This window comes from Streptomyces sp. NPDC002232, from assembly GCF_042890295.1.
In the GTDB taxonomy this organism is placed as follows: Bacteria; Actinomycetota; Actinomycetes; order Streptomycetales; family Streptomycetaceae; genus Streptomyces.
This window is the reverse complement of the sequence record NZ_JBIARV010000004.1, coordinates 731,937-844,936: the sequence shown is the minus strand read 5'-3', so window position 1 is coordinate 844,936 and position 113,000 is coordinate 731,937. Positions and strand designations below refer to the sequence as shown.

Sequence of the window (113,000 nt, the reverse complement as noted above, 5' to 3'; positions counted from 1 at the left end):
AGGTGCCGGGCCCGTACACCCCGCGCGGTGAAGCGCCGGTGGGCGACCGGGTGCGCGAGGCGGAGTGGCTGACGCTCTTCCTGCGGGAGGCACGCGCCCGTGGTGAGGCGCCCTTCCTGCCGGCGGCGGCCGACGAGTTCAGCCGCCTCACCGGTGCGTCCGGGCCGCTGGCGCGGATCGTTCTCGCGGGCATGCCCGACGTGGACAGCTGGGAGAAGAACTTCCTGCCGACCGAGCTCCGCACGAGGCTCGGTCTGAAGGTGGCCGAGGCGGGGCACGCCCGCGACGAGCTGCGCGCGGTCACGGTCGAGGTGCGGCGGGCGGTCCTCGCGGCTCTCCTGCCCGAGGACCCGGCACGGCTGTGGACGGAGGGCCCCGACGTCGCGTCGGCGGCGGCCGTGTGGAACGAGCGGGTGGGACGGCGCCGCCAGGTGCCCGACTGGCTGGCGGCGGAGGCCGCGCGCGGGGCCCGCGGCGGCTGGCCCGCGCACCGCGCGCTCCCGGCGCTGCTGGATCCGGCGTCGTCGCCGGAGCTCGGTGTCGACCTGGCGTGGCGCATCGACGGCGACCGTCCGGCGACGGTGGCTCCGGCCGAGGCGCCTTTCGACTCGGCGGTGCTGTCCGGCGCGATCGGCCTGTCGACGTGGCTGGCACACCGGCTGCCCGCGGGCGATCCGGTCCGGGCCGCCCTGCCGGGTGCCCTCACCGCGGTGCGGCAGCGGCTGGCCGCTCCCGAACTACTGCTCGCGGTGGGCCACTACACGAGCCTCGCGGACTTCCGGAAGGTGGCCGGCGCTCCGACGGAGACGGCTCCGGACCACGAGCGGTACGGTGCGGTGCTCATGGCCACGCACGACGGCCAGCCGCTGCCCGCCGTCCGGCCCGCTCTGCTGGACTCCACCGGGTCCGACCCGTATCTGGTCGCGCTGCGCGGCGCCGATCAGGAGCCCACGGCGGTCGAGACGGCCCTGCGGCGCGTGCACGACCCCGCGTTCGCGCGGCTGCTGGCCGACCCGGGGGCGCCCGTCGCCGGCGGGACGGACGACGAGGGCACGTGGTGGCCGCAGGACCCGTCGCGTTCGGTCCCGGAGCTGGTGGCCGAGGTCGCCGGTGCGCACGGTCTGGGCGCCGACGCGGCGACGCTGTACCTGATGCTGCTCGCCATGCCCGACCCGACCGACCGCGTCACGGCGCGGTGGACGGGCTGGAAGCCGGCCCGTCTGAAGGCGGCCCGTGCGGAGCTGGCCGGGACCGAGCTGGTCGTGTCGGCCGTGCGGGCCCGGGCGGGGCGCTCCCTCTTCCTCCCCGGGGCCTGGTCGGAGCAGACCTCGCCGCTCCTGCCCGTCGAGCAGTGGAAGCTGCCGATGTACGGAGCGGCCACGGGCACCCGGCCGGTCCTGGGCGTCCTGGTGCCGACCGAACCGGCCGCCGAGCTGTTCGCGCGGGCGTGGCGACGGGTCCTCGACGGCGACGTCCCGCGCTTCGAGGAGCTGAAGGTCCGGCGCACCAGGCGCCGCCGGTGAGGCGCCTCCCGGAGCACCGCCCGTGAGGGCGCGCTCGCCGGGGACAGGTCTCCGGCGAGCACCGCCGGGCGGCGCCTGAGCCGTCGCCGACGGGCCGCCCCGTCGTCGGTGCGGCGCCCCGGCCCCCGGGTGCGCCGCACCGGCCCCTCCCCTCCCGTACGCAAGCACGTCGCACCATGACGAAGGAATCCCGAATGACTGTCACCGAACAGACCGCGACCGCCCGGCAGGGCATGCCCGCCGAGGAGCGGTACGCGGTCGAGCTCGCCTTCCTCGCCGCGCAGGACCCCGGCCCGCGGCCGCCCGGCTGGGCGCTCACCCCCCGCGCGGTCGTCACGTTCGTCTGCGGCAGCGACGGCCGGGAGCTGGCTCTGGCAGAGCGCCACGCCGACCTGCCGTCCAAGCTCGTGATCCCGCCCAAGTTCGTCGGCGAGCGGGCCCTGGTCGAGCGGTGCGTGGTCACCCTCGCCGGAGAGCGCGGGCTGCTGCTCACCGGTGAGCCCGGTACGGCCAAGTCGATGCTGTCGGAGCTGCTCTCGGCCGCCGTCTGCGGCACCAGTGCCCTGACCGTGCAGGGCACCGCGGGCACCACCGAGGACGCCTTCCGGTACGGCTGGAACTACGCGCTGCTGCTCGCCCAGGGACCCACCCCGCAGGCCCTGGTGGACTCCCCCGTGCTCTCCGCCATGCGGACGGGGCGCGTGGTGCGGGTCGAGGAGATCACCCGGTGTCTGCCGGAGGTCCAGGACGCCCTCGTCTCCCTCCTGTCGGACCGGCGGATCACCGTGCCCGAACTGACCGCCACCGAGGACGCGGTGGTCCGCGCCGCCCCGGGCTTCACCGTCATCGCCACCGCCAACCTGCGCGACCGCGGCGTCTCGGAGATGTCCGCCGCGCTGAAGCGCCGCTTCAACTTCGAGACCGTGGACCCGATCGCCGACGCCGACGCCGAGGCGGTGCTGATCCGCCGCCAGGCCGTCGCCGCCGTGCAGCGCGCGGGCGCGGCCTTCGCCGTCGACGACGCCGTCCTGGACGCCCTCGTCACGGTCTTCCGCGACCTGCGGTCCGGCCGCTCCACCGAGGGCTGGGACGTGGAGCGGCCGGGCACGGTCATGTCCACCGCCGAGGCCGTGCAGGTGGCGGCGTCGCTGGGCGTCTCGGCCGCCTACCTTCCGGACGGGGACGTGCTGGACCTGCTGCCGGGCCATCTGCTTGGCGTGGTCCGCAAGGACGACCCGGCCGACCACGCGCGGCTGCTCGGCTACTGGGACGGCCCGGTGCGCCGCCGGGCCGAGGGCGGCTCCGCGATGTGGCGCCGCCTCTGGGACCTGCGCGGGAGCCTGCGGTGACGTCGACCGTCGATCCCCGAGCCGCGGTGGACGCGCTGGCCGCGTCCCGCACGCCGTATCTGCTCGGCGTACGGCACCACAGCCCCGCCCTCGCCGCGGTCGTGCCCGCGCTGCTTGACGAGGCGCGGGCCGAGGTGGTCTGCGTCGAGCTTCCCGCCGACTTCCAGCCCTGGCTGGAGCACCTCGCGGATCCCGAGACCGTCGCCCCGGTGGCCCTGGCCGGGGCGGGTGAGGGCGGGCGGCTGTCGTTCTACCCGTTCGCGGACTTCTCGCCGGAGCTCGCCGCCGTCCGGTGGGCCCGGGAGCGTGGCGCGGAGGTCGTGTGCTGCGACCTTCCCCTGGGCGACCCCGGCTGGGCGGCCGATGAGCACGGGCCGGTGCCCGAGCCGGACCCGGGGGACGGCGTCCGTCCGGATTCCGAGGCGCGCGGGCGGGGTTCGTACGCCGACGGGCTCGTCGCCGCCGGGACCGGTCGTGACGGCGACGACCTGTGGGACCGCGCGGTGGAGGTACTGGCTCCGGGCTGCGCCCCCGACGCGGTGCGGCGCGCCGCGCTGGGCGTGGGCTGGGCCCTGCGCACCGACGCCGTCGTGCCCGCCGTCGACCTGGCGCGCGAGGAGCGGATGCGGCGGGTCGTCGCCGACGCCTCCGCCGGAGGGCGGCGCGTGGCGGCGGTGATCGGCGCCTTCCACGCGCCCGCGCTCCTGGCGCCCGCGCAGGAGCGGGGCGAGGGGGCTTCGGCCACCGGGACCGGCCCCGCCACCGCGCACACGACGGACCGCGCGGACGGCCCCGAGGAGGGCCGTCCCGGGCCGCCGGACGGCGCCACGGAGTCGACGGCGGTCGCGCCGGCCGACCGTCGCGCGGGGCACGACGACGCCGCCGTCACCTCGCTCGTCCCGTACTCCTTCGACCTGCTCGACTCCCGGTCCGGCTACCCCGCCGGCATCCGCGACCCGCTGTGGCAGCAGGCCGTGCTCGGCGCGGCGGGCGATCCCGACCGGATCCTGAAGGCGGCCGCCGACGCGCTGACCGGTCTGTGCCGGGAGATGCGGCGCGCGGGCCACACCGCGGGCACCGGCGAGGCCGCGGAGACGCTGCGCCTCGCCTGCGACCTGGCGGCCCTGCGCGGACTGCCCGCACCCGGACGCGGTGAACTCCTGGAGGCCGTCACCACGGTCCTCGGCCAGGGCGAGCCCCTCGGCCGGGGCCGGGCCCTGGCCCGCGCCCTCGAGACCGTGCTCGTCGGCACCGCGCGGGGCCGGATCAGCCCGCACGCGCCCCGGTCGGGCCTGGGCCCCTCGGTCGAGGCCGAGCTCGCGGAACTGCGACTGCCCCGCCCGGACGAGCCCGACCGGCGCGAGGTCCGTCTCGACCCGCTCCGTTCGGCCCTGGACGGTCGCCGCGAGGTGCTGCTCCGGCGGCTGCTGGTGATAGGCGCCTCGTACGGCGAACCCCTCGCCGTGGCGAGCACGGGCGACGGCACCGCGCTCGGCACCAAGTGGCGTCTGGCGTGGACGCTGTCGGTGCCCGCCCGGCTCGATCTCGCCGGGGTGCGCGGCGTCACCGCCGCCCAGGCCGCGGCCGGCACCCTCGCCGCGACCGCGCGCCGCGAGGACGCCGAGGGAGGCCCCACCCCCGCCCAGATCCTGACCGGTCTGGTCGAAGCGGCCCGCTGCGACCTGCCCGAACTGGTCGACGCCCGCCTGCACGAGGCCTCCGCCGTGCTGCCCGACAGCGCCGACCTGCCGGAACTCCTCCAGGCCCTGGACCTGTTGGAGGGGCTGCGGCGCGGCCACTACCCCGGCACGACCCAGGACGCCCGCACGAAGGCCGGCGCGCTCACGGAGACGCTCCTCGAAGCCGCGGTGCGTTCCCTGCCCGGTCTCGCGGGGAGCGACAGCGCCGACGACGCCGGGGCGCTCGTGGCGCTGGCGGACCGGACGGCCGCCCGCCACCTGGGCCTCCGTCTCGACCGCGCGCTCTCCGGGCTGGCCACCGACGGCTCCCCGCTCATCCAGGGCGCCGCCCTGGCCGTGCGGGTGCTGCTCGACCTGGACGACGTGCCCGGGCTCGGCGACCGGACGGCCGCCTGGATCGACGGGGCCACCACCCCCGAGGCGCGCCGCGCGCTGTCGAAGCGGCTCGTGGGGCTGCTGACGGCCGCCGGGCCCCTCCTCCAGTCGTCACCGGACGTACTCGCCCCGCTCATGGACCGGGTCGACGCGCTGGCCGACACGGAGTTCCTCGACCGTCTCCCGGCGCTGCGCGGCGGATTCGACGCGCTGGCACCGGCCGCTCGCGAGCGGCTGCTCACGGCCGTGACCGAGCGGCTCGGCGACCGGCTCGACCTGTCGCTCGACGCCCCCGCCGAGCTGCTCGCCCTGTGGGCGGCGGCCGACGCCGCCGGCTCGGCCGCGCTGAAGGCCCTGGGTCTGTCGGGCGGGGACGCGGCCGAGAGTCCCCTCCCCGCGGCCACGGCCGCGGACGGTGCGACCGCCGATACGGACGCGCCGCCGAGCACGGCCGCCGAGCACGGGGAGCGGCGGCTCGGACCCGCCGACCGGTGGCGCCTGCTGCTCGGCCGCCACAAGGAACGGCTCAGCGGGGACGCCCGCCGCTACGCCCACGCCCTGGACGAGCTGTACGGCCGGGGGCGCGGCGAGGGCGCGCAGGACCTGGACGGCGGCGCGCCCGGACAGGGCGGTGGCCAGGACCCGTCCTTCCCCACCGCCCGCGAGTGGGCGGCGGAGTTGGAGGCGCTCTTCGGCTCCGACGTGCGCGAGGAGGTCCTCGCGGGAGCCGCCGAAGCGGGTCGCGTCGACGTGCTCGCGCAGCTCGATCCGGAATCGGTGCGCCCCTCGGTGGAGCTGCTCGGTTCGGTGCTGTCCCTGGCCGGTGGCATGCCCGAGGCCCAGCTCGCCCGGCTGCGTCCGCTGGTGAAGCGGCTCGTCGACGAGCTCTCGCGGGAGCTGGCCACCCGCCTGCGCCCGGCGCTCTCGGGTCTGGCCACCCCGCGCCCCACCCGGCGCCCCGGCGGGCGCCTCGACCTGGCCCGTACGCTCCGGGCCAACCTCGCCCACACCCGGCGCGCCGAGGACGGCCGACTGGTCGTCGTGCCGGAGCACCCGGTGTTCAGCACGCGGGCGAGCAAGGAGGCGGACTGGCGGCTCGTCCTCGTCGTGGACGTCTCCGGTTCCATGGAGGCCTCGGTGATCTGGTCGGCGCTGACGGCCGCGGTCCTGGGCGGGGTGCCGACCCTGTCCACGCACTTCCTGGCCTTCTCGACCCGGGTGATCGATCTGACCGACCGGGTCGAGGATCCGCTGTCGCTGCTCCTGGAGGTCCGGGTCGGCGGCGGGACGCACATCGCGGCCGGTCTCGCGCACGCGCGCTCGCTGATCACCGTGCCGAGCCGCACGCTCGTCGTCGTGGTCAGCGACTTCGAGGAGGGTGCACCGCTCGCCGGGCTGCTGGGCGAGGTGCGCGCCCTGGCCTCGTCCGGAGCCCACCTGCTGGGCTGCGCGGCGCTCGACGACACCGGCACTCCGCGCTACTCGGTGCCCGTGGCACGCCAACTCGTCGCGGCCGGCATGCCGGTCGCCGCTCTCAGCCCGCTCGCCCTCGCCCGCTGGGTGGGCGACCGCCTCCGTGGAGAACCCCGTTGAGTACCGGACTGCTGCCTCCCGTCGCCCCCGACGTCCTCGCGGACGCCGTGGAGCAGTTGAGCGCACGACTGCGCAAGAAGCTCGACGCGGCCGTCGCGGACTGTGGCGCACGAGCCGCCACCTCGGCCGACGGGTCGGTCGAGGTCCCCTTCGGCGAGGACGCCTCGGTCACCCTGCGTCCGGGCCCGTCCGGCGCGGTCACGCACGCGGACCAGGCCGTGTGCAGCTGCCTCCTGGCGCCTCGCTGCCTGCACCGGGCCGCGGTGCTGGGCGCGGCTCCCCTCGCCGACGCCGACGCGCACGGCGACCAGGAGCCGGCCCCGGACGGGACCGCCGCCGTGGAAGAGGGCTCCCCCGAAGGCCGGCCCGACGGGTCCGGACCGGCTCTCCCCCGCACGGCACCCGGGGACGATCCGCGCCGTGCGGCAGACGCCTCCGGTGTCGAGCCGGTCGCCCTCACTCCCGCGCAGGTGCGCGCCGCCGAGGGGCTCTGGGGCGCCGCCGCCGAGGCCTTGGCCGCCGGTGTCGCCGCGGGTGGCGCGGTGGTGCAGGCCGAGCTGCTCCGCGCCGCCCACACGGCTCGGCTGGCGGGACTTCCCCGCGCCGAGGCCGCCGCGTTGCGGGTGGTACGGGGTCTCAGGGCGGCGCGCGAGCGGCGCGAGGGCCAGCGTCTGAGCGACCTCGCGGAGGCGTTCCGCACGTTGCTGGCGGGCGCGGCGGCGCTGAGCTCCGGGGCGGCCGACGCGGGTGCGGCGGCGTCCGCGCGCCGGGTCTACGCGCAGGGCGGCAGCGTGCGGGCGTACGGGCTGTGCCGGGAGCCGGTGCTGTCCGCGACCGGGTACGGCGGAGTGACGACGCATCTGATCGGTGCGGAAGGAGCCTTCTACACGGTGTCGGACGTGCGGCCCGGCGGTCTCTCCCGCGCGAAGGGCGCGGGCTCGGCCCAGGTGGCGCTCGGCGGCGCGGTCCTGGACCACGCGGGGCTGGCGCGCGGGGGTCTGCGGATCGTCGGCGCGACCGTCTCCGCCGACGGGCGGCTCGGTGCGGGGCGTGGGGTCAGCGCGACGCCGCTGCGGGGTGTGGACTGGTCCGAGGAGCCCGTCGCCGCGCTGTTCGCCCGGCCGGTGCGGGAGGCGATGACCGCCGCGCTGGCCGGGGACGGACCCGGGGCGGGCGAGGCCGACGGGCCGGCGACGGCGCTGCTGGGCTGTGACGTCGAGGTGATCGGGGCGGCCGGTGACGCTGTCGTCGTCCGTGTCGCCGGGGAGGGGCCGTTGGTGCGGCTTCGCGCCGCGCACCCCCACCCGGAGCTGCCGCACGCGGCGAACCTGCGGCGGATCGCCCAGTACCCGGGACTCGCTCTGCGAGTGCTGGGCCGCCCCGATCTGGACCGGGCGGCGACGCTTCGGCCGCTGGCGGTCGGGCCGGTGCCGGGGGCTCCGGTCACGCTGCGGCTGCCGGCGGAGTGGAAGGGCCGTGCCGATCTCGGCTACGACCGGTTGCAGGGCGAGCACTTCCCCCGCGAGGGGGTGGGCCCGGCGGTCCCGGAGGCGGTGGCCGCGGGTCCCGACCCCCTGGCGGACGCGCCGTTGTGGCGGGTGCGGCGCCTGCTGGAGGCGGGCGTGGCGGGCGGGCGGCGCACGGTGGCGGAGGCGGGCCGAGGAGCGGAAGCGGCCTCGCTGGTCGCCCGGCTGACCCGGGCGGGTCTGGCCGGGGCGGCGCACCTCGCCCGGTCCCTGACCGAGGAGGCGGGCCGCCGTCCCCGTGACGCCTTCGGCCGCCTCACCGACGCCTCGGCCGACGACTACGCGCGGGCCTGGCTCGCCTCGGCCGTGCATCTGGCGGCGGCGGAGAGGTCGTTGGTGGCCTCGTCCTGGTCCTGATCGAACCGGGGGGCGCGCCCGCCGTGGCCTGGTCCTGGCCTTGAGCCACGGCGAGCGCCCGTCGTCACGGCGGGCGCTCGCCGTGCCGTCGAGGCAGTCACCGGCCGGCCACCGCCCGGGCGAAGACGGCGGGATTGTCGAACATGACGTTGTGACCGGCGCCGGGCACGGTCACGACGTCCACACCGGCCGTCCGGAGGCCGTCCGCGCCGGGCAGATCCCCGCTCCGCTCACCCTGGAGGTAGACGCGCGGCACGCGCGCGTGGAGCAGCATCTCGCGCATCACGGGGTCCGTGCCCCGCACCAGGTGGACGGCTGACCGGTGCAGGGCCAGCGGGTCGGCCAGTCGCATCGTGGCCGCCCACGTGGGGCCGACGCGTTCCAGGACGCGGGCGAAACCCCCGCCGCGTACGAACTCCTCCTCGGTGTACGACGCGATGCCGCTGCTGCCCGCCGTGGGCGGCGGGAACGGATCGAAGTTGCCCTCCGCCACGACGAGCCGCCCGACCAGGTCGGGCCTGCGGTGGGCGAGGACGACGGCGACCGCTCCGCCCATGCTGTGTCCGGCGAGCACCGCGTCGCCGGTCCGGGCCGCGTCGAGCGCGGCGGCCAGCGCGTCCGCGTGATCCTCCAGGGCGTAGCCGAAGTCGGCGGGCCGGTCGCTGATGCCGTGTCCCGGCAGGTCGACGAAGAGGATCCGCCGGCCCGCGAGCTCGCGTCGGGCCCCGATGTGAGCGTGGTAGACCGTGGAGGCGGCCCCCAGTCCGTGGACGAACACCACCGCGGGCCCCTCCCCGTCCGCCTCGGTCCATCGGATGACACTGCCCCGCTCGTCGAATCGCGCCCCACGCACCGCCCGTTCCCCTTTCCCCTGCTCTCGGCACCCCAGTACTACGTCACCGCAGTACTACGCCATCACAGTACTACGGCATCGTCGCCATGGGAGAGAATGCGGGCATGCTGGAACTCTCGATCCTCGGCTTCCTCTACGAGACCCCGCTGCACGGCTACGAGCTGCGCAAGCGCATCACCGCCCTCACGGGCCATGTGCGCCCGGTCGGCGAGTCCACGCTGTACCCGGCCATCAAGCGCCTGGAGAGGGCCGGTCTGCTCGTCCGGGAGATCCGGCCCGGCCCCGCCGCGGCCCCCCGGCAGGTCCTCACCCTCACCGACGCCGGCCGGGACGAGCTGCGCCACCGTCTCGCGGACGCCGCAGGTGCCGAAGTGACCGACGAGAACCGCTGGTTCACCCTCCTGGCCTTCCTGCGTCACCTCGACGACCCTGCCTCCCAGGCCGCCGTCCTCCGGCGCCGTCTCGCCTTCCTGGAAGAGCCCGCCAGCTTCTTCTACGACGGCGAGCGTCCCCTGCGCGCCGAGGACCTGGACGACCCGTTCCGCCGCGGAATTCTCACCGTCGCCCGTGCCACGAGCCGGACGGAAGTCGCGTGGCTCCGGTCGACCCTCACCGACCTGGAGAGCACGTAGGGCCTCTCGGCGCGGGCCCGGCCGGGAGGGTGCGGACGGCTCTCCGGAGCAAGATTTTGGGATCGGGTGTAGGCGAGGGTCCAGTGGGGCAGTACTGGTTCGGGCGTCCGATGGGGGCGCCGGGGGTGGCCCTCTCCGGGCCACCGCTGAATTGACCAGAAGGACGAGCATGGCCAGCGGCACCGTGAAGTGGTTCAACTCCGAAAAGGGCTTCGGCTTCATCGCCCAGGACGGGGGCGGACCTGACGTCTTCGCCCACTACTCCAACATCTCCGGCAACGGATACCGCGAACTGACCGAGGGCGAGACGGTGACGTTCGACATCACCCAGGGCCAGAAGGGCCCCCAGGCGGAGAACATCATCCGCGGCTGAGCCCTGCTCCCGCACCCTGAGGCGCCCGCACGTCGTGTGGGCGCCTCAGGGCTGTTCCGATGGGTCGACCGTCGGCTCGCCCCCTCCCCCACTCCCCCACCGACACCCGCCGCCCGACCGGAGCGGGGCCCCGGCCCGTCGTTAGGGTGGGCCGCTGTGACCAGCTCCCTCCGGCTTCCGCTGCTCTTTCTCGACGTCGATGGACCGCTCATCCCGTTCGGCGGGGACCCCGGGCAGTATCCGAACCATTCGACCGGCCTCGATCCGCGCCACGCCGAGGCCCATCCGCTCCTGGCCCGGATCGATCCGGAGCACGGCGCCAAGCTGGCTTCCCTCGCGTGCGAGCCGGTCTGGGCCACGACCTGGTCGGAGGACGCGAACGAGTGCGTCGCGCCGCTGATCGGTCTTCCTCGGCTGGACGTGGTGGTCTGGCCCGAGCCGTCCGACGTCGATGAACGGGACGCGCGCGCCGGGCTGCACTGGAAGACCCGTACCCTCGTCGCCCGGGCGGCCGGCAGGCCGTTCGCGTGGGTCGACGACGAGGTCACGGGCGTCGACCGTGCCTGGGTCGGGGCTCACCACCCGGGCCCCGCGCTGGTTCACCGTGTCGACGCGCGCCTCGGGCTCACCGACCGTGACTACGACGCCCTCCGCTCGTGGCTGCTGGATCCGTACGGGACCGGGCAGGCCCGGCGGTGAGGGGTCAAGGGTCGACGTCACGAGCCTCGGTGGCCCCCTCCGCCGCGCCGGTCTCACTGCCGAGGTAGGCCTCGCGTACCGCCGGGTCCGACCGGACCTGCGCCGCCGTGCCTTCGGCGAGCACCCGGCCGAGGTCGAGCACCACCACCCGTGAGCACAGCTCCATCACGAAGGTCACGTCGTGCTCGACGAGGAGGACCGCGCAGCCCTCCTCGTCGGCCATGTGGCGGATGACGGCGGCGAGTTCGCGGCGTTCCCGGGCCGTCGTCCCGGACGCGGGCTCGTCCAGGAGCAGGACCCGGGGCGGGTCGGCGAGCGCGCGGGCCAGCTCGACCATGCGGGCCCGGCCGACGGGCAGGGCTCCCGCGTAGGTCCCGGCCAGCGGGTCGAGCCCGCACTCGTGGAGCACGGCGGCGGCCCGCTTCCGGCGGAGGCGCGTCGCGGACCGTGCTCCGCCGCGCCAGTCCTGTGCCACCACCAGGTTGTCGGTGACGGTCAGCTGCCCGAAGAGCTGCTGGCGCTGGAAAGTCCGGCGGATGCCGTGCCGGGCTCTCCAGACGGGGGATCGGCGGGTGATGTCCGTACCGTCGTACGTGACGGTTCCCGCGTCCGGCCGGCGCATCCCCGACAGCACGTCGAAGAGGGTCGTCTTGCCCGCGCCGTTCGGTCCGATGAGCCCGCAGATCTCCCCGGGGCCGACGGAGACGGACGCCTCGCGCAGCGCGAGGACGCCGCCGAAGCGCACCCCGATCCCGTCGGCGCGGAGCAGGGCCCGGCTCATCGGCGGACCCCCCGTCCCAGATAGGCCTCGGCGAGCCGGTCGCGGTCCACCTCGGACCGGGGTCCTGACCAGGTGATCCCGCCCTGTGCGAGGTACGCGACGGTGTCCGCGATGCCGAGCACCCCGGCCGCCTTCTCCTCGACGAGGACGAGCGCGGTGCCGTGGTCGCGGAGTTCGGTCAGGAGGCCGAAGACCTCGTCCACGAGGCGTGGCGCGAGGCCGAGGGAGGGTTCGTCCGCGACGAGCACCGCCGGTGGCCGCTGGAGGAGGGGGGCGAGGGCGAGCAGCTGCTGCTCGCCGCCCGACAGGGACCCCGCGGCGACCGTGCGGCGGGCGGCGAGCGCGGGGAAGCGCGCGTAGACGGCCTCGCGGTCCTCGGCCGCCGTCAGTTGCAGCGTCAGGTTCTCCTCGATGGAGAGCCCGGCGAAGATCCCCCGCCCCTCGGGGGCGAGCCGCACCCCTCGGCGCGCGCGGACGACCGTCGCGTCGCGGGTCGCGTCCTCGCCCCGCACCCGCACGAGACCGTCCACCGGCCGCAGGAGTCCCGCGGCGACCCGGCAGAGGGTGGACTTTCCGGCCCCGTTGGGCCCGAGCAGGGCCAGCACCTCGCCGCCGCGCACGGCGAGGTCCACGCCGTGGAGCACGGGCGCGCCACCGTATCCGGCGCGTACGCGGCGCAGTTCGAGCGCGGCCGGGGCGTCGCGGGGGTCGCGGCCCGCTCCCGGGGAGGCGGCGTCGACCGCAGCGGCGTACGGCGCGGACGGCCGGTCCGAGGAGGCGGCGACGCCTCCGTACGCGACGGGTTTCGCGCCGTATGGGCCTCCGAGTCGGCCGGAGGACTGCCCCCGTTCCGCCTCCGGTCCCCCGAGCCGCCCGGAGGACCCCTCCCGCCCCGCCCCCTGGCCTCCGAGGCGCCCTGCGGCCTCCTCCCGTTCCGCCCCGGGCCCGCGTCGCGCGGCGCGTCGGGCCGCGAGCCGGGACGGAAGCGCGGCGCAGTACCCGTCGGGGTCGTTCGCGAGTGCCAGGCCCGCCAGTCCGAAGAGGATCACCGGCAGGTGCGCGGACTCCGTCACGTACGTCGTCAGGAGGTGCGGGGCCACCGCGAACACCAGCCCCGCCACGGCCGCGTACTGCGGTCGGCGGACCCCCGCCGCGACGACGACCGCCAGCCAGACCAGGCCCGTCATCGCCGTGAAGTCGGTGGCGGTGATCCTGGTGTTGTACGAGGCGTAGAGCACCCCGCCGAAGCCCGCGAGGCCCGCGGACACCGTGAAGAGCAGGAGTTTCGTCCGTACGACCGACACCCCCGACGCCGCGGCGGCCTCCGGGGCCGAGCGGACGGCCAGCACGGCCCGGCCCCAGCGGGAGCCACGCAGCCGGGTGAGGAGCGCAACCGCCGCCGCGCCGAGCAGCACGAGCGCGAGGCCAAGGGCCCGGTCGTCGCCCAGGTCCACCGGTCCGGCCACCGGGCGCGGGACCGCCCAGCCGGTGTCGCCGTTCCGGAGCCCGCCGATCTGGAAGAGCACCTGGTCCGCGAGGAAGGCCAGGGCCAGGGTGGCGAGGGCCAGCGATCTTCCGCCGAGCCGCAGCGCGGGGAGCGCGACGACCGCGCCGAGGAGGGCCGCCGCCGCGGTACCGGCCGCCGCGGCGGCGGCGAAGGGCCAGCCGTGGCTCATCAGCATCCCGGCGACGAGGGCCGCCCCGGTCACGAACGTCGCCTGGGCCAGGGAGACCATCGCGCCGAGCCCGGTGACCACCGTGAACGACATGAGGACGAGCCCGATCGCGAGCCCCTGGGCCAGGATCCCGCTCCAGAAGGGCGTGGTGACGGTGTAGAACGACGCGGCCAGGAGGGCGCCGGCCACCGCCCAGGCGCCCCAGCGCCGGCCCCACCCCTTTCCCTCGAGGTGGTCGGCCGGCGACGGGTCCGCGGCCGCCGTGCCCGCCGCGCGCCGCCGTCGCCGCCCGAGGAGGACGAGGCCGGCGAAGAGGATGAGGAAGGGTACGGCCGTGCGGAATCCGGTGATGTCCTCGGCGAAGGACGCGTACCCCGCGACGAGGTTCTGGAGCACTCCGAGCCCCAGGCCGCCCGCGAAGGCGAGCGGGACCGAGAGGAAGCGTCCGAGGACCGCCGCGGTGGCCGACACGAAGAGGAACAGCGTGTAGTCGTGTGCCGAGAGTCCGAGGAGCGGCGTGGCGAGGACCCCGGCGAGGCCCGCGAGACCGGACGACAGCATCCAGGCGATCGAGGAGAGCCGGTCGGCGCTGATGCCCCGCAGTTCGGTCAGACCCCGGTTGTCGACGGCGGCCCGCAGCCGGAGGCCGAGGCGGGTGCGGCGCATCAGGACCCACAGGGCGGCTGCCGCGAGGGCGGTGGCGATCCAGGTGATCAGCTGGTCGGAGTCGACGCCCACGCCGTCGAGCGGCTGCCAGGACACGGCCGGGCTGGGGCCGACGCCCGGCAGCCCGTACTGGTTCTCCGCGGGGACGACCGGGGCGCCCGCCCGGTCCAGGAGTTCGACCGTCCACAGTCCGGCGGCGGGCAGGGCGACGAGCAGCCCGATCGTGGCCACGATCTGTGCCGTCTCCCCGGCCCCGGCGAGCTTTCGGAACATCAGCCGGTCCAGGCCCCAGCCGAGGCCGGGCGCCACCCCGCACACCAGGATCAGGGCGGTGGGCACGGCCGGCCAGCCGAATCCGGAGTGCAGCTCGTGGAAGGCGAGCGCGCACAGGTAGGCGGTGGCGCCGTGCGCGAAGTTGAAGAGTCCGGAGGCGGAGTAGGAGAGGACGAGGCCGGTCGCGAGCAGCGCGTACAGCGCGCCGGAGACCAGCCCGCTCAGGACGAAGCCCAGCAGGTCACCCATGTGAGGCGCCCCTCAGCCGAAGGGGATCGGCGGATGGCACGTGAACGGCACGGCGATCTCGTACCGCCCGTTCTTCAGGCGGACGAGCGCGCCGCAGCCGAAGCTCTCCTTCTGCCCCTTGGGCTCGGCGCGGTCACCGACGAGCGTTCCGGTGTCGGAGAAGCCGTTCGCGGCCTTCTGGAAGGAGTCGACGGTGAGGTCCTTGCCGGCCTTGGCGGCGATGGAGAGGAAGAGGTCGGCGCTCATGTACCCCGTCATCATGTGCATGTTGAGCGGTACTTCCTTACCGCCCGCGGCCTTCTTGATGTCGGTCTTCAACTGCCGCATCGCGGGGGTGTCCGACTCGAAGGGCTGGAACTGGAGCAGCACGTACACCCCGTCGAGCGCCTGCTTCGTCGCGTCCTTGGCGAGGAGCCCGGGGTCGTAGTCCGTCGGGTCGGAGATGACCCCCCGGTAGCCGGAGCGCTTGAGCGCGGTGAACAGGCCGATGTTGTACGGGGTCTGCATCACGGAGACGACGGCGTCGGGTGCGGTGCCGCCGGGCCCGGAGCGCAGGATCTCCTCGGTGTACGCCGACCAGTCGCTCGGCATCGAGGTCGCCGGGACCACGGCCTTCGCGTACGCGACCCGGAAGCCCGCCGCCTTGAAGCCCTGCGTGAAGGTACGGATGCCGAACTTCCCGGCGTCGTTGTCACCGGCGATCAGCGCGACCGACCTGCCGCGCGCGCCGCCGAGGACGGACGCCAGACCCTCGGGCCAGGTCTGGTTGAGCGTGCCGCCGGGCGTGGGGACGAGACAGCCGTTGAAGCCGTAGAGGTGCTCCGGCCCGCAGAACGAGGGCAGCGTGCCCCAGCCCACCGTGGGCACCTTCTGGGCGTCGAGGAAGTCGGCCCCGGCGAAGGTCACCGAGCTCATGGGAGAGACGGCGAAGACCTTCTCCTGCTGCACGAGTCTGCGGGCCGCCGCGAGGTTCTTCGAGGGGTCCTGGCCGTCGTCCTCGGCGCCCAGGTACTCGATCTTCCGGCCGTTGATCCCGCCCTCGGCGTTGGCCCGGTCGTAGCGGGCCCGGGCGCCGAGGTCGGTGTCCTTCTTGGAGTAGCCGCTGGCGGACGTCATGGAGACGATGCCGCCGACCCTGATCGTGCCCGCGGTGACTCCCCGTACCGAGGAGGGACTGCTTCCGCCGGTGGAGGCGGAGTTGCAGGCGGTGACGAGGAGCAGGGTCAGGGCGGCGGCTGTGACGCGCAACGGTCGAGGCACGGGCGATCCCTCCGTCGGGTGACCGCATTCTGTGACCGTGCCGGTGAACCGTCAATAACTGACGCACCATCAATTGATGATACGTCAGGGAAGCTTGGGCGTCAGTCCGTCGACTCCTTCCGCCCCGCGCGCTCCGGGCGGCGCGCGTAGGTGAACAGGTGCTCCTCGGGGGCGGCGCGGTCGTCGTCCGGCGTGAAGTCCGACAGCGCGTGGTGCAGCACCTCGAGGCCGCAGTCCTCGCGCTGGAGGCGCAGGTACTCGTCCACCGGGAAGCTGGAGACCCTGACCGTGTGCTCCATCCAGACGATCTCCATGTCCTCCACGTCGGCGGGCACGGTCGCGGTCACCAGGAACCCTCCCGGCGCGAGCCAGCCGGCCATGCGCCGGAGCGCGGCGGACGCCTCCTCGCGGCTCATCATCATCAGCGGGAAGAACGCGCACACCGCGTCGAAGCCGCCCTCCGGCGCCTCGAAGGCGCGGACGTCGCACTGCTCGAAGCGGGCCCCCGGCACCTGCGCCCTCGCGAGGGCGACCATCTCCGCGGACACGTCGATGCCGGTCACCTCACACCCGGCGCGCGCCAGGAGGTCGGCGACCGGACGTCCCGTACCGCTGCCGACGTCGAGGACCCTGGCACCCGCGCCGAGCCGTGCGGTGAGCCAGTCGACCGCCGCCCGCTGGGCCGGCAGCCGGACGAAGGCGTGCTCGTACGCGATCCCCAGGCCGTCGAAGAGTTCCGCCGCCGTCACCGGCCGGCGCTCCGTACCGTCGTGGTCCATTCCGGGTCCCTTCCGTCGCGGGTGGTGCGTACGGGGGGTTCGTACCACGCGCGGGCGGCCCCGGCCGGTGCTTTCGGACGGGACGACTCCGGTGCGTCCTCACGCCGACCCGTCGTCTCCGGACGGAAGCCGTGCCGGACGCCGGGCGGTGGCCCTCGGGCCCCAGGAGGCGCGGGCGACGGTGGCCGGGGAGGTGAGCCCCAGAGCCGCGTTGTCCTTGCCGTCGCGCAGGTGGTCCAGCCAGCGTTCGTACCAGCTCAGGAAATCCCGGGCCGAGGAGACGTTCGGCTGCCGGAATCCGTCCGCGTCGCCGGTGAGCACCCGGCCGGTGAGCGGTCCGGTCACACCGACGAGGCACAGGTCGGAGCAGCCCATCTCGACGACGTGGAGGAACAGGTCTCCCGCGAGCGCGTCCGGGTGGTCGACGTGGTGGAATCCCCATGGCGTGCCGTCCGCGGGCCGGCGGTCCATGGTGAACAGCCGGCAGGCCTCCAGCGGAAGCAGTCCGTAGAAGGGGCCCGCGCCACCGCCTCCGAGTTCGGCGAGGAACTGTCGATAGGCGGGCGGCAGTGCGATGCGGTGCTCCCGCTCGAAGTCGTCCAGCCGGGCGGGAGAGACACGGGGGGCGAGGCGGAACAGGTGGCGCTCGGCACCCATCGAATGACTGCCGCCCGCGAGGTACGGCGCCTGCGCGAGCTTGGACCGTATGCGTGCGGTGCGGGTCGTACGGGACGTGGGCGCCGTACGGGCCTTGGGGCCGGTACGGGCTGTGGGAGTAGAGCGGGTGGTACGGCGCTCGGGCGTCGTACGGGCTGTGCGGGAGTCCATCGGAGGATCTCTTCTCGTGTCTCGGGCCACTCTACCGACGCACGGACTCCTGTCCCCGCGTGCGAAGAGCACCGAGAAATCGGAGTGCCCGGGACACCGGCGCCCTGTGATACTGCCGCGATGATCAACCCTCCCGCCTCCGCCCTGGACTCCTTGACCGGTCTCGCCTTCGGTGACGCCTTCGGCGACCGCTGGTTCGGCATCCTGCGCCGCGAGGGCGACGCCGCCCTGCAGTCGCGGACGCCGCCTCCCGAGCCGGTGTGGCGGTGGAGCGACGACACCGCGCAGGCACGGGTCCTCGTCGGGGAACTCGCCGAGGGCGGCGGGGACGTCGACCCGGACCGCCTCGCGCTGCGCCTCGCCGAGGCGTACGCCGACGACACCCACCGGGGCTACGGGGCCTCCATGCACGACGTGCTCCGCCGGATCGGCGCGGGCGAGCCCTGGCGGGACGTGGTCGCCGGACAGTTCGCCGGGCAGGGGTCCTGGGGCAACGGCGCGGCGATGCGCGTGGCCCCGCTCGGGGCGTGGCACGCCGCCGACCTCGACGCCGTCGCCGAACTGGCCGCACGCCAGAGCACGGTGTCCCACCACCACCCGGAGGCGGTCGCCGCAGCGGTGGCCGTCGCCCTGGCCGCCGCGCTGGCGGCGGGCAGCCGGGGCGGGCCCGCACCGGCGCGTCCCGATCTCCTCAACGCGGTCGCCGCACGGCTCCCCGACAGCGACGTCCGGTCGGGGCTGCGGATCGCGGCCCGGATGCCGGCGCACACCTCGGTCCGGCACGCCGCGGAGGTCCTGGGCTCCGGCTACCGGATGTCCGGGCCCGACACCGCGCCCTACGCCCTGTGGTGCGCGGCGGGCCATCTGGACGACCTGCACGAGGCGTTGTGGACCACCGTCGAGGGGCGCGGCGACATCGACACCACCTGCGCCATCGTGGGTGGCGTGGTCGCCGCCCGCACGGGCACCGGCGCGCTCCCGCCCGCCTGGCACGCGGCCCTCGAACCGCTGCCGCCGCTCGGGCGGGGCGTGCGGGGTGACGGCGCGGGGCGCGACCTCACCTGATCCCGGGCGCCTCGCCCGCCGTGCCGGGGCGCTCCGCCCGGGGGGTGTGGCATCGAGGCGCCCCGGATCACCGGGACCGCCGAGGCCCGTGGAGACCCGTCCGGATCACCGTGCTCCGGCGGCCACGGCGACGATCGCGCGGACCTGGGCGATGATGTCGAGCCGGTTCCGTACGAACGTGGCGTCGGTGACCGTTCCCGTGGCCGGGTCGGTGTTCCCGGGGCCGAAGTCCAGGACCGGCGTGTGCACATGACCGCCGGGCAGCCGGTTCAGGCCGAGGCGGTCGCGCAGCAGCGTGGCGCGGTAGGCGATCTCGTTGGACAGGTAGTTCCCGCCGCCGCCCGCGCGGGCGGCGGAGCCGGGCGTCGGTCCTCCGGGGCGGACGACGGGGGTGTCGGAACCGGCCGGGAGTTCGGTGACGGAGGTGTTGTCGTAGACCGGGAAGCGGCCGGTGGAGGCCGCCGTGATCGCCGTGTACGGGAGGGTCGTGGTCGTCCACTGGGGCTGTGTGCCCGGATCGTCGACGGGCACGGTCTCCGTGCGGGACAGGTTCTCGTTGTCGGGGAAGCCGCCGCGCCAGGCGCCGTTGGTCCGCTCGATGTCGAAGCGGCCGGGGCGCCCCTGGCTCACCGTCGTGAAGAGGTCCACCTCCGGCAGGTGCGGTCGCAGGGTGCGCTCGACCGTGCCGTCGGCGAAGTCCTGCCACCGGACGGGGAAGACGGCCGTCTCCACCCGGGCGAGGGAGCCGTCGGAGGTCCGCAGCCAGGTCCCGTCCAGCGCGAGCGCGGTGGCCCCGGAGGGATTGCTGATCCGGGTGTCGCGGTCGAGCGTGAAGGGATCGAATCCGGTCAGGAGGATGCGCTTCACGCCCTTGCCCGCCGGGTAGCGGATCGAGTCCTGGCCGCGCGAAGCACGTTCGAGGCGGTCGAGCAGCCGGGCCCGGCCCTCTTCGTGGATCCCGAACCGGGGCTGCCACGCGCGGAGTTCACGGGTGAGCGCGAGGCGCGACCAGTACAGCGGCCGGTCGTCGTCGCGGGACAGACCGCCGCCCTCTCCTCCCCTGCCCTGGGCCCGGTCCACGGCGCGCCGCCAGAGTCCCGATGCGTACCGGACGACCGTCTTCTCGGCGGCGGCGAAGGATCCGGCGTCGGAGAGGGCGTCGGCGAACCGCGGGGCCAGGGAGTCGAATCCGCTGCGCCGCAGGATCTCCCGGGGCGCGGGCCGGTCGAGCCGGGCCTCCTCCGCGGTGACGGCGGGCGCGCCCTCGGTACGCGCGCCCACAGCACTCGTCCGCGCGGTACTCGCGCCCGAGGCACTCGGCCGCGCGGTGCTCGTGCCCGCGCCGCCCGTGCCCGAGGCATTCGCGCCCGCCGCCGAGCCGGGTGGTGTCGCCAGCGCGAGCGAGACGGCGGCGAGGGAGAGGGCGAGGGCGCTGCGTATCGAGGTCACCTGAGTCCTTTCGTACGAGCGGGACGGGCCGCCGGAATCGGCATTCCGCAAAGGAATCAGGCTACGGCGTCATGGACATGCCGGGTGGATGATCGGGGGGCGGATTCAGGACGATGCGCCGTCGCGGTCGGCGGGCCCGGCGTCGGGGGTGGCGCCGCCGCGCCCGGTGGGCCCGCCTTCAGGGGCGGCTTCGTCAGGGTCGACCGGCCCACCGAGCGGGGTGGCACCGTCGGCGGTGGCGACGTCGTCGCCCGCGAGCCGCACGAGGTCCGCCTTCAGGTTGGCCAGCCAGGACACGGTCGCGTAGTACGCGCGCGGTGCGCCGGGCGGGTCGGCGGCGACGGCGGCCGTGATGGACGAGAGCGTCGACGCCCGGACCGGTAGCGGGGTCGCCGCCGTCTCCGGCGTGTCCCCGGTGGGGTCCATCCGGGCGGAGGTGAGCAGCATGCCCGCCGCGACCCGGTCGCCCGCGCGGACGACGGACTCCGCCGCTTCGCTCCCGAGCGCCGGAACCACCATCGGCTCCGGCGGCACGAGGAGCCGGTCGGCGCCCCACAGCGTGTGGTGCCCGGCGATCAGCGCGGCCTGCCAGTCCTGTCCGCCCGACGGCTGTCCGCGTCCCTTCGGCTCGCTCTGGTACTGCGCGTACGCCGACTCCGCCAGGATCAGGGCGTGCTGGAGCGACCGGTGGCCGGGGGCGGTGTCCACCGGTACGCGCCGGCCGCCCGCCGCCATCTGCGCCGTCGTGGCCACGACGATCTCCGCGGCGATCCGGAGGAGGACCGCTGCCGACCGCCGGAGTTCGTCGTGGGCGCCGCGGGGCCAGGCCAGCAGCCCGAAGACCGCGCCGATCGCGCTGCCGGTCAGTACGTCGAGCAGGCGGAACTCGGCGAGCTGCCAGGTGGCGGGGGCGAGCTGCGCGAAGACCAGGGCGACGACCACCGTGAAGAGCGCCTGCGCCCATCCGACGCCCTTCACCGGCCCCAGGGTGAAGGTGACCAGCATCAGCGGAGGCAGGGCGACCGCGTAGACCTCGATGTCGGTGCCGACCAGCGCCAGCAGGGCCGCCGCGACCAGGGCGCCGACGAGCGTGCCGGTCAGCGCGATCCGCTCCGTCCTGCGGGTCTCCCGCACCGTCGTCCGGGTCAGGGTGAGGGTGGCAAGCAGCACCCAGAAGCCGTGCGGGAGCGTGTCGATGCCCGCGATCAGCCGGGCCGCCGCGAGGGCGAGGCTGATCCGTACCGCGTTCTGGAAGAACACCGACCGCCCGCCGATGTGTCCCGAGAGGCGCCGCCACCAGAGGCTGGGCGCCCGCATCCGTGCGTACCAGAACCGGCCGGGGGCGGGCGGGTCGGCCGCGCGTCCCCGTACGGCGATGTCGGCCGCGGTGGACATGGCGAGGGCCGCGTCCGCGATCTCCAGGAGCGCGGCGTTGCGGCGCAGCTCGGCGGGCGAGGTGCCCTCGGCCGCCGCCAGGGCCACCCGGACCTGCCGCAGCAGGGCGTGCGCCCGGCCGTCGGGGGCCTCGCCCCGCAGCCGGGCCGCGGTCTCCCTGGCCACGTCCGCGACCGCCCGCAGCGGGTCGATGCCGTCCGGTCCCGGCTGCCCGGCCGCGCCGGAGCGCGTCGGGCGCCGCGCCGGCGGGGGCACGACGGCGAGCCGTTCCAGCAGGGTGCGCGTCGCGAGTCCCGTGTGGGCCAGCGCCCTGGCCCGCATTCCCGCACCGGCGGGCCGCTCGGCGTCCGGGACCTGGGAGGAGCGCAGCCCCGTGCTCAGGGTCCGGGCGCCGCGCAGCACGGCCTCGGGCAGGGCGTAGGGGGCCTGTCGCAGCCGGTCCGCGCAGTCCGCCGCGCCCTCCGCGGCCCGGGCGGCCCGCTCGCGGTAGGGCAGGGCCGCCGGCTCGGGCAGCAGGGTCACCTCCGCGACGATCAGCAGGACGAGCCCGAAGGTCGCCCCTCCGAGGCGCTCGCCCAGCGAACCGGGATCGTACGGCGGGAACGACGGCAGGATGTACATCAGCTGGAGGCCCGTCGCCGCGCCCGCGAACCGTGGTCCTCCGACGGCCATGAACGCGAGGGCGAAGCCGACGACCAGCATGCCGGCCACGGCACTCCACGTCCGCACCGACAGGTACGTGCCCAGCGTGATCAGCACCCAGCACACCGGCACCACGCCCAGCAGCACCGCCGCGCGCTGGCGCCCGGAGCCGGGGAGGCGGGAGAGCCCGGCCATGGCGATCGCCCCGAACAGCGCGTACGTGGCGGCGACGGCCGAGTCGAAGCCGTAGAGGAGCACGTAGAAGCCGGCCGCGGCGGTGAGCGTGACGCGCAGGGCCCCTCGCGCCGCCGCCCGGTAGGCGGTGGGCAGTCGGTGCGGAAGCGCGCCACCCATGTCCCCAGGATCGCCCGCCCCACGGCACCCGGCACGACGGGGCGCGCGGCCCGGGAGGACGCGGGCACCCCGCCCTTGGCCAAGGGTGCACACTTGTTTACCCTGGGGGTGAACAAGTGTGCACCCCTCCCCTTTCCACCCCTCGCACCACCTCTGGAGCACGATGACCGCCGCCGCATCCGCATCGGAACCCCTATCGACGCCCCCGCCCGGCACGCCGTCCGCACCCGCCCGCTCGCGCTTCGTCGTCCCCGTCCTGGCGTTCTGCGGGATGGTCGTCGCCGTCATGCAGACCCTCGTCGTCCCGCTGCTGCCGCACGTCCCGGAGCTGACCGGCGCGAGCGCGGGCGCGGCCGGCTGGCTCGTGACCGTCACCCTGCTCACCGGCGCGGTGTTCACCCCGGTGCTCGGGCGGGTCGGTGACATGTACGGCAAGCGGCGGGTGCTCCTCGCGTCGCTCGGGGTGCTCACCGTCGGTTCCGTGCTCTGCGCGCTCAGCTCCGACATCGGCGTGCTGATCACCGGCCGGGCCCTCCAGGGCGCGGCCCTCGCGGTGATCCCGCTGGGCATCAGCATCATCCGCGACGAGCTCCCCGCCGAACGCGTCCTGCCGTCGATCGCCCTGATGAGCTCCACGCTCGGCATCGGCGCGGCGATCGGTCTGCCCATCGCGGCCGTGGTGATGGAGAACTTCGACTGGCACACGATGTTCTGGGCGTCCGCGGCACTCGGGCTGCTCGACCTCCTGCTCGTGCTGGCGATCGTCCCGGAATCCGGTGTGCGCGCCCCGGGACGCTTCGACGTACCGGGCACGCTGGGCCTCGCCGTCGTGCTCGTCGGCGCGCTCCTCGCGATCACCCAGGGCTCCGAGTGGGGCTGGACGTCCGCGCCGACGCTCGGTCTGCTGGGCGCCTCGGTGGTCATCGGGCTGCTCTGGGGCCGGTACGAGCTGCGCACGCCGTCCCCGATCATGGACCTGAGGGTCTCCGGCCGTCCCGCCGTGCTGCTGACCAATGTCGCGGCCCTGCTGATCGGCTTCTCGTTCTACGCCAACTCCCTGGTCACGGCCCAGCTCGTGCAGGAGCCCACGAGCACCGGGTACGGCCTCGGCGCCTCCCTCGTCGTCAGCGGCCTCTGTCTGCTGCCCGGCGGGCTGGCGATGGTGGCCCTGTCACCGCTCTCGGCGCGGATCTCCGCCACGTACGGCCCCCGCACGGCGCTCGCCCTCGCGGCCGTCGTGATGACCGTGGGCTACGTGGTGCGCTTCTTCACCAGCCACAGCCTCTGGCTGATCGTCGCCGGTGCCACCGTGGTCGCCTGCGGCACCGCCATCGCCTACTCCGCGCTGCCCGCGCTCGTCATGCGGGCCGTGCCCGTGAGCGAGACGGCGTCGGCCAACGGCCTCAACACCCTGATGCGGTCCGTCGGACAGGCCGGGTGCAGCGCCGTGGTCACCGCCGTGCTGGCCCGGGTGACCTTCGTGGCCCACGGCCGTACCGCGCCGACGCTCCACGCGTACCTGCTGATCTTCCTGGTCGCGGCCGGAGCCGCCCTCGCCGCGCTCGTCGCCACCCTCATGCTGCCGTCGGACCGGCCGGGACGGGACGCCGCGCGCGGCGGCGAACGGCCGGGCGGTACGGTCACGGTGTCACCACCCGCCAGCGCCGCCCGAGGGAACGCATGAGCACCGCCGACGAAACCGTCTCTCCGGCGACCGCCGCCACCGACGCCTCCGCCACCGACGCCTCCGAGCAGGCCGACCCGGTGGAGGCCCGCCGCTCTCCCCCGCACGGAGGGGAGTCAGGCCCGGGGGCCGGAGGGTCCGGCAGGGAGGAGGGCCAGGAGACCGGGCGGTCCGGCGGCGAGGAAGGCCAGGAGACCGGACGCGACGCCATCATCCGCGCCGCCCGGCGGGCGTTCACGCTCAGGCCCTACGCCGAGGTCACCATGCGCGGCATCGCCGCCAAGGCCGGGGTGAGCCCCTCCCTGATCGTCAAGCGCTTCGGCACCAAGGAAGCGCTGTTCAACACGGTCGTCGACTTCCGCCCGGCCGCCGCCGAGCTCTTCGGGGCTCCCCTGCCCGGTCTCGGCCGCCACCTGGTCCTGACCATGGTCGACCTCCGCGACCGGTTCCGCGGCGACCCCCTCCTGCGCGTGGTCTTCTCCCTGGGCATCGAGGACGAGCGCACGCTGCTGCGCTCCCGGTTCCGCGAGCAGGTCACCGACCGCCTCACCGGCCTCCTCACCGGCCCCGACGCCCGGCTGCGCGCCGAGCTGGTCGCCGGGCAGCTCCTGGGCCTGGGGGCCACGCTGAGCCTCCACCGCCCCGACGGTGCCACCGCCCACGCCGGCACGGAGCGCCTCGCGGACCTCTACGCCCCCGGCATCCAGCGGCTCGTCGACGGGGACTGAGGGGCCGCGTTCCCCCGCTCAGGGCGAGGTGGGACCCCCGCTCAGGGCGAGGTGGGACCCCCGCCGGGGGCGACCAGCCCGGTCTCGTACGCCAGCACCACGATCTGCGCCCGGCTGCTCAGGTCGAGCTTCGCCATGGTGCGGTTGAGGTGGGTCTTGACGGTCGCCTCGGAGATGAACAGCTCCTCCGCGATCTCCGCGTTGGACCTGCCGGTGCCCGCCAGCCGCAGCACCTCCGTCTCGCGGGCCGTGAGCTGCTCGATCTCCGGCCGCCGCGCGACGGGTCCACCGGGTGCCGGGGGGCGGGTGAAGGCCTCGACCAGGCGCCGCGTCACGCTCGGAGCGAAGAGGGCGTCGCCTCCCGCGACCGCGGCCACCGCGGCGAGCAGCCGCTTCGGGCCGGTGTCCTTGAGGATGAAGCCGCTGGCGCCCGCGCGCAGGGCCCGGTAGACGTACTCGTCGAGGTCGAAAGTGGTGAGCATCAGGATCCGGGGCGGCGGTCCCGCTCCCTCGGCGGCGTCGGCCAGGATCCTGCGCGCCGCGTCGATGCCGTTCGTCCGGGGCATGCGGATGTCCATGAGGATCACGTCGGGCCGCAGCCGGGCCGCCTGGACGACGGCCTCTTCTCCGTCCCCCGCCTCTCCGACGACGGTCATGCCGTCGGTGGCCTCCAGCAGTCCCACGATGCCGGCGCGTATGAGGTACTGGTCGTCGACCACGAGCACGCGGGTCGTCATCGCCGGACGCTCCCCCTTCAGGTGTCGGCCGGCGCCTCTCCCGCCGTGGTGGTGGAGGTCGGCAGGGTCAGCCGTACGCGGAAGCCCCCTTCGGGGCCGGGGCCTGTCGTCACGGCACCGCCGTAGAGCTTGGCGCGTTCGTGCATCCCGATCAAGCCATGGCCTCCTCCCGTGTCGACTCTGGCCGGATCCGGACCCGGTCCGTCGTCCGTGACGCTCACCAGGAGATGGTGGGTCCCGTACCGGACGGTGACGACGGCACCGCCGGGCCGCGCGTGCTTCAGCACGTTGGTGAGGGCCTCCTGCACCACCCGGTAGGCGCAGAGCTCCACTCCGGGCGGCAGGGTCCGGGGCTCTCCCTCCACGACCAGCTCGACGGGCACTCCGCCGGCCTCCATCCGCGCGGCCATGTCGGCGAGCCCGCCGAGCGTGGGCATGGGGGCGTACGACTCGGGGGCGTTGTCCCCCGCGCGCAGCAGGGTCAGCATCCGCCGCATCTCCTCCAGGGCCTCGCTGGAGGTGTCGGCGATGGTGCCGAGGGCTCGGCGGGCGGTGCCGGGATCGGTGTCGAAGACGTAGTCGGCGAGCCCCGACTGCACGGCGATCACCGATATGTGATGGGCGATCACGTCGTGCAGCTCGCGGGCGATCCGTGCCTGCTCCTCGGCCACGGCCCGGAGCGCCTTGGCGTCGCGTTCCTCCTGGAGCTGTGCGGCCAGCTCGGCCAGGCGCTCCCCGCGGCGTTCGGACTCGCGCGCGGACTGGCCGAATCTCACCAGTACGGCGGGGACGACGATCCCCAGGGCCGCGGCTGCCGCCACCGAGCCCTCGGGGGCCACGAACCCCCCGTACAGCCAGATCGCGCCGAGCCCCGCGCCCGCGGTGACGGCCGTGCGCGGCGGCCGGGTGGACGCGAGGGTGTAGAGGGCCAGTTGGGCGGCGAGGCTGTTCACCACCGGCCAGTAGCCGAGTGAGATGTACACGGTCCACAGGGCGAAGATGCCGCCCGTCACGGCGCCCGGACTTCGGTGCCGCCAGCACAGCAGGAGGTGGACGGCGAGCGTCAGCAGGCAGCCGGCCGCGTCGAGCGGCGGGTACCCCTCGCCGGTGTCCTGACGGCCGAGCAGCAGCGCGCACCCCAGGACCGCCGTGGCGACGCCGGTGTCCAGGAACAGGGAGGATCGGGGCATCGCCACCCGCGCACGCTGCATCGGCGCAGCCTACTCGCGGACCGCCGGGCCGGCGTCAACCGTCCGCGGTACCGCGGAGGGTGGAGACGACGCCGGTGCTACTGCCGCGCGGTGCTACCGCCAGGGTTTACCAGGGGTCCACCGGGAGGTTGACGCCCGGCCGAGCGGCCCCCGCGTAGCGTCACGGCCACCGCCTCGGCAGCTCACCGGCACGGCACCGCTCGCGCCGTCGCCGCCGAGGCGGGTCGATCCACCGGCCGCGATGCCGGCTCCGGCACCCCAACCGAAGGAGACCCATGTCCAGCCCGCGTCAGTCGAACCGGACCCGGTCCGGCAGCAAGACGGTCCGCAACGCCCTCGTCGTGGCGGCGGCCGCCGCCTCGGCCCTCGTCCTCGCCGCCCCCTCCGCCGGAGCCGCGGGCGTACCCGGCGGCGCGGGGAGCGCGACCTGGTACGCCAACGGCGACAAGCTCACGATCTGCGACAACGCCTCGGACGGGAAGTCCGTGGTCGTCCAGGCCAGCTTCACGAGCACCCTGAAGTGGCACACCGCCGGAGCCGGCAAGTGCACCGACCGCTCCTACGGCGACCTCGCCGAGGGCTTCTCCTTCTCCTTCCGGGTCTGCCTCGGCGACTACAGCGAAGGCATCTACTACCCGGCCACGTGCAGCGGCTGGGTCGGCGCCGTCGCCTGACGGTGACGCACGGGGGCGGCCCCGGCGGTCTCAGGACGGCCGGGGCCGGTGCCGAGGGCGGGCGGACGCGTCCCCCGCGTCCTCCGCTTCCGCGTCACCACCGCCACACCGCCACACCGCCTCACCGCCACACCGCCACACCGCCACACCGCCTCACCGGATCGATCCGGCCCCTCGCACCACGAGAACCTCACGGGGAGCAGCATGCACACCGCCCTCAACGCCTGGAGGACACTCGTCCTGGGAAGCGTCGCCGTCGCGGCGCTCGCGGCCTGCCGGGCGGGCGAAGCGCCCGAGGCGACGGGCCCGCCCGCGCCGTCCGCCACCGTCGTGCCGGACACTCCGAGCGCCGCCGGCACCTCGCCCTCCGCCGTCGGCGGGACGACGGCTCCCGCGACCGCGAGCACCCGGCCCCCGGCGCCCGTGTCTCCCTCTTCCAGCCGGAGTTCGGGGAGCGAGGGTCCCGGCGGCAGCGGCAAGGCCGCCACGGCCTGCACCGACGAGAACGTCTCCGTCACCGCGCAGGCCGAACCGCACGACTCGCTCAGGCACCTCACGCTGACGGCCACCAACATCGGCGGCACGACCTGCACCCTGTACAAGTACGCGCTCGTGCGGTTCGACGACGGCGCCTCCGACGAGGTCGGCCCCCTCGAGTCCCACTGGCACGCCGTCGCCACCCTCGCGCCGGGCGCGAAGGCATACGCCGGTATGCGGCTCTTCGTCGCCGGCCAGGAGACCCGCACGGTGCGGACGCTGACCCTGGGCTTCCAGGGCCGGGACTCGGCCGACGAGATCGGCGCGCCGATCGACGTCCCGCTGCCCGACGGGAGTCCCTTCCTGAACATCGGCCCCACACCCGGTGTCACGTTCTGGGACACCGACCTCGCGTCCGTCCGGAGGTTCACCTTCGCGCGATGACGGGGGCGCCGACTCCGGTGCCGGTCACGCATGACACGGGGCATGGTGTGACCGGCACCGGCCCGCCGACCACCCCTGGGGCGAGATGTCCGCAGAGTGTCGTGGGGACCGCACGACAGCGCGGGCCCGGGAGGTCCGCCGGGTGCCGTGCGGAGCGGCGGACGGTCCGAGTTGGTAGCTTGCGGGCGTGGACGACTTCACCCGCTCGTGGACCGCACTGCGCGAGGCCGTCGCCGGTCTCGCCGACGAGGACTTCGCACGGCCGTCGGGCTGCGCCGGCTGGCTCGTGCGCGACCTCGTGTGTCATCTCGTCATCGACGCCCAGGACGTGCTGATCACGCTCGCGACGCCCGCCGGAGCGCCACCGACGCGCGACGCCGCGAGCTACTGGGAGGTCGCCGACGCGCCGCCGACCGGCGACGACCCGCTCGACGCGCTGACCGTACGGCTCGCCGCCGCGTACGGGGACCCCGGTCTGCTGACGTTCCACCTCGACGACGTCGGCTCCGCGGCCGGAAGGGCCGCCGCCCTCGTCGCCCCCGGTCTCGCGGTCGGCACGCGCGGCGAGGTCCTCTCCGCCGGGGACTACCTCGACGCGTACGTCCTGGAGTGGACCCTGCACCATCTGGACCTCGTGGCAGGGCTGCACGCGGCACCACCGCCGCCCGCGGAGAGCCTGGCCGCCGCACGCGCACTCCTGGAGCGGATCGCCGGAGCGCCCTTCCCGTCCGGGCTGTCGGACACGGACGCCCTGCTCGTGGGAACGGGCCGCCGGGCACCCAGTGCGCGGGAGCTGGCCCTGCTGTCCTCGTCCGGCACGCGGTTCCCGCTCTGGCTCGGCTGAGGGGCCACGTCCGGCGGGACGGGCGGACGCGTCGGCGACGACCGTGCACACCTTCCGCCGGGTGCGCGGGACGGACGAGCACGCGAGCACGCACGAACGACCCGCTCTCGGTGCGAGAGCGGGTCGTTGCCAGGGGTGGGCCCTGGATCAGTGGGCGTTGAGCCAGTTGAACTCCGCGCCCTCTTCCCAGCCCTTCTCCGAACACGAAGCCGTGAAGATCGTTCCGTACACCGCCGGGACGCCGGTCAGCGCGCAGTGCGAGCTGAAGCCGGCGCCACCCTCGGAGAAGCTGCCGATTCCGACGCCGTCGTGCGCGAGCGCGGCACCGGCGCCACCGAACAGAATGCCCACGGCGAGAACAGACGCGGCCAGAGAACGCATAACCACTCCTCAAGAGCTCTGAATGACGTGCCAGAAATGACCCGTCGCGCGGTCAAACGCGGCGCCGGACGACGAGTCACGCATGCTCACTCGAATGCCGGAAAGGCCCATCCGGAGACCATGAGGGCGCAGAAACGATGCACTTCAACTGCCCGTTGGGAAACACGTCTCGCTGATTTCGGAATTCTCCACCCGCTCCCGAAATTCGCCACACAAGTGCTTTTATCGGTGAATGCAAGAAAGCAGAATCCTTTCGCCTCCCGGACGAACGCGGGTACGGAAAGACCCCGTTCAAACGGTCCCGTGCGGCATTCCGGGTTCTTCCGCCGCCCCGGACGGTACCGACGGCGGCTTCGGGAGGCCGGAGCGCAGGCGGTCGAGGAGGACCCGCGCCGCGGGGCTCGACGGCCCCTCGGCCCGCCACGCGAGCGCGACGCGGGCACGGATCTCGGGCTCGACGATCCGGAGGGTACGGAGCCGCGCGCCCAGGGGAGCTCCGTCCTCCCCTGCGGGCAGCACGGCGACGCCGAGGCCCCGCGCGGCGAGCTGCGCGAGCACCTGCGGGGCCGCCGCCTCGAAGGTGACCCGGGGCCGGAACCCCGCCCGCGCACCGCCGCGTTCGAGCGCCGCGCGCACCCCCGTACCGCGCGGCAGGGAGATCAGCGGCCGCTCGCGCAGCTCCGCCAGCGGGACGCTCGCACCACGGGCGCGGGCGAGGAGCGGATCGCCGGGCGCGACGGCGGCGACCAGCGGAACGTCGATCACCAGCTGGAACGCGGCTCCCGGCGGCGGGGTCTCCTCCGCCGTCCCGAGCAGCGCGATGTCGAGCTCGCCGGCCAGGAGCGCGGCCTGCATGCGTTCCGTGGAGTCCTCGGTGAGGGCCACCTCCACCGACGGGTGGTCCGCGTGGAAGTCCGCGAGGAAGGCCGCGATGTCGAAGGCGTGCCCGGTGGCTCCGGAGACCAGCCCGAGCGTGACCCGGCCGCGCAGCAGCCCCGTGTACGCGTCCACCGTCTCGCGCACGGCATCGGCCGCGGCGAGTGCGGCGCGGGCGAACGGCAGGACCGCCCGGCCCACCTCGGTCGGCGTGACCGACCGGCCGGACCGGTCGAGCAGCGGCTGCCCGAGCTCCCTCTCCAGTTGCCGGATCTGGGCACTGAGCCCCGGCTGGGCCAGATGCAGCCGGGTCGCGGCGCGCGTGAATCCGCCCTCGTCGACGACGGACACGAAGTAGCGCAGCTGACGAAGCTCCATAAGTGCTGATTCTAGAGCGGAGCACATCTATCTATTGGAACTATCGAACGGTCGGCCGCAGGCTTGATCGCATGGAGAACGCGACGCCCCGCGAGGGGAAGCCCACCGAGGTCGGGGACGCCATCGCGGCGGAGCGCCGGGAACTGGCCGACCTGCTCGACACCTTGCGCGACGAACAGTGGAACGCGCCCAGCCTGTGCGCGGGATGGCGGGTCCGCGAGGTGGCGGCCCACATGTCGACGGGGTTCCGGCTCTCGCTGCCCGCGACGCTCGGCGCGTTGGTCAGGGCGCGCGGGAACCTCCACCGCATGACCGACCGCGTCGCCCGGAGGGACGCGACCGCCCACGCCCCGACGGCCCTCGCGGCCTTCCTCCGGGACAACGCCCACCACCCGTGGACTCCTCCGGTGGGCGGTCCGGTGGCGGCACTCGGCCACGACGTGGTGCACGGCCTGGACATCACCGTCGCGCTCGGCCTCGACCGCCGCGTGCCCGAGGACCGGCTCCGCCTCCTGCTCGACCGGATCAAGCCCAGCGGCCTCCGGTTCTTCGGCGTCGACCTCGACGGGGTCCGGCTGTGCGCCGAGGACCTCGACTGGTCGTACGGCTCCGGCTCCCCGGTGTACGGCGCTGCCCAGGATCTCCTGCTGCTGGCATTCGGCCGCCGGCTCCCGCCCGGCCGGCTCCGGGGCGGGCCGAGCAGCCGCTTCACCCGTCGGGCGGACGAAGCGTGAGGCACCTCCGCGCTCGGCTCCCGGGGTCACCGTCCAGGGAGCGATCGCGGTGCCGGCCCTCAGCGCCCTCGCCCTGACCCGCCGTAGCCCTGTCGCCCTGCCTCCCTGGCGTCCTGACGCCCCGCCGAGAGCGAACATCCTTGGATCCGCCGCGTGTTGTGTGAAAGCTGGGAGCCCATCACGGATCACGGAGGCCCTCCATGAGCGCCGAGCACACGAACACCCTGTACGAGGCCGTGGGAGGCGCCGACGCGCTGCGCCGGCTCTCGGGGACGTTCTACGAGGGAGTCCTCGCCGACCCCCTCCTCGCCCCCGTCTTCGCCGACTTCACCGCCACCCACGTGGAGCACGTCGCCGTCTGGCTGGCCGAGGTCTTCTCGGGACCCGCCGAGTTCACGGCGCGGCACGGCGGGCACCAGGCCCTGCTCCGCGCCCATCTCGGGCTCGGCATCACGGAGGAGCAGCGCCTGCGCTGGATGGAGCTCATGGCGGCGGCCGTGGAGAAGGAGCTGCCGGACGACGCCCTGCTGCGCCGTCGGGTGATGGAGTACTTCGACTGGGGCACGCGCATCGCCGAGGACGTCTCGGCCTCGGCCCCCGGCACCGACCTCGGCGAGCCCGGTCCCACGCCGCGCTGGGGCTGGGACGGCCTCGCCTGAGGCCCCGTCGGCCCCCTCGGACCCGTTCGGTCCTGGCGGCACCGGAGGGCGGGTCGCCGCCGCGTCGTGGGAACCCGTGTGGCCGAATCGCGGCATGTCGCCTTGAGTCGGCCCGTCCCGGGTCCGAGCGTTTCCTCGCCGCGACCGCGCACCTGATCGGAGAACTCCTGTGGACGCCCCGCCGCTGATGCCGCTCGGTCCGGACCGCTCGGCGGAGCGGGTGGTGCGGCCACGACGTGCGCTCCGTGCGGGCGTCTCCCAGGTGTTCGCGGCGGTCGTGGGGCTGGTGCTCGGGTTCCTCCTGCCCGCCGTCGACAGCGGCTACCAGGTGGCCGCCGAGCGGGCCGTCGACGTGCTGAAGGTCGTCGGTGTGGGGGTCCTGAGCGTCACGACGCTGATCTTCTCGCTGCTCTTCCTGGTCGTGCAGTGGGCGGCCGGCAACTTCAGCCACCGGCTGCTCCTCTTCCGGTCCGACCCGGTGGTCTGGCGGGTCTTCGCCCTCGTGGTCGGCCTCCTGGTGTACTCGGTCACCGCGACGCTGGCCATCGGTGCGCACCGCACGGCGTCCGTCGCCGTCCCCACGACGGCCCTGGTGCTCACCGGGGCCGCCCTCGTCCTGGTCCGCCGGCTCCAGCTGACGGCCCTGCGGTCCATCCAACTGGCCCACGTCCTCGCGGACGTACGGCAGCGCGGACGGAAGGTCCTGAGCGCGCTCTACACGGAGGACACCGCCGGGAGTGCGGCCGGGGCCCGCCGCCTGCCGGACGTCACGTCGACCGTGCGGTGGGCGGGGGACTCGGTCCTCCTCGCCCAGGTGGACCTGCTGCGCCTGGTGCGGACGGCGACGCGGGCGGACGCGGTGGTGGTCCTGAAGGTGGCGGTCGGCACGGCGCTCCAGCCGGGGGACGTGGTGGCCGAGGTGCGCGGTGGCCGGGTGCCGGAGGCGGAGGTGCTGACGGCGGTGGTCGGCGAGGTCGAGCGGGTGTTCCACCAGGATCCGACCCTCGCGTTCCGGCTCCTGTCCGACATCGCGCTGAGGGCCCTCTCCCCCGCGATCAACGATCCCGCGACGGCCGTGCAGGCCCTGGACGCGACGGAGGGCCTGCTGCGGCTGATCGCCCCGGCCGAGCTGGGCGACCGGTCGATCGCCGACGAGGCGGGGGCCGTCAGGGTGGTGGTGCGCCTTCCCTCCTGGGAGGACTTCCTGAGGATCGGGCTCGACGACGTGTGCGGCGCGGCCTCGGACCAGCCGATGGTGCTGTCCCACGCGCGCGGGCTCCTCGGCCGGCTGCGCGACCGGGCGCGGGAGGACCGCCGTCGCTCCCTGGACGTGCGCCTCGCCTGGGTGGAGGAGCGGCTGACGGCACGGCACCCCGCCTTCCCGCACGGCGCCGCCGACGACTGATCGACGGTCGGCGGCGGCGGCGCCGGCCGTGGACCGGGGACGGAGGGGAGGCGGCGGCGGTCGAAGTCCGGGGCGGAGGGCGAGGCGGCGCCGGTCGAGGTCCGGGGTGAGCGGCGCCGGTCACAGCCCCCCGTGTGGCGCCGCCTCCCCCGGCCCTCAGCCTCCCGCCGTCGCGGCGCCCGCCGAGGCCGGCCGGTCGGTGTCGCCGTGCCAGGTGGGCCAGCCGAGCAGTCGGGGGCGCTCGGTGACCCAGGCGCGGGTGTCCTCGCCGATCTCCGCGTCGATCAGCTCCTCCAGAAGGCCGGAGCAGCGCCGGACGAGGTCCCGGTGGGCCGGGTCGGCGGCGAGGTTGTCGACCTCGCCCGGGTCCGTCCGGCGGTCGTACAGGACGACGTCGTTGTCGGCGTACAGGGAGTCGAGGTCCCTCGGCCGGTTCGGGTTCAGCGGGGAGAAGTAGCGTCCGAACGTGTAGCGCTCGTCCGTGTATCCGCGCAGGAACCCCCGCTTGGTCCAGTCGGGTCGCAGGTCGCCGGACTGGATGCGGGCCGGGGCGTCGGGGTCGGCGAACTCGAACCAGAACGACGCGTCGAGGGTCACGATCGACTCGACCGCGGAGAGGACTCCCGCGCGCACGGGGGTCCCGTGGAGGACCGGGACGAGGGAGTGGCCCTTGAGCCCGGGGTGGCGGGTCGCGGTCTCCTCGGGTGTCACGCCCGCGCATTCGAGCAGGGTGGGCACGAGGTCCACCGCCGAGCCGAGAGCCTCGGTGCGGGCGCCGCCGGTGACGTCGGGGTGGCTCAGGACGAAGGGGACGTGGAAGTTCTCGTCGTAGACCAGGTTGCCCTTCTGGCGCAGGCCGTGGGCGCCGGCCAGCTCCCCGTGGTCGGAGGTGAGGACGACGACCGTGCGGTCCGCCTGGCCCGACGCCTCCAGGGCGTCGAGGACCAGCTCGACGCTGCGGTCGACGTCGCGCAGCGCGTTGAGATAGAAGTTCAGGCCGTCGTACCAGTGCGCGTCGTCGGCGACGGGCCCGAAGACGGTGTCGAGCATGCGGGCGTACTCGGCGACCGCGGGGGCCGCGCCCGACAGGTCGTCGTGCAGGCTGCCGGGCAGCTCGAAGTCCCACCGCCGCCGGTAGACGGGGATGTCGGCCGCGGCCTTGGCGACCACCGCGTGGGCCAGCCCGAACGGCAGCTCCACCTGGGGGGAGCCGCCGTAGTCGAAGCTCATGATGTCGTGCGGGTTGACGAAGTTCACGGCCATGAACCACGGCTGGTCGGCGGCCACGACCGGGGCCCGGTCCCGCAGCCACCGGACCGCCTGACCGGCGATCACCGGGTCGATCTTCAGCCCCGCCCAGGCGCCTCCGTCGATGTCGCCCCAGCCGTTGAACTCGCTGAATCCGTAGGGCTCCAGGGCGTCCCTCGTGGATCCCGGCCGGTCCGGGGTGACATACTCGTTCGAGAGGTGCCACTTCCCCTGGTAGGTGGAGTGGTAGCCGGCCGCCCGGAGCATCGTGCCCAGGGTGCCCAGACCGGGATCGAGCGGGCGGATGTACGGCATGTTGTCGTTGTCGTAGATCTCGGTGACGGGCAGGTGCCGGCCGGTGTAGAGCACGGACCGGGCGGAGCTGCACATCGCGGAGGCGGAGTAGAACCGTTCGAAGGTCGTCCCCCTCTCGGCCAGCCGTTCCCGGGCGGGCAGGGAGAACCCGTCGGGGCGGGGGATCACCGCCCGCTCCTCGTCGGTGACGATCAACAGGATGTTCGGCCGGTGTGTCATGGCCACGAGCCCTTCGTTGCTTCTCGCGCGGCGGCGGTCCCCGTGAATCTAGGAGCGGGCGTGGCCCGGGGGCGGCACTGACACGGGGGGTGCGGCCTTCCGGGTGACGGCCTCGACGCCGCTCCACCGGCGCTCAGGACGGCCCGTCAGGGTGTGCGGGACGGTGCTCCCCCGTCGGAAGCAGCGCGGTGGCGGCGAGGACGGCCGCGACCGATTCCCGGTCGAAGTGGTGGTCGAGCAGGCGGGTGAACTCCTCGTCGCCGAGCTCGGCGCGCCGCAGGCGCAGGGCGACGACGTTTTGGACGGCGTTGCGCGGCGCGAACCGCTGGTTGAGGAAGAGGGCGCGCACGAGCAGCGGCACCGCCTCGGCGGGACGTCCCTGATCCGCCCGCAGGTTGCCCAGCTGGCCGTAGTCGAGCGCCACCTCGCCCCACGCCTCCTGTGCCTCGTCGATCGCCAGGCACGTGTGGAAGCACCGCTCCGCCAGCTCGTGGTCGCCGCGCGCCTGGGCGACCTGGCCCAGGTGGAAGGTGCTGTTGGAGACCCCGGCGTCGTTGCCCAGCCGCTTCTTCACGGCCACCGAGGCGCGCAGGTACGCCTCGGCCTCCTCGTACGCGCCCCGTTCCTGGCAGACGTGGCCGAGCTGGTGGAGCGCGATGGCGCGGTTGGTCTCGTCGCCCAGCCGCTCGTGGAGGGCGAGGGCGGTCAGATAGCTGCGCTCGGCCGCCTCCAGGTGGCGGGTCTTCAGGTTCACGAGTCCGAGGTCCTCGTGGCACTTGGCGACGGCCACGGTGTGACCCGCCGCCTCGCACACCGGGAGCGCCCGCGTGAGCAACATCCGCGCCTGCCCGTACGCGCCGCGCGCGCTCGCGGCGATCGCCAGCTGTACGTAGGCGCTGCCCAGCGGCGACAGGCTCGCCGACGAGGCGACGAGCCGGGCGCACCGTGCGGTGAGGTCCGTGACCTCGTCCGCCGTCGGGGCGTCGACGTGCCGCCGTACGATCCGGTCGAAGGTCTCGGCGCCGAGCTCCAGGCGCTGGACGACGAGCCAGTCGAGGTCCTCCTGGCCGCCCCGGTCCCCCGGGCCTTCGCACCAGGCGTCGACCGTGCGCGGCACCGCGTCCTCGACGCGTCCCAGGACGGTGCGTACGGCTCCGACGCTCCGGTTGCACGCGGCGAGGTTCTCCCGCTCCCCCAGCGCCGCGTGCACGGCCGCCGCCCGGGCGAAGCAGGACTCGGCCCACGGCAGGTCCCCGAGGTCGCGGGACATCTCGCCGAGCAGCCGGCAGGTCTCGGCGACGTGGGTGGCGCTCCCGATGTCCTCGAAGATCTCCAGCGCGGTCCGCGCGTGCCGCAGTGCCGTGGTGTGGTCGAAGCGGGCGAGGGAGATCCGCGCCATCCTGACCCAGCCGTTCCCCTGGTTCATCCGGTCGCCGAGGGTGAGGTGGTGGGAGAGCGCGACGCGCGTGCACCGCTCCGACTTCGTGTAGTCCCCCGCGCGGAAGGCGAGGATGCCGAGCTGGTGCTGCGCGGCCGCGATCCCCGCCAGGTCGCCCAGCTCCTCGCAGATGCCCAGCGCCTCGATGTACTGGTGTTCCGCGCGGCGGTCGTCACCCCCTCGGCTGCTGTGGCCGGCGAGCTGGTGCAGCGTGACGGCGACCCGCCCGCGTTCGCCGATGCGCTCCGCGATCTCCATCGAACGCCGGTAGAGGTGTGCGGAGTCGGCGTGCTCCCCTCGCTGTTCGGCGAGCAGGCCCAGGTTGTGCAGCACGCCCGCCACCAGGTCCTCGGCCCCCAGCTCCGCGAAGCGGGCCAGGGCCTCGCGGTAGCGGCTCTCGGCGCGTCCGTACCGACCCCTGCGCGCGTCGAGACCACCCAGCTCCGAGAGGCACTCCGCCGCGAGCAGCGACCCCGGGGCGGCCAGCGCCAGGGCCTCCTGGCGCAGCCGCTCCTCCCGGGCCCACTGGCCGCTCCGCGCCAGCTCGCGGCAGGCCTCCTGGGTGCGCTCGACGGCCTTGAGCACGCGGGCGCCGGCCAGTTCGTGGAACCGCGCCTCCAGCGCGTAGGTGATGTACGCGTCCCGTTCCGTCGTGGTGCCGCACCTCCACGCCCAGTACGCGCCGGCCCGGCGATGGGCCTCGGTCAGCCCGCCCGGTCCGGCGACGCCGGCGAGCGCGGCGGCGGTCCAGCGGTGCACGAGGTGGCCGTCGCCGGCGGGCGCGAGGAGCCCGAGGTGCACGAGCCGCGCGACGGCCCCGTCCAGGGCGTCCGGCGGCGGGGGCGGGGTCACGGCGTCGGAGGGGCTGGTCCGGGTGGGTTCGGCCGAGGGGTTCTCCGGTGCCTCGGCCATCTGCCACGCGAGGCCGGTCCGGTCCACGGGGAGCCGGTACACCGACGCCCCCAGCAGCAACCGCCGTGCCTCGGGCCGCTCGTCGAGCCGGGCGAGGAGCTGGGGCAGGAGCACGTCCTGCGCGATCAGAGCACCGGTCTCGTGCAGCATCCGGCCAAGGCCTCCGTCCGGTGCGGCCTCCCGGTCCGCGAGCGCGGCTCCGAGCCGTGCGCTCACCTCGTCGAAACGCGCCACGCCGTCCCGCAGCAGCGCGTCGAGGTACTCCAGGGACCGTGGATGCCCCCCGAGCCGCGCCCACACCCGCGCCTGCTCGGACGGGGACAGGGCGTCGACTCCGGGCAGGCGCCAGAACAGCTTCCGGGTCTCCTGCCAGGTCAGCGGCCCGAGAGGAAGGTTCTCCACGCCCTCGACGCGGAAGGGGTGCCGGCTGGTCACCAGGGTGCCGTGCCGCCGGGCCCAGGCATCGAGGAACTCGGCGAGTCCCGCGTCGCGGAGCCGGTGGTCCGCGTCCAGGTTGTCCTCGGCATCGTCGAGCACGAGCAGGAGCCGCACCGACGACCCCTCTGGAGCCGCGAGCAGTTCCCGCCAGTCCCTCCCGGGCTCGCTCAGGGCGATCACCCACTGGTGGAGCGGATCGGTCTCCGTGAGTCCCTTCCGGGCGCAGTGCGCCGCCAGGCCGCGGCGCAGCCCGTCCATGACCGTGGCGGCGTCGGTCTCTCCGGCCACGGCCACCACGACGCCGTCCGCCTCCGACTCCGCGAATCCCCGGACGAGTTCGGCGGCCAGGCTCGTCTTCCCGACTCCCCCGATGCCGTGCAGCAGGACCCGGTGCTCGGTGCCGGCCAGCTGCCGCAGGGTCCTTCGGCGGCCGACGAAGTCGTGGCGCGCGCGGACCGTGCCGTCGACCACGACGGCCCGGGCATCGGGGTCCGGAGCGGGGGAGTCGGGACGCCCCTCGGGCGCGCCCCCGGGCCGTGTCGACGGATCGGCGAGGAACAGCGCGGGGGTCGCCCACTCGGGAAGCGGACGTGGTTCGCGCGCGAGCTCCCGGCGCACCTCCGCGAAGACGGTGAGCAGATCCTTGCCGGGTCCCGGGACGGCGGGCGTGTCCGGTTCCGGGGCCGGGTGGCCCGCCAGCCCTCCGTAGAGCCGTGCGCACAGTTCGATCGCGTAGTCGTCGCTGACGGCGCCGTTCATCGCGAGGACCGCCGGGGCCCCGTGGTCCAGCAGGCTCCTGGCGAGGCCCGGCAGCTCGGCGGCCTCGCCCTCGAGCGCGGTGGAGCATCCGGCCAGGACGATGAGCGGCACCGTGGCGGCGGACGGCACGGCCTCCCGCAGGAAGCGGGCCGCGTCCACCGCGTCCTCCTCGCCCGTCGGGGTCTCCAGGAGCAGCGCCCCGGGGCGGGCGTGGCAGGAGATGTGCAGGACGTCGCAGGGTTCCGCTTCGAGCGCGGAACGGATGGCCGCCGCGCTCCCCCACTCCAGGACACGCACCCGGTGGCCGGTGCGGCGGCCGGGCTCGACGGCGTCCAGGATCCGGGCCCATTCCCTCTCGTATTCGAGGAGTCCGCCCGAGCTGTCGTCGGGTGCGGCGACGACGGCGACGACGCGCAGCGGGCCTCCGGAGGGGTGGCCGGGCACCGTCTCGCGGGTGCGGGGCGTCGACCGGAACAGGTCGACGCGCGGATCCAGCGCCAGCGGGACTTCCCGGCCGGGCGGCACGAGCGTCTCCCACGGCAGGTCCGCGTCGGCGGGATCGCTCGTCTCGACGCCGATCCGGTGCTTCCCCGGCCGTTTCAGCGCCTCCGACAGGGCGCGGCCTGCGGGGCCGTCCAGGAAGGTGTCGGCGAGCGCGGCACCGGTCTCCCGCAGGAGGTCGTCCGAGGGCTCTCTGCGGAGCCGCCAGAGGAGATCGGCCGTGCGCCGGCTCAGCGTCCGGGGCGTGTGCGAGGTGCTGACGCCCTCGATGTCGCAGGTCACCTTCCCGGTGCTGATCGACAGTCTGATCACCTGAGCCCCCGTCGTGTGCGCGCCCGTGCCCGGTGCCGGTCCCCCGTATCGCGTCCCGCGCGCGGTCGGGATGCCGGCCGGATGGCACCCGTCCCGTCCCGCGCGGTCGGGCCGCCGGCCGGATGGCACCGGGACCATCCTGCCAACTGATCACCCTGGCATACTGAGTTCATGGCGGACACCCCGGAAGAGCCCTCGCGGCCGAACCTGGTGCGGGTGAACGAGGACGGTCTCCTCGAGTACTTCGACGGGGAGGTCTGGGCGGTGTACGCCGACCTGCCGGACGACGATCCCGGCCCGCTGGGTGTCGTGTTCCGCAGGGAGTCGCCGTGAGCGCCCCGGCGACGGCCGGGGACTCCGGCGGGGCGGTCCTCGACGCGCTGCCCTCACCGCTCGACTCCGTCGCCGACAGCCGGGAGGCGGCGCGGTGGACCCTCGCGTCCGCCGGTGCGGTGGGTGCGCTGCTGCTCGGCGGCGGCCCGCTGCTCGCCGTCGGACGGATCGGCGACTGGACGCACGCGCTCTGGGCGGGAGGCGGCCTGCTCGTGGCCCTGACCGGGATCGCCTGGGCGATGTGGCAGACGAGCGAGGTCCTCGTCCCGCCGCTGACCACGCCCGCCGTGCTCGCGTCCCCGGCCCTGCGCGGGCTGCGCGAGCAGCTCGACGCCGCACCCGGCTACTACTTCGGTTCCCTGGCCACGGACGTCGAGGGCCTGCTGCGGCACCGCCGGATCGCCCTGGAGATCTCCCGGCGGCTGCCGACCGCCGACGCGGCCGAACGGGCCGTGCTGGAGCGGGGACTGGCGACGGCCCACCGCAACATCGCGCGGACGGATCCCTACCTGCGGTGGCTGCTGGCGACGGCGCACGCGTGGCTCGTGCGGGAGAAACTGCGGAAGGCCCGGCGCCACACCTTCCTCTCGGCGGTGCTGGTCATCACGGGCGCGGTGGTCTTCCTGGTCGCGACCGGCCGCTGATCCCGGGGCGGCGCCAGGGCGTGTCGTCGCTCTCCCGCCGTCGCCCGGAGGGCGGCCCCGCGGCGTCTGGTGCGTGCTCTCGGTGCGCCGGGTGGAAGCGGGCACGACGGGAGTGTGACGACGTGCCCTAGAGTCCTGCCGTGGACGACGGCGACTGGTTCGAGATCGAGGACCCCGAGGAGTACGGCGAGGAGCCCTGGGACTTCGACGAGGCCGAACTCGCCTTCGTGGCGGCCCTGCGGACCCGGGCCGCCCGGTGGCAGGTGCCGTGGGCCCACAGCCAGGTCGGGCGGCCCGAGGACGGGTCGTCGCTGCTCGTCCACATCACCCTGGTCGACGAGGCGCGGCGGGTGGTGCTCAGCGAGTGGGCCGTGCACTTCCACGGCGGCCACGTGCGGGCCGGGAGGGTCGCGGACCAGCTCCACCACCTCCACGAGTCGCCCGAGCAGGGCTTCTTCCGGGCTTCCGGCACGGTCGAGGAGCTGGCGGACCGGTGCGCCGGCTGGTTCGAGAGCGTGCTGCGCCGCCCTGCCGGCCCCGGATCGGAATGATCGCGTGCTCCCCTCTCGCCTGCTGTGGTGCGATCCCCGGCCCATCCCCCGCTTCGACTCCCAGGACCGGGTGACGCTGATCGTCCGGGACCCGGACTTCCACGAGCCGGCGGACGCGGACGACTGCACGGTGTTCTCGTACGTCTGCCGGACGCACGAGCGTTTCCACCGGCCGGAGGCATGCGGAGACGGGCCGCATCGCGTGGCGCTGCACTGCGAGGAGCACGGCCCCGAGAACATGTGGCCCCAGCCCCACATGCTCCTGTTCCCCGAGGGTTTCGAGCCGCGGCTCGACGAGGCGACGCTCGACCGGCTGCGTGCGGAGTGGGACGCCGACTGAGGTCGGCGCCGGGTGCGGACCAGCCGCGTCCGGGCGCGGCTGATCCGGCGCGTCGCCGCGCTCGTAGCGCCCCGGACCCACAGGACGCGGGCGGACGGTCCGTCGTCCCCTCCGGCGGTCAGGCCTCCGCCGGGGGCGGCGCCAGCACCGGGGCGAGGGCGGTCAGCAGCCGGGTGGCGAGGTCGTGCCGTGCGGCCGGGGTGTCCGGGTGGGCGTCGTCGAAGCCGTTCCAGTCGACCTGCTGGACGGCCTCCTCGAACATCCCCAGGTTCAGGGGCTCGTCCGGGAGCCCGGGCCACTCGTCCGCCTCGCGGAGCACCGTCTCCAGGAGCTCGCGCGGCAGGGCTCCGCCCTCGGCGAGGAGCACCGCGTCGTACAGGTCCTTGGCCTGCGGGTACATGTCGCAGCTGATCCAGAGGAGCTTCCAGGCCAGGGACAGTTCGCGGTCCGCGGCCAGGAGGCGGACGCCGGCGACCTCGGTCGCACGCGGCGGGGTCGGGAGGCGCTCGTGGAAGACGAAGTCGAGCTGGACCTGGCCTCCGGGCAGCCCGGGGGCCTGCCAGGGCAGGACGAGCCGGTGGCCGGGCACCCGCTCGTACGTCCAGATGTACTCGGAGACGGCTCCGGCCGCCGGGATCGACAGGTCCGTGCCGCTCTCCTCGGCTGCGCGCTGCGCCGCCTCGGCGATGCCGTCCAGCATGGCGCGGGTGCGGGGCTCCTCGATGCGCCACGTCTCGGGGACCACGACGAAGTCGATGTCCTTGGGGGCGCGGGCGGCCTCGCCGTACCAGGCCGACATCAGCATGCTGCCCCGGAGCACGAGCGAGTCGGCCCACGGCGATCCGGCGACGGCCGCGAGGACGAGGTCCAGGGCCGTCCGCCGTGCCGTGCGCCAGCGGGCCAGCACCTCCGGGTCCTCGACGACGCCGTCGCCGGGCCGGTAGGCCTCGTCGAAGTGCTTGAGGGCCGGGTCGAAGACCCGGTGCCGGACGGCCGCGTCGCCGATGCCTGCGGTGAGGGTGCGCGGGAGTTCGTCCTTGCGGCGCACGTATTCGCCGGCGGGCTCCGAGCCGCTGTCCGGCCCGTTCGGGATCGACGGTGTCCACGGCTTCTCGTTCATGCGGTCTCCTCCGGCCCGCCGTCGGCCGGCCGGCCCTCGTCCGGGCGGGCCGGGTCCAGCCAGCCCTCGTCCCACGAGACGTCGCTGTCGGAGAGGACGAGCTCCCTCTCCTCCGCGACCGGCTCGTGCCCCGCGGCGCGCAGCGCGGTGACGAGCGCGTCGCAGGCGCGGCCCGCCGCCTCGGCGGGCCCGTGGTGCCGTTGGGTGACGAACCGCTCGTGCCGTCCGCCGGCTCCCGCCAGGACGCGGCGGGCGTTCCAGGAGACGTGGGCTCCGTGGGGGACGACGAGGGCCTCCAGCGCGGCCCGGTCGTAGGCGGCGGGCAGCGCGAGCTTGAGGTGGTGCTCGTAGTAGCCGCCGCCGGGGCCGACGGGCTCCGTGCTCCACGGCACCGTCTCCACCTTGACCCGTACCGGCTCGAAGCCGTCCTTCCGCAGCCCGGCCACGACCGACGGGTGGCCGGTCCGGTCGGGCAGGGTCAGCATCGGCTGGACCGGCGTCCGGCCGCGCGCGAGGACGATGGTGGTGACCTTGAGCCCTCGGCTCGCCGCCCAGGCGGCGAGCCTGGTCTGCTCGGCCTCGGTCCGGCACCGGACCGTCACATGCGTCTCGTAGAGGCCGTCGGCCTCGGCGTCTTCGAACGGTTCGTACACCGCAGCGAGTGTGCCAGACGGGCACGGGAAGATCATCCGGGTTTCGGGCCGGGGCGGCGATGAGGGTGGAGCGTTCTGGGAGCCGCCCAGAACCCGGTCCGGCCGGAACACCACCGAGCTGACCGGACCGGCCCCGCGGGGCCGGTCCGGTCAGGAGGCCGATCCTGTGGTCAGTTCGCGTTCACGAGGTCGTGCGCGGGGACGGTGACGGTCCGTCGGCCGGGGGTTCCGCCGAGGACGACCTTGCGCAGGGCGCTGTTGTTGTCGAGGTTGGTCTCCTTCAGCCGTTTGGCCGGGTTGGCCAGGACCTGGATGTAGTAGGTGCCGTTGGGCACGTCGGTGATGTCGAAGGACTGGCCCGGCAGGTCCTGGGTGTAGGTGTCGCCGGAGCCGACGTCCAGGACCTCGCGGACGGAGAGGGAGTTCTCCTGGCCGCAGGCGGTGGAGAGGTCGGTGTTGTACGGGTGCCAGTTGGCGTTCTTCACGGTGTAGTCGACGGCGTCGGTGTTGGCCAGGCAGAAGGCCTCCTTGCCGCTGCGCACCGCCTCCTTCTTGTCGGCCTTCAGGAGCCGGTAGCTGGCGAAGTCGGTGAAGTGCCAGTGCACGTGGCCGGGGCGCGGGTCCCACTCCATGGTGCCGGTCGGGGTGTAGCCGACCTGCTTGCCCCGGGCGTCGTAGAAGTACTGGTACGCGTCCATCGTGGCCTTGCCGGGTGAGCGGAAGCCGTCCACGACGAGCTGGGCCGGGCCCGCGTTCCACACGTTGGCGCTGAAGGCCAGGTAGTCCTTGCCGGGGATGTCCCGGCCGCCGTCGCTGATGGTGATGCCGTAGGCCGGGAGCGACCGCAGGTCCGGCTTGGGGACGTTCGGCACGGAGGGGTTCCCGGTGGGCCGCGCGGCCCTCGGCGCGAGGGCGGGGGCCTGGCGCGAGCCGTCGGTCCGGCCGGTGGCGTCACCGGCCCGGACGTCGGCGCGGGCGGCCTGCTCCTTCTTGGCCGCCCAGGGCAGGGCGGGGGGCGCGGCCTTCAGCGGGCCGTGGCCGACGTTGTACGAGGGGCCGGCGCCGCTGGTCTCGGGGGCTCCGGCCTGGGCGGGCTTCGGTGCGTGGCCCGGTCCGTGTCCGGTGTGGGCGGCCGGGGCCGGGTGGCCGGCGCCGTGTCCGGCGTGCTCCCCGCCGTGCCCGGCGTGCTCCCCCGCGGCGGCCGACCGGGCGGGAGCGGCGCCCTCCTCCCAGCTGCGCTCCTGGACGGTGACCCGCACGGTCGCGGGCCTGTCGGCGATCCCGAAGAGGTCCCGGTACTTCTTGGCGACCCTGATCCTGGCCGTGTAGGCGCCCGCGGCGAGCTTCACCGGCTGGGTGTAGGACCCGGCGTAGGTGTTGGCGGCCCACCCCTTCTCGACGCCCCACACGGAGCCGAGGGTGAAGGGGTTGGTGGGGCAGCTCTCCGGATACTTCGAGGTCGAGGGGGCGTCGGGGCGGACGCGGCCGCTGGCGTTGTTCGGGCAGAAGTTCTCGGCCCGGCTGACGACCACCTTGCCGGTGCGGTCGGTGAGGGTGATCTCGGCGAAGCCGGGCAGTCCGGAGAAGTCCTTCACGGTGCCCTTGGGCAGCGTCCTGGTCTTGGCCTTCCCGCCCTCGAACACGGTCTGGGTGAGGGTCACCGGGTCCTTGTAGGACTTCCGGGTGGCCTTGAGCTCCAGCGGTGTTCCCTCCGCGGTGAGGTAGGTGCCCAGGTCCAGGTAGACGCCCGGGTCCTCCTTCCAGGAGGTGAGCGTGATCGAGCCGGTGGCCGCGACGAGGCTCAGCCGGGGTCCGGTGGCGGCCGTCGCCCGTTCCGGCGTGGCGGCCATGAAGCCGACGGTCACGGCCATGGCGGCGACGGCCGTGGTCCCGGCGAGCAGGGGACGCCGTAGCCGGATGGTGCGCGTGGTGGTCATCGTTCCCTCGTCCTCCGAATGCTGTGGGAAGAAAGCGGGTCGCGGCCCGACGGGGCGGGACCGCCGTGCGGCCCGTGCGCCGTGAAGGGGGCGCTGCGCCCGTGGGGTGAGAGGAGGGAGTGCGGATGTCCGGTTGTCCCGGGCGGGGAATTCCTCATGATGTTGGCCGAATGGCGCCCGTGTGGCGAAAAGGGTGCCTGTGGACGGGACGGGGGAAATATGACGAGATTCTTCGCGCCGGGTGCGTCCCGCTGACAGCGGTGGGGTGCGGCCGTAAGGTCGGTCGCGTTCTTCGAGGAGGCCTTCTGATGCGCAGCGTGACCTATTCGATGGGTGTGTCGCTCGACGGTTACATCGTCGGGCCGGACGGCGGGTTCGACTGGACCGTTCCCGAGGACGCGGTCTTCCGTCACTGGATCGAGGAGATCCGGGGCGTCGACGTCCACCTGCTGGGGCGGCGGCTGTACGAGACGATGCTGTACTGGGAGACCGCCGCCGAGGATCCCGCACTCGGCGCGGACGAGCGCGAGTGGACCGCGCTCTGGAACCCGCTCCCCAAGGTGGTCTTCTCGACCACGCTGTCGACGGTGCAGGGCAACGCCCGCCTCGCCTCCGGGGGGCTGGCGGAGGAGATCGCGCGGTTGCGGGCCGAGCCGGGCGAGGGCGAGATCGCGATCGGCGGCGCGACGCTCGCGGCCGAGGCCGCGGCCCTGGGGCTGATCGACGAGTACCGGCTCATGGTGCATCCGGTGCTCGTGGGCGGCGGGATTCCCTACTTCCCGAGGGCCGAGCGGCGCGTGGATCTGGAGCTCGTGGAGACCCGTTCCATCGGGCGCGTCGTGTTCCTGCGCCACCGGGTGGTCCGCCCGGAGGCGTGAACGCCCGCCTTTCCGGACGGGCCGTCAATGTGCCTCTCCGGAGTCGATCTGGACGCCGTGGAGAGTTCTACGCGCGGTGAGACGGACGCCGGTATAGGGGAAGACACGAGGCGGAATCCCCCGCCTTGGAGTTATCCCCACAACCGTTCGACAAGGGGCGCCATACGCCTCGGACCGGGAGATGATTTCGGGCGCACTGTCCAAAAAAGCAAGAGGAAACATCCATGCGACCAAGACTCTTTCGCATGACCACCTCCGTGGCCGCATGCGGGCTGCTGGGCTCCCTCGTCTCCGCCTGCGGCTCCTCCGGAGCCGACCCGACGACGCTGCGCCTGGTGGTCCCCGAGTACGGCACCAACGCGGCGACCGGCTCCAAGGCGTACTGGGACAAGCTCACCACCGCCTTCACCGCCGCCCACCCCGGCAAGAAGATCGAGGTGAAGATCTACCCCTGGGCCGACATCGACCGCGAGGTCACCCGCATGGTCGACGAGGGCGACGCCCCCGACGTGGCGCTGATGGGCGCGTACTCCGACTTCGCGGCGCAGGGCCGCCTCTACACGGCCGGCGACGTGATGTCGGTCCCGGCCGAGGCCAACTTCCTGCGGCCGCTCGCGGCGGCGGGATCGGTCGACGGCAACCTGTACGGGCTGCCCTTCGTGGCCAGCAGCCGACTGCTCTTCTACAACGAGAAGCTCTTCGACAAGGCCGGGGCGAAGCCGCCGAAGACCTGGTCGGAGCTGAAGACCGCGGCGAAGGCGCTGAAGAAGGACGGCGTGCTCTACCCGTACGCCCTCCCGCTCGGCCCCGAGGAGGCGCACGCCGAGGCCCTGATATGGGAACTGAGCAACGGCGGCGGTTACACCGACGACAGCGGCGGGTACAACATCGCCTCCGAGGAGAACACGGAGACCTTCGACTGGATCAAGGACAACCTGGTCGTACCGGCCCTGACCGGTCCGGTCCCGCCGGCCGAGCTCAACCGTCAGGACGCCTTCACGGCCTTCCTCCGGGGCGACGTCGGCATGGTCAACGGCTACCCCTCGCTCCTCCACGAGGCGCGGGCGAAGGGCATGAAGGTCGGCACGCTGCGCATGCCGGTGTCGGACACCCTGGGCAACACGCAGACCCCGCCGGCCGCGGGCGTCGCCGACTGGATGATGGCCTTCAAGCACGACGGCAACCGCGAGCTGGTCAGCTCCTTCCTGAACTTCGTCTACGAGGACAAGAACCTCAACGAGTTCGCCGGGCGCTACCACCTGCTGCCGTCGACGGTGTCGGCCACCGAGGCGTCCCAGTACGCGGCGACGGACCCCAGCGCCGAGCAGTTCCTCTCGGCCCTGCGCAGCGCGCAGCTCTACCCGGTCGACGAGCCCTCCTGGCTCCAGGTCAGCGACACCATCAAGCGGAACATCGGCCGGGCCGTCGCGCCCTCCGCCGACCCGAAGACCGTGCTGGAGCAGATCGCCCAGCAGGCCAAGGACGAGACGCAGAAGTAGCGGCCCCCCGAACCCGCGGAGGCCGGCGCGGCGTCGACCGGACGCCTCTGTCGTCGCTCGCGAGACACCCACAAGGTGCGCGGTGCGACGACCGCCCCCGTCCCGGAGCACCGGGGCACGGGGGGCTGGTGGGAAGCATGGGACAGCCGGGCACGAGACGTTTCCCGGGTCTTCACCCGGAACACCTTCAAAGTTGTCATGCGCACTTCTAGCCTGCCGGTTGCACCGCTCCCGCAGCCCACACCCCCTCGGAGGTAGTCGTGTCCGGCGCGCCCAGAAAACGCCGCACCGCCCTTCTGTCCACCCTCGGCCTCGCCGCCGCCTCGATCGGCCTCTGGGCCGGTCTCGGCGGCACCTCGGCGCAGGCCGCGGCGACCGTCCCCACCCCCGACCACGTGGTCGTCGTCGTCTTCGAGAACCACGCCTACAGCCAGGTGATCGGGAGTTCCAGCGCCCCCTACATCAACTCGCTGAAGACCGGCGGCGCCAACCTCACCCAGTCGTACGCCGAGACCCACCCCAGCCAGCCCAACTACTTCGCGCTGTTCTCGGGATCCACCCAGGGCATCACGGACGACAGCTGCTACACCCCGGGCTTCTCCTCCGCGCCGAACCTGGCCTCCGAGCTGATCGCCGCCGGCAAGACGTGGAAGAGCTACAACGAGACGCTGCCCAGCCAGGGCTCGACCACATGCAGCAGCGGCAAGTACGCGCGCAAGCACAACCCGTGGTTCGGCTTCTCGAACGTCCCGACCTCGTCCGCGTACACCTTCGGGCAGTTCCCGACGGACTACAGCACGCTTCCGCAGGTGTCCTTCGTCGTCCCGAACCTGTGCAACGACATGCACGACTGCTCGGTCGGCACCGGCGACACCTGGCTGAAGAACAACCTGGGCGCCTACGCGACCTGGGCCAAGACCCACAACAGCCTGCTCGTCGTGACCTTCGACGAGGACAACCGGCTCGCCGGCAACAAGATCGCGACCGTCCTGTACGGCCAGCAGGTGGTCCCGGGCTCGACGTCCGCGACCACGTACAACCACTACAACCTGCTGCGCACGATCGAGGACATGTACGGCACCGCGCACGCCGGCCAGGCCGCCAACGCGGCCCCGATCACCGGCATCTGGACGCCCTGACGTGTACGTAGCGGACAGTCGCAGCACCCCCGCGACGGCCGCCGCCCGGGACCTCGGTCCCGGGCGGCGGTCCGCCGTCGCCCCGACCGTGATCGCGCTCGGCACCGTCAGCCTGGTCACGGACGTGTCCTCGGAGATGGTCACGGCCGTCCTCCCGCTCTACCTGGTCGCCGGGCTCGGCCTCTCACCGCTCGGCTTCGGCCTGCTCGACGGCGTGTACAACGGGTTCAGCGCGCTCGTCCGGCTCGTCGGCGGGCATCTCGCCGACCGCGGCGGCCGGCACAAGACCGTCGCGGCGCTCGGCTACGGCCTCTCCGCGCTGTGCAAGCCCCTGCTCCTCGTGGCCGGCTCGCTGCCGGCGATCGGCGCGGTGCTGGCCGCCGACCGCACCGGCAAGGGGCTGCGGACCGCCCCGCGCGACGCCCTCATCTCGCTGGCGTCCGACGAGGAGTCCCGCGGGCGGGCCTTCGGCGTGCACCGCGCGATGGACACCGCGGGCGCGCTCATCGGCCCCCTGGTCGCCTTCCTGATCCTCCGGCAGGCGGCGGACGGCTACGACGCCGTGTTCACCGTCAGCTTCTGCGTGGCCGCGATCGGCGTGCTCGTCCTGCTGCTCTTCGTACCGTCGCGCCCCCGGCCCCTGACGGCCCCCGCGCCCGACGGCCCGCCGCGCGCCTCGCTCAAAGCCGCGCTCGGCCTGCTGCGGACACCCGACGTCCGCAGGCTCGCCCTGTGCGCCTTCCTGCTGGGGCTCGCGACGATCAGCGACTCCTTCGTCTTCCTGCTGCTCCAGCGACGGCTCGGGGTCTCCGACCAGTGGTTCGCCCTGCTGCCGATCGGGACCGCCGCGTCCTTCCTGCTGCTCGCCGTCCCGCTCGGGCGGCTCGCCGACCGGGTCGGCCGGGGGCGGATGTTCCTCGGCGGCCACCTCGCCCTGCTGCTCGTGTACGGAGCGCTGCTCAGCGGCTGGCGGAGCCCGGCGCTCCCCTTCGTCGTCCTCGCGCTGCACGGCGCCTTCTACGCGGCGACCGACGGCGTCCTGATGGCAGCGGCGGCCGGCCGCGTCCCGGCCGAACTGCGCTCCTCCGGGCTCGCGTTGATCCAGACCGGGCAGGCGCTCGCCCGGTTCGGCTGCTCGATCGCCTTCGGCGCGGCCTGGACCGCGTGGGGCGACCGCTGGGCGACCGGCGCGGCGACGGCCCTGCTCGCGGTGTGCGGCGCGGCGGCCTTCGCCCTGCGGCCCACCGGCCACGACGACTCCCTCCCGGGCCCGGCCACGGGCCCGGCCACCGCGACCGCTTCGGAGGACACGCCCGTATGACCCCGCTGACCCTGCGCGGCAAGCTGCTCGTCCTGCTCGCGGCGCTCGCCGTGCTCGGCGCCGTCGCCGCCGCGTCCCTGCTGCACGCGGCCGATCGGGCGGCGGAGAAGGACCGCCCGCAGGCGGGCGGCCCGGCGATCGGATCCGGGCGGATCTCCCTCGCGGCCGGCGCCGACCGGCGGATCGTCTTCCGCAACATGGCGTGGGGGCCGCACCGCGACGAGCTGGTCACCGTGCCCGCCGGCGCCCCCGCCGGTCCGCGGACCGCGTCCGGCGTGAAGTGCCTGCGCTTCCACGCCGCCGGCGGCACCGGCATCTGCCTCCAGGCCGTGCGCGGGGCGGTGGACGACACGTACCGGGCGGTCGTCCTCGACGCGGCGCTCAAGGAGCGGGCCCACTACCCGCTGCCGGGCATCCCGACCCGCGCCCGGGTGTCGCCGTCCGGCCGGCTCGTCGCCTGGACGGTGTTCGTCGGCGGCGACTCGTACGCGAGCGCGAGCTTCTCCACCCGTACGGCCGTCCTGGACACCACGACCGGTCGGCTCACCCCGTCCCTGGAGGGGTTCCGGGTGGTCAAGGACGGCAAGGAGCACCACGCCGCCGACACCAACTTCTGGGGCGTCACCTTCTCCCGCGACGACCGGCACTTCTACGCGACCATGGCCACCGGCGGCCGGACCTACCTGGTGCGCGGCGACCTGACGGACCGAACCGTCACCACGCTCCACCAGAACGTCGAGTGCCCGTCGCTGTCCCCCGACGAGACCCGGATCGTCTACAAGAAGCGCGTCGCGGGCGCTCCGGCCGACGCGCCCTGGCACGAGTACGCCCTGAACCTGGCCACCCTGCGGGAGACCGCGCTCGCCGAGCCGCGCAGCGTGGACGACCAGGCGGTCTGGCTCGACGACCGGACCGTCTCGTACTCCCTGCCGGGCGACTTCGGCGCCGACCTCTACAGCGTCCCGGCCGACGGCTCGGGCGCGCCGAGGCGTCTGATGACGGCGGCACTGGCTCCGGCCTTCCTGAAGTGACCGGCCGGGGCGCGGAGCCGCCCCGACAGCGGATCCGTCACGCCGCCCGGAGCCGCTTCGACACCGGCTCCGTCAGGCCGCCCCGCGCACGGTGACCACGGGGCAGTGCGCACGCGTCATCACGGCCTGGCTCACCGAGCCGAGCAGCAGACCGGCGAGCGCGCCGCGCCCCCGGGCGCCGACGACCAGCAGCTGGGCCGCCCCGCTCGCCTCCAGCAGGACCTCGCGCTCCGAGCCCTCCACCACGTCGCGCCGTACGACGACGTCCGGGTAGGCGTCGGCGCGCCCGGCGGTCACCTGCGCCAGCAGGCGCTCCGCGGCCTCGGGGCCCGTGCCGGGCGCGGCCTTGTCGGGGTGCCACGCGTGCACCGCGACGAGCTCGGTGTGCCGGCGTGCCGCCTCGGCGAAGGCCACGTCGACGGCGTGGTCGCCGTCCGGGGAGCCGTCGACCCCCAGCAGGACCGGCCCCGCGCCGCCGGACGTCCGGTGTTCCTCGCGGACCGTCATCACCGGGCAGTGGCTGCGGGCGGCCAGCGAGACCGGCGTGGAGCCGAGCAGCAGCCCCGTGATGCCGCCCATGCCGCGGGAGCCGACGACGATCAGGTCCGCGTCGCGTGACTCGGCCTCCAGCACGTGGACGACGTCGCCCCGCACCACGGCCTGGGTCACCACGACGCCGGGCGCGACCTCCAGAGCGTGGGCCGCCGCCTGGTCGACGACCGTCCGGGAGGCCGGGTCCGGCACCGTGTGCCGGGGCTTGACCGGGACGTCCGCGTGCACCACGCGCAGCCGCACACCGCGCCGTGCCGCCTCGGCGGCGGCTGCTTCCACGGCGGCGAGACTCGTCGGCGAGCCGTCCACCCCGACAACGACCGGATTGCCCATGGCTGGATGCTCCCCTTCACGGTGCGGATTCTCAGCCTCGCCCGATCGGCAGGTCGCTGCAATTCCAGGGGGTTCCCGAGGGCCGATCCGGCGTTAGGATTCCTCGCCATGCGAGCGTGGACGTTACCGGCCGCGGGGGCGGCTCTTCTGGTCTGGGGCGAGTGGCTCAACCATCGCTGGTCGAAGACCCTGGTCCATCCCGACCGGGGCGGTTCCCGGGCCGTGGTGGTGCTGGGCTACCGCAACCCGTCCGGGTCAATCAACCGCGTCAACCGGTGGCGGGTCCGCGCCGGGCTCCGCTCCGTCGGTTCCGGCGCCGGGGCCGACACCGTGGTCGTCTTCAGCGGAGGGGCGGTGGGCGGCGACGTCGCCGAGGCGAGGCTGATGGCCGATCACGCGCGGTCCGCCCTCCGCTACGAGGGCCGCGTCCTCGTCGAGGACCGGTCGAGGACCACCTGGGAGCACATCGCGCGGGTGGTGCCGCTCATCGAGGACGCGCGGCGCATCGTGATCGTGTCCCAGCCCGCGCACGCGCTGAAGGCGCGCGCGTACCTGCGCCGACGGCGGCCCGATCTCGCCGACCGGCTCGTCCGGGCCGAGGACTACCGCCTCGGTGAGGGGACGCTGCTCAAGCCCCTGCTGGCCGCGTACGGGCTGTGGACCCTGCGCCGGCTCACCCCGGCCGAGCGCCGACCGTCGCCGCCGGGACGGCGTCCTCCGGCGACGGGTGCCGCCTGGTTCAGACGGGGGTGAAGGCACGTACGTAGCGGCGCTGCCAGGGCGTCTCGACGGCGTGGGCGTCGTAGTGGCGCCGGACGTAGGACACGGCTTCGGCGGGCGGGACTCCGTCGAGCACGGCGAGGCAGGCCAGGGCGGTGCCGGTACGTCCGCGCCCGCCGCCGCAGGCGAACTCGACGCGCTCACCGGCCGCCCGCTCCCAGGCTCCGGTGAGGACCGCGCGGGCCTCGGCGCGGTCGGCCGGAAGCCGGAAGTCGGGCCAGCGGAGCCAGACCGACGGCCACGGGGTCTCCGGCGGACGGCGGCCGAGCAGATGGACGGCGAAGGTGGGCGCGGGCCCCGCGGGCAGCGGTCTCCGCAGACCACGTCCGCGCACCAGGCGCCCGGAGGGCAGGCGCAGCACACCGGGGGCGTCCTCGGGCCAGGGGTCGGTCATCGGGTGACTCTAACGAGGCGGCGGGCGGGGCGGGGGCCGTCGCTCGCGCGGGGCGGGTCGGAGGCGGGCACGTCCCCCGGGGGGTAAACCGGAAATCCCTTCGACCGGGACCGAACGCGTCCCTACGCTCGCTCCGAGGCGGGGGCGCGTCCCCGCTTGCTGCGGTGCCGTGGCAGAGCGGCCGATTGCGATCGCCGTGGGCGAGGCTCCGTCCACGGCGACTGACGGAGAAGGGGGCGGGCCTGCCCCGATCCGTCCGCGGGTTCGAATCCCGTCGGCACCGCGGCCGGCCTGACCGCTGCTCAGGCCTGACCGGCGCGGGCCGGGTGGCCGGAAGCGCCGGGGCGCCGGAGGGTGGACCTGAGGACCGCCTTCCGCCGACCGAGCCCGCGAGGACGCCGCCGATGCACCGCTATCCGCCGATCGCCGACCACGGGCTCATCGGAGACCTCCAGGCGTGTGCGCTGGTCTCCGCCGAGGGGGTCGTGGACTGGTTCTGCTCGCCCCGGTTCGACTCGCCCAGCGTCTTCGGCAGGCTGCTCGACAGCGAGCGCGGCGGCCACTTCTCCATCACCGTCGACACGCCGGGCACGACGGTGCGCCAGCTGTACCTGGCGGACACCGCGGTGCTGCTCACCCGTTTCCTCACGCCCGACGGGGTGGGCGAGGTGGCCGACTTCATGCCGCTCGCCGACGACCCGACCCTGCCCTCCGACCGTCACACCCTGGTGCGGGTCCTGCGGGTGGTGCGGGGCACGGTCCGTTTCGCGCTGGAGTGCCGGCCCCGCTTCGACTACGGCAGGGAGTCCCACGGACTGGACCTCGACGGCGGCACCGCGCGGTTCACCGGTGCCACGGCCGCCGCCCACCTCCAGGTGCTCGGCGCCGTCCCCCTGGAGCGGGACGGCGAGGACGTCCGGGCCCTGGTGGAGCTGAGCGCCGGGCAGCGGGCCGCCGCCGTGTTCACCGTCGACGCGCCCGGCGCCGAGCCGCCCGCACCGGAGGACGAGGCCACCCTCACGGCCGCCTTCGACTCGGTACGCGGCTTCTGGCACGAGTGGACCGGCCGCTGCCGGTACCGCGGCCGCTGGCAGCAGCAGGTCAACCGGTCGGCGATCACCCTGAAGCTGCTCACCTACGCCCCGTCGGGCGCGCCGGTCGCCGCCGCCACCATGGGCCTGCCCGAGCAGGTCGGCGGCGAACGCAACTGGGACTACCGCTACACGTGGGTCCGGGACGCCTCGCTGTCGGTGCGCGCCATGGTGGAACTGGGTTTCACCGAGGAGGCGGACGCCTTCCGCCGCTGGCTGGGCGCACGGCTCCGGGCCGGTGGCACGGTCAGCGGCGAGCCCTTCCAGATCATGTACCGGGTGGACGGCGACCCGCACCTGCGGGAGGAGGTGCTGGGTCATCTGGAGGGCTGGCGCGGCTCGGCGCCGGTCCGCGCCGGGAACGGCGCGGCCGACCAGCTCCAGCTCGACATCTACGGCGAGGCCGTGTTCGCCTTCGCCCAGGCCCGCGACCTGGCGCAGCTGGCCGGCTACGACGGCTGGCTGCGCTTCGCCGACGCGGTGGACTGGCTGTGCGAGCACTGGGACCGGCCGGACGAAGGCATCTGGGAGACCCGGGGCGGGCGCCAGGACTTCACGTACAGCCGGCTGATGTGCTGGGTCGCCTTCGACCGTGCCGTACGGATGGCCACGGAGCTGAGCCGCCCCGCCGACCTGACGCGCTGGACCGCCGCCCGGGACGCGGTGCTGCGCCAGGTGATGGAGCACGGCTGGTCCGCGGAGCGGAGGGCGTTCGTGCAGCACTACGGAAGCGAGGTGCTGGACGCCTCGCTGCTGATGATGCCGATCGTCGGCTTCGTCGCGCCGCGCGACCCGCGCTGGCTGTCCACCCTGGACGCGATGGACGACGAGCTCGTCTCCGACAGCCTGGTCTACCGCTACGACCCCGCCGCCTCCCCGGACGGGCTGCGCGGCTCCGAGGGCACCTTCTCCCTGTGCAGCTTCCTGTACGTGGACGCCCTCGCGCGCGCGGGCCGCCTGGAGCAGGCCCGGTACGCCTTCGACAAGATGCTCACCTACGCCAACCACGTCGGGCTGTTCGCGGAGGAGATCGGCCCGACGGGCGAGCAACTGGGCAACTTTCCGCAGGCCTTCACGCACCTCGCGCTCATCACCGCGGCGATGACGCTGGACGCGGCGCTGGACGGCTGAACGGGCCCGGCGCCCCCGCTCCGGTGCGGGGGGCCGCCGTCTCCGGCGGGCCGCCGGTTCGGGCCAGGAGGCGGCGCGGGCCGAGCGCGGTGGCGTCGGGCCCCGGTGGTCAGTCCCACTGCTGGTCGGCGAGGGACGCGACCGGCTGGGGCTTGCCGATCAGGGCCAGGGCGATGAAGAAGTTGATCTGGCCGATCGCGATCGTCAGCGTGGCGATCCCCTTGTCGTCGTAGTGGCGGGCGGCCTCCGCGTACACCTCGTCGGTGACGCGCTCGCGGCCGTGCGGGGCGGGCTGGAGGGTGGCCTCGACGAGCGCGAGGGCGGCCCGCTCGGCGGGCGTGAAGTAGGGGGCGTCCTGCCAGGAGGAGACCGCGGTGATCCGCTCCTCGGACTCCCCGGCCTTCCGCAGGAAGCTCGTGTTGAGGACGGTGAGGTAGGTGTTGTGCACGATCTGTCCCGCCCGCAGGTGGATCAGGTTGACCGTGGTGCGGGGTACGGAGCGGTTGCCGGTGGCGCGGAACAGGGCGGCACTGACATCGGCCAGCTCGGGCACGAACTCGCCCGGGTCGGGCATGCGGGAGATCGAGGCGGTGGTGGTGGTGGTGGTGTCGGTCATGGCGGGTCTCCGTCTTCCGTCGCGGTGGGCGGCGCCGGCGCTTCCGTCGGCGTCTTCACCCCACTGACGGAGCCGCGCGGGCGCATGTGACAGGAGCGCGGAGAATTATTTCGCCGGGTCGGCGGATCCGGGCGGCGGGGCCGCCGACGGCGAGGTCACGGCGGGCCCCTCGCGCCGGGCCGGCCGCGACGAACCGGTCCCCGACCGGCGGTGTCAGCCGCGGACGTGCAGGCCGAATCCGGTGCGCCCCGCCGGCTCCAGGCCGTCCCTCAACCGCAGCGAGGGGAGCTCGTAGTCGCCGAAGTTCTGCCGCCGGAACGCGATCGGCTCCGTCGACTCCAGGGTCAGCAGGCGCTGCTCGTACGCCTTGGCGGCGGTCGCGTAGTCCTCCTCGGAGAGACGGTCCGCGCCGTGGACGACGAACGGGGGCAGGACGTCGACGCCCGGGTAGTAGAGGATGCCGTGCTGGATCGGGAACAGCAGGTCGTCGATGGGGCCGTTGATGCCCCGGGCGGCGTAGTGCGCCTCCGGGCCGCCGACGGTCACCGACAGCAGGGCCCGCTTCCCGGCCAGGGTTCCCTCGCCGTACCGCTCGCCGTACTTGGTGTCGCTGTGCTCGCCGACGCCGTACGCGAAGCGGTACGTGAAGACGCGGTCCACCCAGCCCTTGAGGATCGCGGGCATCGCGTACCACCACAGCGGGAACTGGAAGACGATCGTGTCGGCCCACAGCAGCTTCTCCTGCTCGGCCAGGACGTCGGGGGTGAGCGTGCCGGTCTCGAAGGCACGGCCCGAGTCGTGGGCGACCTTCAGCGGGCTCGACGCGGCGGGGCCGTAGTCCGTGGCGTCCACGACCGCCTTCCACCCCATCGCGTACAGGTCGCTGACGCGGACCTCGTGTCCTGCGGACTCCAGGGTGGAGACCGCGAGGTCCTTCAGCGAGCCGTTGAGCGACCGGGGCTCGGGGTGGGCGTGGACGATGAGCGTCTTCACGGGGGACTCCTTCGGTGCGGATGCCTTCGGTGCGGATGCCCTCGATCCTGGTCGCCCGGGCCGCCGTCGTTCAGGGCCGCCGCTTCCGTAGGACCGGTCTTCCTGGTACTGGCAGGGCCACCTTCGCGGGCCTCGCCGCGGCCATACTGGGGCCCATGGACGATCTCGCGGGATTTCTGCGGACCCGGCGCTCCCGGGTCGATCCGGTGGCGGTCGGCATCCCCACGGACAGCCGCCGCCGGGTCGCGGGGCTGCGCCGTGAGGAGGTCGCGCACCTGTCCGGGGTGAGCGTCGACTACTACGTGCGCCTGGAACAGGGGCGGGCCACCCAGCCGTCGGACCAGGTGCTCGACGCCCTCGCGCGCGTCCTCGGACTCGACGAGACGGAACGCGGGCACCTGTGCCGGCTCGCCCGGCAGCGCCGGCGTCCCGCGAGGACACCGGGCGGGCGTCTGCGGCCCGAACTGCTGCGGATGCTCGACCTCGTCGCCGACGCGCCCGCGCTGATCATGAACCACCGTCTGGACGTGCTGGCCGGCAACCGGCTCGCCCACCTGCTGTACGGGCGGCCCATCCCCGGTCTGAACACCGCGCGGCACATCTTCCTGGAGGAGGCCGAGCGCGGCCTCTACGCGGAGTGGGAGACGTGCACCCTGGATGCCGTCGGGCATCTGCGCCTGGCCGCCGGAAAGCATCCCGACGACCCGCGCCTGGCCTCGCTCATCGGCGAGCTGGCGATGGGCAGCGAACGCTTCCGCCGCCTGTGGGCACGGGCGGACGTCCGGGCCCGGACGCACGGCCGCAAGGCGTACCGCCATCCGCTGGTCGGGCTCCTCGAACTGCACCAGGAGAACTTCGCGCTGCCCGACGACTCCGGCACGGAGCTGCTGGTGCTGTCCGCTCCCCCGGGCAGTCCCGCCGAGGACGGGCTGCGCCTGCTCGCGGGCCTGGGTCAGGCGGACGACGCCGCGCGTCCCCCGGTGGAGGCACGGACCCCGGAGTGACGCGCCGCGTCCGCCCCGGGCGGTCGGGTGCCGATCGCGCCGGGTCCGCGGGTGCCGTGCGACCGCTCGGGCATGCGCCGACCGGCCGGGCGGTGACGGTCGGTAGGCTCGGGGTGCCGCGCCGGGCTCAGCAGAGGAGAGACACGTGTTCGTCAAGGTGTGCGGGCTCGGGACCACCGCCGACATCGACGCGGCCGTCGCCGCGGGGGCGGACGCGGTCGGCCTGGTGATCAGCGGCACGAGCGTCCGCGGGCTCGACCGGGACAAGGCCGCGCTGCTCGCCGCGCACGTCCCGGCGGGCGTCCTGTCCGTGCTCGTGGTCAACGACACCCCCGCCGCCGACGCCGCGCGCCTCGCGGCCGGGCTCGGCTTCGGTGCCCTCCAGCTGCACGGCACCGCGTACGGCGCGCCGGAGTTCGCGGCCGCGGCCGAGGTCTTCCCCCGGCTGTGGCGGGCCACGTCCCTGAGCGACCGGCCGGACACGCGGGTCGGCGCGCTCGGCGAGGAGGTCCTCCTCCTCGACTCTCCGCGCGCGGGTTCCGGCGAGCCGTGGGACCTCTCGCAGCTCGCGTCGGCCCGCCCTGAGGGCCCGTGGCTGCTCGCGGGCGGGCTCGCACCGCACAACGTCGCCGAGGCGATCGAGAAGGCGCGGCCCTGGGGCGTCGACGTGTCGAGCGGCGTCGAGTCGGCGCCCGGCGTCAAGGACCACGCCCTGATCCGTACCTTCGTCACCGCCGCGAAGCGGGCCGTCCCCCGCACGGCCTGAGCGCGGCGGGTCTCAGGACACGTCGCCGACGTCGTCGCCCAGGTCGTCCTGGACCCGAAGCCCCGCCACCCACAGCGGCATCATCCAGTGCACGGCGAGCACGCCGACGAGGACCGGGGTCACGGCCGCCCCCAGGGGTGCGTCCGCCACGACCCCGTAGGCGCCGACGGCGCCCGCGACGGCCACGAGCAGCCACAGGGTGATGCGATGGGCCAGGGCGCGCACCCGGTCGCGTTCGATCAGCTGGCGCTCGTCGAGCATGCGGCCACGGAGTTCGAGCAGTCCGCGGGTGGATCCGTTGAGCATGCCGGTCAGCACCATCCAGGGCAGCAGCACGGCGACGACCAGCACGAGCTGCCCGTATCCGGGCCCGAAGACCGTGGCGATCCACGCACCCACCCCGATGGCGGTGAGCGCGATGTGCGCTCCCACCAGAAGCCGGCGGCGGGGCGCGGTGGCGTAGGCCGCCGCGGCCCGGCGGTCGTTCATCACCGCGTACATCCGTCGGTCGTAGCGCGTCGCGGTCATCACTGTTTCCTCCCGTAGACCTCGTCGGTGAGCGGCTGGAACGGCTCCAGGGAGAACAGCGCCTCCACCGGGAGCCCGAAGAACCGGGCCACTTTCAGGGCCAGGTCGAGGCTGGGGTTGTACTGGCCGCGCTCGATGTAGCCGATGGTCTGGTAGTGGACGCCCACTGCCTCGGCCAGTGCCTGGCGCGACACCTTCCGCTCCGCTCTGACAACGGCCAGCCTGTTGTGCACCTGCTCGCTCATGTATAAGAAGTACTACATTCGTACGCAGGTACACAACATCGGTGAGCCCGGGGCCCTGTGGGCCGATCAGGTCGCGCCGCGCGCGTCGGACCGGGCGCGGCCCGGGGGCGGGTGAAAGTGGTCCCGGAGTGCGGTGCCAGGGCGATGCGGAGGTCGAACATGCCGGACGGAAACAAGTGGAAGGCCGTCGGGCCCGCCGGTGTCGGTTTCGAGACCAAGGGCTCGACCTTCCCCGTGGGCGCCCGGATCGGTGGCCTCGAATCGGGTCTGGTCGCCGTCTGCGAGGAGTCCGGCACGGGGGTGAAGGGGACGGGGAAGGGCGAGGCCAGGCCCGGTGTGCACGGCTTCTCGGAGAGCGGCAACGGGGTCGGTGTGAAGGGCGAGGCCCATCACGGCGAGGGCGCGATCGGGGTGTGGGGTCACTCGGAGGAGGGGTACGCCGGGTACTTCGACGGGTCGGTGCACGTGAACGGCGACCTGGAGGTGGACGGCACGAAGGGCGTCACCGTCCGCATGGACGACGGGACGTACCGGGTCCTGTACGCCGTCGAGGCGCCGGAGCACTGGTTCGAGGACCTCGGCTTCGGGCGCCTCGTCGACGGCCGCGCGCAGATCACCCTGGACCCGGGGTTCGCCGCGGTCACCGAAGAGGGGCCCTACCACGTCTTCCTGACGGAGTACGAGGCCTCTCACGGGCTGTACGTGACGGACCGGACCTCCGTCGGCTTCGGCGTCCGGGCGGCCTCCGGCGCGGACGCCCGCGGCGAGTTCGGCTACCGGGTCGTGGCCCGGCGCCGGGGCCCGCAGCCCGAGCGTTTCGCGGTGCGCCGCGACACCTCGGCCGCCCGGCGGACCGCCGACCCGGCGGACTAAGCGCCTCCGCATCGCGCCCCCGGCTACCGGCTCTCGGCCGGGGTCCCGGCCCGGCTCTCCGAGGCGACGCGCGCGGAGAGGGAGAACTCCGGCGGGCGGCCGACGGCTTCGGGGTGGACGAAGAGTCCCCGCTCCCCGGCGGGCTTCTCCTCCTCCACCGTCAGGGGAGCGGTCCTGGCCCAGCCGTCGCAGCGGACCCCGGTGACCTGCCAGCAGACGTGCAGTCCCGCCGCGCCGCCCGCGATCGCGAAGGTGTGCTCGGCGAGGGGGCGGCTGACGTGCAGGTCGGGGGCCGGGCCGCCGACGGCCGTGAGCTGGTACCGGAAGGACTCGTTCACCGCCTCGAACCACTCGGGCAGCTCGACCGTGGCCCGGCCCCGCGCGTCGAGGGTGACCGTCCCGTCGTAGACGTTCTTCAGCTCCGGGGACTGCACGGCCGCGTGCACCAGGTAGTGGGAATCGGGGGTGAGCGGGTGGTCGATCCTGGTCCTGCTCCCGCTGTCGGACAGCGTTCCGGTGACCACGACGTCGCCGTCCAGGTAGGCCGCCCGTGTCGACCCGGACGCGATCAGGCCGGTGGCACCGGTCGCCGTGACACCGGCGCCCCGGGTGCTGCGTGCGTCGAGGCCCGCGCCCTTGGTGCTGGTCGCCAGGACGCCCGGTCCGTCGCCCCCGCTGCCCGCGACCCCGGCGTTCGCGCCGCCGCCCTTCCCGGTGACGCCGACGCCCAGATCGCTGGCTCCGGACACGCCGGCGCCCTGCGTGCTCGTGCCGGACACACCGGGTCCGGTCACGCCGGAGCCCTGCACGCCGGGGTTCGATCCGCCGCCCCTCCCGGTGACGCCGGTCCCCTGGGCACTCGTCCCCGCGACACCCACGCCACTGCCGCTGGACGCCGAAAGACCCGCGCCGGTCGCACTCCTGGCCAGCACGCCCACCCCACCCGTGCTGACGCCCGACACCCCGGTGCCCGAGCCCGCCGTGCCGAGGACGCCCGCGCCGGGACCGTCGACGGTGCCGGCGACCCCGGCGCCCCGCGCGCTCAGCCCGGACACGCCAGGGCCCGCCGTACCGGTCCCCTGGACGCCCGCGTTGGATCCGCCGCCCTCCCCCGTGACACCGATCCCCGCGTCACTCCGGCCCGAGAGCCCGGCGCCCTGCGCGCTCGTACCGGACACCCCGGCGCCCTGCGCGCTCAGGCCCGCCACGCCCGGGCCCGCCGTACCGGTGCCCTGGACGCCCGCGTTGGACCCGGCACCCTCCCCCGTGACACCGATCCCCGCGTCACTCCGGCCCGAGAGCCCGGCGCCCTGCGCGCTCGTACCGGACACCCCGGCGCCCTGAGCGCTCACGCCCGAGACGCCCGGGCCCGTCGTGCCCGTGCCCTGGACGCCCGCATTCGAGCCGCCGCCCGCCCCGGTGACACCGATCCCCTGGGCACTCGTCCCCGCGACACCCACGCCACTGCCGCTGGACGCCGAAACACCGGCACCGGTCACGCTCCTGGCCAGCACGCCCACCCCGTCCGCGCTGACGCCCGACACCCCGGTGCCCGAGTCCGCGGTGCCGAGGACCCCCGCGCCGGCGCCGTCGACCGTCCCCGAGACACCCGGCCCCTGCGCACTCGTACCGGACACGCCCGCGCCCCGCGCGCTCGCCCCCGACACCCCCGGACCCTCCGAACCGGTGCCCCGCACGCCGGGGTTCCGTCCGCCACCGGTCCCGGTGACGCCGATCCCCTGGTCGCTCGTCCCCGACACGCCCACGCCCTCGGCGCTCGTGCCGGACACTCCGGCGCCGGTCGTGCCGGATCCCTGGACGCCGGGGTGGGACCCGCCGCCCGTTCCCGTGACACCGATGCCCTCGCCACTCGTCCCGGCGACGCCGGGGCCCTGCGCGCTGGACGCCGACAGACCCGCGCCGGTCGTACTCCTGGCCAGCACGCCGACCCCGTCCGCGCTGACGCCCGACACGCCCGTGCCGGAACCGGCGGTGCCGAGCACCCCGGCGCCCGGCCCCTCGGCGGTTCCCGCGACCCCGGCGCCCCGCGCGCTCGCCCCCGACACCCCCGGACCCTCCGAACCGGTGCCCCGCACCCCGGGGTTCCGTCCGCCACCGGTCCCGGTGACGCCGATCCCCTCGTCGCTCGTCCCCGACACGCCCACGCCCTCGGCGCTCGTCGCCGTCAGACCCGTGCCGCTGCCGCTCCTGGCCAGCACGCCCGTGCCGCTCGTACTCACCCCCGACACGCCCGTGCCGGAACCGGCGGTGCCGAGGACTCCCGCGCCGGGACCGTCGACGGTTCCCGTGACCCCGGGACCCCGCTCGCTCAGGCCGGACACTCCCGGGCCGCTCGTACCGGTGCCCTGGACGCCCGGGTGGGACCCGCCGCCCGAGCCCGTGACACCGATCCCCTCGTCGCTCCTCCCCGTGACCCCGGTCCCCCGAGCACTCGTACCGGACACACCGGTTCCGCCCGTACTGGTCCCCAGGACGCCCTCGCCGGACGAGCCGACACCGCGCACCCCGGGGGACGACGATCCGCCGGTCCCGAACATGCCGGGCCCCTGCGCGCTCGTACCCGACACGCCCGGCCCCGTCGTGCCCTCGCCCTCGACGCCCGCGCCCGGGCCTCCGCCCCTTCCGGTGACGCCGACGCCCCGGTCGCTCTCGCCCGACACGCCGGGGCCCGCCGTGCTCGTGCCGGACACGCCCGGAGCGGTGTCCGCGAGGCCCTGGACACCGGCGGCCGTGCCGCCGCCGCTCCCCCGGACCCCGGGGCCCGCCGTGCTCGCGCCGGAGACGCCGGGACCGGTGGTCGCCGTGCCCAGGACTCCGGCGCCCGAGATGCCGGCCACCCCTCTGACGCCGTCCGTCTGCGCGCTGGATCCGTACACCCCGGCGCCCGACACCCCCGTCCCGGACACACCGGCGCCCGCGCCGCTCGCATGGCCCTCGATGCCGGAGCCGTCGGTGCTCGACCCCGACACACCGGCCCCGGTCGACCCGATGCCGAGAAGTCCCGGGCTGGTCCCGCCACCGGTTCCGAAGACCCCGGGTCCGGTGGTGCTGAGTCCCCGCAGGCCTGGACCTGCGTCCCCGCTGCCCTCCACACCGGCGCTGCCCAGGGCTCCTGTCCCCCGCACGCCCGGGGCCTGGGCGCTGGTGCCGCTCACTCCGGGGGCCAAGCCCCCCACACCCAGCACCCCGGGCTCGTCTCCCGTGCTCGATCCGGACACGCCGACGCCCCGGAGGCTGGTGCCGAGGACGCCGGTGCCGCCCGCGTTGGAGTCGGCCCTTCCGAGGACACCGACGCCCTTGGCCTGGCCGTTGACGCCGTACACGCCGGCGCCGCCGGGCCGCGTCGCGTCCCCGTGAAGGGAGCTGCTGCCGAGCACGCCGTTGCCTTCGGCACACTCCCCCCAGACTCCGTAAGGCTCCGTCGGGTCGTACCCGCCGAGGCCGTTCCGACCGTGGAGGGACTCATCGGGCGGCGGTACAGGCATGATCGTCTCCTCTTCCCGTGCGCCGGAGGCGCGTGTCATTCGTAGGTGAGCTGGACGCAGAACACCGCCACGGACTCGTTCACGTCGGCACGCATGACGTCGAGCAGCAGGAAGTAGCGCTGTCTGTCGTTGGTGATCTCCACGCCCTGGCTCGGGGCCGCCTCACCCAGCTTCGAGGCCGTCAGCAGGGTCACCGATCCGCCGCTGTTGTTGATCTCGCGGGACTTCAGGACCGCACTCACGACCGCCGGGGAGCTGTTCGGGATGCGTCCGGTCATCAGCAGGGACGTCACCTTGACTCCGTCCGGAAGGACGATGCTCATGAAGCCATGGGCCTCCGTCTGGCCGCTCGGCTTCTCGACCATGTCGACGGCCTGGCTCCAGGCCGGCAGCGGCGCTCCTCCCGCGTTGGGGTTCGGACTGGGCGCCAGGACGGGGACCAGCGTGAGGTGCATGACCGGTTTCGTCAGGTTCCGGATGATCGGGTTGATCTGGTTCCTCGCCAGGCCGCTGAACTCGTCCTCCAGCCGGTGGAACCGGTCGTTGAGGCCGTTGTCACCGCCCGCCTGGACGCGGTCCTGGTTGTCGATCCAGTCCTTGTGCTGGAACTTCGGTTCGTAGAGCTCAACCATGACGTCCGTCCTCTCGGAGACGCAGGAAGGGGGAGGTACGGGGATCGGCCAGGTGGTAGGTCGGGAAGGTGTAGACGGGGAACAGGTCGGGCTCGTCGGCCCTCAGGCCCGCCAGGACGCGCAACCGGTCGGTGCGGCATTCGACCCCGATCGGATGGAACCGGTTGAGGATGTTCAGGATCAGGTCGTACTGCTCCTTCGTGATGCCGCCCGCCGTCTCCTTCAGCCTTCGCTTGAGCCGGACTTCGCACTGGTACGGGCGCGGCCCGCCGCCGCGCAGGCTCGTCGCCCTGACCAGTGCACGCCCCGGTGTCACGCCGGTGACCGTGGTGACGGGGCCGGAAGCCGTCGAGAAGGACACGGCCCCGTGGTCGTCCGGGGTGGAGGACCAGAGCACCTGCTCTCCCGCCCCGGTGCCCAGCGGCAGTTCCGTGACGAGGCGGGGCGGAGAGGGCGGGTGGTCGCCGAGGGGGGCCGGGTCGGCGAGGAGCAGCGTGCCGCTCCTCCGGGGTGCCAGGACCAGGCAGGGGTCGTACGGGGTGCCCGCGGGGCTCGCGGCCAGGGCGGATCCGCCGGGGCTGAGGGCCTGGAGCAGCCGCAGGTCGGTGGCGACGTCGACGACGTGGACCCGTCCGGTCGGCGTGGCCGCGTCCTCGGGGGCCGGGTCCTCGGACGCCACGTAGAGCAGCCTGCCGTCGCCGCTGAGGGCGAGGGCCGCCGGAACGGTGTCCGTGGAGAAGTCCTCGACCGTCGCGACGGGCCGGACCGCGGGCGGGCGGTAGACGCGGATCCTCGCGCCGGCGCCGGCCGTTCCCGGGCCCAGCACGTACAGCTTGCCGCCGTCGGGGGTGACCGTCGCGGCTCCCGCCTCCGGTTCTCCCGTCGCGACGGTCTGCCCGAGGGTGAGCGTGGAGCGTGCGACCCGGCACCACAGGCCGCCGTCCACGAGGACGTACAGGGAGGGACCCGTGGCGGGCACCGCGATCGATCTCGGCGCGGCGGGCAGCGGCAGGGACGCCGTCTCCTGACCTGTCGTCAGGAGACAGGCGCGCAGGGTGGGGTGGTCGCCTCCGAAGCCCACGTACAGCCGGCCGGAGTCGGTCGCCAGGGCCGCCGGGCGGGGGCCGGTGATGTCGGGGGCGACGGGGGTGAGGGTGACGGGGTCGAGGACGGAGACGCGGTCGAGCGGTTCGTGCGCGACGTAGAGGTGTCCGCCGCCGAACGCGAGGGCTCCGGGGAAGGGGCCGACGGGTCGTGAGACCGCCGGGGCGATGAGGGGGAAGCCGCCCTGCTCGGGCTTCCGGAGGGTGAGCGCGGTGATCCGGTGGGTCCCCGACTCGGCGAGGTAGAGGTGTGCGCCGTCGTCGGAGAAGCACGCGGCGGTGGGGCGGGCGGCGGGTTCGGCGGTGAAGCGGGCGGTCTCCCCGGTGAGGAGTTCGTCCGGTCCGCGCACCGCCGGTTGCTCTCCGGCGGCGACGGCGACGTGGACCGTCTCGGGCTCCCCCGCCGTGCCCGCCGCGACCGCGATGTGGTCGAAGCCGGCGTCGAAGGCGTGCGCGGCGAGCGCCCGGGCGGTGAGGCCGGCGTGGTGGAGGACGAGCGCCCGGCCCTGGGTGTGCAGGTCGGCGCGGGTCCGGTCGCCGGCCGCTTCGGCGGGGACGTACGAGGTGAGGACGGTGAGGGCGCCGGGCGTGCCGCGGAGCAGGGCGAGCAGCCGGTCGAGCGCCTCGGAGGTGACGCGCTGCATCATCCGGTGCACGTCGGCCTTCCCGTAGTCGACCGGTGCGGGCGGGTCGTCGAGGTCGTCGGTGCGGACGTCCAGCATGTTCGGGTCGAAGTCGCTCGTGCGGGGACCCGCGTCGTGGGTCTCGGTGGCGTCGCGGAGGCCGGTGCCGCTGATGCTGTGCCCGGCGGTGAGGGCGGTGTCGCCCAGTCCGACCCGGAGGGTGCGGGTGCCGGCGGCGACGTGACCGTGGCGTACGACCTCGACCCGGACGGAGACGTCGCCCGCCGCGCGCGCGAGCAGGGTGCCCGGGCGCTCGGGAGGGAGGGCGGCGTCGCCCGCGCCGGAGCGGAGCACGCTCCAGCGGATGTGCGTCTCGGGGAGGCCCGAGGGGTCGGGTTCGATGCCGAGGGCCAGGCTCTCCCCTTCCCTGACGTCCGGGAGTCCCGCCGTCGGCGGCGGGGTGCCGGAGGTGATGCGCAGGGCCTCGCCGCGTGGCTGGGAGACGTGGACGACGCGGTCCCGGCTGTGCTCGACCCAGCCGAATCCGGCCGCGTGGGCGAGCGCGGCCAGGCGGTCGGTGTCCAGGGTGTCGTGGTCCAGGAGGAGGGCCCGGCCGACGGCGTGCAGGCCGGGGCCGGTGGGGTCGTACGCCGTGAGGACCCGCAGTGTGCCGTCCGGGGGCCGGGGCTGCGCGGCGAGGCGGGCGACGAGGGCGTCCAGGGCGCGCAGGACGACGAGTTGCATCCTGCGGCTGTCCTCGCCCCCCGCGAAGCCGAGGCCGTGCAGGTCGGGGTGGCGGATCAGCCAGTCCGGGTCGAAGTCGGGCTCATCCTGGGCGGCGGTGCCGACGGCGGACGCCTCGGTCGCGCCCTGGTCGCCGTCGGCGGTGAGGGACCGGCTCAGCGGGACGGTCCCGGGGAGGACACGCACGGGGTGCGCGCCGCTGACTCCCACGTCGTCGGGCTCGCGCACCTCGAACGGCGCGGGGTCGCCCGGGGCGGCGGCGATCGGTACGACGGCCTCGTTGACGGCGTCCTGGAGGTGGCCGGGGGTGGGCAGCAGCCAGCGGTGGAAGATCCGGAGCCGGGCGCGGTACCGCGCGTCGCTCTCGCCGGTGACCGGTTCGAAGGTGGTGCGGGCGCGCCGGGACAGCCGGACCTCTTCGAGGACCCCTCGGTACGGGGCGGGTTCGTCGGTGTCACCCCTTCGTTCCACGCCCCGGCCCATGACCAGGTCGGCGGTGCTGGTGAGGGCGCCGAGGGCCGGACCGGGGCGGTCGGGCCCGGCCTCGGGGGCGTCGGCCGGGCCTCCGGTGACGCGGCGGGCGACCTCCGTGCCGTCCACGTACAGCAGGGCGGTGACCGTCCCGTCCTGGCGGTCGACCACGCCGGCGATGTGGTGGAAGGCGCCGTCGCCGAGGTCCCGGTCGGCGAAGAGGTCGACCTCCTGGCCGCCGTCGGAGAGGGAGAGGCGGAGGTTGCGGTCGATGCCCCGGAAGGTCCCGACGGTGAGGGCCCAGCCCGCGCTCCGGGGGGCGTTGAGCACTGCGCGCTTGGCGACGACCGCTCCGGTCGTGGTGGTGTCGGGGTCGGGCCGCACCACCGCCTCGACGGTGAAGGGGTCCGTGGCCGGGAGGTCGAGGTGCGGGGAGTCCTGGACGGTGACGGCTCCGGGCGCGGGCCCGAACCCGAAGGCGTGCGAGAAGCGTCCGGTGCGGCCGCCGTGCGCGCCGTCGTTGGTGCCCCGGCGGGCCGTGTCCCCAGGGGCGGCGGCGTCGACGACCACGGTCACCTCGGCGTCGGGCGCGCCGGGGTCGTCCCGGTCGGTGGACGGAACCTCGTCCAGGTGGAAGAGGGCGAGCGTGTGCGCGTCGGGGGTGTGCGGCCGGGGCGGGAAGCGGGGAGCGCCGAGGTCGAGCCCGAGGAGGTCCAGGCTGGCGCCGTGGGCGGTGCGGGTGTCGCGTTGGGCGGCGACGTCGCGGAGCTGCCGGGCGACCTCCTCGTGCTCGGCCCCGATGACCCAGAGGAGTTTGGCCAGGTTCCCGAGGAGGGCGGTGACCTGCCAGGGGAGGTCGTCGGACGTGCCGCCCGGGTCGAGGGGGCGCAGACCGACGAGCCGCAGGTCCGCCGTGAGGTCGGCCGTGCCGCTGGGGAGCGGGACGGTGACGGCGCTTCCGGCGGGCAGACCCGCCGGAACGGTGACGTCCACGTGCTCCCGCGGTGCCGAGGGGCTCCGTCGGTAGAGGACGCGGACGGTGAGCGGTGCGGTGACGTCCGCGCCGGGTGCGAGGAGGTAGCGCGGCAGCTCGGGGGGACGGCCGTACCGCCGGCGGTAGGCCTCGAAGTCGTAGGCGGGTACGGGGATCGTGCCGGCCTCGCGGGGGCCGAGCGGCAGGAGCAGGCGCTCCATCCCCCGGTCGTACGGGGCGGGCAGGGCGGACCCCATGACGGCGAGGACGTCGCGGGAGGGCCGGGGACTGTGGGGCGCTGTCGTGGTCATGTGACCACGACCTGGATGTCGACGAGGGAGCTGTCCACGGAGAAGCGGGCGATCTCGTCGGGAGCGAGGACGAGGTTCTCGCCCGCCGACAGTTCCTGGGCTCCGCCGTAGGTGGCGCCGCCGTAGTAGGTCTGTCCGAAGGCGGGGGCGAAGCGCCGCAGTCGGAGGTTCTGCACGTCGACGACCCCGGCGGCGGTGCGCGCGCTGAGGACGATGTCGGAGTAGAGGACGCCGTGGCCCAGCCGGAGGCGGTTGACCGAGCCGCGCACGGCGTCGAGGATCGCGCCCTCGGCGGCCTGTGCGTTGTGTCCGGCCTCGACGACGAGGGTGGCCCGCATGCCGATGTCGACCTGGTTGGCCGCGAGGACGGTCGGGAAGACGGACACCGGCCGCCACTGGGCGACGGCCTCCAGGACCTGGTCGTACACGCCGGGCACGGCGTCGTTCTCGCTGGTCCAGGGCCAGCCCGGTTCGGTGGCGACGACGATGTCGAAGAAGTACGGGGAGCCGGTCTGGCGCGGTCGGGTGAAGGTCCGGGTGCCGTAGCGGAAGGTGCCGTAGGCGCGTCGGGTGGCTTCGACGCCGCCGAGGGGGTCGAAGACCGCCGCGTCCCGTACGCCGTCGACGTCGAGGACCTGGGCGAGCAGGGCCTCCTGGGTCCAGACGGTGCGGGGTACGCCGAGGAGCCGGGCCCGGTAGTCGCCGTCGGGCTCGCCGAGGTCTCCGCCTTCGAAGGCGTTCTGGACGAAGGGGGTGACCTCGGCGGTGCCGAGGTTGAGGTTGTGCCGCGTCCAGGCGGGTTCGAGGCGCAGCCTGCTCGTGGTGCCGATGTCGCCGGCGGGTCCCCGCACGACGGCCTCGGCCTCGACGGAGGCGGTGGTGCCGGTGGCGGTGAGGGTGACGGCGCGGGTGGTCCGGAAGGCCAGGGCGGTGGCGTCGGGCGCGGTCTCGTCGGGGACGGTCTCGACGACCGTGCCCTCGGGCAGCACGTAACGCCGGTCGGGCTCGGGCCGGGTGAGGGTCAGGCCGATCGTGCCGTGGGCGCGCAGTGCGCGGCGGGGCAGGCCGAGGTCCCTGCCCAGCAGGTCGAGGCTGGGGCCCTGGGCGGTGGTGACGAACCCGGCGTAGTACTGCGCTTCGAGGGCGCGCCAGAGCTCGTGGGTGTCGACGGCCGCCGCGTCCAGGACCTTGCGCAGCGCGCTGCCTGAGGTGAGGTCGACGTCGTCGCCGAACATGGCCCTGGCGCGGGCCTGCTGGTCGGCGACGATCCGGTCGATGCCCTTGACGACGAATCCGTCCTCGGTGACGCCGAACCGTTCCTCGGAGGTCATGGGGTGCCCCTTGCTCGCAGGGTGAGGGCCGCGCCGGCGACGGTGTCGACGACCGCGTAGACGGTGGAGCGGCGCTCGGCGCGTGCGGCGGCCGCGCTCCGCAGCCGGGTCTCCGCGTCGAGGTCGGTGCCCGTCTCCAGGAAGCGGGGGTCGTCGTCGAAGAACACCTCGCGCACGTCGGTGACGCGCCGGTCGGAGCTGAGGCAGCGGACGAGCTCCATCGTGAGGTGTTCCTTGCGGGTGGGCAGGTCGTGGGCGTAGGCGCCGATGGCGAGCCGGTCGAAGCCGAACCTGATGTTGAGCCGGTCGCTGCCCGCCTGGGTGGCGACGGCGAGCTCCAGGGCCTGGCCGAGGGCTTCGGCGCCGACGACGAGGGCGAGGTCGCGGGAGCCCGGGTCGAGGACGAGGTCGCCGTCGTCGAGGGCGAGGCTGCGACCGAGGCTGGGGGCGCCGTCCCGGGGGACGGCCCCGGCGAGGTAGGGGCGGAGGTCGGGCGGGGCGGGGGCGGCCCCGGGGGTGGCGGGGGCGGACGGGACGGGCGCGGCCTCGGGAGTGGCGGGCGGCGCCGGGCCGGCTCCGGAGGGGTCGGCGGGCCGGCCGCCGGGGAGTCCGTCGCCGGATGCCCGGGCGGGTGGGCCGGGCCGGGGTGCGGTCGGTTCGTTCGCGGGCATCAGAGCGTCTCCAGGAGGGACTGGCCGGGGTCGGTGACGTTCCAGACGCCGGGACCCAGGCCGCTCGCGGTGACCCCGTGGGCGGTGGCGAGCAGGACGGGAAGCCCGCCGACGGTGAGCCTCCGCGCACTCCCGTCGGGTGTCGCCGGGGCGACGACGCAGGGTTTCGGTCCGTCGGGGGTGCTGGCGGTGCAAGGCGTGATCATGCCGGGCACGGGGGTGACCGGTGAGCCGAAGACCAGGCCGTTCTCCTGGCCGGCCAGGACGACGCCGTGCTCCTTGACGGTGATCCGGGGGTCGCCCGTCAGGAGCGTGAGCCGGCCCTGGTGGAGGCATGCGATGACGGCTCCCTGGACGAGTACGAGGGGCATCAGGTGATCGCCACCTTTCCCTGGGCGACGGTGAGCGTCACTCCCCCGGAGGTGAGGGCCACGCCCTTCGCCCCGGCGGAGACGGTGACGCCGCCGTCGGCGGCGATCCTGACGGTGCTTCCGGACGGGTGGCGGAGGACGAGAGCGTCGTCGTCGATCCTCATGCCGCTGCCGGACGCGTGGCTGAGCTCGACCGCCCGGTCGTCGATCCGGAGGCTGGTGCCGGACTTGTGGGTGAGCAGGAAGACCTCGGCGTCGCCCTCGGTGGGGCGGTCGCCGACGGGCGTGCAGGCGTCCTCGCCGATGACGACCTTGAGGCCGACGGCCTCCACGACCCGGCGGCCGTCCGAGGCGATGAGGTCGTTGACCCCCTTGCCGGTGGGTTCGGGCAGCGGCCCGATGGTGAGGTCGGTGGGGAGGCAGAGCCACCAGTCGCCCTCCTTCGCCTTCGGGCGGTCCATCCTGCGCTGGTTGGACCAGACGAAGCCGGTGACGACGGAGTCGTCGGGGTTGTCCCTGACCTGGTTGAGCAGGGCGCGCATGCCCCGGTAGACCGGGACGGAGAGCCCCACCTTGTGCCAGGCGAACGGCGAGGCGATCGGCTTGTCGTGGCGGAACGCCTCGCCCTCGGTGATCTCCAGGTCGACGCTCGGGGAGGCGACGGCCTCGTTGGGACGCTGGCCGCTCTCCAGGTCGGCCACCCGCTCGTCGGGCTTGGCCTTGTCGACGCGGGCGACGTCGACGGAGGGGGTGAGGGTCGCGGCCTGCTGGATCTTGCCGGCGATCAGATCCGCGACGGAACGGGCGCTCGCCTTGCGGGCGAGGTCGCTGAGACGCCGGTTGCCGCCGTCGGTGCCGAAGGCGACGGCCCGTCCGGTGCAGGTGTATCCGTTGCGCGGCGAGAAGGTGTGGGTGAGCTGGAGGACGCGGAACCCGGTGAACGGGTTCTCGTACCCCTGGACACCGGCCGCGACGAGCTGGCCGGCCCGCAGGAGGGGCAGGCCGAGGACGGTGAAGTCGAAGGCCTTCACCTTGGCCGGGTTCGCCTCGTCGGTGAGGAGGTTCTGCTTGCCGACGGGTCCCAGGTCCACGGGCTTGAACTCGGCGAGCCGGACCGGGGTCATGCTCCCCAGCACCACCAGGGAGTCCTCGCCGCCGAGGGCGGAGGCCAGGGCCGCCAGGTCGGGAACGGCGGGCAGGGGACCCTTGGGCGGGTGCGTGACCGCCTTGCCGAACTGCACCGTCCCGTCCTGGACGAGGACTTCGGCACCGAACTGCGCGGCGAGCTCCGCCAGGAGGGCGAAGGCGTTGACCGCCTGCTTGGCGATCTCCCGCTCGCCGGTGTCGGGGTCGGGCCGGCCGACGACGTCCACGCCGGCGAGCCCGGCGACGCGCTTCACGGCTTCGGCGGGGTTGGCGCAGGTCATCGACAGCTTCGCCACCGGCGGCGTCGTTCCCGGGTCCACCCGGGCCAGGAGGCGGTGGGCGGCCTCCTCGTACCCGGCCAGGCGCATGCCGAGCGGCGGGTAGCGGGTCGCCGACCGGACGGCCTCGACCCGGCCGGAGAGGACGATCTGCCGGGAGGCGCTGTCGTCCAGATAGCCGAGGTGGATGTCGACGTCGATGCCGCCGTCGGCGCCGGTCCCGTCCCCGAGCGCGGAGGCCAGCCGCTGGTGCACGTCGAGGGGCAGGTCGGTGAACGTGACGTCGAAGCTCGCCGGCCGGCCGATCTCGTACGTGACCACGATCTCGGCGTCCGCGAGCACCTTGCCGCTGCGGACGTCGCTCGAGAGCGTCGTGCGCAGGACCGGGAAATCGATCTTGTACCAGAGGATCACGCCCATCGCAGCGCCACCCCGATCACGATCCGGGAGCCGTAGTGGCCGCTCCCGTTGAGGTTTCCGCGGGCCACCGTCGCCTCGACCAGGCGGATCGCCAGGGGGCCCGCCTCGTGGACGAGGTCCGGTTCGGCGACCAGTTTGCGGAGGAAGAGGACGCGGGGTCCCGCGGGACCGGGACCCGCCACGCGGAGCACCAGGTGGCCGGGGGGCTCGCCCCGCGGCGCCGGATCCAGGGGCTGGGGCGCGCGGCCCCACTCCGTCAGGTCGTAGAGCGTCTCGGGCGGGTCGTCCTCGCCGCCGTCGAAGTTGGCGTAGAGGGCGAAGTCGTACGCGGTGTCGCCCACCGGGCACCGGAACACCTGGGGAAGCCCCTGGTCGGGTTCGACCGGCAGGCGGAGGAAGCGCGGCGCGTCGTTCACAGCCCGCCTCCCAGCTGGCGGTCCGGCGGGAGCATCTCGCTCACGACCGGTATCGCGGTGGTCCCGGCGGCGAGCGCGAGGTCGAGCGCCTCCCCGAGGACGGCGGTCAGGCTGGAGCGGGGTACCTGTTCCAGGCTGATGCTGACGTCGAGCGCGTCCCGCTTCTGGTTGGACTGGGTGAAGCGGAGGCTGGTGATCTGCATGTCGAGGCTGACGGTCATCCCGCACACCACCGGCAGGCCGGCCAGGTTCATGAGGGGGGCGGTGGATCCCGCCAACGCGCGCGAGGTGAGCGCCATCGCCTCCAGCCCCTTCTTCGACAGGAGGCGGGTCCGGCCGACGAGCACGGCCTCGACGCCGATGCTCCTGGTGGTCGGCGAGACCAGCTGGGCCAGTCGGCTGCCGGCGATCCTGGCGACCTGGTACCCCTCGCTGAGGGTCAGGCTGGTGACCGTGAACAACGGCACCGCGCCGATCAGGACGGGGACGTTCACACCGGCGGGCATGTCAGCGCCTACCTTTCCTGGTCATCTTTCCGGTCCTCCTCCGACGGGTGTCCGGGCAGCCGCTTCCGCGCGTGCTTCGGGGCCTCCTTCGCGAATTCCCCGAGAGCGTCGCCGGGGCCCGGTCCGGGCGGCGCGCCCTGGTCGGGGGGGCGCGCCCGGCGTGCCTCCGTCGGGCTTCAGCGCGGACGGCGCGGGGGCGGCGGGGGCGGGGGCGGGCTTCGGTGCCCGCTTCCGTCGTCGGCCGGGCGGGCGGGTCGCCTTCTCGACGGCCTCCCGGCGCTCCTCCTCGGTGAGCCAGTCCAGGGTGGGGCTGTACTCCTCGAACCACTCGGCGAAGTTCTGCTTCTTCGCCTTCTTGCGCGAGGGGCGCGGGGCGGCGCTTTCGGGGGGCTTGGAGGCCTTGGCCGGCGCGGCGGGCTTCGCTGCCGCGGGAGGCTTGGGCGCCTTGGGTGCCTTGGGTGCCTTGGGCGCCTTGGGTGCCTTGGGCGCCTTCGCGGTCTTGGCAGCCTTGGGGGTCGTCGCCGGGACCTTCGGAGTTCCGACCGGGCCCGGGTCCTTCCATCCGTTGATGAGGTCCCTCTTGATCTCGACCATCTCGCGGATCACCCCTTCCTTCCCGCCCGTCCTGCGGGCCTCCACGAGCCGCCTCGTCACCTCCTTGTAGTAGTTGTCGGTGTGCAGCGTCTGGTGGCGCGTCAGGGCCTGGGGGACGATCCTCGGGTCCTCGGAGGTACGCGGGAGGTAGACGCCGTTCAGCGGATCGGCCCGGGGGTCGACACCGGCCCATTCGAGGATCTCCCGCGCGGGCCCGGCCCGCCGGTCGGTCCAGGCGACGATGTGGTGCGCGTCGTGCCCGTACGGCTGGTGCTGGCCGATCGCCTCCATGTTCGCCGCGAGGGCGCGGGAGGCCTCCTCGGCCTCGGTCAGCTTCGACCGGAGCTCGTCCCGGACGCCGAGCGCCTCCGGCGGCACCTCGTCGGGCTCGTGGTGGAGGGCCTTGCTCTCGCGGCCCGCCTTCCCCTCCGCCTCCGCGATGTCCGCGGCGAGCTGTCCCTCCTTCGACTTCCGCTTCCGGAGCTGCTCCTCCAGCCACTCCAGACGCTCCATCGCGTCCTCGGGGTCGGTCCGGTTGATGCGCTTGATCTGCTCCAGTGCCGCCTCCATGGCCCTGCGGTCCGGGCCTGGGGCCTTCGGGAAGCGCCTGCGCAGTTGCTTGATGCGCTCCAGGACCGGGGCCTTCGCGGCGGTCGACGCCTTGGCGCGGAGCGGGGGCGACACCCTGACGCGGGGCGGGCGGGGCGGGCGGGGCGGTGGGGCCACCCGCCGCCAGGAGGCCTTGTCACCGCGCCGGAGCCTGTCGAGGAACTCGCCGAACCCGACCGCCCGGTCGCCCGTGACCTCCTTCGTCCGGATCCGGTCCAGGCGTACGAGCATGGCGTCGAAGGCCTCCGCCTTTCCCCCGGCGCGGCCGTGCATCCCCTGGACGACGTCGATCCCGTACTGGGCGACGGCCTCCATGCGGCGGGGCTCGGCGGCGAGCAGCGCCAGCAGGTCCGCCTTCACCTCCGCGCGGGCGCCGATCCGGTCGAGGCCGATCTGCTCCAGCATGTGGGAGAACCGGCCGCCCTCACCCTCCTTCAGCTCCACGGCGATCCGGCCGACTTCGGCGGTCTCGAAGCCGTCCCTCCCGATCAGCCGGCCGTAGACCCGCGCCAGCTCGGGCGTGAGGCCGCCCGACTTCAGGCCGAGGACGTGCAGGACCTCGGCCTTCCGCTGGAAGTCGGCGACGACCGGACCGAGCCGGGGATGCTCCACCAGCGAGGTGAGCGTGCTGCCCGCGGGCACGTCGACCTCGCTGAGGACCGCGCCGAGGCGGGCGCCGTCCTCCTCGGGGAGCATGCGCAGCAGGTCCGCCACCTCGTGCTCGTCCTTGAGGGCCTTCAGCACCTCGCTGCCACCGTGCAGGACGGACGCCAGCCGGCTGAACCGCGCGGCGTACAGCTCGGCCTCGGTGGCCTTCAGCAGCTTGAGGAAGCGCAGGACGGCGGCGATCTTCTCGATCTTGACCGCGGCCTCGACGACGGCCTTGATCTCCGTCATCCAGGTGAGCGCCTCGATGATCACGCCCCATTTGATCCGGGTCGCGGCCCGCGGACCGACTCCGAGCAGGGCGGCGCCGCGCAGTCCGTCGACGAGGGCCGCGCCGATGTGGCGGACGAGTTCCCGCAGTTCCTCCTGCGCCTTCTTGTCGCCGAAGCGGGACCGGTGGCAGAGGTACTGGAGGCGGGCGAGCTGGTAGAGGCCGGAGAGGATCTTCTCGGGCTCGGTGAGCATCATCTTGAACGAATCGAGGGTCGAGAGAACGAATCCCGTGGCCGCCCGCGCCGCCTCCTCGAACTGGATCATGAGTTTGAGGTCGGGAACGTCCGTGACCTCGTCCTCGACGCCCGACTTCAGCGTCGCGTCCCGGTCCGTCCCCAGGTTGAACGCCTCGGTCACCAGCCCGAGGAACTCCCCCGCTCCGAAGGGCCGGTGGTCGCCGAACTTCCTGCCGATGTCGACCAGCAGCGTCCAGAGGTCGTTCCCCAGGTCGGCGAAGAGCTGCTCGTACAGACCGTGCTGGATCAGCCGGTCGCGGACGGCGAGCAGGTCGGCCATGCCCTCGATCGACCGCATGATCTCGATGACCGCGTGCCGCTGCTCCTCGAAGGTCCAGGCCTTGACGAGCACCCGCAGGTACTTCTCCCTGGTCTCCCCGTCGACCAGGGCGAAGGCCTTCGCGTCCATCTCGCCCAGTTGCTCCGCCGCCTTCGCGAGGCTGTCGCCGTCGCCGGCGAGTGCGGCCTCGACCAGCCGGTCGAGGTCCTGGAAGGCGAGGGTCCTCAACCGTTCGCGGGACAGCCAGTGCTCGGGGGACGACCTGCTGAGCCTGACCCAGCGCTTGCCCTCCTCCTTCGACCCGTACAGCCAGCCACGCTCCTTGGTCCAGAGCAGCTGGACGCCGTAGCGGTGTCCGTCGAGGGTGGTGACCACGGGCAGCACGGTGAAGCCCTTGAAGGTGCTGATCTTCTGGCCCTCGTACTCCCAGTGCGCGAGCTCCCGGCCCATGACCTCGTCGGTCACGGTCGGCGCGGTGGCGACGGCCCAGTGGACGCTCTCCCTGGTGCCGAGCGGGCCTTCGAGGACGGCGAACGAGCGGGCGCCGAAGAGGTGGTCGCCGAGCTGCACCGCGTGGACGAAGCTGCGCGAGCGGGCGTGGCGGGTGGCCTCGCCCAGCAGCACGAGCTGCGTGGCACCGATCACCATCACGGCCCGTCCGTCGACGGGGCTGGGCCCCGCGACGACCTCGTCGCGCGGGTCGGTGCCGGCGTCGTCGTCCGCCGGGGCGGCGGCCGCGTCCTGGGGGGCGGGGCCTTCGGCCGGTGCGTCGTGCGCCGCCGCCTCCTCCGGGGTCCCGCTGTCCGAGGTTCCCGTCCGCCTCTCCTGCACCACGGTGACGCCGGGTTCCGTCTCCGCGCCGTCCGTGGGGCCGGCTTCCGTGGCGGCCTCGTCTGTCCGCGCGGTGCCGTCCTCGGTCTCCTTCCCTGCCGCTCCCTCGTCCGGCTCCCCGGTGCCTTGTTCGTGGTCATGGTCGAGCTCGGGGGCCTGCTCGTCCGCGCCGGTGGACGCCGGGGTGGTGCCGGACGCACCGTCGCCCTCGTCGGGTGCGGCCACGGCGAAGGCCAGCAGGCCGTGACCGGACGCGCCGTTCGTCGGCGTGGCCCCCGTCTCCTCACGCGTGGCGGCCGCCGTGAGGGAGCGGCGCGTCCCCTCGGTGCGGGCCCCCGGGGTCTCGCGGTCCGCGAGCAGCCGTACGGGCCGGGCGAGTCCTCCGTCGCGGTCGTCCGTCGCCACCGCGTCGGCGACGGCGCGGAGCAACAGCCGCTCCAGCAGCGCCTCGTACGGGAACCGCTCACGGTCCCCTCCGAAGACGACCGACGCGGGGAGGTGGAGCCTGCGGTACGCCGTGCCGCGTCCGGCCGCCGTCCCGGCGGCGGGTGGCGCGGACCCGGCGGCGGTGTTCACGGTCGTGTCCTCGGGGGCGCCGCCGCGCTCGCCGCCGCCGTCCCGGCGGGGTCGGCGGGCGCCGGGACGATGTCGGGGTAACCGGCCGCCGCGAGGCGGGCCCTGGCGAGCCGCAGCCTGCGGGCGAGGGCCTCCTCGACCACCTCGCCGAGGCGTTCCAGGGCAGCGGGCGAGGGCGTGCCCGTGATCCTCACGGTGATCGGGAAGTGGCAGGTGATCGTGCGCATGGGACGCTCCGGGCCGGGGGTCAGCTGAGGGCCTCGTGCAGGGCCTCCCAGATTCCCGCCACGAGGTCCTGGCGGGTGTCCTCGGCGATGTCCCCGGCCAGGACGACCTCGATCGGGAAGTAGAAGTGGAGGTCCGCCCCCGGGCCGGAGACCACGACCGGCTCCGGTCCGACGGCTTCGGGCACGGCGTCCCGGGGTTCGCTCTCCTGGTGCGGCATCGGTTCCTCCGGAGTCCGCTCAGGCGCTGGTGGCGGTGACGGCCAGGCAGACGCAGTTGAAGGTGGTCGTCGGCACGCCGTCGATCACGATCGTGCTGGCGGCGGAGGTGATGTAGCAGTCGTTGAAGGCGATCTGCTGGAAGGTCCAGTCGGTGCCCGAGGCCTCCTGGACGCCGATGCTGAACGTCTCGTGGGCCAGGGCCATCTGGGTGAGCTTGGCCACCGCGGGACCGATCGCCTTCACGGCCATGGAGAAGGTGAAGGCCTTGGGCTGGACGATGTGGGCGACGTTGTCCGCCTCCAGCGAGTGGAGGGGCATCACGGGACTGTTGAACGTGGGGTTGAACGAGTCGATCGGGGTGATCACCGTCGTGCCGATCATCACCGTCAACCGGGTGTCCCACTTGACCTCGGTCATCACTCGGCTCCTTAACCCTTGAGGGACAGCTTGACGGTGATCTGGTGGATCACGCCCGCGTAGACCACGGAGACCTCCATGTCGACGGCGCGACTGCTCCGGGTGTCGGCGATGAGCTTCACCTCGTCGGGGGTCAGCGTGGCGCGGTCCCGCTCCAACAGCACGAGGAGGGGGATGTGGAGGGAGTAGCTCTCGATGACCCCCTGGTTCACCAGCGGGGAGAGCACGGTCTGGACGAGCGTGACGACGGTGCGCAGGCCGGGGCGGTCGATGCGGAGGTCCCCGATGGCCTCGATCAGCGACGCCTTGACGCGGAAGCCGACGTCGTCGAGCGTCCGCACGATGTCGATGTACTTCTTGTTGCCGCTCGGGCTCGCGGTGAGTCCCTCTCCCATGTACAGGCCGCCGCCGGGGAGCAGCGCGGGGCTGGTCACCCAGTTGACGGAGCCGGCGGCGAGGGTGTCGATGTCGGCGACGGTGAAGCGTTCGGTCATCTCGATCGAGAGGGGTTTGAGCAGCAGGGAGATGTGCGGCTCGTAGCCTGCGACGACTCCGGCCACCGCCGCCGCGACGTCGTCGTGGGCCGACTTGTGCGCGATGAGGACCATGCGCGCGTCGTGGATCGCGCCTTTGTTGAGGGCGACCTGTTCCTCGGCCGTCAGGGTCTGGTCGAGCATGGCGACGCCGATGCGTTCCTTGCCGTCTCCGCCGGTGTTGGAGACTTCGACGACGTGCTTCGCGAGGAGTTCGACGGGGTGGTCGGTGTCGGGGTCCTGGCCGAGTGGGGTGTTGGCGAGTACGACGATCTGTACGGCGAGTTCCTTCGCCACGTCGAGCCCGTCGCCCCAGTCCGGGCTGGAGTGGGCCACCTGGACGCCCCAGACGCGGGTGGGGGGCGGTGTCTGCCGGAAGGCCGTGGAGATGGCGGCGGCGAGGTCGCTGAGCCCCTGCGCGACGACCTGTTCGCCGGACTCGTGGTCGGCCGCGAGGGGCTTGTCGAGGGTCCAGGTGAAGTGGTCGTCCTTTCCCTCGGCGGTGCTCCTGACGGTGCGCTGCTCGGCGTTCGGGCCCTCTCCGATCGTCACGACCGTGTCGGCCGGGAAGTCGGCCGGCGTGCTGAGGGTGGTGTCGGACTCGGCCGCGTCGGCGGCCAGCTCCGTCGTGCCTCTCGGGTAGGCCGTCACGGCGTCGGACGGGTAGGCGAAGGACCGGGCCGTGGTGGACGCCTCGCTGCCGATCGCGCCCTTGCCGATGACGGCGATGTCCCCGAAGGCCCTGGTGGCGGGCGCGAAGAGATCGCTGCTCGCTTTGACGGTGACGTAGTTGTACGGCATCGACTGCTCCTCACCGTGTGGGCGGCCGGTCGTCGGGGGCCGGCCGCCGCCGGCGTGTGCCGGGGCTTCAGGGGGCCGCTTCGAAGGCGGCCACGAACCCCTGGGTGCCCAGCAGTTCGCCGACCTGTTGCTCGGTCGCGCGTGACGCGGGGTCGTCGGGCGGGCCGGCGGGGAACACCGCCAGCCACGCGCTGGAGGCGAGCAGGGCACCGCCGTCGTGGGCCTCGGGCCGTGGGCTCGCCGCGTCGACCGCCCGTCTGGCCTGGCCGAGCCGGCGCAGGGCGTCGACGGGGTCGAGGCGGTCGAAGAAGAGCGCCGACACCCGCAGGGGGAACCCGCGGGCCGGCGCGGTCGGGTCGTAGGGGGGTGTGTCCGTGTACTCCAGCCGGTGGGTCCCTTCGAAGGAGTCCGGTGTGCCGCCGTCGGCCCAGGCCGCCGCGTCGACGGCGGCGAGGACGCCGCCGTCGGGCGCGGTCCGGGCCGTGACCAGGGTCTCCAGCGACATGTCGATCCACTGGACGGCCGGGGTGGCCGGGATCCGCACGGTGGCCCGGGCCTGCTCCGTCGTGGGGATCGTCTTGTCCCACGCCCCGTGCACGGCGATCGTGGCGTGGACGGCGGTCTGGAACTCCTGGTGGAGGACCTGGACCGCGTCCACCGTCCTGATGTCGAGGCGGGTGGGGTCGTAGACGGAGACGAGGAGCGCGCGGGCGCGGAGGTGCTCCGGGTCGGTCCCGGGCGCGAGGAGCGCCCGCACGTTCTCGGGCTTCAGGTACCGGAGGGTGAGCGCCTCCGTGAAGGTGCCGGTCGCCGTCATCTGTCTCCGCCTCCTTCCCGTGGGTGGTCCCGGGGTGTCCGGGCGCGTCAGCCGGTGTCGGCGTCGGGGAGGCAGAACGCGCATCCGTCGTAGCCGCGGGCGAGCGCGTCGTCGCGGGTGAAGAACGGGACTTTGCTCGCGGGGCCGAGCTGCCCCCAGAAGGGGCAGGTGGAGATGTGCATCTCCATGGTGTGGGGGTTGCCGAAGAACACGCCCTCGAACTCCGTCACCGCGGTGATCTCGATCGTGATGCGTCCGGCGACCTCGCCGTCCTGGATCTGGGTGGCGACGAAGTCGTAGTCCTTCAGGTTCTCGGCCTGGTGGGAGAAGTCGATGAGGATCTCGGCGACGACCTCGGCTCCGGCGCCGAGGGTGAAGCCGTCGACGACGGCGGTGGTGCCGCCCGCCATCCCGAGGGTGGAGCGGACGTCTCCGGTCCCGGTCACCGTGATGCCGGTGAGGGAGGACGCGTTCACGAGGCTGCTCAGGGTCTTCACGGAGATGCGCGTGTCGTCGGGCATCGCGGTCGCGTCGAGCCGCCACTGGCCGACCGTGGTCCTCGGGCCGCCCCGGAGCCTGATGACCATCTTGTTCTGGCCGCCGAGTACGGACTTGCGGGGGTACACGTTCCGCTGCCCCACGTTGTTGTCGTACTTGACGACGAGGTGGTGGGGCACCGACTTCCGGAGCGACGCGAGGGTGTCGGTGACGGCGGGGTCGTCCGCTCCGCTCACGATCGCGATCAGGCATTCGTGGTCGGCGACGGTGGGGGTCCAGGGGAAGGGTCCGACGCGGACCGATCCGCCGGGCGGGATCGCCTCGTGGATCGTCTCCTTGCTGATGGACTTGAAGTGGTCGGGCCAGATCATCCCGGTCCCGGGGTCGCACCGCCAGGTCTCGACCTTGAACCGGTCGGGCGCGGCGGTCTCGGTGCCCCGGTTGTGCACGCGGACGTAGAGGTAGTTCAGCCGCTTCGCGATGGGTTCCTGGTGGCCCGCCTCGGGGTCGTCGCCGGTGGTGAGGTCCTTGTTGCGCACCCAGATGTCGGGGGACACCCAGAAGGGATCGGTGCTCGGGAGGATGCCGTTGTCCTGGGCGCTGTCGGCGATGAAGAGGTCGACGGGCCGCCGGGCCCACAGTCCCTGGCGTACGAAGGCCTCGTCCATCACCTTGCCGTACACGCCGCCGGTGAGGGCGGCGTCCGCGGCGATACAGGTCCTGGCCAGCTGGACGGCGTTGCTCCCGCTGTCCGCGGTGTCCGGCGGGACGAGCGGCAGCGTCTCCAGGAGCGTCCTGATCATCTGGTCGGCGGCCTCCTCCCGGGAGGCGGCGTCGGGCTTCGACCCGCCGATCCCGAGGTAGCACTGCCACAGGGCCGTGGCCAGCATGGAGGTCCTGAGGTCGGCGGCGTAGCCGTCGAACCCGGCGTCGTCGAAGCGCTGGGACAGGTCGAGCCGGCGCACGGAGCCCGGGACGTCCTTCGCGTTGTGGTCGAAGGGGAACGTCTCGGCGCGGCGGTGGCCCGAGGGGTTGAAGCGGTCGCGGTAGAGGCCGGCCATGGCGTCGCAGACACCGTGCTCGTACTCGAAGTCGCCGGTGAGGCCCTGCCGGAGCCACTGCACGACTCCGTGCGTGTACTCGTGCACGATGACGCCCAGGTCGGCGGCTCCCGGCACGTGGTCGGTGTCGAAGCGGATCCGCGGGGGTGTCGTCGTACCGATCCATTCGCTGCGCCCGGTGTCCGCGGCCCCCTGGGGGTCGACGTCCACCTTGGTCATCCTGCTGTTGAGGGCGGTGTGGCCCAGGTCGCGGAGGTGGCGGGCGAAGGAGTCGATCCAGAAGTAGGCGTTGGCGCTGAGGAACGTCCTGTCGTCGGGGTAGTTGGTGAAGACGAAGGCCGCGGACGAAGGTGCCGGCTGGGGGAAGGCGGGGGCGTCCCAGTCGAGGCACCGGCACCAGTCGCCGTCCAGGTGGAACCTGCCGTCGGGGCCGGCCGGAGCGACGTCCGCCTGGACGTCGTGCAGGCACGTGACCAGGTCCGCCTGGCCCGTGGTGCTGTCGAAGTCCTCGTCCTTTTCGGTCACGGGGTCGGGCCGGAAGACCTTGAGCGTCGCGGTGACGTACTTCCCGGCGATCTCGGTCCAGAGGAGTTCTCCGGCGACGGCGTCCACGACGACGCGGAAGTGTTCGAAGGGGCCGGTGGTCTCGACGACGAGGTCGTGCACGAGGTGCAGCCCGCCGTCGGGGCGCCGCCTGCCCTCCTTGAGGAGCGCGAACGTGGCCGTGGGCGGTTCGACGTCGGGCAGTGCGGGCCGGGACGTGTCCCTGAGGTGGACGAGTGCGTCGCGGACGATCACGGCGGAGTCGTAGCCCGTACGGAAGGGCCGCAGCGCGGCCTTCCGGACGACGTCGGGTCCCTGGTCCTCGCGCGGATCGGGTGCCTCGGAGACGTCGGGCTCCAGGGTGTTGACGACCTGGACGACGGCGGCGCGGCCGGTGTCGGCGGCCATCCGGACTCCGGCGCCGAGGACGGGAAGGTCCTGGTGGAACTGCTGGTAGTGGACGTGGAGCGTGGCCGCGCCCTCGGCCGTGTCGACCTCGCGGAGGTCGGCACGGTCGGTGCCGAGGTCCTTCGCGTGCTCGCGTACGAAGGTGTCGACGGCTCCGCGCGGAGTCGCGGCGCGGAAGAGCGTGGCTCCGGGATCGACGCAGGAGCGCAGCACGCCGGCGGCGTCCCGGTGCTCGCCGACTCCGGGGACCAGGCGCAGGGGCCGGTCGGGCCCGGGGTCCGGTCGGTCTGTCTCGCGTCCCTCGTTCCGGCCCATGATGTGCTCCTTGGCGGAAGTGCTCCTCGGCGGAGGTGCTTCTCCGCGCACGCGGATCGATGGCCCCTGGTGCCGCTCGTCCCTGGCGATGGGGGTCGGCTCGGGGCGGCTCCTGCCGATGGGGGTCGGCTCGGTTCGTGCCCTGCCGATCGGGGTCGGCTCGGTTCGTGCCCTGCCGATCGGGGCGGCTCGGGGCACGCGCGGCCGTCCCCTCCCTCGTGCTGTGCCGTCGCGCCGGCCGGATCTCACCCGGCCGCGGCGGCCCGGATGGTGGACGGGATCGTCAAGGTGCCTCCGCGGGGGTGCTGGTGGGAACGGCGGGGCGGACGAGGTGCGGGGGCCGTTCGTGGACGGCGCGGCCGGGGCGGGCGGTCGTGGGGCCGCCTGGCGGTGCGTAGGGCTCCGCCGCGTGCGGACCGACGGGCGTCTGGGGGTCCTTCGGACCGGGACCGGTCGGGAGGCGCTTCCCGTGCGTGCTCGACGACATCGTTCCGGGGACGCTCTTTCTGGCTCTTCGTCAGGCCTCGGACGGGACGGGCGGCGGTCCGGGAGGGGGAGGCGTATCCGCCGGTCCGTACGGCCCGGCCGCCGACGGCGGCCGTCGCACACGTTCCGGTGATGGTGTCGTGCTGCCTGCCGCCCATGGCTCCCGCTCTCCTCGCCTGCGGCTGCGTCCTCCCCTCTCTCAGCTTAGACACGTCCTCGCCGGTCGACCACGCGACGGGGACGCCGAAGTGCGATGCGGCCGTCCGCCTTGACGGATCATCAATCATCCCGCGTCACCCTGCGTGGACGTGACGGACGGTAGTGAGTGGTGCCCTGTCGGACCTCGCGTACGGCACCGCGGCCCAGGCGCTCGTGACACCGCGTGGCGGGGCCGCCGCCCCGAGGTTGGGGGCCGCCACTCCGAGTACCGGGGTGGTCAACGTCCCCCATGAGCGGGGCGGCTTCGGCCTCGGCCCCGCCCGCGCGCTTGGGCGCCACCCGCGTGATGCCCCAACTGGGTTTCCCACGGCGCCGGGTGGCGTGGCCGGACGGCGCCGGGTGGCGGCGCGGGGTTCGGCCCGGACGGGTGGACGGCGGACGGCCCCGGTCCCCGCACGCCGACCGGAGTGATCACGGGACCCGCGAACGGCCGGGCCTCCGGGTGACTCTGTGCGAACCCCGCCGCCCGGTCGACCGGATCCTCTGGAAGCGGTGGGTAGCGGAGGGCCGCTCCATCGAGACCGGTTTTTGGTCTGGACCTGACAATCAAAGCCCGTTAGCGTGACGCACGGCGTTCGTTGAGAGCGCTCTCAAGCGTTCGACTCCCCACCCCAGGAGGACTCGTGAAACGCACCACCCCCCTGCGCGCCGCCCTCGCCGCGCTGCTCATGACGGTCGGCCTCGGCGCGGCCGCCGGCGCGGCGGACGCGGCCCCGCCCCCGGAGCCTTCCGCGGCCGCGCCGGCCGCCACGGCCGGACTGCTCGACGCCATGCGGCGGGACCTTGGACTCACCGCCACCCAGGCCGAGGAGCGGCTGCGTGCCGAGAAGACGGCCGCGGCCGTGGAGCGGGCGGCCCGGCGGACGGCAGGCAGCGCCTTCGGCGGCGCGTGGTTCGACCCGGCCACGAGCCGCCTCGTCGTCGCCCTGACCGACTCCGCCGAGGCCCCCGCGGTCCGGGCCCTGGGCGCGGACACCCGTCTGGTCCGGTACGGCGCGGCCGCGCTCGACCGCGCCGCGGCGCGCCTGGACGCGCTCGGTGCACCCGCCGGGATCGCCGGCTGGCACGTCGATCCCCGGTCCGACAGCGTCGTCGTGACGGTCGTCCGGACGGAGCGCGAGACGCCCGCCGTGCGGGCCTTCGTGGACCGGGCGCGGGCGGCCGGCCCCGTCACCGTCGTCGAGTCCGCCGGGGCGCCGCGCACGTACGCCGCGGGCACCGTCGGCGGCGACCCGTACTACACCGGCAACGTCCGCTGTTCGATCGGCTTCTCCGTGTACGGAGGCTTCGTCACGGCGGGGCACTGCGGAGGCGCGGGGGCCGCGGTGCGCGGCTGGGACGGGTCGGCGATGGGCACCTTCCAGGGCTCCTCGTTCCCCGGGGACGACTACGCGTACGTCGGCATCCACAGCGGCTGGTGGACCGTCCCGGTGGTGCTCGGCTGGGGCACCGTCCCCGACCAGCTGGTGCGGGGCTCCGCCGAGGCGCCGGTGGGGGCCTCCGTCTGCCGGTCGGGGTCGACGACGCACTGGCACTGCGGGACCGTCCTCGCCAAGAACGAGACCGTCAACTACAGCCAGGGCGCGGTGCGCCAGATGACGAAGACCAGCGTCTGCGCCGAGGGCGGCGACTCGGGCGGCTCGTTCCTCAGCGGCGACCAGGCGCAGGGCGTGACGTCCGGCGGCTGGGGGAACTGCTCGTCGGGCGGAGAGACGTGGTTCCAGCCGGTCAACGAGATCCTGGGCCGCTACGGCCTGACCCTGCACACCACCTGACGCGCACCACGTGACGCGCACGCCCTGACACGGCCGGCCTCGGGTGTGCCGTGTCAGGCCGTGCGCCGGGACATCCGGCGGCCTCGGGGGCGCGTGCGGTGCCGGAACGTCCGGCGCCGCACGCGCCTCCCGTCCGGCTCGTCCGGCCCGTCCGGGACCACTGCCGGGTCACGGTCCGACGGCTCGGCCCGCGCGCGACCGCCGTCCGGACGACTGCCGGGCGACGGTCCGACCCGCGCACTCCACCCGCCCGCTCACCCACCCACCCGCTCACCCGCCCGCCGTCACGGAGCACGGCGCTCCCAGGATTGCGCGGGCGTTTCGATCATGCGAACTACGCGCGTCAACCAGGGCGTACGGCGTTGACGCCCCCTCCCGGCCGGACCAGACTCCTGCCTCATGCAGCTCACGCGTGACCGCTCGGTCACCCTCGTCCGGCGCCGCCACGTGGACCTCGTCCGCGTCGCCGGCGCGACCTGTCGCTGCCCCTGACGGCCGGGACCGCTCGCCCCGCCCCACCGCCACGCTCCTCCGCCCGCCCCGCCCGCGGCGCCGTCCCCCGCCCGCCGGGCCCCCGGAGGCATGCCCGCACGTCCGCACGCCCTTCTGGAGACCCGTATGTCCACGCCCCTGTCCCGCCGCGCCCTCGGCGGGGTCGCCGCCGGCGCCGCCGCCGCGGCCGCCCTCGGCACCGCCGCGCCCACCGCGCAGGCGGCCCCCGCGACCGACGCGCAGGAGCGTCCGTTCCGGGCGGCGCGGCCGCGCCGCCACTCCCGGCGGCCCAACATCCTCTTCATCCTGGGCGACGACCTCGGCTGGGCCGATCTCTCCTCCTACGGCTCTCCGCACATCCGCACGCCCCACCTGGACCGGCTGGCCCGCGAGGGCGTCCGCTTCACCGACGCGTACTCCGGCTCCGCGACCTGCTCCCCCACCCGCTTCAGCCTCTACACGGGCCGCTACCCGGGCCGTACGAAGGGCGGGCTCGCCGAGCCGATCGCCGACCGGTCCGTCGGCCTGGAGCCCACCCACCCCACGCTCGCCTCGCTGCTCCGAGACTCGGGCTACGCCACCGCCCTCATCGGCAAGTGGCACTGCGGCTACCTGCCCGACTACTCCCCCACCCGCTCCGGCTGGGACGAGTTCTTCGGCAACTTCGGCGGGGCCCTGGAGTACTACTCCAAGCTGGGCCTCGGCGGCGAGTACGACCTCTACGAGGGCGACGCCGAGTACAAGGACCTGCGCTACTACACGCGGATCCTCACGGAGCGGGCGAGCGAGTACGTGGCCCGCGACCACGAGAAGCCGTGGCTGCTCAACCTCAACTTCACGACCCCGCACTGGCCCTGGATCGCCGACGGCGACAAGGAGGCGAGCGACGAGATCGTCCGCCGCATCAAGGCGGGCGACGGCTCGGCCCTCTGGCACCAGGACGGCGGCTCCGTGGAGAAGTACAAGGAGATGGTGGAGGACCTTGACCGCTCGATCGGCCAGGTCCTGAAGGCGCTGAAGCGGTCCGGCCAGGAGCAGGACACCCTCGTCTTCTTCGGCAGCGACAACGGCGGTGAGAGGTTCTCCTACAACTGGCCGCTGGCCGGGAACAAGGGCTCGCTCCAGGAGGGTGGCATCCGGGTCCCCTCGATCCTGCGCTGGCCCGCCCGGATCGACGGCGGCCAGGTCAGCGACCTGCCGGTGTTCTCGCCCGACTGGACGGCCACGCTGCTCGACCTGGCCGGGGCCCGCCCCCACCCCGCGTACCCCCTCGACGGCACGAGCCTCGCCGGGCACCTGCTGCGCGACGCCGAGGTGCCCGAGCGGGACCTCTTCTGGCGGGTGCGCGGCGAGCGGGCGCTGCGCCGCGGCGACTGGAAGTACTACCGGGGCAAGTCCGGCCGCGACCAGCTGTTCCACCTCTCCGAGGACTCCCGCGAGCAGGCGGACCGGGCCCGCTCCGAGCAGAACCGCCTCGCCGAACTCCGCTCCGCCTGGGAACGCATCGACGCGGGGCTGCTCCGCTACTGAAGGGGGTGGCAGGCGGTCCGCTCCGAGCAGGCCGAAATGGCGTGTGAGCTGCCGTTGCGCCGATTCATGGCGAGGTTGTGCGGGGCAGCGACGGACTGGCCGGCCTGCGTCACGTGGTTGGGATCCACGTTCCATGCCGCACGTCTCCGCCCGCACAGGCCACGTGCTCGCTCCGGCGTGGCGCCAGCCGAAGCGCACCGTCTGCGCCGACCACAAAGGTGAACGGCTCGGCCAGCTCCACCGCCGATTGCTCCACGATCCAGCCGTCGAAGTCACCCGCCGAGCCGATACGACGTCCGCCGTCACCAGGTCGCACCGCGGCCTTCAGCTCTGCCGGTCCGACAAATCGATAACTCCGCCCCCACCCAGTCACGTCAGCCAACCTAGAGCACTTCCGACACACGACCTGACCGCGTTCCCGCCCGGTCACGAGGATGGTCGGGCGGGCGCCGTGCCGCCCCGGAGCGGCATGGACGACGAGGTTCCCCCGGTGGCGCGGAGGAAGGCGGACCGGCCCGTTCCGGACCGGTGGGGTGCGAAGGGTCGGGGGCGTTGTCAGTGCCGGATGACAGCATCCGGAGCATGAACGACGAGCCCTTCAACTGGCACGACTTCCTGCGGCGTTGGCAGGACGAGTGGGTCCCCGAGGCCGACGCGGACGACGACGAGGCCGAGGTCCCCCTCGGTGAGCCCGGTGCGGGCGAGGCGGCGATCGCCGCGGCCGAGAAGCGCCTCGGCGTGCGGCTGCCGCCGTCGTACCGGGCGTTCCTGGCCGTCAGCGACGGCTGGGTCGTCGAGCAGACGGCGGCGATCCACCGGCTCGGCGGCGTCGCGTCCATCGACTGGTTCGGCGATCCGTACGGCATGGCCGAGACGTACGAGGAGTGTCTGGACGAGGACCCGACGGCGCAGGAGGTCCTGCTGGCCGGGATGTGGCGGCGGGCGCTGCGGCTGGAGACGGAGTCCGACATGTCGCACGCCCTGCTCGACCCGGGCGACGTCGACGAGGACGGGGAGTGGGCGCTGTACGTGTTCAAGGGGTGGGGCGGCGAGCTGCCCGACCGTTTCCCGTCGTTCCGCGCGTACATGGAGGCCATGTACCGGGGGTTCCACGGCGACAGGGCGGGCAGCCCCGACTTCGTGAACGCGACCACGCGCGCCCAGGACGCCCACGTCGTAGCGGCCCGTCTCCTCGCCCTGCGCGGACGGTACGAGGAGGCGGTGCCGCTGCTCGAGGAGGCGCGCGCCTTCGGGCGGCCGGGAGCCCGCGTCCTCCTCACCCAGATACAGCACCTGCTTGCTCCGCGGACCTCACCGGACCTCGGGTTCCTGGCGGTCGACCCGCGATACCTGACGGAGCTCCTCCCCGTGCAGGCCATGGCCACGGCACACGGAAGCAGTCGGTCCGGCGGGGACGACCACTGGCTCGGGATGATGACGGCCCGAGGAGTCTCCCGGGAGGCCCTGGAGACGCTCCTGGGCGCGCTGCGGGACGGCACCCACCGATACGAGCCGGCCGGGGCGTGGGGCCGGGCCGTGGCCGAGGCCCGGGAGTCGGCCCGCTGGGGTCCGACCGATGCCGCCTGGCGGATCCTGCGCGCGTCGCTGCCGCTGTGGGAGGCACCGGGGCCCGCGCTCATCGCCCCGCTCGGGCTGCTCGCCGATCCGCTCCTCGGTGCGCTGGTCACCCCCGAGCGCGGGCGGGAGATCCTCGCGACGCCTCGGTCCGGGGAGTCGGGCGCCTCCCCCGAGCCCGTGCCGGACCTCGACCCACCGGGCCTCGTCTGGCTGACGGAGGACACCGTCCACCAGCCGGCGTTCGACGGCTTCCGCTGTGTCTGGGCCGAGGGCGCCGACCCGGCCCGGCTGCCCGCCCTGATCGGCGAGGAGGGAGCGGAGCTGAGCGCACCGGTCGACGCGCTGACCACTTCCTGGCGGGCGCCCAGGTCGCACCAGCGGGAGGGCGTGGAGCTGTGGGAGGACCGCGCGGTGGTGGCCGTCGGGCGGACCGAGGAAGCGTGGGCCTTCGCCTTCGACGGCTACTCCCACGCCACCCTCTCCCCGTCGCTCCGGTCCCCCGCCGTGGCCGCCTCGGCGTCCGGCCGGGCGGTCGTCGTGTGGTGCGACCCCTGGCGCCGGGCGCCCGGGGAGCGCCCGGCCGCCTTCCACGTCTCGGTGGCCGAGCACGGCCGGGAGGTCGGCTCCCTGACGGTGCGGGGCTCGGAGACCGAGTGCTCCGGCAGCCTTCCCGAGGCACTGGACCCGGCGCGGCTCTTCCGCCCGGAGGACCGCGACGGGGAGGGCGTGCGCCGGGCCCTCCGCGCCCTGCACCAGTCGCTGGGCCTCTCCCTGCCCCGGCTCGCCCTGACCGGGAGCAGGCTCCGCACCTTCACCACCCGCTCCTGGACGCGGGCGCCTCGGGAGGGCGAGAGCTACGTGTACCTCCGCTTCGAGCGGCACCAGCCCTGAGCCCGACGGTCCGGGGGTACGGCCCTGGTCCCTGACGCCCAGGGCCAACGGCCCTGAGCCCGGCCTCCCGGGGGTCACCGGCCTAAGCCCGGCGGCCCTCCGGCGGCCGGGGGGGCCGGGGGTCAGCGCTCCTCGCGGAGCCCCCACGGGGAGCCGTAGGCGCCGAGCAGGTCGAGGAACGGCCGGGGCGGGAGCGCCTCCGGGCCGAGGACCCCGCTCGCCTTCCAGGTCCCGGCGGCGATGAGCTCCAGGGCGATCACGGGGTTGATGGCGGTCTGCCAGACCACGGCCTGGGAACCGTACTCGCGCATCGTCCACTCGTTGTCGACGACGTGGTAGAGGTACACCTCGCGGGCCGCGCCGTCCTTGGTCCCCTTGACCCAGGTGCCGGCGCAGGTCTTGCCCTTCATGCGGTCACCGAGCGTGGCCGGGTCGGGGAGGCACGCGGCGACCACGTCGCGCGGGGAGACCTGGACGGGGCCGTCCGCGCCCGGGACGGTGACCTTCTCCGTGGAGTCGAGGCCCAGTTCGTGGAGGGTCTTCAGCTTGGCGATGAAGTCGTCGCCGAGTCCGTACTTGAACGTCACCCGGCGCGCGTCGACCCAGCGGGGCACGAGGAGGACCTCCTCGTGCTCGACGTTGACGCACTCCACCGGGCCGATGCCGTCGGGGAAGTCGAAGACCTCCGGCTCGCTGAAGGGTGCCGTGGTGAACCAGCCCCGGTCCTTCTCGTAGACGACGGGCGGGTTGAGACACTCCTCGATGGTGGTCCAGATGCTGAAGGAGGGGGCGAAGTCGTAGCCCTCGACGGTGAGGTTCGCTCCGTCGCGGACGCCGATCTCCTCGATCTCGTCGAAGAGCTCGTCGGCCGCGTAGCGGGCGAACACGTCGGAGAGGCCCGGTTCGACGCCCATGCCGACCAGGGCGAGGCGGTCGGCGGACTCCCAGGCCCCGGCCCTGGCGAACTGCTCGTCGCCGAGCTTGACCCCGCACTCCTCGTAGGGGGCGCTCGGGTGGGGCACGGACAGCGACATCGCCATGTCGACGTAGTGCGTGCCCGCGGCGAGCGCCGCGTCGAACAGGGGCATCACGAAGCGGGGGTCGGTCGCGTTCAGCAGGACGTCGCAGCGCTCCTCCAGGAGGAGGGCGCGGACCGCGGCCTCGTCCGAGGCGTCCACGCGCCGGGCGGTGAAACGGCCGTCCGGGTCGTCGAGCGCCGCCACGGCCGCCTCCGCGCGGGACGGGTCGTAGTCGGCGACGACCATGTGGGTCAGGAAGTCACGGCGGGCCGCGATACGGGTGACGGCGGTTCCGACGCCGCCCGCACCCACGAGAAGTACACGCATGTCACACACCCATTCGTCGAGTCCGTCCCGGCGAACGCCCGGGGACGCCTCGATGGAACACGACCCCGGCGGTTAAAGTCTACGACGTTGGCATAAGGACACGCGGGTGGCGACGGGGTGGTGGCGCGGTGCCGAAGAAGGTGGTCCCCGAGGCGGAGCGGCGCAGGCGGCGGCCGACCCGGCAGGGCACGGTGCTGTCGGAGCGGCTGATCGTGGAGACGGCCCTGCGGATGCTGCGCGAGCACGGGAGCGCGGGGCTCACCGCCCGCCGGCTCGGCGCGGCGCTCGGCGCCGACCCGAGCACCGTCTACCGGTACTTCGCCGGCCTGGACGGCCTGACCCGGGCGATCGGCGAGGAGCTGATGGGACGGGCCCTGGACAGCTGGACGGCCACCGGGGCGTGGCGCGGGGATCTGCGGTCCCTGGGCCTGGCCATCCACGCCTCCTACCTGGCCCATCCCCAGGCGGCGCTGCTGACCGCGAGCCGGGTGACGGGCCGGCCCCGCGAGATCGAGGTGGACGAGACGATCCTCGGCATCCTGCGCGGCGCGGGCTTCGGGGACGCGGACGCGGTCGGTGTCTACCACGCCTTCATCGACCTGGCGCTGGCCTTCGCCGCCCTGGACGCGGGCGCGTTGGCGATCCAGGACGAGGTCCGGGAGGCGGACGAGGAGATGTGGACCTCGACCTACGCCCGGCTGCCCGCCGCGACGCATCCGCACATCGCCGCCACCGCGCACCTCCTCGCCGGCCGGATGAACGACAGTGCCTATCCCGTCGTGCTGGACACGCTCCTGGACGGGGCGGAGGCGCGGCTGGCCGCGACGGCATGAGCCGGTGGCCGCCCGGGAGCACACCGCGCGGGTCCAGGTGGCCGGCTGGTCCGTCGGGGAGGTCCCCATCCGGATCCGCGGCAGCCCGGGGCGGATCCGCACCGTCCCCGGAACCACTCCCTGAACGGGGGCCGCTCCGGCCGGGAGTCAGCGCGCCGGATCCCAGATCTCGCTGAACAGGGCGAGTTCGAGCAGGTCCGGGCTGTCCTCCGGCCATCCGATCCCGGCGGAGGCGAGCTGCCGGGACGCGTGGGCGACCCAGCGCAGGTACACGGCGTAGCGGTGCTCCGTCCAGCCGCCGTCGGACCAGATCCAGGCCGCGGTACCGGCCGCCGCCGGCAGGTCGGCCTCGCGTCCGACGCGAGCGGCGTGCGCCCGCAGGACGCGGGCGACCTTCCGGTCCAGGACGAGCGCGCGAGGGGCGGCGGGCGCACGAGGGGTGGCGGGCGCGTCCGCGGCCTGGTCGACGAAGTACAGGAACTTGGTGAAGAACGCCGGTCCCAGCCCCTTCACCGCGCCGCGCAGCACGCGATAGGCCTCGACCGGGCCGTCCTCACTCAGGACCGAGGCCGCTTCCGCGAGCGCCCGCGGGGCATGCGGCGCGGCCAGGATCTTCCGCAGCCGGTGGGGGCCGTAGCCGGTGCCGCCGTGCCCCCAGGCGTACGGGACGGCGAGGGCTTCGGCCCACCGGCCCTCCCGTACCGCCTCGCGCACGGCGTCCGTCACCCGGGCGCGGCTGAGGGGGCCCGCCGCCGGGACCGCCGTCGCGGGCCAGGACGGGACGCTCGACCAGCGCTCGGGCGCGAACGACACGGCGTGCGCCCCCGTGCCCCGCGCGTACGGCGCCCCCGTGCCCGCCAGCCACCCGCCCAGGACGGACACGGCCGTCGGCGGCAGCGGTCGGGTCGTCAACTCGGCGTCCAAGGCGTCCGCGCGATCCTGTCGGCTCATCTGTGCCCCCTCCGGAAAGACCGCTGCCATCATGCACGGCACCGCGCTCCGGCGGGCGCGCCTCCCGGGGCTTCCTTGGCCTAGAGTGCCGGTGTGCCGTCGTACAGCATTGGGCAGGCCGCGCAGCTGCTCGGAGTCAGTTCGGAGACCGTTCGCCGGTGGGCGGACGGCGGCAAGCTGGGCATGGAGCGCGACCGGGCCGGCAAGCGCGTCATCGACGGGGTGGCGCTGGCCCGCTTCGCGGCGGAGCGCGGGGCCGGACTGCACGCCGTACCGGAGCAGGACGTGCCGACGTCCGTGCGGAACTCGTTCGTCGGAATCGTCACCGCCGTACGGCTCGACGAGGTCGCGGCGCAGGTCGAGGTCCAGGCCGGGCCGCACCGCCTGGTGTCGCTGGTGACGCGCGAGGCCGTCGACGAGCTGGCCCTGGACGTCGGGGTCACCGTGACCGCCCGCGTGAAGTCGACCAGCGTGCACGTCGACCTGCCCTGACCCGCGTCCCGCTCAGCGGCAGAGCAGCGCCGCCCGCAGGTCGAGCTTGTGGTCGAGACGGGAGAGGTCGCGGCCGGTGAGGGCCTGGATGCGGTCGATGCGGTAGTGGACCGTGTTCACGTGCAGGTGCAGGGCCTCCGCGGTCCTGGCCCAGGAGCAGTTGTGCGCCAGGAAGACCTCCAGGGTCTCCAGGAGGGTCGCGTGCGAGCCCTTGCCCTCACGCAGCAGCGGCCCGAGGACGGTGTCCAGGTACACCGCCCGGACGTCGGCCGGGACGCCGGCGAGCAGTGTCCTGAGGTCCCCGAGGTCGGCGAGGCGCGCCACGCGGGCGGCCCCCGGCGCGGTGGAGCGGGCGCCCTCCAGGGCGTAGCGGGCCTGGGCGAGGGCCCCCCGGAGGTCGGCCGGCCTGCGGACGGGGTCGCTGAGTCCGGCGTGCAGGGCGGCGCCGGGCCGGCAGGCGTGGAGCAGCGGCCACACCTCGCGGAGCCGGGCCGGGACCTCCTCGCCGGGGCCCGGCTCGTGGGCCAGTACCGCCACGGCCTCGCCCTCGCCGAGTCCGGCGGCGGCGAACGCCACGGACGTCTGGTGCCGCAGCGCCTCGGTGAGCGCCGCCGCGGCGTCGTCCCGGTCCCCCGAACCGCCCGAGGCGGCGACGACCACGGTGTACGCGGGGGCGGCGTCGAGCCCGCAGGAACGGAGCGCCTCCTCCAGGCCGTTCACCTCCCCGTACGCCGCGCAGACCCGGGCCACCAGTGCCTCCTGGGCGCGCCTGCGGGGTGCCGTGCGCCGGTCGTGGCGGCGGCGGTGGCGGCCGACGAGCTCGCCGATCTCGTGCAGGATCCGGGGCGGCGCCTGGCCGTCCTCCGGAAGGTGCAGGTACCAGGCGTCGAAGACGCTGTCGTCGGCCTCGATCCGTACGGTCGCGCCGTGCCGCCCGCGCAGCGTCTCCACCGCGCGCCGGGGCGGGAGTTCCGGTGCGGTGGTGGTCCGGGCGACCGTACGTCCGCTGCCGCTGAGCAGGTGGCAGGCGGGGGTGCCGAGGTGGGCGAAGGCGAGGTCGAGCAGTTCGCTCGGCGGCGCGCCCCGCTCCAGGGCCCGGTCGAGGTCGACCCGCACGTTCTCCGGCAGCGCGTAGTGGTCCGTGGGGCGGCGGCTCAGTTCGCCCCACTGCCGCAGGTACACGGCCTCGGTGATGGCGCGGAAGCTGGTGTGCGCCGGGACGCCGAGCAGCGCGATGCGGTGGTTCCGGCAGGCTTCCATGAGCTCCTCCGGCACCTCCCCGTGCGTCTCCTCCCCGGCGAGCAGGGCCACCGCGCCCGCCTCGCTGAGGGCGGAGACGAAGCGGTCGGTCTTGGCCGGATCGCCGTCCCGCGCCCACCACACGAGACCGCTGAGGACGACCTCGCCCGGCTGGAGGAACCGCGCCGGGTCCTCGAGATCGGTCGAGGTCACTCCGCCGATCTCCTGGCCGAGGAGCGCCTCGTCCCCCCAGACCAGAGAGAGGTCGAGACGGTCGAGACGGAGAAGGTGATCGACCTGCATGCGGAACTCCTTGGGTGCTCACGGGCCGGGCCCGCCCCTCACATTCACCAGGCGAATACGAGTCGCTTCATCGTAGGTGCCAAGAGAAGGGGGCGAAATACCTCTCGGATGTTCCCCCAGGATCGGGCGGACCGGGATGGAGGATCTCCACGTGCCTCCCGAGCCCGCCGCCGGCCACCCCGTACGTTTCTCCAAGGCATCTCGCATTCGCGATGGAGAGTCCTACGGCGTTGTTGCAGATGAGAGGAAGCGCGCCCTACGGTGTGGCACATGCAGTCCTACACGATCGGGCAGGCCGCGCGGTTGCTGGGCGTCAGTCCCGACACCGCGCGGCGCTGGGCGGACGCCGGCCGGGTCGCGACGCACCGCGACGAGAGCGGGCGGCGCGTCATCGACGGCAGGTCGCTCGCCATGTTCTCCAAGGAGATCGGCCAGAGCGACGAAGACGACGCGTCCTACACCTCGGCGCGCAACGCCTTCCCGGGCATCGTGACCGGAATCAAGCTCGGTGACATCGCGGCCCAGGTGACCATCCAGGCCGGACCGCACCGCCTGGTCTCCCTCCTCACCCGTGAGGCCGTGGAGGAACTGGGACTCGAAGTCGGCATGCAGGCCACCGCCCGCGTGAAATCGACCAGCGTGCACATCGACCGCACCTGACCACCCGTCACGCAGCACCCCAGGACATCGGCCGTCGGCGCGGCCGGCCTTCCACCCGTTTCCCGTACGTCCCCAAGGAGATTCAGATCCTCATGTCCCTCACCTTCACGCCCGCCAGACGCCGTACGGCCGCCGCCGTCCTCACCGCCGCGCTCCTCGTCCCGCTCGCCGCCTGTTCGAGCGACGACACCAAGAAGGACAACGCCGGTTCGACGGCCTCCGGCTCCCCGAGCGCCGCGCCGAAGGCGAACCTCACGGTCCTCGCCGCGGCCTCCCTCACCGACGTCTTCAAGACGGCCGGCGCCGCCTACGAGAAGTCCCACCCGGGCACGAAGCTCACCTTCTCCTTCGCCGGCTCGCAGGAGCTCGTCGCCCAGGTCGCGCAGGGCTCCCCCGCCGACGTCCTGGTCACCGCCGACACCAAGAGCATGGACAAGGTGAAGGCCGACACGGGCACCCCGGCCGTCATCGCGAAGAACCGGCTCGTCATCGCCACCGGCGAGGGCAACCCGCAGAAGGTCGACAGCCTCAAGGACCTGGCCGACACCAAGCTCAAGGTCGTCCTCGCCGCGCCCGAGGTCCCGGCCGGCAAGTACAGCAAGAAGGTCCTCGACGCCCAGAAGATCACCGTGAAGCCGGTCTCCCAGGAGCCGAACGTGCGCGCGGTGCTCAGCAAGGTCGAGCTCGGCGAGGCCGACGCCGGTCTCGTCTACAAGACGGACGCCGAGAGCGCCAAGGACAAGGTCGACGCCGTCGAGATCCCGGACGCGCAGAACGCCATCGCCGAGTACCCGGCCGCCACGCTGAAGGACTCGAAGAACGCCGACGCCGCCGCCGCGTTCGTCGCCTGGCTGTCCTCGCCCGAGGGCCAGAAGATCCTCCAGGACGCCGGCTTCCAGAAGCCGTAGCGGATCGCGGCTCGTTCGGATCACGAGGGTCTGTCCGTCCCGGGGGAACGGACAGACCCTCGTCCTCATGTCGTCTCTCTGCGGGGTCTCTCGATGAAACACACCGCCGCGCGCAGGCCCGGTGCGCGTCCGCCGCTCACCCTGGCCGTGCCCGCGCTGCTGGCCGTGGCGTTCCTGACGCTGCCCCTGGTCGGGATCCTCGTACGGACCGAGTGGAGCGAGCTCGCCGGACACCTGACGTCCCCGGGCACGGTCGAGGCGCTGAAGCTCTCGCTGCTCGTCTCGTTCTGGGCGCTCGGGCTCTCGCTGCTGCTCGGGGTGCCGCTGGCGTGGCTCCTCGCCCGCGTGCGGTTCCCCGGCAAGGCGCTCGTCCGCTCCCTGGTGCTGCTGCCGATGGTCCTGCCGCCCACGGTCGGCGGTGTCGCCCTGCTGCTCGCCTTCGGGCGGCGCGGGCTCCTCGGCCCGTGGCTGGAGTCGACGTTCGGGATCACGCTCCCGTTCCACACCTCGGGTGCCGTCCTCGCGGCGACCTTCGTCGCCATGCCGTTCCTGGTCATCAGCCTGGAGGGCGCGCTGGGCGGGCTCCGGCCCCGGTACGAGGAGACGGCCGCCTCCCTCGGCGCCTCGCCCGTCCGCGTCTTCTTCACCGTCACGCTCCCCATGGTGGCGCCCGGCGTCGTCGCCGGCGCGGCCCTCACCTGGGCCCGCGCCCTGGGCGAGTTCGGCGCGACCATCACCTTCGCCGGCAATCTGCCCGGCACCACCCAGACCCTGCCGCTGCACGTCTACCTGCTCCTCCAGGACGAGCCCGAGGCGGCCACCTCCGTCTCCCTGCTCCTGCTCGCCATCGCCATGGCCGTCCTCGTCGCCCTGCGCGGACGGTGGACCGGCACCCCGGCGGGCCGCGCCTCCCGGCCCGCCCCCGAAACCGGCACCGACGCCCCGGGGGAACCGCCCGCCGAGGCCGCCGACGTCCCCACCGATTCCGGGGAGTCCGGGGAGCGCTGGGCCCTGCACGCCGAGGTCACCGGCTTCACCCGGCTCACGCTCGACGCCGAGCCGGGCACCACCATCGCCGTCGTCGGCCCCAACGGCGCGGGCAAGACCACCCTGCTCCGCGCCCTCCTGGGGCTCACCCCCCGGGCGCACGCGGAGCTCACCCTCGGCGGCACCGACGTCACCGCCCTGCCCCCGCACCGGCGGCGGGTCGCGTGGGTGCCGCAGGACGGCGCCCTCTTCCCGCACATGTCGGCGCTCGCCAACACGGCCTACGGACTGCGTGCCCAGGGCGTCGCCCGCGCCTCGGCGCGGCGCGAGGCGCAGCGCTGGCTCGACCGGCTGGGCGTCGGCCACCTTTCGCACCGCCGCCCCGGACAGCTCTCCGGAGGGCAGGCGCAGCGGGTCGCCCTGGCCAGGGCCCTGGCCGCCCGCCCCCGGCTCCTCGTCCTCGACGAGCCGCTCGCCGCCCTCGACCAGACCACCCGCGGCCACGTCCGCCACACCCTGCGCACCCACCTCGCGCGCTTCGGCGGCGTCTGCCTCATCGTCACCCACGACCCCGTCGAGGCCGTCTCCCTCGCCGACCGGGTGCTCGTCCTCGAAGAGGGCCGCGCGCTCCAGGACGCCGGCCCCGCCGAGGTGTCCCGCCACCCCCGCTCCCCCTGGGTCGCCCGCATGCTCGGCCGCAACGCGTGGCCGGGCACCGCGACGGCCGAGGGCCTCGCGCTGAAGGGCGGCGGCACCCTGGTCGCGGCCGATCCGCCGCCGGCCGGCACCCCGGCGCTCGCGATCGTGGCGCCCGAGGCGGTGTCCGTCCACCGCGAGAAGCCCGTCGGCAGCCCCCGTAACGTCTGGCCCGGCACCGTACGCGAGATGACGGCCAGCGGGAGCCGGCTGCGGGTGCTCATCACCTCCGACGCCGCCCCCGACCTCGTCGCCGAGATCACCCCGCAGGCCGCCGCAGAACTCGGCCTCGCCGACGGGGTGTCCGTCTGGACGAGCGTCAAGGCGACCGAGGCGACCGTCGTCGCCCTCTGACCACCACCCGCCAGGAGATGGGGAGAAGCACATGCCCGAGAAGGGCTCCGCGTCCGTGCGCGACTGGCTGCGCGGCATCGAGGTCTTCGACCGCCCGTTGCCCGATTTCGCTCCCGCGTCGGCTCCGGCCGAACCCTCCGAGCTGTTCCTCGCGTGGCTGACCACCGCCGTGGACGCGGGGCTCCCGGACCCGCACGCCATGACGCTGTCCACGGTGGACGAGACGGGGGACCCCGACGCCCGTGTCCTGATCCTCAAGGACGTGGGTCCTTCGGGCTTCCAGTTCGCGGTCCACGCCGCCAGCCCGAAGGGAGTCCAGCTCGCCGGGGGTCCCCGCGCCGCGCTCACCTTCTACTGGGCGGAGTTCGGCCGCCAGGTCCGCGTCCGGGGAGCGGTACGGGCCGAGCCGGCGGACCGCGCCGCGGCGGACTTGCTCGCCCGCTCCGACACCGCGCGCGCCGAGGCGCTGCTCGGCCGGCAGAGCCGCTACCTCACCGACCCGGACGCCCGCGACCGCGCGCTCCGGGAGAGCCTCGCCCGGATCGAGGAGCGGCCGGACCTCGTCGACCCCGCCTGGACCCTGTACAGCCTGGTCCCCGATGTCGTCGAGTTCTGGCAGGCCGCCCGGAGCCGCGATCACGTACGGCTCCGGTACGAGCGGGAGCCGTCCGGCTGGGAGCGCCGACGGCTGTGGCCCTGACGCCCGTCCTCCTGTTCGCACCTCCAAAGCTCCACACCCCGGAAACGCCCCGATCTGGGTGATGCACCAAGCATCCATGAGGTGATTGCGCAAGCACTCCCCGCAAATACAGGATGGTGGCGCGCCCGCCGAAGCGGCGGCGCCGAGCAGGTCCGGTCCCCCCGGGGGAGGCCGGCGTCCGCTCGCGCTGTTCCTGCTCACGAGGCGAGGTAAGGCAGATGACGACCCGTACGCACGACGGCAGCGTCGATCACCGGGCGGGCGGTTCCGTTTCCGTGGCGCCGCGTCGGCCCGACGAGCGCATCGCCCGCTTCATCGCCCGGTCCCTCGGCGGGGCGCGGTCCGTGCTGAACGTGGGCGCGGGCTCCGGTTCGTACGAGGGGGTCGGCGGCACGGTGACCGCCGTCGAACCGTCGGCCGCCATGCGCGCGCGGCGGCCGCCCGGCCGGTCCGTCGCCGTCGACGCCGTGGCCGAGGACCTGCCCTTCGCCGACGGCGAGTTCGAGGCTGCGATGACCCTCTTCAGCGTGCACCAGTGGAGCGACGTCACCGCGGGACTGCGGGAGATGCGCCGCGTGACGCGCGGCCCGGTCACCGTCCTGACCTGCGACCCGGCACGCGTACGGGACTTCTGGCTGGACGCGTACGCCCCGGACGTCCTCGACACCGAGGCCCGCAGGCACCCGCCCGTCGCCGAGATCGCCGAGGCCCTGGGCGGCACGATCTCCGTCGAGGCCGTGCCGATCCCGCTCGACTGCACGGACGCCTTCAACGAGGCGTACTACGGCCGCCCCGAGCTGCTGCTCGATCCCGCGGCCCGACAGCCCTGCTCGGCCTGGAGCTTCGTCGGCGACGACGCCCGTGAGCGTTTCGACCGCACCCTGCGCGACGACCTGGAGTCCGGCGCCTGGGACGAGCGTCTCGGCCACCTGCGGACGCGGCCCTCCTACCAGGGCTCCCTCGTCGTCGTCCGCGCGGTGCCGTGACCCGGAGCCGGGACCGCGGATCGGGCCCGTCCGGCGGGCCCCGGGGCCGCCTGACCGCGCCCGCCCCGGCCCGGTCTTCCCGCGGTGCCTCCTTCGGGGGCGGCCGTCAGCGGCCGAAGGTGTCGATGCTCTCCACGAGCCAGCGGCCGTCGCGGCGCACCATGTCCAGGGCGAACATCGCCCCCGCGTAGACCCCCTGGTCGGCGCTCTTCGCCTTGCCGGTCCCGGCCGTGCTGACGCTGCTCTGGTCGGCGTAGACCAGGACCCTGGCCCGGTCGCCGTCGATCCGCTCGACGGCGCTGTCGGTGACCGTCGTGGTGATCACCGTCTTCTGCCGGGCCGCCTGCGCCAGCACCCCGCCGAACAGCGCCTTGTGCTGGGCCACCGCCTTGCCCGTGAGGAGCGTCCTGCCCGCGCGCTCGAAGGGCGCCGTGTCGGCGTGGTCGTACGAGAAGAGCGCCGCGACGGCCGCGGCGGTCTGCCCCTTGATCTCACTGGTGCGGGCGAGGTCGGTGAGGGCCGTGTTGCCGCGTGCCGGATCGTCCCGCAGCCCGCTCGCCCGGTGGTGCGCCCACCCGGCGAACGCTCCCAGGAGGAGCGTCAGGAGGCAGAGCACCACCAGCGGGGAGAACCGGCGGCGGCGCGCGGTGGCCCGGGCCGGGGCCGGGGTGTCCGCGTCGAGCTCCTCCTCGGGCTCCCGCTCGGACACGGGCTCGGGCTCCGGCAGGAGGGCGACGGGCGCGTGGGCCCTCGCCGCGTGGGCCCTCGGCCCGGGGGCCGGAGGGTCGGAGAGGGCCTGGCGGCGGCGCTGGCGGTTGAGGTGGTGACGGGGCGTCGGCATCGTGGGTGTCCTTTCGGGTGCTGGTGGCTCGCGCGGACGGGACGGTCCGGTCAACCGGTCGCCGTGCCGCCCACGGGGGCCTGCCCCAGAGCACTGAGCTTCCACTGGCCGTCGGTGCGGGTGAGTTCGCCCAGCATGCGGCTGTCCTTCTCCGAGCTCTTGCTGTCAGGGGTGGTGACGGTGATGCGCAGCGCGACCAGCAGCCGGGCCCGGCCGGCGCGGTCGTCGAGCTCGGTGACGGCCCCGGACAGCACCCGGGCGGTGGTCACCGTCTTCGCGGTCCTCACCTGGCTGGTGAACTCCTTGCGCCCGTCGACCAGCTGCTGATGGAGCTCGCCGGTCGTCGAGGTCTCCCAGAGGTCGAGTCCCTGGTCCACGCGCTGGTGGTCGAGCGTGTTGAGGTTCTGCACGGCCTGCTCCCCCGCCGCGAGCGCCCGGTCGCGCTGCGCGGCGTACGCCGCGGAGTCGTCGTGGGCCGCGGCGTACCAGCTCCGGCCCTCCCAGGCCGCGAAACCGCCCGCGACGAGCGTGAGCACGAGGGCCGCGGCCAGGGCAGGCCGCTTCCCCGCCGAGGCACGGACCTGGCGTTGCATGGGGTTCTCCTGTCTCCCGCCCATGGTCAGCGGGCCTTGATGTCGACGATCCGCCACCGGTCTCCCTGGTACTCGGCGGTGACGGTGAGCTGGGCCGCGGCGGACGTGGCGGCGGCCTTGTCGCGGCGCGAGGTCTGGTCGAGGAAGACCAGGAGGCGCGCGCTGTTCCCGTCGAGCTCGATCACGCCGGTGCGGACGGTCTGGGTGGACAGGGTGATGCGCTGGTCCACCAGGTTCGCGCGGACCTGGGCGAGCAGTTCGGCGTACTGGCGGGCTGCGCGCCCCGCGAGCACGGTGCGGGAGGAGCGTTCGGCGGCGTCCGTGTCGGCCGGGGTGTACGAGAACACCCGGGCCAGGCCGTCGGCGACGTCACCGCTGACGCGGTCGGTGGCGGCCGTGTCGGTGAGCGCGTGGTTGCGGGCCGAGGGCGTCGTGCGGAGCTGGTGGGCCTCGTGGAAGAACCAGCTCCCGCCGAGGACCAGCGCGACAAGGCCCGCGGCCAGGGCGATACGGCTCCGGAGGGCGGCGGAGCGGCGCGGGGCGGCCACGGTCGCCTGGGGCGCCTCGGCTTCCGGCCCCGCCTCGGCCTCCGGCGGCTCGGTGGATTCCGTCGACTTCGTGGGGTCTGTCGTCTCGGTGGACTCCGTCGCCTCCGCAGACGCCGTCGGCTCCGTGGACTCCGTCGCCTCCCGATCCGCCTCCCTGGCGGTCTCCGTCTTCGTCCTGCGCAGCAGACGCGTCACTCGTTCCCGCCCTTCTCGGTCCCGCTCTTGTCCGCCCCGGCGACCGGCACCGCGCTCAGGGCCGCGACCCGCCAGGTGTCGTCGTCCGTGCGGGTCAGGACGGCCTCCAGGCGTTTGCGGTCGGACGTCGCGGCGGAGCTTCCGCGCGGGGTGACGTCGACACGTACCGTCGCGATGAGTTTCGCCGTACCGGCCCGCGCGTCCAGCGCCGTGAGCGCCGCCTCGGTCACCGTGGCGCGCGCCGAGGCGCCCACCGCGGGTGTCGTGCGGCCGAGTTCGGTGCGGAGCGGTCCCGTGGAGGCCTCGCGCCAGGCCCTGATGCCGGCTTCGGCGCGGGCGAGGGTCGAGGCGTCGAGCGTGTTGAGGACGGTGAGGCGGCTGCGGCCCTCGGCGAGCGCCGTGTCGCGTTCCCTGCTGAAGCCGATCTCCTCGTCGGTGCGCGCCTGGGCGTAGGTCCAGGCGCCCGTCCCGCAGAAGCCGAGGGCGACGGCGAGGGCCGCGGCGGCCAGGATCTTGGCGCGGTTCATCGGGTGCTCCCGGAGGTGAGGCCGAGGAGGCCCGCGATGTCCGTCGGTCCGGCGGTTCCGCCGGCCAGGGCGAGCGCGCCGGGCAGGGCCTGCTGGGTGCCGGGCGTGGTGCGCGCCCCGCCGGAGGGCAGGGAGCCGGGCCGGGCGGGGGTGGGGACGCGGCCGCTGCCGGGGGCGTGGGCCGAGCCCCGGACGTTGACCCCGGTGGAGGCGGGGGCGGTGCAGGAGGCGCCGGTGTTGAGGGCGGGCGCGGTCCCCAGGTCGAGTCCGTTGCGGTAGCGCGTGCCTCCGTATCCGGCGGTGCACGGCAGCGGTTTGAAGAAGGTGACGGCCATGCCGAAGTTCACGTGCCCTCCGTCGACGGTGGTGGCTCCCGCCGAGACGGCCGCCGGGAACTTCACGAGGAGTTCCTCCGTGCCGCGCTGGCGGGTGACGGCGATCTCCGAAGTGGTGAGGAGGTTGGCGAGGACGACGCTCAGGCTGGGGTCGAGGTCGCGCAGCAGGCCGCTGACCTGTCCGGTCGCGTCGGGAGTGACGGCGAGGAGGCGGCGCAGGTCGGCGTCGGAGCCCTTCAGGGTGGCGGCGAGGTCGCGGGCTCCGGTGGCGAAGTCGCGGATGGCGCGGCTCTCGTCGGCCTGGGTGCGCAGCACGGTCTCGCCGTCGTCGATGAGGCGGGTGGTGGCCGGCAGGGAGCGGTCGGCGGCCTGGACGAACCGGCTGCCGCTGTCGAGGAGGACCTGGAGGTCGTCGCCGTGTCCCTCGAAGGCCTTGCCGAGTTCGTCGACGACGGTGCGCAGGGAGTCGAGGGGCACGGAGCGGGTGAGGTCGTCCATGCTCGCGAGGACGTCGGTGACGGGCGCCGGGACTTCGGTGTCGTCCTGTTCGATGCGGGCGCCGTCGGCGAGGTAGGGGGCGCCGTCGCTCTCGGGGCGCAGGTCGATGTACTGCTCGCCGACGGCGGAGAGTCCGGCGACGACGGCGCGGGCGTCCGCGGGGATGAGGGGCGCCGAGTTCTTGATGCGGAGTTCGGCGACGACTCCGTCGGCGGTGAGGTCGATGGCACCGACGCGGCCCACGGAGACGCCCCGGTAGGTGACGTCGGAGTGGGTGAACAGGCCTCCCGTACGGGCGAGGTGGACGCGGACGGTGTAGTGGTCGGCGACGCCGGCGTAGCGGCCGAGGTCGGCGTAGCGGATGCCGACGAAGCCGAGGACGAGTACGGCGATGACGAGGAACGCGAGGTTCTTCAGCCGTACGGTGCGGGTGATCACCGCTTCTCGCCTCCGTCCTGGGGTGTGGTGGCGGGTGCGGCCGGGGTGCCGGTGGTGACGGCGGAAAGCGGCAGGGCCGAGGGGGCGCTGTGCGCTCCGGCCCGCCCTCGGGCGGAGGAGCCCGGTGGGGTGGTGGGCGCGGGCGGGAAGGGGTCGGGCCGGGGGATCAGGGGCGGGATGACCTCGGTGCCGGGGGCGGCGGCGAGGTGCAGATAGGTGTTGAGGTAGTCGCCCTTGATGCCGCGCATCACCTCGTCGGTGAAGGGATACGTGAGGAGGACCTGGAGCGAGTCGGGCAGGTCGGCGCCGGCGTCCGCGAGGGCGGTCAGGGTGGGCGCGAGGGCCTTGAGGTCGGCGATCATGTCCTTCTTGCTCGCGTCGACGGTGGCGACGGCGACGTCGGAGAGGGTGTCCAGGGCCCGCAGCATGGTGAGCAGGGAGCCCCGCTGGTTCTCCAGGGTCTTCAGGCCGGGTGAGAGGCCGGTGAGGACGGTGTCGACGTCCTTCTTCCGGCCGGCGAGGGTGGCGGAGAGGCGGTTGACGCCGTCGAGGGCGCGGGTGATGTCGCCGCGGTGGGCGTCCAGGGTGGTGACGAGGGTGTTGACGCGGTTCAGCATGGAGCGGACCTCGGGCTCGCGGCCGCCGAGGGCGGCGTTGAGTTCCCGGGTGATGGTCTTGAGCTGGTTGACGCCGCCTCCGTTGAGCAGGAGGGACAGGGCGCCGAACACCTCTTCGACCTCCGTGTTGCGGCTGGTGCGCGCGAGCGGGATGACGCTGCCGTCGGTGAGGCGTGCGCCGGTGTCCTTCCGCGGGGCGACGAGCTGGATGTACTTCTCGCCGAGGAGGCTCGACTGTTCGAGGCGGGCGCCGGCGTCGGCGGGGAGCCGGACGTCGCCGTTGATCTCCAGGGTGACGCGGGCGGTCCAGGTGCCGGTGCCCAGGTCGATGGCGGTGACGCGGCCGACGGCGACGTCGTTGACCTTGACGGCGGACTGCGGGACGAGGCTGAGCACGTCGTCGAGTTCGGCGGTGACCGTGTAGGGGTGGGAGCCGAGGTCGGCTCCTCCGGGCAGCGGCAGGTCCTCGATGCCGTCGAACCGGACGGAGGGCACGGGGACCGCGCCGAGGACGACGGCGATGCCGAGGCCGAGGGCCACGGCTCCGACGGCGGCGGCTCCGGCTGCCTTCCGGGAGGGCAGGGCTTCTCGTCTCACCGCTCCCCCTCTCCGGTGCCGGCCGACGCGCCGCCGGTGACCGGCAGCGGCAGCAGCGGTCCGCCCATGCTGATCTCGTTGAGGTTGGCGCGGCCGTCGAGGGTGCGGGTGTCCTTGTTGTAGGCGTTGACGACGTTGCCCGCGGCGAGCGGGGCGACGTCGAGCGCCTCGGCGAGGGAGGCCCGCTGGTCGACGAGGGTCTGGGTGAGGGGCACGAGCCGGTCGATGTTCTTCTTGAGCTCGCCCCGGTTGTCCTTGATGAACGTCTTGACCTGGGCGAGGGCCTTGCCGAGTTCCTTGAGGGCGCCGGCGAGGTCGTCCTTGTTCTCGGCGAAGTACCCGACGACCTCGTCCAGGCGTTCCTGCGCGGTGCGGACGTCGCCGTCCTTCTTCTTGAGCATGGTGGTGAAGGTCTGGAGCTGGCCTAGGGTGGCGAACAGGTTCTCGCTGCTGCCGTCGAGGGTCTTGGCGGCCTTGCCGAACTGTTCGATGGAGGTGCCGATGGCCGTGCCGTTGCCCTTGAGGTTCTTCGCTCCGGTGTCGAGGAGTTCGGAGAGGGCTCCGGCGGAGTTGGCGCCGTCGGGGCCGAGCGCGTCGCTCAGCTCGGTGATCGAGGCGTAGAGCTGGTCGATCTCGACGGGGGTGCGGTTGCGGGCGGCTGGCAGCTGGGCGCCGTCGGCGAGGGCGGGGCCGGTGGTGTAGGCGGGGGTGAGCTGGACGTACCGGTCGGCGACGATGCTTGGGGCGACGACGAGGGCGCGCGCGTCGGCGGGGACGCGTACGCCTTCGTCGAGGCGGAGTTCGACGCGGACCCGGGTCCCTTGTGGTTCCACGGACTCCACCTCTCCGACGCGGACGCCGAGGACGCGCAGGTCGGATCCGGCGTAGATGCCGACCGCCCGGTCGAAGTAGGCGGTGACGCGGATGCCGTCGTCGTCGAGGACGCGGACGGCGACGAGGCCGCAGGCGGCGAGGACCGCGAGGGCGACTCCGGCGACGAGCGGTTTCCTGGGTCTGGTCATCGTTCACCGCTCCCCTTGGCCTGGGCCGCGGGCTTCGGCGGCAGGCATCCGGTCTTGGGCTGGGAGGCCTCGGGCAGATAGGTGCGGGGCACCACACCGCACAGGTAGCTGTCGAACCAGCGGCCGCTGCCGAGGGTGTTGCCGACGAGCCGGTAGTAGGGGCCGATGAGCGCGAGCGTCTTGTCGAGCTGGCCGCTGTTCTTCTCCAGGACGCCGGTGACGCGGCTGAGGGCCTTGAGGGTGGGGCCGAGCTGCTTGTCGTTGTCGCCGACGAGGCCGCTGAGCTCGGTGCCCAGCTCCCTGCTGCCCTTGAGCAGGGCGCGGATGGCCTCGCGGCGCTTCTTGAGCTCGCCGAGCAGCGATCCGCCGTCCTCCAGGAGGATCTCGAAGCTGGACTTCTTGCCCTCCAGGGTCTTGGTGAACTTCTTGCTGTTCTCCAGGAGCCGGGCGAGCTGCGTGTCGCGCTTGGAGACGGACTTCGACAGCTCGGAGAGGCCGTTGGCGGCGTTGCGGACGTGCGGGGGCGAGTTCTTGAAGGTGTCGGAGATGGTCCGGAAGCTCTCCTCCAGCTTCTCGGTGTCGATGGCGTCGACGGTGCCGCTGAGGTCCTGGAAGGCCTGCGTCACGTCGTACGGGGAGGTGGTGCGGGACCGCGGGATGCGGGTGCCGGGGTCCTGCGGCGCGGAGCCCAGCGGGTCGACCGCGAGGTACTTCTCGCCCAGCAGGGTCTTGATGGCGATGGCGGCGGTCGAGCGGTCGCCGATCCAGGCGTCGCCGACCTCGAAGGTGACCTTGACCTTCGGGCCGTCGAGGGCGACGCCGGTGACCTTGCCGACCTTGACCCCGGCGATGCGGACCTCGTCGCCGGTGTCGAGTCCGGCCGCCTCGGTGAAGTCGGCGCTGTAGGCGGTGTCCGCGCCGACGAGCGGGAGCCGTTCCACGTTGTACGCCAGGGCGGCCAGGAGGGCGAGGAGCAGCAGTCCGACGAGGGCCACGGCGACGGGGCTGCGTTCCTTGACCGGTTTGATCCGGGGGCGGGAGCTCATGCGCGGCACCTCGCCTCGGTCACGGCGATGCCGGTCGGCGGCTTGGAGCCGTCGGAGGTCCCCACGCCGCTCACGCGCGCCTCGCAGAGGTAGAGGTTGAACCACGATCCGTACGAGGACAGCCGTGCGAGGGCGGTCATCTTGCCGGGGGTGTTCGCGAGGAACCTCTCGATGCTGGGGGTGTGTTCGCCGAGGGTGCCGGAGAGCCGGCCGAGTTCGCGGATGTCCTTCTTCAGGGGGGCGCGCCCCTCCTGGAGGAGTCCGGCGGTCGTGGTGGTGAGGTCGCCGATGGCCTTGACGGCCTCGCCGAGGGGTTTGCGGTCGGTGTTGAAGCCGGTGACGAGCTTCTGGAGGGTGACGACGAGGTCTCCGAAGGCGGCCTCGCGGTGGTTGAGGGTGGTCAGGACGGTGTTGAGGTGGGTGACGACCTCGCCGATGACCTTGTCCTTGGCGGCGACGGTGGTGGTCAGGGAGCCGATGTGCCGCAGGAGGCTGTCGACGGTGCCGCTCTCGCCCTGGAGGACCTGCACGAGGGAGCCGGCGAGGTCGTTGACGTCGGCGGGCGACAGTCCTTCGAAGAGCGGCTTGAACCCGTTGAACAGGAGGGTCAGGTCGAGCGCGGGGGTGGTGCGGTCGAGCGGGATGGTGTCCCCCGGCTCCAGGGTGCCGGTGAGGTCGCCGGCGCCCCGGTCGAGGGAGACGTACCGCTGGCCGACCATGTTGAGGTACTTGACGGCGGCGGTCGCCGACCGGGGCAGGGTGCGGTCCTCGCGGACCGAGAAGGTGACCTGGGCGGTGCGGCGCTCGACGACGCGGACGTCCGTGACCTCGCCGACCTTCACTCCGGAGATGCGCACGGAGTCGCCCTCGACGAGGCCGGTGACGTCGGTGAACAGGGCCTTGTAGGTGCGGGTGGCGGAGCCGACACCGGTGTTGGCGATGCTGAAGCCGAGGACGGTGGTGGCGAGGGCGGTGACCAGGACGAACGCCAGGGACTTCAGGACGGTGCCGGTCAGGCCGCGCCGGCGTGTGTGGGTGGGCCGGGTCGTCATCGGAGGGTCACCTCCGCGCCGCGGAAGGCGGGGCCGGCGAGCAGGCTGCTCCAGTCCGGCAGGTCGCCGGGGGCCTTCTTGGCGGCGGGTGCGAGGAGTTCGTTGACGAGGGAGTTCTCCTGCGGGGAGTTGGCCGGGCCGAGTTGCTGGTCGGCCGCGGCGCTCGCCCGCGCGGCGGGTGCGGCCGGGACGCCGAGGTACGGGACGGGGTAGCAGTGCGGGCCGCCGCCGGAGCCGTACGAGGGGGCGTCGCGACCGGGGGTGTAGCCGCCTCGGGCGGGGACGGTGGTCACCTCGACGTGGAGTCCGGGCTGGTTCGTGCCCTTGCCGAGCGCCTTGTCCATGGCGGGCACGAACTGGGCGAGGGTGCGCAGGGTGCAGGGGAAGGACGGGGAGTACGCGGCGAGCAGTTGCAGGGTGGGCCGGCTGGTGGCGCTGAGCCGGATGATGTTGTCCTTGTTCTGCCGCAGGAAGGCGGTGAGGTCCTGGGCGGTGCGGGTGGTGGCGCCGAAGGTCCCGGCCAACTCGCCCTCCTTCTCGGCGAGGGTGCCGCTGGTGGTGGTGAAGTCGGTGAGCGCCGTGACGATGTCCGGGGCGGCGTCCGCGTAGAGGTGGCTGACCTTCACGAGTTCTTTCAGGTCGCGGGTGAGGGCGGGCAGGTGGGGGTTGAACTCGCGCAGGTTGGCGTCGAGTTCGGCGAGGGTGTCGCCGAGCTTGTCGCCCCGGCCCTCCAGGGCGCGGGAGACGGCGGACAACGTGGCCGACAGCTTCTGCGGCTGGACGGCGGTGAGCAGGGGCAGGACGTTGTCGAGGACCTGCTGGAGTTCCACGGCGTTGCTGGAGCGGTCCTCGGGGATGACGGCTCCGGGGCCGAGCGGCTCCGGGGAGGCGCCGGCCGGCGGGACGAGGGCCACGAACCGTTCGCCGAAGAGGGTCGTGGGCAGCATCTGGGCGCGTACGTCGGAGGGGACGTGGCGCAGGGTCCCGGGGCGCATGGCGAGGGTGAGCCGGGCGCCGCCGTCGATGGCGTCGATGGCGCGGACCTCGCCGATGACGACGCCGCGCAGTTTCACCTCGGCGCCGAGGTGCATCTCGTTGCCGACGCTGCCGGTCTCGACGGTGACCGGGTCGGAGTCGGTGAACTGCTTGTCGTAGACGGCGACCGCGAGCGAGGCGAGCAGGACGGGCACCAGCAGGAACACGACGCCGGCGAACCGGCGGCGGACGGTCTCGGCACGTGAGTCGCTCATCTCACCCCGCCACCTTCACGGTCGTGGTCGCGCCCCAGAGGGCCAGCGACAGGAAGAAGTCGGTGACGCTGATCAGCACGATGGCGTTGCGCACGGAGCGGCCGACGGCGATGCCGACGCCGGCGGGTCCGCCGGAGGCGCGGAAGCCGTAGTAGCAGTGGGCGATGATCACCATCACGCTGAAGATCAGCACTTTCAGCACCGAGAGGAGGACGTCCGTCGGGGAGAGGAAGAGGTTGAAGTAGTGGTCGTAGGTCCCCTGCGACTGGCCGTTGAAGAGGACCGTGACGTAGCGGGAGGCCAGGTAGGACGAGAGCAGTCCGACCGCGTAGAGCGGGACGATGGCGACGACGCCCGCGATGATGCGGGTGGTGACCAGGTACGGCATGGAGCGGATGCCCATGCCCTCCAGGGCGTCGACCTCCTCGTTGATGCGCATGGCGCCGAGCTGGGCGGTGAATCCGGCGCCGACGGTCGCGGAGAGGGCGAGTCCGGCGACGAGCGGGGCGATCTCGCGGGTGTTGAAGTACGCGGAGACGAATCCGGTGAAGGCGGCGGTGCCGATCTGTTCGAGGGCCGCGTAGCCCTGGAGGCCGACGACGGTGCCGGTGAACAGCGTCATCGCGATCATGACGCCGATGGTGCCGCCGATGACGCCGAGTCCGCCGGAGCCGAAGGCGACCTCGGCGAGGAGCCGTTGCACCTCCTTGAGGTAGCGGCGCAGGGTGCGCGGGATCCAGAGGAGGGCGCGGACGTAGAACAGGAGCTGGTCGCCGGACCGGTCGAGCCACACGAAGGGGGAGGCCATCGGTCAGCCTCCCTTCGGCGGGACGATCTGGAGGTAGATGCCCGTCAGCACCATGTTCACGAAGAACAGCAGCATGAAGGTGATGACGACGGACTGGTTCACGGCGTCGCCGACGCCCTTGGGGCCTCCGCGGGGGTTGAGCCCCCGGTAGGCGGCGACGATGCCGGCGATGAACCCGAAGATGAGCGCCTTGAGTTCGCTGATGTAGAGGTCCGGCAGCTGGGCGAGGGCGGAGAAGCTGGAGAGGTACGCGCCGGGGGTGCCGCCCTGGAGGACGATGTTGAAGAAGTAGCCGCCCAGGGTGCCGACGACGGAGACCATGCCGTTGAGGAGCACGGCGACCGCCATGGTGGCGAGGACGCGCGGGACGACGAGCCGCTGCACCGGCGAGACGCCCATGACCTCCATCGCGTCGAGTTCCTCCCGGATCTTGCGGGAGCCGAGGTCGGCGCAGATCGCGGAGCCGCCGGCGCCGGCGATCAGGAGGGCCACGATGAGGGGGCTGGCCTGCTGGATGACGGCGAGGACGCTGGCCCCGCCGGTGAAGGACTGGGCGCCGAGCTGCTGGGTGAGGGAGCCGACCTGGAGGGCGATGACGGCGCCGAAGGGGATGGAGACGAGCGCGGCGGGCAGGATGGTGACGCTCGCGACGAACCAGAACTGCTCGATGAACTCGCGGAACTGGAAGGGCCTGCGGAAGACGGCCCGGCTCACCTCGGCGGCGAGCGCGAAGAGGCGGCCGGTCTGCCGCAGCGCCCCCGTGATCACGAGCCGCTCCCGGCCGGCAGGGTCAGGGTGGGGGCCGTGTCGGTGCGCGCGTAGGTGTCGCGGATGGCGGTGCGGGCGGCCGGCGGCAGCTGGTCGAGCATGCCGAGGACCCGCTCCCTGCGGCGGGTGACGGCCGCGCGGGGAGGCAGTCCGGGGGACGGCTCCAGCTGCGGGACGATGACGCGGGGTGTCGTCGATCGGGCGGCGGAGTTCTCCGCCTCGGCGGCGAGGAGCGCGGCGTCCTTCTCCTCGGACATGCCGATGGGTCCTTCGCGGCGGCCGGCGAGGAACTGGGTCACGACCGGTTCCTCGCTGGTCAGGAGGACCTCGCGGGGGCCGAAGGTGATGAGCCTGCGCCGGAAGAACATCCCCATGTTGTCGGGGACGGTGGCGGCGATGTCGAGGTTGTGGGTGACGATCAGCATCGTCGCGTCGATCCGCGCGTTGAGGTCGATCAGCAGTTGCGAGAGGTACGCGGTGCGGACCGGGTCGAGTCCGGAGTCCGGCTCG

The 113,000-nt window shown here is 74.0% G+C and carries 96 protein-coding genes and 1 tRNA gene (2 of these 97 cut by a window edge); 42 read left to right on the top strand and 55 right to left on the bottom strand.

Annotated features, from left to right (window positions below):
• The 4 genes from ACFYXU_RS21710 to ACFYXU_RS21695 form a co-directional block, all read left to right on the top strand.
• A protein-coding gene (locus ACFYXU_RS21710; protein ID WP_389406845.1) for a DNA-binding protein crosses the window boundary here: on the top strand, window positions 1-1,523 show its final stretch. The gene continues 3,394 nt to the left of window position 1, outside the view; only the last 1,523 of its 4,917 coding nucleotides appear in the window; its start codon lies off the left edge, out of view; it ends in the stop codon at window positions 1,521-1,523.
• 194 nt (window positions 1,524-1,717) lie between these two features.
• Window positions 1,718-2,872 (top strand): AAA family ATPase, encoded by a 1,155-nt coding sequence (locus tag ACFYXU_RS21705; RefSeq protein ID WP_389406844.1) that lies wholly within the window; start codon window positions 1,718-1,720, stop codon window positions 2,870-2,872.
• Entirely contained in the window at window positions 2,869-6,540 is a 3,672-nt protein-coding gene (locus tag ACFYXU_RS21700) for a DUF5682 family protein (RefSeq protein ID WP_389459297.1), read from the top strand. Before ACFYXU_RS21705 ends, ACFYXU_RS21700 begins: the two co-directional genes overlap by 4 nt.
• Entirely contained in the window at window positions 6,537-8,423 is a 1,887-nt protein-coding gene (locus tag ACFYXU_RS21695; RefSeq protein ID WP_389406842.1) for a hypothetical protein, read from the top strand. The genes ACFYXU_RS21700 and ACFYXU_RS21695 overlap by 4 nt, the downstream gene beginning before the upstream one ends.
• A gap of 97 nt (window positions 8,424-8,520) precedes the next feature.
• On the opposite strand, the gene ACFYXU_RS21690 is transcribed toward ACFYXU_RS21695, so the two are convergent.
• The gene (locus tag ACFYXU_RS21690; RefSeq protein ID WP_389406841.1) at window positions 8,521-9,276 is read right to left on the bottom strand and encodes an alpha/beta fold hydrolase; all 756 of its coding nucleotides are present in this window, start codon (window positions 9,274-9,276) and stop codon (window positions 8,521-8,523) included.
• 104 nt (window positions 9,277-9,380) lie between these two features.
• Between ACFYXU_RS21690 and ACFYXU_RS21685 the strand changes: the two genes are divergently transcribed.
• The 3 genes from ACFYXU_RS21685 (at window position 9,381) to ACFYXU_RS21675 (ending at window position 10,980) form a co-directional block, all read left to right on the top strand.
• Window positions 9,381-9,908 (top strand): PadR family transcriptional regulator, encoded by a 528-nt coding sequence (locus tag ACFYXU_RS21685; RefSeq protein ID WP_376510333.1) that lies wholly within the window; start codon window positions 9,381-9,383, stop codon window positions 9,906-9,908.
• 169 nt (window positions 9,909-10,077) lie between these two features.
• A complete protein-coding gene (locus tag ACFYXU_RS21680; protein WP_147981444.1) occupies window positions 10,078-10,281 on the top strand; it encodes a cold-shock protein in 204 nt (67 codons plus the stop codon).
• 156 nt (window positions 10,282-10,437) lie between these two features.
• Entirely contained in the window at window positions 10,438-10,980 is a 543-nt protein-coding gene (locus ACFYXU_RS21675) for a hypothetical protein (RefSeq protein WP_389459295.1), read from the top strand.
• 4 nt (window positions 10,981-10,984) lie between these two features.
• Here ACFYXU_RS21675 and ACFYXU_RS21670 read toward each other — a convergent pair whose 3' ends face one another.
• The 5 genes from ACFYXU_RS21670 to ACFYXU_RS21650 form a co-directional block, all read right to left on the bottom strand.
• Window positions 10,985-11,761: an ABC transporter ATP-binding protein gene (locus ACFYXU_RS21670; RefSeq protein ID WP_389406839.1), complete on the bottom strand. Its 777-nt coding sequence runs from the start codon at window positions 11,759-11,761 to the stop codon at window positions 10,985-10,987.
• On the bottom strand, window positions 11,758-14,625 hold the full coding sequence (locus ACFYXU_RS21665; protein WP_389406838.1) for an ATP-binding cassette domain-containing protein: 2,868 nt from the start codon (window positions 14,623-14,625) through the stop codon (window positions 11,758-11,760). Before ACFYXU_RS21665 ends, ACFYXU_RS21670 begins: the two co-directional genes overlap by 4 nt.
• 12 nt (window positions 14,626-14,637) lie before the next feature.
• On the bottom strand, window positions 14,638-15,885 hold the full coding sequence (locus tag ACFYXU_RS21660) for an ABC transporter substrate-binding protein (RefSeq protein WP_376510341.1): 1,248 nt from the start codon (window positions 15,883-15,885) through the stop codon (window positions 14,638-14,640).
• A gap of 101 nt (window positions 15,886-15,986) precedes the next feature.
• Complete coding sequence (locus ACFYXU_RS21655; RefSeq protein ID WP_376510343.1) at window positions 15,987-16,664, bottom strand: class I SAM-dependent methyltransferase; 678 nt, start codon at window positions 16,662-16,664, stop codon at window positions 15,987-15,989.
• 99 nt (window positions 16,665-16,763) lie between these two features.
• Entirely contained in the window at window positions 16,764-17,321 is a 558-nt protein-coding gene (locus ACFYXU_RS21650) for an SMI1/KNR4 family protein (RefSeq protein WP_389459292.1), read from the bottom strand.
• Between the two features lie 291 nt (window positions 17,322-17,612).
• Between ACFYXU_RS21650 and ACFYXU_RS21645 the strand changes: the two genes are divergently transcribed.
• On the top strand, window positions 17,613-18,557 hold the full coding sequence (locus ACFYXU_RS21645; protein ID WP_389406836.1) for an ADP-ribosylglycohydrolase family protein: 945 nt from the start codon (window positions 17,613-17,615) through the stop codon (window positions 18,555-18,557).
• Window positions 18,558-18,662: 105 nt separating this feature from the next.
• On the opposite strand, the gene ACFYXU_RS21640 is transcribed toward ACFYXU_RS21645, so the two are convergent.
• Window positions 18,663-19,838 (bottom strand): pyroglutamyl peptidase, encoded by a 1,176-nt coding sequence (locus tag ACFYXU_RS21640; RefSeq protein WP_376510429.1) that lies wholly within the window; start codon window positions 19,836-19,838, stop codon window positions 18,663-18,665.
• Between the two features lie 273 nt (window positions 19,839-20,111).
• Window positions 20,112-22,397: an FUSC family protein gene (locus tag ACFYXU_RS21635; protein WP_389459290.1), complete on the bottom strand. Its 2,286-nt coding sequence runs from the start codon at window positions 22,395-22,397 to the stop codon at window positions 20,112-20,114.
• A 163-nt stretch (window positions 22,398-22,560) separates the two neighbouring features.
• Between ACFYXU_RS21635 and ACFYXU_RS21630 the strand changes: the two genes are divergently transcribed.
• Together ACFYXU_RS21630 and ACFYXU_RS21625 are read left to right on the top strand one after the other, a co-directional pair.
• Complete coding sequence (locus tag ACFYXU_RS21630) at window positions 22,561-24,081, top strand: MFS transporter (protein WP_376510351.1); 1,521 nt, start codon at window positions 22,561-22,563, stop codon at window positions 24,079-24,081.
• Complete coding sequence (locus ACFYXU_RS21625) at window positions 24,078-24,809, top strand: TetR family transcriptional regulator (RefSeq protein ID WP_389459288.1); 732 nt, start codon at window positions 24,078-24,080, stop codon at window positions 24,807-24,809. Before ACFYXU_RS21630 ends, ACFYXU_RS21625 begins: the two co-directional genes overlap by 4 nt.
• Window positions 24,810-24,850: 41 nt before the next feature.
• Here ACFYXU_RS21625 and ACFYXU_RS21620 read toward each other — a convergent pair whose 3' ends face one another.
• Both ACFYXU_RS21620 and ACFYXU_RS21615 read right to left on the bottom strand, forming a co-directional pair.
• Window positions 24,851-25,546 carry a response regulator gene (locus ACFYXU_RS21620; RefSeq protein WP_389459286.1) on the bottom strand — a complete coding sequence of 232 codons (696 nt, stop codon included), beginning with the start codon at window positions 25,544-25,546 and terminating at the stop codon, window positions 24,851-24,853.
• 17 nt (window positions 25,547-25,563) lie between these two features.
• A complete protein-coding gene (locus ACFYXU_RS21615) occupies window positions 25,564-26,757 on the bottom strand; it encodes a sensor histidine kinase (protein WP_389459284.1) in 1,194 nt (397 codons plus the stop codon).
• 275 nt (window positions 26,758-27,032) lie between these two features.
• Here ACFYXU_RS21615 and ACFYXU_RS21610 point away from each other — a divergent pair, with 275 nt between their 5' ends.
• From ACFYXU_RS21610 to ACFYXU_RS21600, 3 genes are all read left to right on the top strand, one after another.
• Window positions 27,033-27,431, top strand: coding sequence for a hypothetical protein (locus ACFYXU_RS21610; RefSeq protein ID WP_329858287.1), 399 nt, complete (start codon window positions 27,033-27,035; stop codon window positions 27,429-27,431).
• Window positions 27,432-27,635: 204 nt separating this feature from the next.
• Window positions 27,636-28,352 (top strand): DUF4232 domain-containing protein, encoded by a 717-nt coding sequence (locus tag ACFYXU_RS21605; protein ID WP_389459281.1) that lies wholly within the window; start codon window positions 27,636-27,638, stop codon window positions 28,350-28,352.
• A 187-nt stretch (window positions 28,353-28,539) separates the two neighbouring features.
• Window positions 28,540-29,196, top strand: coding sequence for a maleylpyruvate isomerase N-terminal domain-containing protein (locus ACFYXU_RS21600; protein WP_376510363.1), 657 nt, complete (start codon window positions 28,540-28,542; stop codon window positions 29,194-29,196).
• Between the two features lie 147 nt (window positions 29,197-29,343).
• Here the strand turns inward: ACFYXU_RS21600 and ACFYXU_RS21595 are convergent, their stop codons facing one another.
• Both ACFYXU_RS21595 and ACFYXU_RS21590 read right to left on the bottom strand, forming a co-directional pair.
• Entirely contained in the window at window positions 29,344-29,577 is a 234-nt protein-coding gene (locus ACFYXU_RS21595; RefSeq protein WP_329858292.1) for a hypothetical protein, read from the bottom strand.
• Between the two features lie 291 nt (window positions 29,578-29,868).
• A complete protein-coding gene (locus ACFYXU_RS21590; protein WP_389406830.1) occupies window positions 29,869-30,831 on the bottom strand; it encodes a LysR family transcriptional regulator in 963 nt (320 codons plus the stop codon).
• Between the two features lie 71 nt (window positions 30,832-30,902).
• Here ACFYXU_RS21590 and ACFYXU_RS21585 point away from each other — a divergent pair, with 71 nt between their 5' ends.
• The 3 genes from ACFYXU_RS21585 to ACFYXU_RS21575 all read left to right on the top strand — a co-directional run bounded on the left by ACFYXU_RS21585 (window position 30,903) and on the right by ACFYXU_RS21575 (window position 33,629).
• Entirely contained in the window at window positions 30,903-31,565 is a 663-nt protein-coding gene (locus ACFYXU_RS21585) for a maleylpyruvate isomerase family mycothiol-dependent enzyme (protein WP_389459279.1), read from the top strand.
• Between the two features lie 200 nt (window positions 31,566-31,765).
• A complete protein-coding gene (locus ACFYXU_RS21580) occupies window positions 31,766-32,224 on the top strand; it encodes a group II truncated hemoglobin (protein WP_376510368.1) in 459 nt (152 codons plus the stop codon).
• Between the two features lie 169 nt (window positions 32,225-32,393).
• Complete coding sequence (locus ACFYXU_RS21575; RefSeq protein ID WP_389459276.1) at window positions 32,394-33,629, top strand: DUF2254 family protein; 1,236 nt, start codon at window positions 32,394-32,396, stop codon at window positions 33,627-33,629.
• A gap of 156 nt (window positions 33,630-33,785) precedes the next feature.
• Here ACFYXU_RS21575 and ACFYXU_RS21570 read toward each other — a convergent pair whose 3' ends face one another.
• Both ACFYXU_RS21570 and ACFYXU_RS21565 read right to left on the bottom strand, forming a co-directional pair.
• On the bottom strand, window positions 33,786-35,411 hold the full coding sequence (locus ACFYXU_RS21570) for a sulfatase-like hydrolase/transferase (RefSeq protein ID WP_389459664.1): 1,626 nt from the start codon (window positions 35,409-35,411) through the stop codon (window positions 33,786-33,788).
• Between the two features lie 133 nt (window positions 35,412-35,544).
• Complete coding sequence (locus ACFYXU_RS21565) at window positions 35,545-39,771, bottom strand: tetratricopeptide repeat protein (protein ID WP_389459274.1); 4,227 nt, start codon at window positions 39,769-39,771, stop codon at window positions 35,545-35,547.
• Between the two features lie 171 nt (window positions 39,772-39,942).
• On the opposite strand from ACFYXU_RS21565, the gene ACFYXU_RS21560 reads away from it, so the two are divergent.
• The 4 genes from ACFYXU_RS21560 (at window position 39,943) to ACFYXU_RS21545 (ending at window position 41,639) form a co-directional block, all read left to right on the top strand.
• Window positions 39,943-40,104, top strand: a complete 162-nt coding sequence (locus ACFYXU_RS21560; RefSeq protein ID WP_329858301.1) for a hypothetical protein — start codon at window positions 39,943-39,945, stop codon at window positions 40,102-40,104.
• Window positions 40,101-40,748: a hypothetical protein gene (locus ACFYXU_RS21555; protein ID WP_389459272.1), complete on the top strand. Its 648-nt coding sequence runs from the start codon at window positions 40,101-40,103 to the stop codon at window positions 40,746-40,748. Before ACFYXU_RS21560 ends, ACFYXU_RS21555 begins: the two co-directional genes overlap by 4 nt.
• Before the next feature lie 140 nt (window positions 40,749-40,888).
• Window positions 40,889-41,299: a hypothetical protein gene (locus ACFYXU_RS21550; protein ID WP_376510377.1), complete on the top strand. Its 411-nt coding sequence runs from the start codon at window positions 40,889-40,891 to the stop codon at window positions 41,297-41,299.
• A gap of 4 nt (window positions 41,300-41,303) precedes the next feature.
• A complete protein-coding gene (locus tag ACFYXU_RS21545) occupies window positions 41,304-41,639 on the top strand; it encodes a hypothetical protein (protein WP_389406824.1) in 336 nt (111 codons plus the stop codon).
• A gap of 118 nt (window positions 41,640-41,757) precedes the next feature.
• Here the strand turns inward: ACFYXU_RS21545 and ACFYXU_RS21540 are convergent, their stop codons facing one another.
• The 3 genes from ACFYXU_RS21540 to ACFYXU_RS21530 all read right to left on the bottom strand — a co-directional run bounded on the left by ACFYXU_RS21540 (window position 41,758) and on the right by ACFYXU_RS21530 (window position 45,349).
• Window positions 41,758-42,759: a nucleotidyl transferase AbiEii/AbiGii toxin family protein gene (locus tag ACFYXU_RS21540; protein WP_376510381.1), complete on the bottom strand. Its 1,002-nt coding sequence runs from the start codon at window positions 42,757-42,759 to the stop codon at window positions 41,758-41,760.
• Entirely contained in the window at window positions 42,756-43,412 is a 657-nt protein-coding gene (locus ACFYXU_RS21535; RefSeq protein WP_376510383.1) for a hypothetical protein, read from the bottom strand. The genes ACFYXU_RS21540 and ACFYXU_RS21535 overlap by 4 nt, the downstream gene beginning before the upstream one ends.
• Before the next feature lie 170 nt (window positions 43,413-43,582).
• Window positions 43,583-45,349, bottom strand: a complete 1,767-nt coding sequence (locus ACFYXU_RS21530) for a lysyl oxidase family protein (RefSeq protein ID WP_389406822.1) — start codon at window positions 45,347-45,349, stop codon at window positions 43,583-43,585.
• 308 nt (window positions 45,350-45,657) lie between these two features.
• On the opposite strand from ACFYXU_RS21530, the gene ACFYXU_RS21525 reads away from it, so the two are divergent.
• The 5 genes from ACFYXU_RS21525 to ACFYXU_RS21505 all read left to right on the top strand — a co-directional run bounded on the left by ACFYXU_RS21525 (window position 45,658) and on the right by ACFYXU_RS21505 (window position 51,217).
• Window positions 45,658-46,227, top strand: a complete 570-nt coding sequence (locus ACFYXU_RS21525) for a dihydrofolate reductase family protein (protein WP_376510387.1) — start codon at window positions 45,658-45,660, stop codon at window positions 46,225-46,227.
• Window positions 46,228-46,472: 245 nt separating this feature from the next.
• Window positions 46,473-47,726 carry an extracellular solute-binding protein gene (locus tag ACFYXU_RS21520; RefSeq protein WP_389459269.1) on the top strand — a complete coding sequence of 418 codons (1,254 nt, stop codon included), beginning with the start codon at window positions 46,473-46,475 and terminating at the stop codon, window positions 47,724-47,726.
• Between the two features lie 260 nt (window positions 47,727-47,986).
• Window positions 47,987-48,865 carry an alkaline phosphatase family protein gene (locus ACFYXU_RS21515; protein ID WP_389459267.1) on the top strand — a complete coding sequence of 293 codons (879 nt, stop codon included), beginning with the start codon at window positions 47,987-47,989 and terminating at the stop codon, window positions 48,863-48,865.
• Between the two features lies 1 nt (window position 48,866).
• Window positions 48,867-50,186 carry an MFS transporter gene (locus ACFYXU_RS21510; RefSeq protein ID WP_389406819.1) on the top strand — a complete coding sequence of 440 codons (1,320 nt, stop codon included), beginning with the start codon at window positions 48,867-48,869 and terminating at the stop codon, window positions 50,184-50,186.
• A 5-nt stretch (window positions 50,187-50,191) separates the two neighbouring features.
• Complete coding sequence (locus ACFYXU_RS21505) at window positions 50,192-51,217, top strand: TolB-like translocation protein (protein ID WP_389459662.1); 1,026 nt, start codon at window positions 50,192-50,194, stop codon at window positions 51,215-51,217.
• A 72-nt stretch (window positions 51,218-51,289) separates the two neighbouring features.
• On the opposite strand, the gene ACFYXU_RS21500 is transcribed toward ACFYXU_RS21505, so the two are convergent.
• Window positions 51,290-52,102, bottom strand: coding sequence for a universal stress protein (locus ACFYXU_RS21500; RefSeq protein ID WP_389459265.1), 813 nt, complete (start codon window positions 52,100-52,102; stop codon window positions 51,290-51,292).
• 108 nt (window positions 52,103-52,210) lie between these two features.
• On the opposite strand from ACFYXU_RS21500, the gene ACFYXU_RS21495 reads away from it, so the two are divergent.
• Entirely contained in the window at window positions 52,211-52,855 is a 645-nt protein-coding gene (locus ACFYXU_RS21495; RefSeq protein ID WP_389459263.1) for a YdcF family protein, read from the top strand.
• Here ACFYXU_RS21495 and ACFYXU_RS21490 read toward each other — a convergent pair.
• Entirely contained in the window at window positions 52,842-53,276 is a 435-nt protein-coding gene (locus tag ACFYXU_RS21490) for a protein phosphatase (protein ID WP_361392377.1), read from the bottom strand. The genes ACFYXU_RS21495 and ACFYXU_RS21490 overlap by 14 nt on opposite strands.
• Window positions 53,277-53,439: 163 nt before the next feature.
• On the opposite strand from ACFYXU_RS21490, the gene ACFYXU_RS21485 reads away from it, so the two are divergent.
• A tRNA-OTHER gene (locus tag ACFYXU_RS21485) sits at window positions 53,440-53,559 on the top strand.
• 121 nt (window positions 53,560-53,680) lie between these two features.
• The gene (locus ACFYXU_RS21480) at window positions 53,681-55,498 is read left to right on the top strand and encodes a glycoside hydrolase family 15 protein (protein ID WP_389459261.1); all 1,818 of its coding nucleotides are present in this window, start codon (window positions 53,681-53,683) and stop codon (window positions 55,496-55,498) included.
• Between the two features lie 109 nt (window positions 55,499-55,607).
• On the opposite strand, the gene ACFYXU_RS21475 is transcribed toward ACFYXU_RS21480, so the two are convergent.
• A complete protein-coding gene (locus tag ACFYXU_RS21475) occupies window positions 55,608-56,114 on the bottom strand; it encodes a carboxymuconolactone decarboxylase family protein (RefSeq protein WP_389459259.1) in 507 nt (168 codons plus the stop codon).
• A gap of 213 nt (window positions 56,115-56,327) precedes the next feature.
• Window positions 56,328-57,107 carry an NAD(P)H-dependent oxidoreductase gene (locus ACFYXU_RS21470; RefSeq protein WP_389406813.1) on the bottom strand — a complete coding sequence of 260 codons (780 nt, stop codon included), beginning with the start codon at window positions 57,105-57,107 and terminating at the stop codon, window positions 56,328-56,330.
• Between the two features lie 155 nt (window positions 57,108-57,262).
• On the opposite strand from ACFYXU_RS21470, the gene ACFYXU_RS21465 reads away from it, so the two are divergent.
• Together ACFYXU_RS21465 and ACFYXU_RS21460 are read left to right on the top strand one after the other, a co-directional pair.
• Window positions 57,263-58,111, top strand: coding sequence for a helix-turn-helix transcriptional regulator (locus tag ACFYXU_RS21465; protein WP_389406812.1), 849 nt, complete (start codon window positions 57,263-57,265; stop codon window positions 58,109-58,111).
• A gap of 145 nt (window positions 58,112-58,256) precedes the next feature.
• Window positions 58,257-58,877 (top strand): phosphoribosylanthranilate isomerase, encoded by a 621-nt coding sequence (locus ACFYXU_RS21460; RefSeq protein ID WP_389406811.1) that lies wholly within the window; start codon window positions 58,257-58,259, stop codon window positions 58,875-58,877.
• A gap of 12 nt (window positions 58,878-58,889) precedes the next feature.
• On the opposite strand, the gene ACFYXU_RS21455 is transcribed toward ACFYXU_RS21460, so the two are convergent.
• Window positions 58,890-59,405: a hypothetical protein gene (locus ACFYXU_RS21455; RefSeq protein WP_389459256.1), complete on the bottom strand. Its 516-nt coding sequence runs from the start codon at window positions 59,403-59,405 to the stop codon at window positions 58,890-58,892.
• Entirely contained in the window at window positions 59,405-59,650 is a 246-nt protein-coding gene (locus ACFYXU_RS21450) for a helix-turn-helix transcriptional regulator (protein ID WP_055639523.1), read from the bottom strand. Before ACFYXU_RS21450 ends, ACFYXU_RS21455 begins: the two co-directional genes overlap by 1 nt.
• A 159-nt stretch (window positions 59,651-59,809) precedes the next feature.
• Between ACFYXU_RS21450 and ACFYXU_RS21445 the strand changes: the two genes are divergently transcribed.
• Entirely contained in the window at window positions 59,810-60,523 is a 714-nt protein-coding gene (locus tag ACFYXU_RS21445) for a hypothetical protein (protein WP_389459253.1), read from the top strand.
• Window positions 60,524-60,546: 23 nt separating this feature from the next.
• On the opposite strand, the gene ACFYXU_RS21440 is transcribed toward ACFYXU_RS21445, so the two are convergent.
• The 16 genes from ACFYXU_RS21440 to ACFYXU_RS21365 form a co-directional block, all read right to left on the bottom strand.
• On the bottom strand, window positions 60,547-64,029 hold the full coding sequence (locus ACFYXU_RS21440; RefSeq protein ID WP_389459251.1) for a beta strand repeat-containing protein: 3,483 nt from the start codon (window positions 64,027-64,029) through the stop codon (window positions 60,547-60,549).
• Window positions 64,030-64,064: 35 nt separating this feature from the next.
• Window positions 64,065-64,661, bottom strand: coding sequence for a hypothetical protein (locus ACFYXU_RS21435; protein ID WP_389459249.1), 597 nt, complete (start codon window positions 64,659-64,661; stop codon window positions 64,065-64,067).
• On the bottom strand, window positions 64,654-68,886 hold the full coding sequence (locus ACFYXU_RS21430) for a LamG-like jellyroll fold domain-containing protein (RefSeq protein WP_389459246.1): 4,233 nt from the start codon (window positions 68,884-68,886) through the stop codon (window positions 64,654-64,656). The genes ACFYXU_RS21435 and ACFYXU_RS21430 overlap by 8 nt, the downstream gene beginning before the upstream one ends.
• Window positions 68,883-70,217, bottom strand: a complete 1,335-nt coding sequence (locus ACFYXU_RS21425; RefSeq protein WP_389406804.1) for a baseplate J/gp47 family protein — start codon at window positions 70,215-70,217, stop codon at window positions 68,883-68,885. The genes ACFYXU_RS21430 and ACFYXU_RS21425 overlap by 4 nt, the downstream gene beginning before the upstream one ends.
• Window positions 70,214-70,888 (bottom strand): hypothetical protein, encoded by a 675-nt coding sequence (locus tag ACFYXU_RS21420; protein ID WP_389406803.1) that lies wholly within the window; start codon window positions 70,886-70,888, stop codon window positions 70,214-70,216. Before ACFYXU_RS21420 ends, ACFYXU_RS21425 begins: the two co-directional genes overlap by 4 nt.
• Window positions 70,888-71,259 carry a hypothetical protein gene (locus ACFYXU_RS21415; RefSeq protein WP_389459244.1) on the bottom strand — a complete coding sequence of 124 codons (372 nt, stop codon included), beginning with the start codon at window positions 71,257-71,259 and terminating at the stop codon, window positions 70,888-70,890. Before ACFYXU_RS21415 ends, ACFYXU_RS21420 begins: the two co-directional genes overlap by 1 nt.
• Window positions 71,259-73,103, bottom strand: coding sequence for a hypothetical protein (locus ACFYXU_RS21410; RefSeq protein WP_389406801.1), 1,845 nt, complete (start codon window positions 73,101-73,103; stop codon window positions 71,259-71,261). Before ACFYXU_RS21410 ends, ACFYXU_RS21415 begins: the two co-directional genes overlap by 1 nt.
• The gene (locus ACFYXU_RS21405) at window positions 73,094-73,519 is read right to left on the bottom strand and encodes a hypothetical protein (RefSeq protein WP_389406800.1); all 426 of its coding nucleotides are present in this window, start codon (window positions 73,517-73,519) and stop codon (window positions 73,094-73,096) included. Before ACFYXU_RS21405 ends, ACFYXU_RS21410 begins: the two co-directional genes overlap by 10 nt.
• Entirely contained in the window at window positions 73,516-74,025 is a 510-nt protein-coding gene (locus ACFYXU_RS21400; RefSeq protein ID WP_389406799.1) for a hypothetical protein, read from the bottom strand. The genes ACFYXU_RS21405 and ACFYXU_RS21400 overlap by 4 nt, the downstream gene beginning before the upstream one ends.
• A 21-nt stretch (window positions 74,026-74,046) precedes the next feature.
• Window positions 74,047-78,090 (bottom strand): AHH domain-containing protein, encoded by a 4,044-nt coding sequence (locus tag ACFYXU_RS21395; protein ID WP_389459242.1) that lies wholly within the window; start codon window positions 78,088-78,090, stop codon window positions 74,047-74,049.
• Entirely contained in the window at window positions 78,087-78,317 is a 231-nt protein-coding gene (locus ACFYXU_RS21390) for a hypothetical protein (RefSeq protein WP_389406797.1), read from the bottom strand. The genes ACFYXU_RS21395 and ACFYXU_RS21390 overlap by 4 nt, the downstream gene beginning before the upstream one ends.
• 20 nt (window positions 78,318-78,337) lie before the next feature.
• Complete coding sequence (locus ACFYXU_RS21385) at window positions 78,338-78,535, bottom strand: hypothetical protein (protein ID WP_361392317.1); 198 nt, start codon at window positions 78,533-78,535, stop codon at window positions 78,338-78,340.
• A gap of 19 nt (window positions 78,536-78,554) precedes the next feature.
• Entirely contained in the window at window positions 78,555-78,953 is a 399-nt protein-coding gene (locus ACFYXU_RS21380) for a hypothetical protein (protein ID WP_361392314.1), read from the bottom strand.
• A gap of 11 nt (window positions 78,954-78,964) precedes the next feature.
• Entirely contained in the window at window positions 78,965-80,287 is a 1,323-nt protein-coding gene (locus tag ACFYXU_RS21375; RefSeq protein ID WP_389406796.1) for a hypothetical protein, read from the bottom strand.
• 67 nt (window positions 80,288-80,354) lie between these two features.
• Window positions 80,355-81,104 carry a hypothetical protein gene (locus tag ACFYXU_RS21370; protein WP_389406795.1) on the bottom strand — a complete coding sequence of 250 codons (750 nt, stop codon included), beginning with the start codon at window positions 81,102-81,104 and terminating at the stop codon, window positions 80,355-80,357.
• Between the two features lie 47 nt (window positions 81,105-81,151).
• Window positions 81,152-83,929, bottom strand: coding sequence for a hypothetical protein (locus ACFYXU_RS21365; protein WP_389406794.1), 2,778 nt, complete (start codon window positions 83,927-83,929; stop codon window positions 81,152-81,154).
• 1,328 nt (window positions 83,930-85,257) lie between these two features.
• On the opposite strand from ACFYXU_RS21365, the gene ACFYXU_RS21360 reads away from it, so the two are divergent.
• From ACFYXU_RS21360 to ACFYXU_RS21345, 4 genes are all read left to right on the top strand, one after another.
• Window positions 85,258-86,409: a S1 family peptidase gene (locus tag ACFYXU_RS21360; RefSeq protein WP_389406793.1), complete on the top strand. Its 1,152-nt coding sequence runs from the start codon at window positions 85,258-85,260 to the stop codon at window positions 86,407-86,409.
• Window positions 86,410-86,808: 399 nt separating this feature from the next.
• Window positions 86,809-86,901, top strand: a complete 93-nt coding sequence (locus ACFYXU_RS21355) for a putative leader peptide (protein WP_376510390.1) — start codon at window positions 86,809-86,811, stop codon at window positions 86,899-86,901.
• Window positions 86,902-87,027: 126 nt separating this feature from the next.
• Window positions 87,028-88,431: a sulfatase gene (locus ACFYXU_RS21350; protein WP_384568413.1), complete on the top strand. Its 1,404-nt coding sequence runs from the start codon at window positions 87,028-87,030 to the stop codon at window positions 88,429-88,431.
• A 582-nt stretch (window positions 88,432-89,013) separates the two neighbouring features.
• The gene (locus ACFYXU_RS21345) at window positions 89,014-90,900 is read left to right on the top strand and encodes an SMI1/KNR4 family protein (RefSeq protein WP_389459239.1); all 1,887 of its coding nucleotides are present in this window, start codon (window positions 89,014-89,016) and stop codon (window positions 90,898-90,900) included.
• A 122-nt stretch (window positions 90,901-91,022) separates the two neighbouring features.
• On the opposite strand, the gene ACFYXU_RS21340 is transcribed toward ACFYXU_RS21345, so the two are convergent.
• On the bottom strand, window positions 91,023-92,246 hold the full coding sequence (locus ACFYXU_RS21340; protein ID WP_376510396.1) for a saccharopine dehydrogenase family protein: 1,224 nt from the start codon (window positions 92,244-92,246) through the stop codon (window positions 91,023-91,025).
• A gap of 128 nt (window positions 92,247-92,374) precedes the next feature.
• On the opposite strand from ACFYXU_RS21340, the gene ACFYXU_RS21335 reads away from it, so the two are divergent.
• The gene (locus tag ACFYXU_RS21335; protein ID WP_329858339.1) at window positions 92,375-93,079 is read left to right on the top strand and encodes a TetR/AcrR family transcriptional regulator C-terminal domain-containing protein; all 705 of its coding nucleotides are present in this window, start codon (window positions 92,375-92,377) and stop codon (window positions 93,077-93,079) included.
• A 147-nt stretch (window positions 93,080-93,226) separates the two neighbouring features.
• Here the strand turns inward: ACFYXU_RS21335 and ACFYXU_RS21330 are convergent, their stop codons facing one another.
• Window positions 93,227-94,030 carry a hypothetical protein gene (locus tag ACFYXU_RS21330; protein ID WP_389406790.1) on the bottom strand — a complete coding sequence of 268 codons (804 nt, stop codon included), beginning with the start codon at window positions 94,028-94,030 and terminating at the stop codon, window positions 93,227-93,229.
• Window positions 94,031-94,123: 93 nt separating this feature from the next.
• Here ACFYXU_RS21330 and ACFYXU_RS21325 point away from each other — a divergent pair, with 93 nt between their 5' ends.
• Entirely contained in the window at window positions 94,124-94,522 is a 399-nt protein-coding gene (locus tag ACFYXU_RS21325; protein WP_329858343.1) for a TOBE domain-containing protein, read from the top strand.
• 12 nt (window positions 94,523-94,534) lie between these two features.
• Here the strand turns inward: ACFYXU_RS21325 and ACFYXU_RS21320 are convergent, their stop codons facing one another.
• Window positions 94,535-96,064: a PucR family transcriptional regulator gene (locus ACFYXU_RS21320; RefSeq protein WP_389405733.1), complete on the bottom strand. Its 1,530-nt coding sequence runs from the start codon at window positions 96,062-96,064 to the stop codon at window positions 94,535-94,537.
• Between the two features lie 270 nt (window positions 96,065-96,334).
• On the opposite strand from ACFYXU_RS21320, the gene ACFYXU_RS21315 reads away from it, so the two are divergent.
• From ACFYXU_RS21315 to ACFYXU_RS21295, 5 genes are all read left to right on the top strand, one after another.
• Entirely contained in the window at window positions 96,335-96,724 is a 390-nt protein-coding gene (locus ACFYXU_RS21315) for a helix-turn-helix transcriptional regulator (protein ID WP_361392273.1), read from the top strand.
• Between the two features lie 92 nt (window positions 96,725-96,816).
• On the top strand, window positions 96,817-97,632 hold the full coding sequence (gene modA, locus ACFYXU_RS21310) for a molybdate ABC transporter substrate-binding protein (RefSeq protein WP_376510402.1): 816 nt from the start codon (window positions 96,817-96,819) through the stop codon (window positions 97,630-97,632).
• A gap of 93 nt (window positions 97,633-97,725) precedes the next feature.
• Complete coding sequence (locus ACFYXU_RS21305) at window positions 97,726-99,669, top strand: ABC transporter permease (protein ID WP_389405734.1); 1,944 nt, start codon at window positions 97,726-97,728, stop codon at window positions 99,667-99,669.
• Window positions 99,670-99,700: 31 nt separating this feature from the next.
• Entirely contained in the window at window positions 99,701-100,369 is a 669-nt protein-coding gene (locus tag ACFYXU_RS21300; protein ID WP_376510406.1) for a pyridoxal 5'-phosphate synthase, read from the top strand.
• Window positions 100,370-100,587: 218 nt separating this feature from the next.
• Window positions 100,588-101,355, top strand: a complete 768-nt coding sequence (locus tag ACFYXU_RS21295; protein WP_389405735.1) for a class I SAM-dependent methyltransferase — start codon at window positions 100,588-100,590, stop codon at window positions 101,353-101,355.
• Between the two features lie 106 nt (window positions 101,356-101,461).
• Here the strand turns inward: ACFYXU_RS21295 and ACFYXU_RS21290 are convergent, their stop codons facing one another.
• The 13 genes in view from ACFYXU_RS21290 to ACFYXU_RS21230 are tightly spaced (at most 50 nt apart) and all read right to left on the bottom strand, a layout consistent with a single transcriptional unit that may run on beyond the window.
• On the bottom strand, window positions 101,462-102,196 hold the full coding sequence (locus ACFYXU_RS21290; protein ID WP_389405736.1) for a hypothetical protein: 735 nt from the start codon (window positions 102,194-102,196) through the stop codon (window positions 101,462-101,464).
• Between the two features lie 50 nt (window positions 102,197-102,246).
• The gene (locus ACFYXU_RS21285; protein WP_389405737.1) at window positions 102,247-102,789 is read right to left on the bottom strand and encodes a nuclear transport factor 2 family protein; all 543 of its coding nucleotides are present in this window, start codon (window positions 102,787-102,789) and stop codon (window positions 102,247-102,249) included.
• Between the two features lie 26 nt (window positions 102,790-102,815).
• Window positions 102,816-103,532: a hypothetical protein gene (locus ACFYXU_RS21280; RefSeq protein WP_389405738.1), complete on the bottom strand. Its 717-nt coding sequence runs from the start codon at window positions 103,530-103,532 to the stop codon at window positions 102,816-102,818.
• On the bottom strand, window positions 103,529-104,059 hold the full coding sequence (locus ACFYXU_RS21275; RefSeq protein ID WP_376510413.1) for a hypothetical protein: 531 nt from the start codon (window positions 104,057-104,059) through the stop codon (window positions 103,529-103,531). Before ACFYXU_RS21275 ends, ACFYXU_RS21280 begins: the two co-directional genes overlap by 4 nt.
• Window positions 104,056-105,330: an MCE family protein gene (locus ACFYXU_RS21270; protein WP_389405739.1), complete on the bottom strand. Its 1,275-nt coding sequence runs from the start codon at window positions 105,328-105,330 to the stop codon at window positions 104,056-104,058. The genes ACFYXU_RS21275 and ACFYXU_RS21270 overlap by 4 nt, the downstream gene beginning before the upstream one ends.
• Complete coding sequence (locus ACFYXU_RS21265) at window positions 105,327-106,544, bottom strand: MCE family protein (RefSeq protein WP_389459236.1); 1,218 nt, start codon at window positions 106,542-106,544, stop codon at window positions 105,327-105,329. Before ACFYXU_RS21265 ends, ACFYXU_RS21270 begins: the two co-directional genes overlap by 4 nt.
• Window positions 106,541-107,566: an MCE family protein gene (locus ACFYXU_RS21260; RefSeq protein WP_389405741.1), complete on the bottom strand. Its 1,026-nt coding sequence runs from the start codon at window positions 107,564-107,566 to the stop codon at window positions 106,541-106,543. Before ACFYXU_RS21260 ends, ACFYXU_RS21265 begins: the two co-directional genes overlap by 4 nt.
• Window positions 107,563-108,612 (bottom strand): MCE family protein, encoded by a 1,050-nt coding sequence (locus tag ACFYXU_RS21255; RefSeq protein ID WP_389405742.1) that lies wholly within the window; start codon window positions 108,610-108,612, stop codon window positions 107,563-107,565. The genes ACFYXU_RS21260 and ACFYXU_RS21255 overlap by 4 nt, the downstream gene beginning before the upstream one ends.
• Entirely contained in the window at window positions 108,609-109,664 is a 1,056-nt protein-coding gene (locus ACFYXU_RS21250) for an MCE family protein (protein ID WP_376510423.1), read from the bottom strand. The genes ACFYXU_RS21255 and ACFYXU_RS21250 overlap by 4 nt, the downstream gene beginning before the upstream one ends.
• Complete coding sequence (locus ACFYXU_RS21245; RefSeq protein WP_389405743.1) at window positions 109,661-110,914, bottom strand: MCE family protein; 1,254 nt, start codon at window positions 110,912-110,914, stop codon at window positions 109,661-109,663. Before ACFYXU_RS21245 ends, ACFYXU_RS21250 begins: the two co-directional genes overlap by 4 nt.
• A gap of 1 nt (window position 110,915) precedes the next feature.
• Window positions 110,916-111,722: an ABC transporter permease gene (locus tag ACFYXU_RS21240; protein WP_030689715.1), complete on the bottom strand. Its 807-nt coding sequence runs from the start codon at window positions 111,720-111,722 to the stop codon at window positions 110,916-110,918.
• Window positions 111,723-111,725: 3 nt separating this feature from the next.
• Window positions 111,726-112,490: an ABC transporter permease gene (locus ACFYXU_RS21235; protein ID WP_030212814.1), complete on the bottom strand. Its 765-nt coding sequence runs from the start codon at window positions 112,488-112,490 to the stop codon at window positions 111,726-111,728.
• On the bottom strand, window positions 112,487-113,000 hold the 3' portion of the coding sequence (locus tag ACFYXU_RS21230) for an ABC transporter ATP-binding protein (protein WP_389405744.1). Its footprint extends 494 nt past the window's final position; only the last 514 of its 1,008 coding nucleotides appear in the window; the start codon falls outside the window, past its right edge; it ends in the stop codon at window positions 112,487-112,489. The genes ACFYXU_RS21235 and ACFYXU_RS21230 overlap by 4 nt, the downstream gene beginning before the upstream one ends.

What these genes read in the sequence shown, in the direction of transcription:
- ACFYXU_RS21705 (WP_389406844.1), top strand. Translation starts at nt 1,718, where the DNA reads ATGACTGTCACCGAACAGACCGCGACCGCCCGGCAGGGCATGCCCGCC.
- ACFYXU_RS21685 (WP_376510333.1), top strand. Translation starts at nt 9,381, where the DNA reads ATGCTGGAACTCTCGATCCTCGGCTTCCTCTACGAGACCCCGCTGCAC.
- ACFYXU_RS21680 (WP_147981444.1), top strand. Translation starts at nt 10,078, where the DNA reads ATGGCCAGCGGCACCGTGAAGTGGTTCAACTCCGAAAAGGGCTTCGGC.
- ACFYXU_RS21670 (WP_389406839.1), bottom strand. Translation starts at nt 11,761, where the DNA reads ATGAGCCGGGCCCTGCTCCGCGCCGACGGGATCGGGGTGCGCTTCGGC.
- ACFYXU_RS21665 (WP_389406838.1), bottom strand. Translation starts at nt 14,625, where the DNA reads ATGGGTGACCTGCTGGGCTTCGTCCTGAGCGGGCTGGTCTCCGGCGCG.
- ACFYXU_RS21655 (WP_376510343.1), bottom strand. Translation starts at nt 16,664, where the DNA reads ATGGACCACGACGGTACGGAGCGCCGGCCGGTGACGGCGGCGGAACTC.
- ACFYXU_RS21650 (WP_389459292.1), bottom strand. Translation starts at nt 17,321, where the DNA reads ATGGGTGCCGAGCGCCACCTGTTCCGCCTCGCCCCCCGTGTCTCTCCC.
- ACFYXU_RS21645 (WP_389406836.1), top strand. Translation starts at nt 17,613, where the DNA reads ATGATCAACCCTCCCGCCTCCGCCCTGGACTCCTTGACCGGTCTCGCC.
- ACFYXU_RS21635 (WP_389459290.1), bottom strand. Translation starts at nt 22,397, where the DNA reads ATGGGTGGCGCGCTTCCGCACCGACTGCCCACCGCCTACCGGGCGGCG.
- ACFYXU_RS21630 (WP_376510351.1), top strand. Translation starts at nt 22,561, where the DNA reads ATGACCGCCGCCGCATCCGCATCGGAACCCCTATCGACGCCCCCGCCC.
- ACFYXU_RS21625 (WP_389459288.1), top strand. Translation starts at nt 24,078, where the DNA reads ATGAGCACCGCCGACGAAACCGTCTCTCCGGCGACCGCCGCCACCGAC.
- ACFYXU_RS21620 (WP_389459286.1), bottom strand. Translation starts at nt 25,546, where the DNA reads ATGACGACCCGCGTGCTCGTGGTCGACGACCAGTACCTCATACGCGCC.
- ACFYXU_RS21615 (WP_389459284.1), bottom strand. Translation starts at nt 26,757, where the DNA reads ATGCAGCGTGCGCGGGTGGCGATGCCCCGATCCTCCCTGTTCCTGGAC.
- ACFYXU_RS21610 (WP_329858287.1), top strand. Translation starts at nt 27,033, where the DNA reads ATGTCCAGCCCGCGTCAGTCGAACCGGACCCGGTCCGGCAGCAAGACG.
- ACFYXU_RS21605 (WP_389459281.1), top strand. Translation starts at nt 27,636, where the DNA reads ATGCACACCGCCCTCAACGCCTGGAGGACACTCGTCCTGGGAAGCGTC.
- ACFYXU_RS21595 (WP_329858292.1), bottom strand. Translation starts at nt 29,577, where the DNA reads ATGCGTTCTCTGGCCGCGTCTGTTCTCGCCGTGGGCATTCTGTTCGGT.
- ACFYXU_RS21590 (WP_389406830.1), bottom strand. Translation starts at nt 30,831, where the DNA reads ATGGAGCTTCGTCAGCTGCGCTACTTCGTGTCCGTCGTCGACGAGGGC.
- ACFYXU_RS21585 (WP_389459279.1), top strand. Translation starts at nt 30,903, where the DNA reads ATGGAGAACGCGACGCCCCGCGAGGGGAAGCCCACCGAGGTCGGGGAC.
- ACFYXU_RS21580 (WP_376510368.1), top strand. Translation starts at nt 31,766, where the DNA reads ATGAGCGCCGAGCACACGAACACCCTGTACGAGGCCGTGGGAGGCGCC.
- ACFYXU_RS21570 (WP_389459664.1), bottom strand. Translation starts at nt 35,411, where the DNA reads ATGACACACCGGCCGAACATCCTGTTGATCGTCACCGACGAGGAGCGG.
- ACFYXU_RS21560 (WP_329858301.1), top strand. Translation starts at nt 39,943, where the DNA reads ATGGCGGACACCCCGGAAGAGCCCTCGCGGCCGAACCTGGTGCGGGTG.
- ACFYXU_RS21540 (WP_376510381.1), bottom strand. Translation starts at nt 42,759, where the DNA reads ATGAACGAGAAGCCGTGGACACCGTCGATCCCGAACGGGCCGGACAGC.
- ACFYXU_RS21530 (WP_389406822.1), bottom strand. Translation starts at nt 45,349, where the DNA reads ATGACCACCACGCGCACCATCCGGCTACGGCGTCCCCTGCTCGCCGGG.
- ACFYXU_RS21525 (WP_376510387.1), top strand. Translation starts at nt 45,658, where the DNA reads ATGCGCAGCGTGACCTATTCGATGGGTGTGTCGCTCGACGGTTACATC.
- ACFYXU_RS21520 (WP_389459269.1), top strand. Translation starts at nt 46,473, where the DNA reads ATGACCACCTCCGTGGCCGCATGCGGGCTGCTGGGCTCCCTCGTCTCC.
- ACFYXU_RS21500 (WP_389459265.1), bottom strand. Translation starts at nt 52,102, where the DNA reads ATGGGCAATCCGGTCGTTGTCGGGGTGGACGGCTCGCCGACGAGTCTC.
- ACFYXU_RS21495 (WP_389459263.1), top strand. Translation starts at nt 52,211, where the DNA reads ATGCGAGCGTGGACGTTACCGGCCGCGGGGGCGGCTCTTCTGGTCTGG.
- ACFYXU_RS21490 (WP_361392377.1), bottom strand. Translation starts at nt 53,276, where the DNA reads ATGACCGACCCCTGGCCCGAGGACGCCCCCGGTGTGCTGCGCCTGCCC.
- ACFYXU_RS21480 (WP_389459261.1), top strand. Translation starts at nt 53,681, where the DNA reads ATGCACCGCTATCCGCCGATCGCCGACCACGGGCTCATCGGAGACCTC.
- ACFYXU_RS21475 (WP_389459259.1), bottom strand. Translation starts at nt 56,114, where the DNA reads ATGACCGACACCACCACCACCACCACCGCCTCGATCTCCCGCATGCCC.
- ACFYXU_RS21465 (WP_389406812.1), top strand. Translation starts at nt 57,263, where the DNA reads ATGGACGATCTCGCGGGATTTCTGCGGACCCGGCGCTCCCGGGTCGAT.
- ACFYXU_RS21455 (WP_389459256.1), bottom strand. Translation starts at nt 59,405, where the DNA reads ATGACCGCGACGCGCTACGACCGACGGATGTACGCGGTGATGAACGAC.
- ACFYXU_RS21450 (WP_055639523.1), bottom strand. Translation starts at nt 59,650, where the DNA reads ATGAGCGAGCAGGTGCACAACAGGCTGGCCGTTGTCAGAGCGGAGCGG.
- ACFYXU_RS21445 (WP_389459253.1), top strand. Translation starts at nt 59,810, where the DNA reads ATGCCGGACGGAAACAAGTGGAAGGCCGTCGGGCCCGCCGGTGTCGGT.
- ACFYXU_RS21440 (WP_389459251.1), bottom strand. Translation starts at nt 64,029, where the DNA reads ATGCCTGTACCGCCGCCCGATGAGTCCCTCCACGGTCGGAACGGCCTC.
- ACFYXU_RS21435 (WP_389459249.1), bottom strand. Translation starts at nt 64,661, where the DNA reads ATGGTTGAGCTCTACGAACCGAAGTTCCAGCACAAGGACTGGATCGAC.
- ACFYXU_RS21430 (WP_389459246.1), bottom strand. Translation starts at nt 68,886, where the DNA reads ATGACCACGACAGCGCCCCACAGTCCCCGGCCCTCCCGCGACGTCCTC.
- ACFYXU_RS21425 (WP_389406804.1), bottom strand. Translation starts at nt 70,217, where the DNA reads ATGACCTCCGAGGAACGGTTCGGCGTCACCGAGGACGGATTCGTCGTC.
- ACFYXU_RS21420 (WP_389406803.1), bottom strand. Translation starts at nt 70,888, where the DNA reads ATGCCCGCGAACGAACCGACCGCACCCCGGCCCGGCCCACCCGCCCGG.
- ACFYXU_RS21415 (WP_389459244.1), bottom strand. Translation starts at nt 71,259, where the DNA reads ATGCCCCTCGTACTCGTCCAGGGAGCCGTCATCGCATGCCTCCACCAG.
- ACFYXU_RS21410 (WP_389406801.1), bottom strand. Translation starts at nt 73,103, where the DNA reads ATGGGCGTGATCCTCTGGTACAAGATCGATTTCCCGGTCCTGCGCACG.
- ACFYXU_RS21400 (WP_389406799.1), bottom strand. Translation starts at nt 74,025, where the DNA reads ATGCCCGCCGGTGTGAACGTCCCCGTCCTGATCGGCGCGGTGCCGTTG.
- ACFYXU_RS21390 (WP_389406797.1), bottom strand. Translation starts at nt 78,317, where the DNA reads ATGCGCACGATCACCTGCCACTTCCCGATCACCGTGAGGATCACGGGC.
- ACFYXU_RS21385 (WP_361392317.1), bottom strand. Translation starts at nt 78,535, where the DNA reads ATGCCGCACCAGGAGAGCGAACCCCGGGACGCCGTGCCCGAAGCCGTC.
- ACFYXU_RS21380 (WP_361392314.1), bottom strand. Translation starts at nt 78,953, where the DNA reads ATGACCGAGGTCAAGTGGGACACCCGGTTGACGGTGATGATCGGCACG.
- ACFYXU_RS21375 (WP_389406796.1), bottom strand. Translation starts at nt 80,287, where the DNA reads ATGCCGTACAACTACGTCACCGTCAAAGCGAGCAGCGATCTCTTCGCG.
- ACFYXU_RS21370 (WP_389406795.1), bottom strand. Translation starts at nt 81,104, where the DNA reads ATGACGGCGACCGGCACCTTCACGGAGGCGCTCACCCTCCGGTACCTG.
- ACFYXU_RS21365 (WP_389406794.1), bottom strand. Translation starts at nt 83,929, where the DNA reads ATGGGCCGGAACGAGGGACGCGAGACAGACCGACCGGACCCCGGGCCC.
- ACFYXU_RS21355 (WP_376510390.1), top strand. Translation starts at nt 86,809, where the DNA reads ATGCAGCTCACGCGTGACCGCTCGGTCACCCTCGTCCGGCGCCGCCAC.
- ACFYXU_RS21350 (WP_384568413.1), top strand. Translation starts at nt 87,028, where the DNA reads ATGTCCACGCCCCTGTCCCGCCGCGCCCTCGGCGGGGTCGCCGCCGGC.
- ACFYXU_RS21345 (WP_389459239.1), top strand. Translation starts at nt 89,014, where the DNA reads ATGAACGACGAGCCCTTCAACTGGCACGACTTCCTGCGGCGTTGGCAG.
- ACFYXU_RS21340 (WP_376510396.1), bottom strand. Translation starts at nt 92,246, where the DNA reads ATGCGTGTACTTCTCGTGGGTGCGGGCGGCGTCGGAACCGCCGTCACC.
- ACFYXU_RS21330 (WP_389406790.1), bottom strand. Translation starts at nt 94,030, where the DNA reads ATGAGCCGACAGGATCGCGCGGACGCCTTGGACGCCGAGTTGACGACC.
- ACFYXU_RS21320 (WP_389405733.1), bottom strand. Translation starts at nt 96,064, where the DNA reads ATGCAGGTCGATCACCTTCTCCGTCTCGACCGTCTCGACCTCTCTCTG.
- ACFYXU_RS21315 (WP_361392273.1), top strand. Translation starts at nt 96,335, where the DNA reads ATGCAGTCCTACACGATCGGGCAGGCCGCGCGGTTGCTGGGCGTCAGT.
- modA (WP_376510402.1), top strand. Translation starts at nt 96,817, where the DNA reads ATGTCCCTCACCTTCACGCCCGCCAGACGCCGTACGGCCGCCGCCGTC.
- ACFYXU_RS21305 (WP_389405734.1), top strand. Translation starts at nt 97,726, where the DNA reads ATGAAACACACCGCCGCGCGCAGGCCCGGTGCGCGTCCGCCGCTCACC.
- ACFYXU_RS21300 (WP_376510406.1), top strand. Translation starts at nt 99,701, where the DNA reads ATGCCCGAGAAGGGCTCCGCGTCCGTGCGCGACTGGCTGCGCGGCATC.
- ACFYXU_RS21295 (WP_389405735.1), top strand. Translation starts at nt 100,588, where the DNA reads ATGACGACCCGTACGCACGACGGCAGCGTCGATCACCGGGCGGGCGGT.
- ACFYXU_RS21290 (WP_389405736.1), bottom strand. Translation starts at nt 102,196, where the DNA reads ATGCCGACGCCCCGTCACCACCTCAACCGCCAGCGCCGCCGCCAGGCC.
- ACFYXU_RS21285 (WP_389405737.1), bottom strand. Translation starts at nt 102,789, where the DNA reads ATGCAACGCCAGGTCCGTGCCTCGGCGGGGAAGCGGCCTGCCCTGGCC.
- ACFYXU_RS21275 (WP_376510413.1), bottom strand. Translation starts at nt 104,059, where the DNA reads ATGAACCGCGCCAAGATCCTGGCCGCCGCGGCCCTCGCCGTCGCCCTC.
- ACFYXU_RS21260 (WP_389405741.1), bottom strand. Translation starts at nt 107,566, where the DNA reads ATGACCAGACCCAGGAAACCGCTCGTCGCCGGAGTCGCCCTCGCGGTC.
- ACFYXU_RS21255 (WP_389405742.1), bottom strand. Translation starts at nt 108,612, where the DNA reads ATGAGCTCCCGCCCCCGGATCAAACCGGTCAAGGAACGCAGCCCCGTC.
- ACFYXU_RS21250 (WP_376510423.1), bottom strand. Translation starts at nt 109,664, where the DNA reads ATGACGACCCGGCCCACCCACACACGCCGGCGCGGCCTGACCGGCACC.
- ACFYXU_RS21245 (WP_389405743.1), bottom strand. Translation starts at nt 110,914, where the DNA reads ATGAGCGACTCACGTGCCGAGACCGTCCGCCGCCGGTTCGCCGGCGTC.
- ACFYXU_RS21240 (WP_030689715.1), bottom strand. Translation starts at nt 111,722, where the DNA reads ATGGCCTCCCCCTTCGTGTGGCTCGACCGGTCCGGCGACCAGCTCCTG.